Below are 113,108 nucleotides of genomic sequence, written 5' to 3'. Positions count from 1 at the left end.
GGTCCGCGAGGGCGGCGACGAGTTCTTCGGTTGCCGCGAGAAGGTGGTCGCTGGCGATGAGGTCGATCCAGGAGTGACTGCGGACCAGGTCCAGCGCTCGGCGAGCGTCGCCATCGACGAACAGGTCGGCGGCGAGGACGGACGAATCCGCGACGACGCGGGTCGGATCGGGGTGGTCTGCGTCCCCAGTGGATCGATCAGCCATCGGTCTCACCCGACGCCGTCTCGTCGTCGGTCAGTTCCGAAGCAGTCGAACGGAGCTGGTCGAGCGTGATCTCGGCGGACTCCGCGCGGTCGAAGAGGTCGCCCCAGGTAGCAGGCATTGGTGGCCGTTCGGAGTACGGAAAGAAAAGCCGCCCGGAGATTGGAGCCCGAAGCCCCAGACGATGGCGTCGAGGCTGCCACTCAGCAGTCACTCGGAGAGCAGCCAGAACACGACCGCGCCGAGGACGAACGCGATACCGACGTTGACGGCGAGGCCCACGACACCGACGCCGACGACGAGTGCGAGCGCGCGGTGATCTGCGAACGGAATTGGTTCGAACGCCGCCCGGCCGAGTTCGATGGCGACGACGACGAGCAAGACTCCGAGCAGGGCCATCGGAAACGCGGCCAGCAGCGCGCCGGTCGTGACGAGCGCGAGGGCGATGTAGCCCACACCAAGCAACACGTTCGCACCCGCGGTCCGTGCGCCGAAGGCGTACTTGCCGGCGAGGCCGCCGCTGCCGTGACACATCGGCACGCCGCCGGCGGGAATCGCCGCGAGGCAGGTGACGCCCATGCTCTGGGAGAGCCTGTCGGCCGACACGTCGCGGTCGTAGAGATCGCCGCAGAGCAGCGCGGTTGCGATGGCCGCATTGCCAATCGTCATTCCAAGTTGTGCGACCGTGCCCTCGAGTGCCGCGCCGGAAATCGTCGGCGAGCCAGCGGGGAAGAGTGCGAGTTCGGGGAGCCGCGGGGCGGGAACGCCGGCTGCGAGCACTGCGGCGACGCCACCGAGTGCGAGCACGACGAGCACACTCGACTGGCGATAGCCCAGAAGCGCGAGCAGGCAGACGAGCGCGAGCCCGGCGACGGCGACGCCGGGCGCGCCGAGCGAGAGGTCGACCGCGGCCTCGAGTAGTAAGAGTGCGACCGCGAACTGCACGCCGCGAATAACGGGTTCTCCGACGACGCGCTGGAGGTGCCCGACGAGGCCGAACGAGCCCACGATCAGCAGAACGCCGCCGGCGAGCAGTCCGGCTGCCGCGAGTTCGGGATAGGAAAGCGAGCCGACGATCGCCAGCCCAACGAGCGCTTTCATCGGCTCGACGGACAATGGCATCCCATAGTATAGCCCCCAGACGATCTGGAAGACACCGAAGCCGACGAGCACGTGTGCGAGCGAGACGCTCGTCGTCGCAGCGAGCGCGACGAGCAGCGGCAGGACAGTAACCGAATCTCCTAGCGCACCCGTGAGTTCACTGGCCGAGAACCCGAGCTCGGTTTGCTCGTCTCCCCTGAACGAGTACCCCATTCGGTGGTGCTTTGCCAGGCAGTGGTTTCACTGTTTTCAGAAATCGAGTATGGTTGCGTCAGCGGCTGTCTAAAACCAGAATCGGTTACGGGACGGAATACGCGCTGGCACAGCGAGTCGTCCTCACCAGCACTGCCCGCGAGCGGACTCGAGTACCACCGGACCACCAGACAGTGCCCCACGCTTCCCAGTCCGCAGGCAAACGAGCTACCGGCCGCTGTCGACTGCGGATCAGCAGTCTGAAGAGCGGCCGCTGGGTGCGTGTTCGTATGGCTGATCTCGGCAAGATAGATCGCGAGTTCTTCGAGCGCCGGATCGCGCCGAATCTCGGTGCTGACCGGGACGACGTGGTTCTCGGGCCGACCCACGGTGTCGACTTCGGCGTGCTCGATATCGGCGGACGGGCGTTCGTCACCGCGACCGATCCGCTCTCGATCCCGCCCGCGCTCGGGTTCGAACGCGCGGCGCGGTTCGCGCTCGACCTCGTGCTCGCAGACGTGGCCGTCAGTGGCGTCGCGCCGTCACACCTCTCAGTCTGTTTCACGCTCCCCGAGACGATGTCCGACGAGGAGTTCGCGACGGTCTGGGAGACGATCCACGAGGAGTGCGCCGACCTCGGTGTGTCCGTCGTGACGGGGCACACGGCTCGGTACTCTGACCCGTCCCATCCGTGGGTCGGCGCGGCGACCGCGATGGGCGTCGGCGAGCACGACGAAGTGGTCCGCCCAGACGGGGCGTGTGTCGGCGACCGACTCCTGCTGACGACCGGGCTTGCCGTCGAGTCTGTGGGGCTCCTGAGTACGATCTTCGCCGACGAGATCGACCTCCCGGCGGACGTGCTCGCCGACGCACAGGAGCGCCTCGACGAGGTGTATGCTGTTCGGGACGCGCTCACGGCAGCCGTGGCAGGCTCCGGAACCGTCACCGCGATGCACGACGTGACCGAAGGCGGACTCGCTGGCGCGCTGAATGAGATGGCCGCCGGTGCGGGTGCTCGGTTTGCCATCGACTGCGAGGCTGTACCGATGCGCCCCGGCGTCGCCGAGCTCTGTGAGCACCTCGAAATCGACCCGTGGGCGATGACCAGCAGCGGCTCGCTCGTCATCGCGGTCGACCCCGACGGCGCTGCTGCGGTCACGGACGCACTCGAGAACAGGGGCACTGTCGTTGCGGACATTGGTCGGGTGGAGCGCGCCGAGTCCGAGGACGACTCTGGGGCAGGAGCGGTCGTTGTCGATGGTGAGCGGCTCGGCCATCCGAACGAAGATCCGTCGTGGGCGGCGTACGCAGAGCTTGCAACTGAGTAGCAGAGCTTGACGTGGCTGCAGGGTGTCGCGCTGAGTGACCCGACCCAGTCCGAATTACCCCAACCGGCAGCGAACAGTGCACCATCATCGATTTGTATAACCAGCGAATACCAACAGCTATGAGAACACCAGCACCCGACAGCCGCCCCGTTGCGCTCACAATCGCGGGCAGTGACTCCGGTGGCGGGGCCGGCATCCAGGCCGACCTCGCGACGATGACCGCCCACGGCGTCTTCGGCACGTCGGCGATCACCGCCGTCACCGCCCAGCACACCCGCGGCGTCGAGCGCTCGTTCGCCCTCCCCACTGAGGAGGTCGCAGCCCAGATCGACGCCGTCACCGGCGACTTTGCGGTCGGCGCGGCGAAGACCGGGATGCTCGCGACGACCGAACTCGTCGAACTCGTCGCCGAAAAAGCAGCCACGTTCGAGTTCCCGCTCGTTGTCGACCCCGTGATGGTCGCGACCACCGGCGACCGATTGTTAGAACCCGATGCTGAGCGCGCCTACGAGGACCTGCTCTCGGAAGCGACCCTCGCGACGCCGAACACGGACGAGGCCGAGGTACTGACGGATATCGCGGTCACTGACGAGGAGACCGCTCGCGAAGCGGGCGAGGCGATCCGCGAGCACGGCGTCGACGCCGTGCTCGTGAAGGGAGGCCACGTTCCCGGTGAGACAGTCACAGACCTGCTCGTTACCGAGGCAGGAACAACGTCGTTCGAACACCCACGCGTCAACACAGGGGCGACTCACGGGTCGGGCTGTACGCTGGCGGCAGCCATCGCAGCCCGGCTGGCGACCGGCGACGACCTCAAGACCGCGGTCGGCGGCGCGACAGACTTCCTCGCTCGCGCGGTTCGCTACGCCTACGATGTCGGTGAGGGCGACGGTGCGGTAAACCACGCTGTCGACCTGCGAAACCAGGCCGCACGGGAACCGACAGCCGAAGCCGTCCAGTCAGTCGTCGACCGACTCGTTGACGCCGACGTGGCCGCACTCGTTCCAGAGGTCGGGATGAACGTCGTCGGTGCGACGCCCTACGCCGAATCCGTCGACGAGACGGCCGCCGTCGAGGGACGGGTTACACGAACGCTGTCGGGCATCCAGCCGAACCGCGGCGTCCGCTTTGGTGCTTCGAGCCACGTCTCCCGCTTCCTCCTCTCCGCACGCGAATTCAGCCCCGACCTTCGGTTCGCCGTCAACTGCCGATTTGGGCCAGACATCGAGGCAGCGCTTGAGGAACTGGACTGGTCCGTCGTCGAGTACGATCGCTCGGACGAGCCGGCGGATGTGGCTGCACGAGAAGGCGAGACGATAGGGTGGGGCGCACAGCAAGCGTTCGGGGACAGTGACAGTGAGATGTCACAGGAGCCGCCCGCGGCTGTGATCGACCGTGGTGCAGTCGGCAAGGAGGCGATGGTGAAACTCGTCGCGACCGAACCAACGACCCTCACGGAGCGCGTCATGGCACTCGACGTGACACTCGAGCGCTGAAGTTGCAACGATCCCGGGGCCGCTTCAGTGGCTCCCCACGGGAACAGTCGCCGCAAACCGAACGCTCATTCCCCAGCACACCGACAGCACGCCACATGGTCGAGAATCCATTCGATGTCGAGATTCGCGTCGGCGAAATACTCGAGGCCGAGACGTTTCCGGAAGCGAACAAACCCAAAATGACCAAGCTCTGGATCGACCTGGGTGAAGAACACGGTGAGATCCAGTCTGCGGCACAGTACGACCACCACTACGAGCCAGAGGAACTCGAGGGCCGGCGCGTACTGTGCGCGACGAACCTTGGTACCGTCCGTATTGCAGGTTTCAAATCCGAGGCGCTGACGGTCGGCGTTCCCGACGAGGAGGAGTATCCGGTACTGGTCGAACCGGACTGTGACGTGGACGTACCGCTCGGCGGACTGCTGTTCTGACGCATCTTACCGTTGTGGATCTACAAAACTTTCGCTCTCCACGAATTGTCAAGGTTATGACTGTGAAGAACTTCGGTCGCAAAATCATACCCGATCTGACCGCTTAATTCCTGGATAGAGACTGGAGTCTCACCGCCCAATTGCCTCGCTAATGTGTGTCTATTGATGTCATACAGTATGGCAGAAATCGACTCCTCACTCGGCAATAATACTTATCTCACAGACGACTAGTCATGTGGATATGTCATTGAACAGCGGCACAGCGGTATCTCAATCGGACGGCGCTGGGGCACGTCAGGATGTAACTGTCGACCGCGCAGAGATCGACCGCCTAAAGCAGTTCGTCGGGTTCGACCGAGAGGACGAACAGGTACTCGAGTCGATGAATGACCTCTTCGAGGATGTTAGCGCCGGCCTCGCCGCGGCGTACCACGACGCGGTATCGGGGCAGCAAGCTGTCGCTGATGCGATCGATGAGCAACCGATCAGTGACGACCAGTTTGTCCGAGCACAGCGCGCCTATCTCCGTGGCTTCGGTAATGGCGAGTACGATCACGAGTTCTTCGAGCGCCGCGCCAAGTCGGCCAGCATCGATCCGTTCCTCGAGGCCGGACTCGGGACCTACGTCAGTTCGTTTGGACTGTACTACGAGCGCATCCTGTCCGAAATCGCAGACGATGTCGCAGCGACGTACACAGCGGGTGATGCCGAGGACGATAGTGATGTTACAACCGAAACCGTTGAGCAAGCCGTCCAGGAAACCGCATCCCGGTCGCTTTCGTTCCTTCGAGTGGCCGCGATGGACCAGCACCTCGCAGTCGAGACGCGAACCGCGGCGCGAGCGACCCAACTCGAGCAGCACGCTGAGCGACGGGAGGCAATTCGGACGGATCTCGAAGACAGTCTCGACGAACTCGCGACAGTTGCGAATCGGATCAACGACGGGACAGCGGAGATCAGCGATGTCACAGACGAACAGTCGGCCTCGGTAGCGGAAATTGCGGGCGAACTGTCCGATCTCAGCGCGACCGTTGAGGAGATCGCGTCGAACACGGAGGAGGTGAGCGCGACCACCGAACGCGCGGCGGAGGTCACGACCGAAACGACGGAGACGGCCAACGAGGCGATTTCGAAGATGCAACGGGTCAACGACGCGGCGGGAGAAGTTACGTCGGATGTCGAGGAGCTTCGGGAGGGTGTCCAACGGATCGACGAAATCGTGGATGTGATCAACGACATCGCCGACCAGACGAACCTGCTTGCGTTGAACGCCTCGATTGAGGCGGCGACTGCCGGTGAAGCGGGCGACGGCTTCGCGGTCGTCGCGAACGAGGTCAAGTCTTTAGCCGAGGAGTCCCAGGAGGAGGCGGCCACGATTGAACGGATGGTCGACCAGATTCAGGCGGATACTGAGGAGACGGTCGACAGCCTCGAAGAGGCGAACGAGGAGATCGAGGACGGCGTCGAACTCGTCGAGGAAACCGTCGATAACCTCGACGAGATCGAATCAGCGATCGAGGAGTCGGCGTCCGGCATCGACGAGGTTGCGGCCGCGACCGACGATCAAGCTGCGAGTACTGAAGAAGTCGCCAGTATGGCTGATGAAGTGATGCAGAACGCAGACGAGATTGCGGCCGAAACGGAGACGCTGGCCGAGGCGAACGAGGAGGCGAACGGACAGGTGATGGACATCATCGATGCGCTGGATGAGTTGGCAGCAGTCGAAGAAGCCGAGGACATCTAACTACCGATTTCTCGAACTTAAGGCGTTCTCTCTGTCGTACACTGCGTGTGATCGGTAGCCGACCGGACCGATAACGGGTCGATCGACGCCAATGTGTACAGTGGTGCATCACTTCCACTACGGATCCCGCAGGGTTTTTGCGATGGAAAGCCAGGCACCGAGTATGACAGAGGCGACGGGCATCGTCGGGGAGTTCTTCTCGCTCAAGGAGGGCACCGACGCGGAGTTGCTGGCGATGCAGTGTGGCGATTTCTACGAGTTCTTCGGCGAGGACGCAGAAACGGTCAGCGATGAACTCGATCTCAAAGTGTCTCAAAAGTCCTCACACGGCTCGTCGTACCCGATGGCCGGCGTGCCACTGGACGATCTGACGCCGTATCTCAAGGCCTTAGTCGAGCGCGGCTACCGGGTCGCCGTCGCCGACCAGTACGAAACCGACTCTGGCCATGCGCGAGAGATCGTCCGCGTCGTGACGCCGGGGACGCTACTCGAGACGAGCGACGCAGATGCGCAGTATCTGGCGGCGGTGGTCGACGGCGGCTCCAGCTCCGGCTCCGCGGCCAACGGCGCGCACTACGGCCTCGCCTTCGCCGACGTGACCACGGGCCGATTCCTCGTCGCCGAAGCCGCGGACACCGACGAGGCGCTGACGGAACTCTACCGGTTCGATCCCGTCGAAGTGCTCCCGGGACCCGAGAGCCGAACTGACGACGACCTGCTCGGTACCGTTCGAGAGCGCATCGACGCAACGCTGACACTCCACGAGACGGAGGCGTTCGCACCGAAGCGCGCCGACCACGCAGTGCAGGAACAGTTCGGTAGCGAGACCGTCGACCGACTGGCGGTCGGTGAGGAAGCCATCGCCGCCGCGGGCGCGATCCTCTCGTATGTCGAGGAGACCGGCGCGGGCGTGCTCGCCTCGATGACGCGGATCCAGTCCCACCACGGAGACGACCACGTCACCCTCGACGCGACGACCCAGCGCAACCTCGAGCTGACCGAAACGATGCAGGGCGAGCGCGACGGCTCGCTGTTCGCGACGATCGACCACACCGAGACCAGCGCCGGCGGCCGACTCCTCAAGGAGTGGCTCCAGCGCCCCCGACGCGCACTCGACACCCTCGAACAGCGCCAGGAGAGCGTTGCCGCGCTCGCCTCGGCCGCGCTCGCTCGCGACGAGATGCAGGACACCCTTGGTGAAGCCTACGACCTCGCGCGGCTGGCCTCGAAGGCAACCCACGGCAGCGCAGACGCTCGCGACCTCGTCGCAGCTCGTGAGACGCTCGCCGTGCTGCCGGCGCTCGCGAAGACAATTGAATCGACGCCAGACCTGGCTGACTCGCCGCTCGCTGACATCATCGACCGGCCGGACCGCAAGGCTGCACGCGAGCTTCGAGAGGCACTCGAGAACGCCATCGCTTCGGACCCCCCGTCGACGGTTACCCAGGGTGAGCTCTTCCAGTACGGCTACGACGATGAGTTAGACGAGGTTATCGACCGCCACGAGGAGGTCAAGCAGTGGCTCGGCACGCTTGCCGAACGCGAGAAGCGCCAGTACTCTCTCTCACACGTCACCGTCGACCGGAACAAGACCGACGGCTACTATATCCAGGTCGGCAAGTCCGCCGCCGACGGCGTCCCCGACCACTACGAGCAGATCAAGACGCTCAAGAACTCGAAGCGGTTCACGACCGACGAGCTAGCCGAGAAGGAACGCAACGTGCTCCGACTCGAGGAGAAACGAGGGGAACTCGAGTACGAACTCTTCGAAGAGTTACGAGAGGAAGTTGCCGAGCAAGCAGAACTCCTACAGGACGTGGGCCGGGCGCTGGCGACGGTCGACGCGCTGGCGAGTCTGGCGACCCACGCGGCCGAGAATCGGTGGGTCAAGCCCGACCTGCACCACGGTGACGCGCTCGACATCGACCAGGGTCGCCACCCTGTCGTCGAGCAGACGACCGAGTTCGTCCCGAACGATGTCCGACTGGACGGCGAGCAGCGAGGTTTCCTGGTCGTCACCGGTCCCAACATGTCCGGGAAGTCGACCTACATGCGCCAGGTCGCCTGTATCGTTCTGCTGGCCCAGATCGGGAGTTTCGTCCCGGCGAAGGAGGCCGAAATCGGTCTCGTTGACGGCATCTTCACCCGCGTCGGCGCGCTCGACGAACTCGCACAGGGCCGGTCGACGTTCATGGTCGAGATGAGTGAACTCTCGAACATCCTCCATACGGCGACCGATGAGTCGCTGGTCATCCTGGACGAAGTCGGCCGCGGCACGGCGACATACGACGGCATCTCGATTGCCTGGGCGGCCACCGAGTACCTGCACAACGAAGTCGCAGCGAAAACGCTGTTCGCAACGCACTACCACGAACTGACCGGGCTCGCGGAGAACCTGCCGCGCGTCGCTAACGTCCACGTCGCGGCGGACGAGCGCGATGGCGACGTGACCTTCCTCCGAACCGTCCGCGACGGTCCAACGGACCGCTCGTACGGAATTCACGTCGCCGATCTGGCGGGCGTCCCCGGCCCTGTCGTCGACCGCGCACAGGATGTCCTCGAGCGCCTCCGCGAGGAGAAGGCTATCGAGGCGAAAGGCGGACACACGACCGAGCCTGTCCAGACGGTGTTCGACGTGGGAAGCGGCCAGTTCCGCGGGCCGGCGAACGCGGACGGTGGTGAACCGGACGACACGACGGACGAGAGTGCGCTCGACCCCGAGACCGAGGCGGTACTCGAGGACCTTGGTGACCTCGACGTGAACGCGACGCCGCCGGTTGAGCTGATGTCGAAGGTACAGGAGTGGCAAGAGCAGTTGTCCGAGTGAGTGCTCGCCAGCGGTGTGTCACATCCATTGTACAGCTCTTGTGCGTTTGATTTTACATCGGTAAATCTATACGCCGATTCGCCATTGTATAGCACGATGCACGAACCAGATTATGACGTGGCGGGCGAGACCGCTATCGTCACCGGCGCGAGTCAGGGAATCGGCAAGTCGATCGCGGAGACGCTCGCCGCAAGCGGGGCGAACGTCGCGATCTGTTCGCGCTCGATCGACCGTGTCGGCCCGGTCGCGGAGGCGATCAACGACGCCGAAGACGTGCCTGGCGAGGCTCTTGCCGTCGAGTGTAACGTCCGCGAGCGCGACCAGGTCCAGTCGTTCGTCGACGACACCGTCGAGGCGTTCGGCGATATCGACATCCTCGTCAACAACGCCGGCGGCGAGTTCATTGCGAACTTCGAGGACATCTCGGAGAACGGCTGGAAGACCATCGTCGACCTCAACCTCCACAGCACGGTTCACTGCACCCAGCTTGCCGGCGAGGTCATGCGCGAGGGCGACGGCGGCTCGATCATCAACCTCTCGTCGGTCAACGGCCAGCACGCCGCGCCGGGCGAAAGCCACTACAGCGCCTCGAAGGCGGCGATCATCCGACTGACCGAAACGCTCGCGACCGAGTGGGCCGGCGACGGCATCCGCGTCAACTGCGTCGCACCGGGGTTGATCCAGACCCCCGGCGTCACCGAGACGCTTGGCATCCAGAGCGAGGACATGCCACCGCGCGAGAAAGCAGAGCGCCGCATCGGTCACACCGAGGAAATCGCAGACGCCGTCCAGTTCCTCGCCAGCCCGGCCGCCTCGTTCATCACCGGCGAAACGCTGACCATCAAGGGAGTTCCGCGCGCCGGGAACTCGATGTCGCAGGACCTGGGACTCGAGTAGGCTACGACAGTAGACGGCGTCTCGTCCCCTCGCGTACGCTGGCACTGCGTTTGCTGCTCACGTTGACGTTGCACCTGGCGTATCCTCGACGAACTGCTCACGCAGCCGTGCGATTCGCCGATGCGTCGGCGGATGCGTCGAAAACGGCGACAGGGAGTCTGTCGGAACGATACAGAAGGCGTTGAACCCAGCAACCGTCCGGAGGTCTGCATCCGGCGGCGTGGGTTCACCGTGCAGCGTCGCGAGCGCGCTTGCGAGAGCGTACGGATCGCCCGTGATCGCGACGGCACCGCGGTCGGCAGCGTACTCGCGATACCGCGACAGGACGAGTGTTCCCGGCAGGCTGGCGAGATACACCGGCAGCCCGATGAACAGCAGGTAGGTACCGAGCAGAAACGGCAGCCCGATCAGGTACGAGCCGAGCGTGAACGTCCGTCTTGCGGTCGACAGCGCGATTGCCGAGACGACCATCGGGAAGCCGGCGACGGTCATCACCGTCGAGTCGTCGTTCTTGAGGTGTGCGAGTTCGTGCGCGAGGACCGCCTCGAGTTCGTCGTCGTCGAGCGCCCGCAGAAGCCCGGTCGTCACGCAGACGACGGTTCTGTTTCCCGTTCCGGCCGAAAGGGCGTTCGGCTCGTCCGATGGGATCACGGCGACTGGGGGCACCGGGAGGTCGGCCTGGCGAGCCAGCCGCTCGATGGTGTCGTACAGCAGCGGATACTGCTCGCGTTCGATGGCGATCGCGTTCGTCGCCCAGTAGGCGATGTAGTCGGCCTGCGAGACGCTCGCCAGGATGACGATGGCGAAGCACGCACAGACCACGAGCGCCATCGTCGTCGACAGCACCGAGAGTACGATCCAGCCGAGGACGGCGTATCCGGCAAGTGTGAGGACGAGCGCCAGTAGCATCCGCCACTGGAGCCGTCTGTCGGCGGACCAATCCATACGGGACGTTCACCGACACGAGTCAAATACCTAACTGAATGGGTGCCCGATCGAGTCGCATCGCACGCAGAGCGGGCTACTGCGTGCTGGAGTGGACCCAACGACCGTTCTCCTGCGGGCATACGCTTTTACAGATTCCGGAAGACACCCACGTATGACCCTTCGACAGTCACTCACCGGAATTACCTGCCCCATCGTCACGCCGTTCGACGAGAGCGGCGTCGTCGACGAACGCGCACTCGGAGACCTACTCGAGTACCTCCTCGCGGGCGACATCGACGGCCTCTTTCCCTGCGGGACGACCGGCGAGTTCGCCAGCCTGTCGCGGGACGAGCGCCGGCGCGTGACCGAATTCACCGTCGAGCAGGCCGATGGCGAGGTCCCGGTGCTGGCCGGTGCGGCCGCGACGAGCGTGGACGACGTTCTCACCGCCATCGAGGACGCCGCTGCAGTTGGTGCCGACGCTGCCGTCGTCACACCGCCGTATTTCCACACGGCGAACGCGCCGGCCGGCAACCAGCAGTTCTTCGAGACTATCGCGGACGAGTCGTCGCTGCCGCTGTTGCTGTACAACATTCCGGCCTGTACTGGGCAGGGAATTGCACCGGAAACTGTCGCAGCGCTTGCGAGTCGTGACGACGTGCTCGGTCTGAAGGACTCGAGTGGCGACCTCGAATACTTCCTCGAGACGATGCGCCAGGCAGCCGACGCGGATTCGGACTTTCTCATGCTACAGGGGTACGACGCCCTCCTCGTCCCGGCGCTGCGGATGGGTGCCGACGGTGGCGTGAACGCGCTCTCGAACGTCGCACCCGAGGCGTACGCTGACCTGTACGAGACAGCTACCGGAGTTCGGGGCGCAGAACTTCAGACTGCCGTTGCCGACCTGTTCGACGCCTGCGGCGAGTACGGTTTCGCGCCGGCGACGAAGACGGCACTCGAGTACCACGGCGTGATTCCTTCGGCTGTGGTTCGGCCGCCGCTCGTGTCCGTTCCCGACGATGGGCAGGCGGGGATCGAGCGGGACGTCGACGGTCTCGTACAGTCGGAAGATTGATACGCCGAAGTGGGGACGTGTTGACATATGAGTGGCCCCGAAGCTGACTCGACGACGGGTGTCGGTGGGTTGGCCGAGCTGACCGACTCGTCCGACCAGGCCGATCTGGACGTCGGCGTGAGCACGCCTGCCGCCGTTGGACTCTACCTCGCCGTCGTCACGGTGGGTGTCACCGCGCTCGTCTCGGTCGCCACGGGCGCGGCCACTGAGGTTCTACTTACCTCCCTGCCGACCGCGTTCACGGGAGGGGTGCTCGGTGGGATCGTTCTCGCCCGAATTCGCCCGTCCCTCCTGTTCCGCCTCGGGCGCTTTCGGTGGCGGACGCTTGCCCTCTGGCTACCCGCGCCGCTCTTTGCCGGTGGCGCACTCGTTCTCGATTCGACGGGGCTCGTTCCAGAAACGGGGCTCACACTCCTTCTTCTCATTCCGGCGGCTGGCGTTCTGCTGACGGGACGGCTCGCAGCACACGCCGCACACGACCTCGCCGTCGGTGCGACGGTCGATGACGGAGCGCCGATCATCGAGTGGACGTGGTACCAGTCGGGACCCAACCCGCCGCTGATTGCACTCGGGGTTGGTTCGCTGCTGTTCGCTGGCCTCACGTACGCGCTTTCGGGGTCGAACAGGCTCCCGACTCGGCTCGGCGCGCTTGGCGCGGTCAGTCTCCTTCTCGGCTGGGCACCGACCGTCCGACTCCCGTCGTCGAGTGACACGCCGACCACGCTGTTCTCGGTTCCAGACTTCGACTACGCGCGTGCCGAGATTCGTGCCTACGCGGACGGGCTCGTCGTCGAACCTCGGTTTCGACCGTCCTACCGGCGCGTCGTTCCCTGGGACCGGTTCACCGGCGTCCGCCTGACTGAGGACCGACTCGTACTCGAACGGCGCTGGTGGCCGGATATCCGGTGTGATCGCGCTGCAATCGACGACGTGGACGCCGTACTCGAGGCCGTCGAGACGAGCGGCCGGAACCGACCACAGCGAGTCGACCCAGTCACGGCTGATGAACCGCAATTCTGACCTCCCTCGAGCCCCAGTTGGGACCATACGCCGACGTTATCGTCCGGACCGACATCGCAGCCGCGCTCGCGTTTGTGCTCGCACTTACACTCGCACTCGAGTCGGTCCGAACTCGCGCCCACCTGAGACTGTGCCCGAACCATGACCGACACACAACCACCGACCGACGAAACCGAGATTCACCAGTTAGACGAGGACACCGTCGCCCGCATCGCCGCCGGCGAGGTCGTCGAACGGCCCGCAAGCGCCGTCAAGGAACTCGTCGAGAACAGCCTCGACGCCGGGGCTTCGAGTATCGACGTCACCGTCGAGGCTGGCGGCACGGACCTCGTCCGCGTCGCGGACGACGGTCACGGCATGACTGAAGCCGACCTTCGCGCTGCCGTCCGCCAGCACACGACGAGCAAGATCAGCGGCCTCGACGACCTCGAGTCGGGTGTGGCCACCCTCGGCTTCCGCGGCGAAGCCCTGCACACCATCGGCTCCGTCGCGCGCCTGACCATCCAGTCGCGACCACAGGACAGCGACGGCGCGGGCACCGAACTCGTCTACGAGGGCGGCACCGTCGAATCGGTCTCGCCGACCGGCTGTCCCTCAGGAACAACAGTCGAGGTCGCGGATCTCTTCTACAACACGCCCGCCCGCCGGAAATTCCTCAAGACGACTGCGACCGAGTTCGCCCACGTCAATCGCATCGTCACCCGCTACGCGCTCGCGAACCCGGACGTAGCCGTCTCGCTGACTCACGACGGCCGCGAGGTATTCTCGACGACCGGGCAGGACGACCTGCAGGCCGCCGTCCTCGCTGTCTACGGCCGCGAGGTCGCCTCCGCAATGATCCCCGTCGACGCCGACGGCGAGGAACTTCCGCCGGGGCCACTCGAGTCCGTCGCCGGTCTCGTCTCCCATCCCGAGACGAATCGTGCGAGCCGAGAGTATCTGGCGACGTACGTCAACGACCGTGCGGTGACCTCAGACGCGCTCCGAGAGGGGGTCATGGGTGCCTACGGCACGCAGCTCGGCGGCGATCGCTACCCATTCGTCGTGCTCTTTCACGAGGTTCCTGGCGACGCCGTCGACGTGAACGTCCACCCGCGCAAACGGGAGGTGCGTTTCGACGACGATGACGCGGTGCGCCGACAGGTCGATTCGGCGGTCGAAAGTGCCCTCCTCGAGCACGGCCTGCTTCGCTCGCGAGCGCCGCGCGGTCGCTCGGCACCGGACGAGGCACGGGTGACGCCGACGCAGGAGGAGCTGGCGGAGCGAGCGGGTAATGGAGCCGAGACGAGTGCAGCGGAAACGGGCACTTCCGAAGGCGACGCCGACGAGTCGGGGGTACTCGAGAGCGGTGACACAACGAGCGATACGAACGAGGAGACAGCCACGAGCGCTGTCGACGGCGACCGGACGCCGACAGGGCCGAATCGAGCAGGAGATTTGGAGTCGGTGGGGTCAGCGAACTCGGCGGCGACGAGTGAGCCGATAGAGTCGGATGACCCCGAGTTCCAGTCGGCCGCAGAGTTCCACCCAGACGACGATGTAGCCGATTCCGCCTCCGCCGCATCGTCCAGCTCGCCGGCCGGTTCGGGCGATAAGGCTCGGGATACGGATCGGGACCAAAACCCGGAATCGGCGGCCCCCGCCCCGACGAATACATCGGAGACCGCCGGGACGCAGGGGGAAAGCAAGTTCGACCGCACAGCGTCGGAACAAAACCAGGAACATCCGACTCGCGAACACGAACGCAAGTTCGACAACGCGACCGAACAACGGACGCTCGCGGGCGACGCTGCGACGGGCAGCGCAGAGAATCGCCAGTTCGACTCGCTGCCGCCGCTACGGGTGCTCGGCCAACTGAGCCACACCTACCTCGTCTGCGAAACCGACGACGGCCTCGTACTGATCGACCAGCACGCTGCCGACGAGCGAGTCAACTACGAGCGCCTTCGCGCTGCGTTCGATGAAGACTCCTCCGCGCAGGCGCTGGCCTCGCCAGTCGAACTCGAGTTGACCGCTGCCGAAGCGGAGGCGTTTGCGGCCTACCGCGATGCGCTCGCGCAACTTGGCTTCTACGCGGACCGGGTCGATGACCGGACGGTGGCGGTGACGACCGTGCCGGCGGTGTTCGAGAAGACGCTCGAGCCGGACCAGCTTCGGGACGTGCTCGTCTCGTTCGTCGAGGGCGACCGCGAGGCAGGCGCGGAGACGGTCGACGCGCTGGCGGACGAGTTTATCGGCGACCTGGCGTGTTATCCGTCGATCACGGGCAACACGTCGCTGACGGAGGGCTCTGTCGTTGATCTGCTCGCGGCGCTCGACGACTGTGCAAATCCGTACGCCTGTCCGCACGGGCGGCCGGTGATCGTGCAGTTCGACGAGGCCGAAATCGAGGATCGGTTCGAGCGGGATTATCCGGGTCACAGCGGCTAAGGTCACCGTCGCGTCGGTTTCTGACCGCTATTCTGCGCGGTGTGTATCCGGTTCGTCGAGCGAGCGGACTGGGCTCTCAGAACGGCGTTCGTGATAGGAGAGCCAGAGGCCACAGAGGAGCGCGACGACCGCTGCACTGGTCGCAATCGCGAACGCAATCTGGTAGCCGGTTTCTGTGTAGACCTAAACGCCCGCCGACGAGTTCGCCGGCCCAGTAGGTGTCGAGCACCCAGCGCCGTCGAAACGAATCGGCCCACAGTCGCATTCGTTGGGTGTTTCCGCCAACGCATCCACAATATTCGCGAAGCGGAACGGTCTGCGACCCAGTCGCTCGGTGTGGTCTCATTGGCGTCGACAACGAAACGGCACTCCAGCACGTACCGGCTGCCATGACAACGCTCGAACTCGACGGCGAACACGCCGGGGGACAGTTCCTGCGAAACGCACTCGCACTGTCGGTACTCGAGTCCAGACCGATTCGGATCGAGAACGTTCGCGGTGACCGACCGACACCGGGATTGGCTCACCAGCACCTGGCGGTCCTCGAGACGATGGCCGAACTCATCGACGCCGACGTATCGGGTGCCGACCACGGCGCGGAGACCGTCGCGTTCGATCCCGGAACGTTCCGACTCGCGGGCGGAGAGTACGCTGTCGACATCGGCACCGCTGGCAGCGTGACGCTGCTGTTCGACGCCGTCCTCCCGCTGGCGACCGTACTCGAGTCCCCGCTGTCACTGACGGTGACCGGCGGGACGGATGTGGCGTGGTCGCCGCCACTCGATTACACGCGATACGTGAAACTGCCGCTGCTGCGCCGATTCGGACTCACTGCCGCGATCGAGTGTGAGCGGCGCGGATTCTATCCCGATGGTGGCGGACGGGCGACGCTCCATCTTGCGCCGTCCGAAATCGAGCCACTCGACGCTCCCTCGCTGGTCGAGCGGCCGGACGTGGCTGGACTCCGCGTGTACTCGACAGAGGCCGCTGCGCTCGCAGAGCAGGACGTCGCACATCGACAGGCTGCGGGGGCGCTGAATTGGCTCGGGCTCGAGTCGGTGGGAGCTGAGAACCCTGACACCCAATCAGCGCTCGACGAGTGCGAGGTCGTCGAACAGATCGAGACGACCGCGGCGAGCGCCTGCCCAGGCTCGGCGATCGTGCTCCGACTCGAGTCCGAAGACGGCGTTCCCATCGCGGGCTGCAACGCACTCGGCGAGCGCGGCGTGCCAGCCGAGCGCGTCGGCGAGGACGCCGCGGACGCCGCGAACCGATTTCTGGCCGGCGACGCAGCCGTCGACCGCCATCTGGCAGATCAGCTCCTCGTTTTTCTCGCACTCGCCAGCGGCCGGGTTCGCGTTCCCGCCGTCACCGATCACGTCGACTCGAGTTGCGACTTACTCGAGTCGTTCGGTGTGCCGGTCGAGCGCGTCGGTGAGGGAACGGGAGCGACGGCCGTGGTCGCCGTCGAGTCGGGCGACGAAGTCAGTGAAGTCGGCGGTGTCTGAACCGACGGGTCGCGCACGTGACATTGGAACAACTTATACCGGCAGCGTCCGATTGTCGCGATATGACTCGGACAGACGGCACCGGCCGACAGCGGAGGGTTGATCCGTGAGCGAACTCGTCACCTTCGGCGAGTCGATGCTCCGACTCTCCCCACCTGGTCACGAGCGACTCGAGAACGCGACCGAACTCGAGGTCCACGCCGGCGGCGCAGAGAGCAACGTTGCTATCGCTGCCCAGCGATTCGGCACTGAATCGACATGGCTGTCGAAGGTACCCGAGACGCCGCTCGGCCGACGCGTCGTCGGCGAACTCAGACAGCACGGCATCGAGACGGACGTGGTCTGGAGCCACCGCGGCCGACAGGGCACCTACTACCTGGAGCAAGGTGGCTCACCCCGCGGCACGAACGTCATCTACGACCGCGCGGACAGCGCTATCACGACCGCCTCGGCAAGCGAGTTCAACCTCGACCTGATTCAGAACGCGCAGGTGTTCTTCACCAGCGGTATCACGCCCGCGCTCTCCGAATCACTCCGGGATGCTACAGCAAACCTGCTCAAGGCGGCCAGACAGGGCGGGACGACGACCGCCGTCGATTTCAACTACCGACGGAAGCTCTGGAGCCCCGAGGAAGCCGAATCGACGATGACCCGGCTGTTCCCCGGCATCGACATCCTCGTCATCGCCGCCCGCGACGCCCGTGCCGTCCTCGGTTTCGAGGGCGACCCGCGCCAGCTCGCACACAAACTCGGCTCCCAGTACAACTTCACCACCGTCGTCGTCACCCGCGGCGACGAGGGCGCAATCGGCTGGCACGACAGCGTCGTCCACGACCAGGCGGCCTACGAGACCGACACCGCCGACGCCATCGGCACCGGCGACGCCTTCACCGGCGCGTTCATCGCCCGCCGACTCGACGGCGACGACGTCCCAACGGCACTCGAGTACGCGGCCGCGACGGCAGCGCTCAAGCGGACGATTCCGGGCGACGCGGCGCTGGTTACGGAGGAGGAAGTTGAAGAGGTCGTTTCGGAGCGCGGGGAGGATATTTCTCGCTGACGGGTGCAGTTGGGGTTTTGTCCTGTCTTCTGCTCTGCTCTGTTCTGTTCTGTTTTCGTTTTTCTCCGGACCTCCGCTCCCCTGCGTGTGTTTTCCACCGACTGTGAGACACCAAGACACACCAGGCCAGTACTTTTGTCGACTACGGCAGAAATCCGTCTATGAACTGGACTGTTCACCAGGCACCGCCGTCGGCCGCAGAAACCATCCGGGAAATCGCCCACGAAAGCTGGCACGCCGCCTACGATGACTTCCTCGGCGCGTCGCAGGTCGACCGGATGATCGACGACTGGTACGAACTGGACGAACTCGAGTCCTCCATCGCGAACGCAGCCGACCAAGCGGGAGCGTCGTTTCTGGTCGCCGTTCCATCCGAGGGCGGCGGCCCAGCCAGTAGTGAGAACGCTGAAAACGCTACAGCCGCCGTCGGCTTCGCACACGCTGGCGTCGATCCAGATGAGCCGGAAACCGCATACCTCCCACGGCTGTACGCCCGGCCGAGCGTCTGGGGAGAAGGGGTCGGAACGGCGCTGATCGCCCGCATCGAGGCCGATCTGCGCTCACACAGCGAGCGACTTCGACTCACCGTCCTCGCGGACAACGAGGTCGGCGTCTCGTTCTACGAATCGCGCGGCTTCGAGCGAGTTGAAACGCGACCGTCGGATCTGGAGTCCGTGGATGGCGAGGGTGTACTCGAGGAGTATATCTACGAAAAGTCGCTATAACGTGGTGCTGTGTTGATGGCGTGCTGCTGGCGCACGCACTTCAGCCTGTTTGCGGTCTCAGCTTCGCTTACAGCGTCTTTTCGGCTTCGTCGTCGTCGACAATTTCGATCCCACGGTTGTTGACCGCCATCGGATCGAGGCCGACCTCCTGGAGGAACTGCTTGTACTCGCGCTCACACTGTTCTGCGTCCTTCTGCTTGTCGCTCGCGCGGTCACAGAGTTCCACGAGGTTCTCTGGCACGTCGTTTTGGTAGACAATCCAGTGGTTGATCAGGTCCGAGAGGCGGCGGATCGGACTGGTGAAGTGGCCGTAGATCTCGAAGTTCAGCGCGTGGTGGCCGCCGAACGGGTCGTTCATGTACTTCGCGCGGGGCATCACCTTCATCACGGCCCACTGAATCTTATCGAGCTGTCGACCGGGTGCCTCCTCTAGGGTCGCGTTGACGGCCTTCCGTGGGTCGTCCCAGGTGTCGCCAGGGACCGAGACGCCGTCTAAGTCCTGAATCTCGCGCAGTGCCTCAGACCACTCGTCCGGGCTTGGCTGCGGGTGAACGCGGTACATCGCCTCGACCCCGCGGTCCCACATCAGCGTGTGCGTGACGGCCTTGTTGGCCTTGAGCATGCACTCCTCGATAATCGTGTGCGCGCGATCGCGGCTCGGGTTCAGGACGAGCGAGCCGTCTTCCTTGCGCTGTTCGTGCATCCGGTCTGCGACTTCGTGGACGAGTTTGTTCTCCTTGTGTAGTGGCGCGTCGGGGTCGTCGAGTCGATTCTCGGCCTGCGAGTACGTCAGGCGCTCGTCGGACTCGATGACCGACTTGTAAATCTCGATGTTCTCGTAGCCGAGGTGTTCCTTGTCCAGGTGCATCTCGACGGTGTGGGCGAAGCGCTCCTCGTTCGGTACGAGCGAGCAGACCGACTCCGCGAGAATCGGCGGGAGCATGTGGATCGTATAGCCCGGCAGATAGACCGTGTTACTGCGCTCGACGGCCTCGTCCCACATCGCCGTCTCCGGGTTGACGTAGTGAGTCACGTCGGCGATGTGGACCCAGAGGACGTACTCGTCCTCGCGCTCTTCGATCGAGAGCGCGTCGTCGAAGTCCTGGGCGTCAATCGGGTCCGTCGTCCAAGTTGTCAGGTCTCGCAGGTCCTTTCGGTCGTCGATTCCTTCCGAAATCTCCGATTGGACGTTCTCCGTTCGCGCTTTGGCCTCCTCGAGTACCGCCTCGGGGAACTCGTCCCGAATCTCTAACTTCTCAAAGAGGTCGTCGCGTTTGTTCTCGAGATGGCGGGCGAGATCCTCCGAGATCTGGACGGGACCCTGCCCTTCGGCCGTGCCGGCTTCGGCCTGTGCGTCGTCGCTCATGGCGTGGGGTACGGACGAGAGGGTGAAAGTCGTGTCGGGATTAGGTTTGCAGCCGCTACGTGTCGATACTTGCACCTCGGAAAGAACGCATCACCGCCTGATGGCCTATAACTGGTGCTAACAGCAGTTTTGCGTGACAACAAGCGTCATCGGTCGGTCGACGTGACGAGGACTCACTACGACGATCACAGCTCGTACGTCTCGCCGTCGAGTGCCAGCGGCTCCGCAAACGCATCGGTAACCGGGTAAAAGTGTGCGATGTGGACCAGTCGCGCCCGCTCGGCGTCGAGGTCGTCCGCGAGCGCGAGTGCACCCTCGCGTGTCATATGCTTGGTCCCGAAGGTACGCGCCACTCCCTCGTCGTCCTCGTGTCTGCCACCAATCGGATGGGCATCACAGAGTTCCGCGGGAACGATCGCATCCGCCAGCAGTAGATCGGGCTCCGCGAGCACCTCGCGCGAGGCTTGCGGAATCGCGTAGCTCGTATCACCCGACAGGGACAGCTTCGCCCCGGTTTCGGGGTCCTCGATGGCGAGCCCATAACACAGAAGCGGCGGATGATCGACCGGAACGAGCGTCACGTCGAACCCACAGATTCGGGTGGACTCGAGTGGCGTCGTCGGCTGGACACTGACGGCGTTGAGGTAGTCGTAGTCGTTGGCGACGGTTTCGGCGACGCTTTCGCCGGTCTTGGGGTCGGTTTCATCGGCGGCGTAGACGTCGAGCGAGTCGAAGACGCGAAAGACGTTGCCGAGGCCGTCGAGGTGGTCAAAATGGATGTGGGTGATGATGGCGGCGTCGGGGAGCGAGACCGACTCGCGCAGGAACTGGTATCGGAAGTCAGGGCTGAAGTCGATGAGCAGGGACTCATCCGTACGTTCGTTCTCGACGTGGACCGAGAAGCGCGTGCGTTCGATATCGCGCTCGCGAGCAGTTTCGCAGGTATCACACTCACAGCCGACGGTGGGTGTGCCGGTCGTATCGCCGGTTCCGAGGAGCGTTACGCGCACGGAGAGGTCACCGACATTGGAGTGAAACACCTCGCTCCCGACCGTTTCTGCTCACGGCCGCGCAGTCGCCGTCGATCAGACATACGTCTGCCCTTCGGCCAGCGCCTGCTGGATCAGCGGGTGATTCGGTTGCGATTCGAACTGCTTCGCCGGGATGACGTACACCGAGAGGACTGTGCCGTGCTCGATCCCAATCGACTCGCCAAGCGACTCGAGTTGGCGTTCGATTTCGTCGTTGAGGACGTCGTCCGCGACGCCGACCAGGAGTTCTATCGAGGCGTGGATGGGGCGGTTGTTCTGGACGGCATCGCCGAACGCGATGAGACGGTCGATTGCGTCGCCGTACTCAGTCTGTGCCTGGCGGGCAAACGCCGCTGCGGGGTCGGGAGGAGAACTAGAACTGGCACTGGTACTGAGACTGGCATTAGAACCGGAATCAATGTCGATACTGGCAGGATTCGAACCGGAACGCATGCCTCGGTTCGTATTGCGGTTGCTCCGACCGTCAGCGTCGTACTCCGGCTCGCCTGGTCGTAGCCCATCAGTCATTGCTAGATCGTTTATCGCCATCCCATAAAGGGTATGCTGATTATCGACACAGCAAGCAACGTGTGCGTTCACGAGAACGTGACCAATCTCGAAGGCGTGTCAATCGTTGGATCAGTGACTCACCGACTCTCGCAGAAGAATTGGACAAGCAGTTGCAGAATCACGGAATTATAGCGTCTCCCCAAGAACCATCTTATTGGAGATGCTTTTATAAAGCAAGGCATTATAACTCATTATGCAAGAAAACGACACAGCAGCCACCAGCTCAACGGCTACGGAACGCTGACTGTCGGGTGTCGAGTCGTTTGCGAATCCGACGACAGATACAAACTGCGGTGCGTTCTCGCGCAGTCAGTGGTCGTGACTGTGATCGTGGTCGTGATCGTGATCGTGATCGTGTTCGTCTTCGTGCCCACCATCACTCGCCGCACCCTCGATATCGCCACCCGCAACGAGCGCGTCGTGGTCGCCCTCGATCATGTCCATATTCTTCAGGGTATCCCGCTCTTCGAACTCCTCGACGGCGTTGAGCAGGTCCTCTTGCGTGAGAGTGGTTCGGTCCTCCGTGAGCGCCTCGAGTACCGCCTCGCGAAGCACCATCCGAAGGTCGCTGCCGGTCAGCCCTGACGTGGCCTCGGCGATGAGCTGTGGATCGAACTCCTCGATGTCCATCGTGCGGGTGATGACCTGCAGGATGTCCGCGCGCATCCCGTAGTCCGGCTTCGGGAAGTTGATAATCTCGTCAAAGCGCCGCCAGGCTGCGTCGTCTAACTGGTCGGGGTGGTTCGTCGCGCCGATTAGCAGCACGTCGTCGTCGATCAGCGAGATGTTGTCGACGGCTTTGAGCAAGGTGTTGACCGCGCGCTTGAGCGCCGCGTGCTCGTCGCTGCGACGAGTCTTGGCGACGAAGTCGAACTCGTCGATAAACAGAATACACGGCGAGAGACGCTTTGCGACCTCGAACGTCTTGTCGACGTTCTTCGCCGTCTCACCGAGGTACTGCGAGGTGATCATCGAGAGTTTGACCTCGACGAACGGGAGGTCCATATCCCGCGCGAGCGCCTGTGCGGTCGAAGTCTTTCCAGTCCCTGGCGGGCCGACGAACAGTAGTTTCCCAATCTCGCGCAGGCCGATCTCTGCGAGGTAGTCGCGGTGTTCGATCGCCTTCGAAATCTTGTCGATTTCGGCCTCCTGGCCGTCCGTCAACACCAGATCGTCGAGCGTGATGTCGACCTCTTCGGGCGCGCGAACGTCGACGAGGTCAAGCATCTCCTCGTCCTCCTCGGTATCGAAGTACTCCTCGAGAAGACTGTCGATCCAGACGCGGTCAGCCTGGATCGGCCGGTTGCGCTCGCGGGCCTCCTCATGGCTCACGTCGCCGTCGATGGCGTCGTGGCCCGCGAAGTGCTTTGCGAGCGTTGGATTCTCGTGCAGCCGGTCGGCGTCGACACGTTCTGCGAACCAGGATTCGGCCATCTCCTGTTGTGTAAGCGAGAGCGAACCAGAGAACTCGTCGCGCTCGGTGAACATCAGTTCGGAGACGGCGTCCCAGGGCCGGTCAACTCCGGTTGCCTCGCGCGCAGTGCTGTTGGTCGCCGAAAGCGGGCGACTGATACCAGTGTGGCGACGGCGATTCTGTTCCTCCTCGTCTTCCTCCTCGTTGTCGACGCCGCCGGTCCAGAATACCCGGCGGAACGATGGCGGAAGGTCGTTCTCGTCAAGCGTCCTGTCGTCCGAGTACACGCTCGTCGTGAGCAGGAACTCCACGACATCGAGCGCTGCATCACTCATTCGGTCATCGTACTCACCACACGGTCTTAACAGCGTCGTCACGTCCATCGTGTGTGAGAGTCTCTCGGCGTCACCACCACCACCACCACCACCAGCACCGCACCACCATCATCATCACCGAACGGTAGGTTTCCCTTACGACCACGGCTATACTAGGACAGCGTCGAAAACAACAGGGACAGCGGAGACAACGAAGCCAACTGGTGACGGCACATCGGCGACGGCACAACGATTTTCGTCCCCCGGTGCACACCAGTCCGTATGAACGTACTCGTGGGACTCGGTGGGAGCGACGAATCGGTCAAAACACTCCGCCAAACCATCGATCGTACTCAGGACGTTGGCGACGACCTCACTGTTGCCGTTCTCGAAAAACCCGAATCGAAACGCAGCCAGGGCGAGATGTACGAGGAAGCCGACTCCCTGCTCTCCGAGGCCGGTGTCGACGCCGATCTCGTCCGACTCGAGGGCGACCCCGGCAGCGCGCTCGTCGACCACGCCGAACAGGGTGAGTTCGACCAGTTGGTTATCGGCGGCGGAACACTCAGCCCGATGGGGAAGATACAGCTTGGACCGATCACAGAGTTTGTCCTGCTAAACGCGCCGACGACTGTCAAACTGGTGCGATAACGATGGGGCGCGCGCGACTCTACCCCGACGAGCCGTCGGGACCGTTCCCGTCGCCGCCGTCGACTATCGAGGACCGCGAGGGCCGCGATATCGAGATTCGGGCACCCGGTCAACTAACGACCGACCTCGACGCCGTCGTCGAGATGTATGACCAGTTCGACCCTACCGACCGCGCCCAGGGGATTCCACCGACGGGCGAGGACCGGATCCGAAACTGGCTCGAGACGATTGCCGACGAGAGCGTCAACGTGATCGCTCATCACAAGCCAAATGGCGATGTCGACGGCGACACCGAAGTCATCGCCCACGCAATGCTCGTCCCCGATGCCGACGATCCCGCAGCAATCGAGAACAACAGCGACATCGAGTGGGAACTCGCCATCTTCGTCCTGCAGGACTACCAGCAGGCAGGGATCGGCACCCACCTGCTCAAACACCTGCTCGGCCACGCCAGCGACGTCGGTATCGAACGCGTCTGGCTCACCGTCGAGCGCTGGAACAACCCCGCAATCGCACTCTACGAACGCGTCGGCTTCGAAGCCTCCGGCACCGAGAGCTTCGAACAAGAGATGTCGATCCGACTCGAGTAGCCTGCCCTGACAGACCTCTCGTTGTAACCGCACCAGTCAGACAGACAGCACCGGCTGACTCGCATAGGACAGCACGTACTCGGCGACCTTCTCGAGTACCTCCGCCGACGCGGCGTCGGTCACAGGTTCGCGCGGCAAGACGATGAAGTCGGCGTCGACATCGTCTGCGGTGTCGAGAACGACGTTTCCGGGATGGCGCGTCTTGCGGGCCTGTGAGAAGCCGTCGTCGATGGAGGTCGACAGCGCGACGCCTCGTTGCTCGGCGATCCGGCCAACATCTTCGAGGAATCCCTGGGAGTTCTCGGCGACGGCGGCTTCGTCAACGGTGCCGACATCCATCCCGCGGACGACGCCGCGGCCGAGCACGTAAAGGACGTGGACCGACGCGTCGTAGCGGTCGGCAATCGCGACGGCGTACTCGACGGCAGTTGCGGACTCGTCGCTTCCGTCGACGGGGGCGAGAACGGTATCGACGGTCACCGGCTCGCTGTCGTCCATGGACATATGGGGAGGGTGTGCGCGCAGTCGGCAAAAACCCTCGGGCGAGGACCAGTGTGTTAGAAGGGGCTAACGGCAACAGCCACCACTAGCAGGGCAGGTCCCTGACACAAACAACTCCGTTTCGAACCGTGTCCAATTGAGAAACAGTTACAGCAGTTGGGACGCCAGCATAGAGACACACCGACGCACGGTCCACCATTGAGTCACCGATGCAGCCCGCTGCCGGCCCGACTCGAGTACGGACGTGCACGGCGAGTGATCACAATGAGCGACGACATGGGACGCGATACAGCCGACCTCGACGAAAAGGACATTCAAATTCTCAAAGCGGTTGCCGCGAAGGGCGTTACCAGCCCCGACAAGATCCACCAGGAGACAGGCATCCCCAAATCCACGGTCCACTACCGCCTCGACCAACTGCAGGACGCGGGGGTACTCGAGAACGACCGCTACGATATGAACCTCGAGAGACTGGGGCTGTCGATCACCCTCATCTCGGAGGTGTGGGCAGAGTTCGACGAGGGGTACCACCAGACAGTAGGCGAGAAGCTCACCGCAATCGAGGGTGTCAATCAGGTTCACTTCACGATGGGCGAGACCGACTTTGTCGTCATCGCACACGTACCGAACCGGCAGATGGTCGAATCGCTAGTTGCGGACTACGAGGCGATCGACGAGATTCGGCGCACGAGTTCGAAGTTCGTCATCACGACGCTCAAGAACGAACCGCTGCCAATCAACGATTTCGAGTACGAGACGCTCGTCCGCGCGTTGACGGATGCTGAGGTTGCGGTCGAGAGTCACGGCGAAGACGGAGACGACGACTAAGACGGAGACGAAGACTAAGACGGAGACGAAGACGGAAACGACGGCTAACAACCCCCATCGACGGTCAGCCGCCGTGAGGGTTTATAGCGACGGCCACCCAATCATCGGCCATGTTCGACACGGTCGTCGTCGCCACGGACGGCTCCGATAGCGTCAGCCGCGCCATCGATGTCGCGCTCGATCTGGCAGACCGATTCGACGCCGAGGTCCACGCTCTCTCGGTCGTCGACGCCAGCGAGGTCGACGCCTCACCCCAACAGCTCCGCGAGGAACTGCGCACCGCACTCGAGACAACCGCCGACGCCGCAGTTGCCACCGTCGAGGGACGGACGGCTCGCGAGATCACGACTGCGGCGCGGGAGGGGCGTCCTGCCGCCGAAATCTGTGAGTACGCCCGCGAGGTCGATGCCGATCTCGTCGCAACCGGTACCCGCGGCCGCCACGGTGAGAACCGCCTGCTCCTCGGCAGCGTCGCCGAGCGCATCGTCCGTACCTCACCCGCCCCAGTGTTGACTGTGCGTCAACTCGAGTCGATGGCTGAGAGCGGAGACGATGCGGCTGCCGTGGCCTAACAGCGGCTGGTGGTGTGTTGTTGACAGAACCTTTCTGGAGGTGAATTAGGTAGTACGGTCACCGCATGTGCGAATGGAACGTTGGCCGCTCCTTGCGGTTGCTAGATCTTACCGACCCATCACACCTCAGTCACATCCGGCCGAAAATCCAATTGCAACACTATCATTAATTGGTGACAGTCGAACCATAGCACGTGTCTGTCTCGAACCGGTCTCTGTTGACTACAACCGCGACGTACGTCGGTGCCGTGATCCTGATCGGCTTTCCAGTCGCAACGATTCTCGCTGCGATTCTCAGTTCCGTGGCCGAAACGCTCGGTCTGGAGTCGCTGGCTACCGTCCCCGGTTCGATCCCCATCCTCGTAGTCTCACTCGTCTTTGGGTTACAACTGGCTGCCGAAGCCACTGCACTCCAACTAAACGGGATTGACGCGCTTGGACGAGGATTACCACGGATCGCTCTCATGCGGTATCTAGTGTTTGCTGTGGCTGCAACCAGCGTTCTAATCGGTGCTGTCTGGGCTGGGGTCGTACTCGTGCGCACGGGACCATTACCACAGGCTGTATTCGGTGCGCTTGCCGGCCTCGCGGCGCTCGTTGTCCTGTTCCGAGCCTCAAAAGCGTTCCTCGATGGTATGAGTTCTCGTGGGTACGAACAGGATCAGTGAAGTCTAACGCGCCTTCAGTGAAACTGGCTGCTACTCTATTACTTGCTTGCCCTATACTGAACGCAGGTTTCGTAAATTACACTGAAACAAAGAACCGGCTTGTCAATACGCGACTCGGATCTACTAGACGAGAGCCGACTACAGCACAGCATCGACCACAGCCACCCAAGACCGGCGGTTACTTCCCGCCCGCTCACCCAGTTCCGGTATGTTCGACGAACTCATCGACAGCGGCGAGCTCCCGATCGCTCGCAAGTCTGTCCTCCCGGGCACCGGCTTCTTTCTCCCGGACGAGCTCGAGGAGGACTTCGAAGACGAACAGACTCAGGCGGCACTCGAGGGCGCGGATGTCGCAGTCATCGCCGACGCCGACGCAGACGGCCTCGCCTGCGTCGCACTGATTCGCGAGGCGTACGACGACGTGCAGGCCGTGCCGGAGCCGGACGACACCGAGGACACCGAAGACACCGAAGCGAACGACGCCGACGAGGAGAACATCGCGATCGCCACCGGCGACGACCCACTCGAGGAGCCCGAGCCAACACCCCACTCGGTCGCGCTTGTCCCCGCCAGCCCGCACAACGTCGAGGACGCCCTTGCTCGCGTCGCCGAATTCGGCGACGACGGTATCGACCTCTTCGTCTGTGACCTCTGTCCCGACCGCTACGAGTACGTCGACGACGAACTCGATGCCGCACTCGGCACCGCCGACAGCGTCGCCTGGTACGACCACCACCAGTGGGGCGACGACGTCGCTGACTCGGTTCGCGACGCCGGTGTTGAACTCGTCGTCGGCGACTCCGACGAAGAGTGCAGCGCCGATGTTGTCTATCGGTCACTCGAGTACGAGTTCGATTCGATGTACGAGGAGCTCGCAGCGGTCACCCGGGATCACGACCTCTGGCTGCGCGAGGATCCGCGCAGCGACGATTTAGCGGATTACGCCTACTGGACGGATCCGGCGGAGTACGTCGAGGTCGTCCGCGAGTACGGCGTCGATCTGCCGGCGTGGGCCGAGGAGTTCATCGCCGAACGTCGAATCGAGAAGAAGCAGTTGATCGACCAGGCGATCGGTCGCGCGGAGTTCCGCGAGATCGGCGACTATACGGTGGGGATCACCTACGGCAGATGTTCGCAGAACGAGGTGGCAGAGGCGATGCGCGAGGACGGTGCCGACGCCTCGGTGATCGTCAAGCCCGCGGGCTCGGCGTCGATCCGCGGCACGGACGAGTTCGACCGCTGTCACGAGGTCGCGGGGAAGGTAAACGGTGGCGGGCATCCGAAGGCGGCGGGCTGTAAGCCAGATATCTACAACGACATGCTCGACTACGCGAATCACTGGACCTCCCGCGGTGCGGTGACGAAGCAGGTGATTCTCGATGCGTTCCGCGACGTAGTGGAATCCGAGGAGATGGTAGAAGAGACTGAAGACGAGGAGGGCGAAGCTGACGCGAACGGCGACGCCTGAGAAGTTCACTCCACTCTGCCGAAGACTGTGTGAGAACCGCTAAAAGATTACTCCTGGGAGAGCACGTACCGCAACACCAGCTGCAGCACGTGGACGAAGACACCGGCCACGGCGATGTAGACGCCGATCGTCTGCAGGGCTGTCTCTTATACACATCTCNCGAAGCCGACGAGCAGCAACTCGGGCAGGACGAACGAGCCGACGAGGATCACGAGGACGCCGCCGATGAACGAGAAGTTCGCGAATCGTCCCCAGTGCTCGAACGTCGCACTTCGGGCGTAGATGTAGCCGGAGATTAGCGCCGTCATCACCGCGACGACGACCGCTGTCAGGGCCAGAATCTCGACTTGCAAGACCTGCGGTGCCCGCGAGAGAACGCCGGCTCCGAAGATCCCGAACGCGAGTTGCAGGATGAGCATTCCGACGAAGGCAACCCCCATGTCACCGCCCGTGACCCCGCGCTCGGCGATGAGCTCACCGCCCATGATCGCCGCACCGTAGATGATCACGCCGAGAATCGGCGCGGCTCCGAACAGGTAGTTGTTGATCTCCGCGAGCTGTGGAATCTGTGCGAAGACGTACATCAGGACAACGTTGATCCCCATCAGCACGCTTGCACCGCCGATAACGCGTGCCTCGCGACTCGAGAGGCCGAACCCGCGTTCTGTCTCCTGTGGTGTCTCGAAGGAACTCATTGGACGGTGCTACCGCAGCAGGGTTGAAAAGCGTGGTCCTTACTGTCGTGCGATTTCGGCGGTCCGAAGCGGATGAATGGACCAGCCACGACCGGTATTGTCATCTCGAATGGGTTTAACACCCACTGTGCAGTGATCGAACGGTTGTGAGTCACGATGATGAGGTCATCGGTTCACTGTTGAGACGAAACGCGTAGGTATCGAACCACTGGTGCTCCGCGTCGAACGAACCGTCCGCCTCCTCGATAACCGTAAATGCGTAGTCACACCATTGCACCGCTTTCGCAGTTTCTCCGCACTGGTGACAGAGAACAACGATTTGCATCACTGTCGAAACAACCGAATCGACCGAATTACACGCCTGATACGTCTCGATCGCAGCTGTATAGTGCGTGCGTGTCACTTCGATGTCTCCCGTACGTTCGGACACGATTCCGAGATTTCGAAGGCTAGTCGCCTCTCCCCCCGGTCGTTGCATTCAGTTCGAATACGATGACTTTTCTCGTATAAAACAGAACACATCCGGCGGGAGTTTTACCGCACGTCATGTGAACCCAGATCGCTCTTCGAGGAGAGGTACAGCAGCGGAACGCTACGAGCACACCGCATCCGCCGACCAAGGTTCACCTAATCCAGGCGCGCTCGCGTCGAACCCGTCCGCTCGTAACTCGTCAGCGAAGGCGACACACCGGTCGCCGTGGTTCACGAGAACCGTGCTGTCGCGGTACGACTCGAGGAACGAGCGCAAACCCTCGCGGTCCGCATGCGCGGAAAAGTCGTACTGCTCGACCTGCGCGCTGACGGGCATCACTCGGCCGTCGAGTTCGGCGCTACCGGTGTCGAGCAAGTCGCGGCCGGGCGTACCCTCGACCTGATAGCCCGTCATCGCGATCTTGTTGACCGGATGCGAGCGAATCTCTGGGATGTACGTCATCGCCGGCCCACCGTGGAGCATCCCGCTGGTGGTGATAATGACGGTGTTTTGCTCGGCGATCCGCTTTCGCTGACCATCGCGGCCGTCGACGAATCGGGCGTTCCCCTTCGCACGCCGGACCAGTTCGGGGTCGCGCAAGAACTCTCGATTCTCCGACTGTAGGAATCGTTCCGCGACGCGGGTTCCTAGCCCATCGACGTAGCACTCGAGATCGTGCTGTTCGCAGATGCACATAATCTCCTGGGTTCGCCCGATGGCAAACGCCGGGACGACGACGGTGCCACCCTCCCAGAGCGTCGTCTGAACGCTCTCGACGAACTCGGCCTCGATTTCGCTCCGAGGGCGGCGACTCGTATCGGAGTAGGTGCTCTCGCAGACGACGATGTCGGCGTCGGGACGGGCCGTCGTTCCCGAGAGAAGTTTCTGGTCCTCGGTGTGGAAGTCGCCGGTGTAGAGCAAACGGGTCTCACCGTCGTCGATCAGGACGTGGGCGCTGCCGGGAACGTGCCCGGCGTCGTAGAAGGTGACCTCGTAGCCCGCCGCGTCGAACGTCTCGCGGTAGCCGTGAGTTTCGGAAACCTGTGTGAGCCGAGCGAGTTCGGCCTCGGTAAAGGGACAGTCGTAGGTCCCACCATGAAGTTTGAGGGTATCTCTCGCCAGAAGCATTGTGAGATCGTACGTCGGCGGGGTCCAGTGGACCGGCGGACGGGCATGGCCGGCGAGCAGCGACGGAATTGAACCGACGTGGTCAAGGTGGCCGTGGCTGACGATGACGGCTTCGGGATCAACATCGCCGATCGGGAACGCGGGCGGATTCCCCGAGTCCATCCCGAAATCAACCAAGAGCGTCTCGTCGACGACCAGGGCGCTGCGACCGATCTCTCGCGCGCCGCCGACGAACTCGAGTTCCATCGGCTCGGAGTCGGCACTGGCGCGGTTTTCCTCTGTCGGTTCGCCGGTGCTGGGGCTACTTCGGTACGCCGTTGACGTCGTCCGATGGGTCAGGACGGTTTGCGAGGCCGAGCAGGTAGAGATCAAGGAGACAGATGATGAGGACTGCAAGTGGGACCGCAACGTCGGCGTAGTTGACGGCGTCGAACTGTAACGCGGTGATGACGAACGGTTCGCTGAGGTCGAACGCTCCCGAGAGCGTGCGCGCGCTCAGGAACGCGAGTGCGAGCACGTAGAGGCCGAACCAGCTCGCGCCACGTTTCCACTGACCAAGATACCAGTGGCCGAATCCGGCGACGAACGCCGAGAGGAGGTAGGCTGGCCAGCGCGGTCTCGAGAGGGATGTCTCGGGCCCAGAGCCAGACGCTGATTTTGGTCCCGATTGTGATTCCGGGCCTGGTCCGGACCCAGAATCTGGTTCTGGCTCTGATTCAGGCACCGATGCTGGCGTACGCTCGTTCTCGGACTCAGTGTCAGTCATCGTCTGTTGGTTCTGTTCCGGCTGCACCAGACGGTACCGGGGCAGATACCTCATCCGGGACCGGCACACGCGTCGCCTGCTCGAGTGCGGTGCGAATAGAATCCTGCTCAGAGTGGCCGTCTCTCGAGTCATCATCAAGCGCCGAGAGTGCAGCACGCGCAGCTTCGAGTGCGTCGTCACGGCGCTGTTCGTATGAGCGTGTTCGATTGGGCTCGCGGTTGTGTGTCTGGTCACGTTCACCCTCGACGTGGTCGACAGAGAGCGATGGCAGCCGGTAGTGTCGGTACACGTCCGCTGTGACAGCCGCCTCGTGATCCGTAAACGAGAGTGTGAGGCCCTCACCGCTCGGTGACAGCGTCTGATCCTGTTCTCTGGACGCCATCAATCCCGAGGACAGGACAGCGACAGCGTCTGCGACAGGTGAGGGATTAGCAGCGGTCGCGTCGCCAGCTGACTCGGTGCCGACATCGGCGTCATTACCGGTATCACCGGTTCCAGCACCACCATTGGCATCAGTACCAACACCAGTGCCAGTCTCAGCACCAGCAACACCAACACCAACAGCAGCAATTTCGAGTCCAGCCGTCAACGAGCTACTGTAGGCCCGCATCGCAGCTCTCGTTGTATCAGACGCACCGGCAGCGACAGCCCCGAGTTCGGCTGCCGTCTCGGAGAGCGTGACGAGCGGCGTCGGCTGGCTGCTGGTGTCGCCGTCGCTGTCGACACTGGGAACTGAAGCAACGGTCGCAGCCACGGCCCGACTCCTCGGCGATCGAGTGGACCCCGATTCCGACCCCGTCTTTCCCTCCGTGCGATCACGGCCATGGCCACGACCACGGCTACGAGCCCGACTCTGGGAGACAGCAAGGAGCTGGTGTGAGAGCCGCGTTGATGCACTCGTCAGAATGCGGTACAACTCGAGTGCCCGCCGGTCCGGGAGCGGGGCGTCGGCAACAGCGGCGTACGCACCCGCGTGGAGAAAGTCGCTGGCGAGGATGGCTGCGTCGCGTGCTCGAGGGTTGGTGTTGGGATAGCGGTCGGTCACGAGCAGATCGAGACGGAGTCGAACGTAGGCCTCGAAGTAGGAGACGGCGGTTTCGATGGGCGTGAGGATCGATTCGACTGGCCGGGAGTGGGGAGTGGCTGTGTCCTGGGTACTCGTGTCCGACTGAGAGTGAGATGCAGCCGATGGATCGCGGTGTGCGCTGGCAATTGCGCCGGCGGCTCGACAGAGTGAGACTGGGAGTGACTGGGGTTGTGGGAGCACTGCATCGCGTACAATAGTCTGGATTCGCGGGGAACGGCCAGCGAACGAGTCGGCGGCCATCGTCGTCGGTTCGTCAGTGGAGGTGTATTCGCTCATAGCTGGACTGAAACGCTACCGTGTCTGTCGTGATTATGCGGTGTCACCGTCGGAGCTGGCGTTGCTGTCGACGGTGTCAGCGGTGTCGGTACTGGTGGATGTGTTGGTGTCAGTGTCGCGTTCGGTGCTGTCGGTGTCGCGTTCGGTGCTGCCGGTGTCGCGTTCGGTGCTGCCGGTGTCGCGTTCGGTGCTGCCGGTGTCGTTTGCGCTGTCTGCGCTGCCGTCACGTTCAGCGGAGACGTTGGCATCTGCCTCGGACGCTCTGTCCGAGTGCTTGCGCAGCCCACTCACAGTGGAGTTATCCCACTGGACGTTTCGGTCGGGGAATTCGACTTCGTCCGCCAGAATGTCGTCGAAGATGCGATCGACAGCGGCGGATCGAACCTGGCCGACGTAACTGTCGCGGTCGAGTGTGAGCTGTCGAATCCGCGCTCCATCGAGGGTAGCCATCAGCAACGTCGCCATCTCCTCGGTATCGTGGTCGACGAACTGGCCCGCTTCAATACCGTCTTGCAGAATCTCTTCGAAGAGGTTCCGCAGATAATCGTCACTCTTCCGAAGGTTTGCGCGATACGGCTCGTGGTAGGGTGCCTGCGTTCGGAGTTCGAGCATCGCCGTGTGGAATGACTCGCGCTCGTCGTGGTCGTCCGACGAGCCATAGAGGAACCAGTCGACGATCGTGGCAAGCCGTTCGACCGGCGAGAGCGAGACCGTCTCGAGGGCTCGCTCGTCGAACCAGTCGACCAGATAGTCGACGAAATCAGCGACGAGCTCTTCTTTCGAGTCGTAGTGATAGAACAGGAGCGACTTGCTCTTGTCCGTCCGGTCAGCGATAGACTGTGCCGTGAGCTCGCTATATCCATGCTCGCATAGCGCCTCGTAGGTGGCGCGCATGATTTCTTCGCGAACGTCGGAATCGGTCACTGCTGACTCTTTGGTCAGGAACCCATAAAAGTCGTTTCGTTCGGCGTAGCTGTCACGTTCCGTAGGCTCGGACCCTAAATCGGACGTATCCGCCAAACGCGAGTTCGAGTGAGCCGAGCCACCAGTTCCACCGGTCGGCGACTGATCCCTCCGGCGCGTCAGCCAGTTCGTCGACGACGACTGCAGCGGTGAGCGTGACACCGCTGTCTCGCTCGTACTGGCCCGAATCGGCAAGGTCAACCGCCTGCCGGACGACGACGCGGCGTTCGGCGACTCCGCCAACGAACGCCGTAGCCAGCAGTTCGTTGAGTCGATCCGGATCGAGCGCCATACAGACACATCGGGCGCGAGCCCCCTAACGGTATCCCGGCAGGTATGACCATCAGTACGGGGCCAGGAATGACCACCAGTACAGGGTCAGCAATCAGCGGACGGGTCACCAGGACCCCGCCAGAGACCGGCCCGTGTTTCGATGTGTTTTTGAGCGGCGACCGTTTTTTCCCGTGCATGGCAAGTTTCACTGTTGTCGTTGGCGACCCCGAATCCGGGTCGTCCTACCAGCTCGAAGCGGCGGAACAGGACGCAAACCGATTCCTCGGAAAGGAGATCGGCGAGGAAGTCGACGGCAGCGCTGTCGGCCTCGACGGCTACACGCTCGAGATCACGGGCGGCTCCGACGACGCCGGCCGTCCGCTCAACGGCGAGGTCGCAGGCGCAGACCTGACCGAGGTCCTGATGGAAGACCGCCAGACCGGCTACAAGCCAGAGCGTGACGGCGAGCGCCGCCGCATCACCGTCCGTGGCCGCGAGGTCTCCGACGCCGTCGCACAGGTCAACGCGTCGATCACCGACCGCGGTAGCACCGACGTCGACGACCTCCTCGGCGAGGGCGAGGACGAAGACGACGAGTAATCCGATAGCCGAGTTCAGTTCTTTATGGCAGATAGAATCGCGAGCGATCATCCGTCAGTGCAGACGGTTCGTTCCACGTGTTCGGAGACAGCGACGGGCGTACAGCTTGCAATCCCAGCCGACGACCGCGAGGCGTTCACGACCGACGATATCGTCCGAATCGTCCTCGACGGCGACGAGTGCTTCGCACAGATCGAGCGCGCACTCGTCGGTGACGATCTGACAATTCCCGGCGTCTACGAGACCCCTGATCTCGCACGAGATCCAAGCGGCGGGACGGATCGTCTCGAAGCGTGGGTCGACGACCACGCCATTGCGAACGAGGGGTCGGTTCTGATCGACATTGTCGAGCCCGACTTTCTCTACGGGCTGCGCGAACCGGGGTCGACCGCCTACTACGACGCCTACGAGCCACCGAGCGATAGCCTATCGTCGATCGCGAAGGATCTCGAGGAGTAAGCGGCGACGCAGTGGCGACGACTGTTCTCGAGTGCGACTGTTGGCAAAACCGAGTAGAGAAGCAAAAAGTGAGCAACGAACCGCGGTCAATACCGTGCGAGAAACACCGCAAGCAAGAGCCCGAACGCGAGATGTTCGAGCATGGTCTGCTCGAGTGTCGTTCGGACGGCGGATTCGTCCGCCGTCGAGTACTCCTTGGTTCGCACCTTGACGTGCATCGAGAGCAGCCCACTCTCTTCGAGGGCGTGGAGCGCTGGGTAGACCGTCCCTGGGCTCAGGTCCGTCTCAAAGTGTTGTGAAAGGTCTGTCAGAAGTTCGTCACCGTGTGATCCCTCGTGGAGCGCGATCAGCAGGAGCAAAATTTCGTCGAGATTGTGTTTGACGAGTTCGTCACTGAATTCGACCTCGGGGACGGGCAGTTCTGCAAGCGCCTGCGCCAGCAACTCGTCAAGTTCAGAGTCGATACTCCCGGCCGCGTCAGCCGTGTCAGACTCATCAGCCGTTAGTGACTGTCCACCAGATAGTTCTGTTGCGGCCGTTTTTGAGAGCGCTTCGAATAGTATGTCGGTTGTCTGTGACATATCTCGCATTCACGATCACCGCATCCCTGCGTGGTATCCGTCTGATATCGGCCACACAATGCCGAGCGACAGACCACACCACTCACATCGAGTGAACGTCTGGCTCTACCGGTGTATAAACGACAGGGTGTCAACCATCATGATAATAGATAAATCAATATTCGTGAATTAACATAATAACTGTTCATTTCCTATAATCGTATCCTTTCCGCCGATATCGTGATTTTATATTGGAGTCTGCACATATTGTGTGTATTTCCCCGCATTTGTTTTGTATTGTCCTCGAATAGACTATATTGATAAATATTATGGCCGTTTTCGACGACAGTGACGACTATTAGCGGGGTACAATCCTCGGGCGCGACTGACAGCAATTCAACGTGAACCGGTCCACATCGCGCCGATGGGCTGCGACGATACCCCGCGAACAGCGGCCTTTTCCACGTCGAGCGCCAATCGCCGGCCATGAGTACCCCACGTGAAGAGTTTCTGGCCGGCGAACGGCCCGACGACATCGCGCTGTTTCTCGCAGAATCGTACGTTTCAGACGACCGCCTCGAGTCCTTCGGCGAGTCTGTCGAGGACGGGGTCCTGATCATCGTCGACGGCGATCGCGGTCGAAACGCCTTCGAGGCGGCGACCGACAGTCAGGCGATGGAGTTCGCCCAATCCGCAATGGGACTTGAGGGGCTCATCGACAGCGACCTTGCAGGTGGACGATGTCCAGAGCGTCCTGCCGGCGACGCAACTAGCGACGGTGACGCCTGCGGCGAAGGCGATAATCACGATCACAACCATGACCACGACCATGAACACAACATCCAGTACGTCTTCGCCTTCGCCGAGGAGCAGAACGAAGACGTTGGCGGCATCTACGCCGACGGCGACGTCGTTCACGCGTACGCGCAGTGTTCCTGTGGGACCGCCTTCTCCGACCGGTGGAACGTCCAGACGCTGGACTCCTGACCAATCGCAACTGCGCGCAGAAACGTCTTTGAACTGTCTGCCCTGCATCCACTATGCCGATCAATCCCGACGACAGAGAGCAATCACCCGACGCGGACCTTGACCTCTCGGACGCAGAACTCGACGCCCTGCACAATCTCCAGCTCGGTATCGAACACGTTCACCGAGCCTACGGCACACTACTCGAGTTCCACCATCAATTAGGACACGCGATGGACCGCGTGGGCGACGCCGAAGATGAACTGCGCGAAGCTGGCCACGAGGAGTGGGCCAATGGGGTTCGCGACGACCACCTCCCGGCAGGTGCGATCAGCGACCAGTGGACTTACGAACTCGTCGAGGAGTTCTCCACGGGGTTCGTCACCGAAATGGATGCGTTCGAGACGGCAGTACGAGACGACCTGGCAGACGGCGTCGGTCACGTTCGCGAGCGTCGCCAGCAGCGACGGATTCGTGAGCGGGCAGTCGACGACTCCTGACCTGTCCTGGCTTCTATAGTAACAACTGCAACTATTTACACACTGGTCGCACAGCTGTCGTGCGATCAGGTGTGCAGTGACTTGCAGTGGCTACTATAGCTCCCAGCCCCGACCACTGTTCCCTACCCGCACCAGACAACTGCGAAAGTGAGGAAGGATTTTCGACNTGACTTGCAGTGGCTACTATAGCTCCCAGCCCCGACCACTGTTCCCTACCCGCACCAGACAACTGCGAAAGTGAGGAAGGATTTTCGACACCCCGGCCGTATCACCGGACATGACCGAACGGTACGACGTCATCGTCCTCGGCGTCGGCGGCATGGGAAGTGCGGCCGTCTCTCACCTCGCCGACCGCGGCGTCGACGTCCTCGGACTCGAACGGTATGACGTACCCCACGGATACGGCTCCTCCCACGGTATTACTCGTATCTTCCGACTCGCATACTACGAACACCCTGCTTACGTCCCCCTACTCAAGCGTGCCGACGAGTTGTGGACGGCACTTGAGGACGCCCACGACCAGCAGCTACTGCACCGCACCGGGTCGATCGACGCCGGCCCGCAGGACTGTTCGCTCGTCGAGGGTTCGAAGCGCTCCTGTGCGGAACACGACCTCGACTACGAGGTGCTCTCGAGTAGCGAACTTACGGATCGATATCCGGGCTACCAGCTTCCAGAGGACTATGAAGCGGTCTTTCAGCCTGATGGGGGGTTCCTGGTCCCCGAGGAGTGTATTGTCGCACACGTCAACCGGGCACATCAACACGGCGCAACGGTTCGCGCACGTGAACGAGTCGTCGAGTGGCAACCAACGGCTGATGATGGCGTTCGTGTCGAAACCGACTATGGCGTCTACGAGGCCGATCGGCTCGTCATCACCGCGGGTGCGTGGGCAGCGAGGTTCGTCGACGAACTGGAAGGCATTGCGATTCCCGAGCGGCAGGTCCTCGCCTGGCTCCAACCCGAGGCACCCGCTCACTTCGAGCCCGGTGCGTTCCCGGTCTGGAACTTGCAGGTCCCAGAGGGACGGTACTACGGCTTCCCGGTTTACGGCGTCCCGGGGTTCAAATTCGGCCGGTACAACCACCGCGAGGAGACCGTCGATCCAGAGGCGTTCGAACGCGAGCCGACACAGGCCGACGAGCGCCTGTTGCGCGAGTTCGCCGAGCAGTACTTCCCCGACGGTACAGGGCCGACGATGCGCCTCGAGACCTGCCTGTTCACGAACACACCGGACGACCACTTCGTGATCGACACCCTGCCAGCTCACCCGCAAGTCTCCATCGCGGCCGGCTTCTCGGGCCACGGCTTCAAGTTCGCCAGCGTGATCGGCGAGATTATGGCCGATCTGGCACTCGAGGGCGAAACAGAGCACGATATCGAGATGTTCTCGCTGGACCGGTTCTGAGTGACACAGCGGAACTCAAGTTCGGGAAGATTACTTTCGAGACAGACCAGTGCCTGTTCGGTGCCGGTATACGGAACCGAGAATACGTCCTGCATATCGCTCACTGTGTCAGGTGGGGCACCAGCGTGGGTGTCGCTTTCCCCGGTGTGTGAACGGCGAACGTCTTGTTTCCGACGACTGTGTAGACGCCGTTTGGTCCGTCGTACGGCTCGAGAACGATGTCGTCGGTGACTTCGTCCTGGTCGTGGTCTGCGCTCGAACCAAGGCTACTGACAGAGTCGGTTGGCAAGGGTACGGCTCTAGTACCGACGGCAGAAGCGACAAACAGGACGGCGACGAGTACAGTGAGTTCGACGGTTCGGGACCCGCTCATTACTGGAGACGGTGGGTGGTCTGTGCAGTCTGGTTTCGCCTCGCAGACGCTGCTCGTGTGCTATTGCTTAGTTTCGGTGTGTTCGTCAGATTTCACAGACTTGTTTGACATATCAGGTTCGTTCGGAGAGTCAGCAGTGCAAGCCGTCGGTTGTGCCCACAGTTTGACCTCCGAGACGAGTGCGTGGTCCTGCTGATAGCCGTCGATATCGTAATCGACGGTAATGTAGGTGATTTCGCGCTCCTCGACGACGTATGTCGTCGCCGTTGACTCCTCGCGGTAGCTAACGGCGTTCGTTTCAAATCGCCCTTTGCTTCCGCTTCGGCGAACTTGAGGTGATCGCCAACGTCAGGAATCACGATAGACGTTGCGTCGTAGATTGCGTCGATGAGCTCGTCGCTCTCGGATTCGTAAACGTAGAGTACAACCTGATCTGTTTTGGCACCGGTTCTCGAATCTCGTGCAACTTCGCGTGTTACTGGCATTCGTAGTACCTACCGCGTGTCCGAATATGACCGACAGAGGGTCCCAGTTGATACCGCACCAACTTCGCGACCGCCAACAGAAAGGATGTTTCTATCCCGGCCGGTTCGTATTCCGATCACAGAAATTCACATCAGCCATAACGTCATTGTAATGTGGATGTTGACTGTTTCAGTGGTGGTGCTCAACAACAGACTTCGTTTTGTAGCCACCAGTATGTTCGCCATTGACCACGGTCAGTCAGAGAAGTAACCAGTTGACTTGACGATGCAAAGCGGAGGATCTGACAACCCATATTTGTCAGATCATAGTGGGTTGGCTGTTCCTGAGAACACTCAATTGACTCAGTAGCGACAGTCCTGCAAGCTCAAGCGTAGAATCAGTACAGCAGATAATTCCAGAAGGGGAACCACAGATGATCAGGAACCGGCGTACAGTGGGTGCTCAGAGCCATGAATCAGAAACACACACCAAACTGTCTTTCCTGCAGACTCAGAAAGGCATCAGCGTCGGAGGCAGTATCTCTCGGTATCGGTATTGGTATCGGTCGAGTTCCTACAAGGCTGCTGAACGCACCCGTCCCCACCGCCGCAACTGCTCCTGATGCCAGTGCTCCCAGTCCGATTACGAACTTGCATCGTTGCATTGTTGGATTTTCCGTGTGTGTCGTCTGCACGTCACCGCCAGTGGACACCACAACACACACCGACACTGATCCTACCGCCGCAAATCCCATTGCGGGATACAATTGAATTGGGTAAATGGCATCGAGAGACTATTCTGAGAACAGTCTCACGGGTATTAACTGCTGATCCCGCAGTAAACGCAATGTAGACCAGTATTAATCGGTCACATCGCGATGCGACGAGTCGAGTACATCGAACGGGTTCGCAGCCGCTTCGAACGAGACCTGATCGAGAAGTGTCTCCGACCCGCCCTCTTCGAGTACTCTCGTATCCAGAACGATGTCGACACGTGCGGACTCACCCGGACCGAACGACGCGGCTCGTCCCGGTGCAGTGAGATCGCTCTTTCCGCCGTTCGGCCAGGCTTCCGTCGGAACGAACTGGAATACACCTTCGGGGAGCGTTTCGGTTACCTCCTTACCATCCATGAAAAGGCGTGCGTTGACAGCACCACGACCGCCCGGGCCCGAACCGTTCGTCCCCTGATAGCGGATCGTGAACGCCTCCGCAATCCGCGTCACGGCGTTCCGGTTTACGCCCTCGCCCTTCGTGACACTTCCGTCGAGTCGTACCCGAAACTGACCTGTGTCATCTTGCTCGACGAATTCGGTCGTGTTCTCGGTTGCATCCAGCGCGAGATACGCCGCTGAGTCGTCCGCAACTGTCACGGAAACCGAGCGAGTTGCGTCGACACTCGAGAACGCACCTGTTCCGAGTACGGTGCCTGTTCCTGCGGTTACTACCCCCAGTCCGAGTATAAGTGTGCGTCGTTGCATTGTTGGTATTGGTGTTGGCAATGGTGATATGATGTGGTGGGATGGTGGTATCCTGATGTGAAGCGAGTTCAAGTCCGAAACAGTAGACACCAGCCAGTATCTACTGGCTGTCCTCATCGGTTATAGTAATAGACACGAATTCTGATTTCCACGAGACGATGACTCTCTTCAAAGTGAGCCAGAAACACAGGGAGAAACAGAGACGCGCCGAATTTGTGCAACGTGTATGGAGACCTACAGCAGACAGCCAACGAGAGATAGTGCTGCCAGTCATCCACAAGTTGGGAGCTGGTTTGTAGTCGGCACTCCTGTTAGCGGAGTTAACTCCAGTTCAAGCGCAACCAAATCGTGATAGACGGGTGGATATGGCATGCAAATCGTATTTTACTATGTCACTAGGCCCCACACGACTCCGCAAAATCGAACGCGAGAGGTCAAAATGGTCGAGTCCTCCCATACAACTATCTCAATAATAACATATTAACGTCAGAATCCCTGAACAATAGGTAGTTTTATTTATAGATATGTTGACTCTCCAACTGATGCGGGGGTCTGGAATTGAGCACGCAAAGGACGTACATGTCTCACAATCGAGTCAAGATGGGCTCACCGAGGACGAACTCTTCGAGTTGCTGTCGAACCGGCGACGGCGACACATTCTCCATACGCTCATTACCGAAACCGAACAGGTCGATATCGGGACACTCTCACAGGAAATCGCCGCCGAGGAAGACGAGCTCGCGTTCGACGAAGTGTCGAGCAGCGATCGAAAACGTGTCTACACTGCACTCCAGCAATCGCACCTCCCGAAAATGGACAACGCGGGTGTACTCGAGTTCAACCGTGATCGTGGCACCGTCGAAGCCACACCCGCGCTCGAGGATATCGAGATCTATATAGACGTCGTTCGCGGGCGTGAGATTCCCTGGAGCGACTATTATCTCGGGTTGACAGGCATCATCGCCGTCGTACTCGGCGGAGCAACCCTGGGTATCGGACCGTTTACGTTCCTTCCAATGTCCGCATGGGTCGCGTTCGTGATCGTGGCACTTGGCGTCTCGGCGCTTTCGCACCGATACTATGCACGACAGAACCGACTGGGCATTGGATCGTCACCACCAGGGTCGAGTGCCGAACTCAAGTATGACGAGTCCGACTCGAAGTAGCGCCACAAAAAGAGCAGGGCAATCGGTTCGACGGAACGAGACACAGAAAGCGGCCTATGGGAAACCGACGCCAAACGTCATCCCGTCGCCGCCGAACAGCCGCAGATATCTAGCCTTTTCGTGTCCAGTCGGCATTCGTCCGAGCTATCGGTGCCGACCGGATGACGGTATCGGTCTGGACAGATGCCGAGCCGAAACCCACAATCAACAGCCCACTCAGAGATTGACTTCAAACGGTGCGAACTCGTCCGCGCGGCTCGCGAACGCACCAAGCAGCGTCGCAATCTCCTCGAGATCGTCCGTATCGATCACTTCGACGGGCGTGTGCATGTAGCGGTTCGGCACGCTGACCACCTGCGAGGGAATCGCCCCTGCCGCAGTGAAGAAACTGTCCGCGTCCGTCCCGGTTCCGCGTCCGAGCGCCTCGACTTGTAACTCGAGTTCCCGCTCGTCTGCAATCGATCGCAGCGCGTCAAAAATGGCTGGATGGTTCGTGCTACCGCGACCGAGAGCCGGGCCGCCGCCGAGTTCCATCTGGCTCGTCTTCTTGGTCGGGGCGGAAGGGTAGTCGATGGCGTGGCCGACGTCCACGACAACGACGGCGTCGGGGTCAAGGTCGAAACCAACCATCTGAGCACCCTTTCGGCCGACTTCCTCCTGAACCGTGGAGACAGCGTAGACGGTCGCCTCGGTTCCAGTTTCGACGGCCTGCCGGAAGCCTTCGGCTGCCGCCCACGTCCCGACGCGGTTGTCGAGGCCGCGACCAGCAAGGCGCGTCTCCGAGAGCCACGACACCGTCGAGGAGAACGTGATCGGATCACCGATTTCGAGGCGTTCGCGCGCTGCGTCCTCGCTTTCGGCACCGATATCGATCCAGAGATCGTCGATGTCTGCCGCTGATTCATCCTCGCGAAGGTGAATCGCGTTCTGCCCAATTACACCCTTAACGGGTTCGTCAGCGGCGTGAATCGTGACGTGTTGACCCTGCGAAACCGTCGGATCAGTCCCACCGACACGACCTGGTCTGACGAAGCCGTTGTCGTCGATCGATTTGACGAGAAAGCCAATCTCGTCGACGTGGCCGGTAAGCGCGATTTCAGGTGCATTGTCGGTGTCGGTCCCCTCGTGTACTGCAACTGCGTTCCCGTAGGCGTCCGTTCGAACCTCGTCTGCAAATTGGCTGACATAGTCGATCCAGACGCGCTGGCCGCGAGTCTCGTAACCCGATGGGGAGGGCGTCTCGAGTAGGTCCGTGAGAAAGGTTCGCGAATCGTCGTGCATAGTGCCCGGTTCGGACTGTTGTACTTTACGTCCGGTGGTTTCTGTGTCAGCACGACTAGCTAGCCTCGCCACTGTGAGATGAGTGCAGAGACTGTGGAGCCAAGGGTTCTCGGTCGTCCGCAAAAATGGAGACTAGTTGTCGAGCGGTCGAGCCGGGGACTGATTCGTGACCAGTGGCGAGCAGTCAGCGATCAGTCGTCAGCCGGCGTCGCACCGCTTGCGCCCTCTGCCTGCTCGCGCGTCCAGGCGAGCTTCCCACCGGCGGCGAGGATGTCGCGCTCGCGCTCGGAGGCGTCGAGAGTTGCGGTGAACTCGTCGTCACCAACGCGGACGGTGAACTCTTCCTGACCGCTCGTGACGGCGTCGTAGACATCGTCGACGATCTCGATCTCGTCGCCCTGGTCGATCGACTCGTAGGTGTCCTCGTCGATCGTCAGCGGGACGATACCGAAGTTGAAGAGGTTCGCGCGGTGGATCCGGGCAAAGCTCTGTGCGAGGACGGCCTCGATGCCGAGGTACATCGGACAGAGGGCTGCGTGTTCACGCGAGGAGCCCTGTCCGTAGTTCTCGCCAGCGACGAGGAAGCCGCCGTCGGCGTCGAGTGCGCGCTCGGCAAAGGTGTCGTCGACGCGCGAGAGGGTAAACTCCGAGAGCTTGGGGACGTTCGACCGGTACATCAGGATGTCCTGCGTTGCAGGGATGATGTGGTCGGTCGTGATGTTGTCCTCCATCTTGAGGAGTGCTTCACCCTCGACATCGCTGCTAAGCTGGTCGCGGATCGGCACGTCGCCGATGTTTGGACCCTTGATAAGTTCGTCGTCGACTGCTTCGTCGGGTGCGATGAGGTCCGTCTTGGAGCCGTCGTACTCTTCGGGGAGTTCGACGCCAGGGGCCTCGAGATCCTCTTTTTCTTCCTCGAGGTCGCGTGGGTCGATGATCTCGCCCTTGATCGCCGCAGCGGCGGCGACCTCTGGCGAACAGAGGTAGACGTTGTCGTCTTCGATACCCGAGCGGCCCTCGAAGTTGCGGTTGAACGTCCGCAGCGAGACGGAGTCGCTCGCTGGCACGTGGCCGATGCCGATACAGGCACCACAGGTAGCCTCGGAGAAGTTGACGCCGGCGGCCATCATCTCCGCGACCCAGCCCTCGCGGGCGAGCATCTCGGAGGCCTGCTTGGAACCGGGTGCGACGATCGTCTCGGTCTCCATCGAGGTTTCGCGGCCCTCGAGCATCTTGGCGACAGGGAGAATGTCCTCGTAGCCGCCGTTCGTACAGGAGCCGACGATGACCTGTTCGACGTCCTCGCCAGCGACTTCGCTGACCGGGACGACGTTGTCAGGCATGGACGGCTGGGCGATGAGCGGTTCGAGGTCTGAGAGGTCAACGACGATCTCGTCGTCGTACTCGGCGTCCTCGTCCGGCTGAATCTCGACGTACTCGTCACCACGACCGACGCGCTCGAGGTAGTCCTCGGTCTGGTGGTCGGTGGGGAATATCGAGGTCGTGGCACCGAGTTCGGTCCCCATGTTCGTGATCGTCATCCGCTCGGGTGCGGTGAGCGTCTCGACACCGGGGCCGGTGTATTCGAGAATCTTGCCGACGCCACCCTTCACGGAGAGACGGCGGAGCATCTCGAGGATAACGTCCTTCGCCGTTGCCCACTCGGGGAGTTCACCCTCGAGGCGGACGTTGACGATTTCCGGCATCTCGATGTAGTACGGTGCGCCACCCATCGCGACGGTGACGTCGATCCCGCCGGCACCGATGGCGAGTTCGCCGAGGCCGCCGGGGGTCGGGGTGTGGCTGTCCGAACCGAGCAGCGTCTTGCCGGGCGCTGCGAAGTTTTCGCGGTGAACGTTGTGACAGATACCGTTGCCGGGGCGAGAGAAGTGTGCGCCATATGTACCGGCTGCAGAACGGAGGAAACGGTGGTCGTCAGTGTTCTTAAAGTCGAACTGGTATGTCTGGTGGTCGCAGTACTGGGCAGCGATTTCGGTCTGGACTTCGTCCAGTCCCATCGCTTCGAACTGGAGCCAGACCATCGTCCCAGTGGTGTCCTGGGTAAGTACCTGGTCGATCTCGATCCCGATCTCCTCGCCGGTCTCGAGTTCGCCCTCGACGAGGTGGTCGTCAAGAATCTTTTCGGTGAGAGTCTGTCCCATAGCACCCGAATCTCGGGTGGCCGGCATGATAAATCCAGCGTGTTTCTATCCAGATAGACCATGTTGATTACGCCCACATACGTTATTTTCACGCAATTTTTGCAATTAGAGTGACGTTCGTCAAGGCGATCGGATACGAGCGTGAGAATCCGTTAGTCGCCCGTGACGATTACAGCCTCCGATCTCGATACTCGAGACATAGTAAGTATACGTCACATCCACGCAGTACACACAGGCGAGCCACATGAAACCAAACCGCAACCGAAAACATCAACCCAAAATCACCAACGTAGAACGTCCCAATTCACTCGAACCGAAAGGATACGCTTTTCTCCATACCACCATCTCTCCGGCATACGACCATGTTTCGCTCCGGAGCCTTCGTCGCAGACCACGTCACACCAACCGCAGACAACCAGGTCCAGCCAAACGGCGTCGACCTCACCCTTGACCTCGTCTTCGAGCAACTCGAGCCCGGTCGCATCGGCCGCGACGGAAAACAAATCGGTGACCGCGTGGCACGGCCACTCGAGGAACTCGAGCAGCGAGATCCAGATACCTACTACCTCCCGAAGGGTGCGTACGTCGCGCGGTACAACGAACGAATCGCGATCCCGGAGGGCCACATCGGCTTCGTCTACCCGCGGTCGTCGCTGATGCGCAACTCCTGTATGCTCAACACGGCGGTCTGGGACGCTGGCTACGAGGGGCGCGGCGAGGGGCTCTTACAGGTTCACCACGATGTCGAGATTGAACGCGACGCTCGCATCGCACAGCTGGTGTTCGCTGAGGCGAACCACGAAGCTGTCTACGACGGCAGCTACCAAGGAGAGAACCTCGAGTAAGGCGGTTCGCTCTCTGTCCGACGTCATGGACGAACAACGCTGGTGAACGATTGCACCAACACTGAAACCAACGCCCTGGTATTGAGCAGGCGCGACGGGAGTGAGCGAACGCAACACGTTCGCGATCTACGTCGCGTCCGTGAGATAAGCGAAGCGAACCGAACGGGCGCGACGGGATTTGAACCCGCGACATCTTGGTCCGGAACCAAGAACTCTGTCCACTGAGCTACGCGCCCTTCCCTGTTTGTAGGGCGACGACCAGCAAAGTAGTTCACGTTACGGCCAATTGCGAGCCACAGATCACGGGCCGCAAGCCACAGACAATCGATACAGCACCCGCTCACAAGATACCGGACACCAGACGCACATCCTCAATTAAATTGTAGGCTCAGTGTTGACCATGCCACCCGCACCGTCGGTGACAGCACTGTCCTCGCCGAGCGAAATCTCGACAGTCTCAGTTGCCGTGTCGTCCGTCGCTTCGACCGTCACCCGCCGACCGTGGTAGGTAAACTCGAGTCGGTCGAGTCCAGGACTCGACTCACAGAGCGAATCGAGTACGTCAGGGTCGATAACGTTGTAGAGCGGCTCGAGTTCAATCGGATCCGCGCCGTCAACGCGGGCGATGAGGTCGACGACGGCCATGCTCGGTCGTTGTTCAGTGACTGCAACAGAGACTGACTGCGCGCTGTGCGAGTTCATAACTGATGATGTGGGTACCAGTGGTAAAGAAAATGACCCAATATTTCAGTCGTAGTAGTCACGAGAGAATAAGTGTCGGGTGTCGCGTCCCGTTCTGGAATGGAACTCCCGAGACTACGATTATGAGTGGATAGCGGCGACGGTGGCATAATTCTTCCGGTGTTCTGCGATGGTGCCACAGCTGGTTCGAACAGGTGCACGGACGCAATTTCGGGATTTGCTGTCAGTGTAGCGCTTCGAGAGCGAATTTTTGAACGGCGATTGTACAGGAGTTAGAAACCACTCAGGACGGAGTATAGACAAATGCCAAAGAAAACAGAGACTCCGAATCAGTCGCGGCGCTGAACCTCGTGACGACCAAAGCCGTACCGCAGTCGGTTCGCAAGACGGCGTGAGAACCGGCCGTCGTCAGCCCGCGAGCCGAACCGCTCGGAAAGGGCAGTGTAGATCAGCGGCAACGGTACCTCCTGCTCGAGTGCCTCTTGGACTGTCCAGGTACCCGTGGAGCCCCCCTCTACCTGGTCGGCAACGTCTCCAAGATCGCTTCCCTCTTCGCGGAAGGCCTCCTCACAGAGTTCAAGGAGCCACGAACGAATCACCGCGCCGTTGTTCCAGACCGAGGCGACGTCTTTGAGGTCGAGATCGTACCGCCCCTCGTGGAGCAGCTCGAACCCCTCGCCGTAGGTCTGCATGAGCGCGTACTCAACGCCGTTGTGGACCATCTTCACGTAGTGGCCGGAGCCCGCAGGACCCATTCGCTCGTGACCATCGGGACCGGTCGCAACAGCGTCGAAGACGGGCGTGAGTTCGTCGTAGGCCCAGGCCGGTCCACCAATCATGAGCGAGAAACCGAATTCTGCGCCGGCAGGACCACCGGAGGTACCACAGTCGAGATACGCCGCAGAGCAGGCCTCCGCACGGCGAACGGAATCCTCGAAGTAGGAGTTGCCACCATCCACAACCACATCGTCGTCCGTGAGATGGGGGTCGAGCTCGTCGAGCGTCGCGTCAACCGCCTCGCCGGCAGGGACCATCAGCCAGATGCGTTTCTCGTCACCGAGTCGGTCCGCGAGGTCCGCGACGGAGTCCGCCGGTTCGGCACCGGCGTCAGCAGCCGTTGCGACCGCCTCCGGGTTGAGGTCGAAGGCAACGACATCGTGACCTGCATCGAGGACACGGTCGACGACGATCTGTCCCATACGTCCGAGTCCGATAACTCCCAGTTGCATAGCGGTCGGTCCGCGGCGGAGCGAGGTAGTGGTTGTGATTTCCCAGCCAGACGACTCGTGTCGTGGTGGATACGCTGTCGGCGATTGTCGGTTGTCTCTGAAAGAGCAAGAAGCGAGCAGCGCAGTCAGAGACTGTCAGCGCCAGTGCCGTCGTCCATCGGGTTCGTGCTGGCAGGGAGAATCGAGTGCGAGTAGAGTTCGAATACGAACGTCCGTACTCGAGTACCCGTGTGATTGTGCGACTGGCCTACTGGAGTGGTTCTTCGAGGCGAGCCCAGCCAATCGCATCGAGGACGACGATGCGGTTGTCGTACTGGACGTAGACGCCGTTGTACTCGCCGTCGGTGCCCTGGTAGTAAGGGAGTGATTCGCGGATGGCGTCGACGATGGACCAGGCACCGTCGCGCTCCAGGGTGACGTGCTCCCACTCCTCGCAAGCGTCGTGGCGGACTGCGCGTGCAATTGCTCGTCGGGCACCGGGGATATCGTCGAGTCGGCGCGAGGAGATATCGACGACGGTCGCACCGGCAGGTACCGACGAGGGGTGGATGATACGCGCACCGAGGTTCGCCTTGGATCGGGCAGCGGACTCCTCAGAACGGGTCGAACTGAGTACGTAACCGGCAACGGCGGCTGTTCCGACCGCGAGAACAGAGAGTGCCATACCTTTCCCCCTGAACATCATGAGAGTACCTTACAGTAACTGACTAAGTATCTTTCGCAAGAATGTTGCTTGCCGCCCGAGTAGTGGTACAAAAAAGGATGCTTGCACGTCCCGGGAAACAGATGAGAGAGGGTATCGAAGGAAACAGCCTACAGCGGCAGCGACATCGAAAGGTTTGTCGTGATTGCGCCAGCGACGACGAGCAGTGCGATGGCGACGACAGCAGCGAGTCGGTACAGGCCAAGCGCGTTTGCCGCGGGTTCGCGAAGCTTCTTTCCGTTGAGACCGCTTTCGAGTCGCTTCGAGCCGATCTCGACGAGCGCAGCGAGGAGCAACCAGAGGCCGACCATCGCGAGGACGAGCTGACCATCGATCGAACCGAACAGTTTCTCAGACGTGTATCGGGTAGCTGCCAGGTGACTGCCCGTGAGTAACAGGACGAGCGCGCTCACGCGCGAGATCGTCGTTAGTTTACTCGAGATGACTTCGAGTGGTGCCGTCGAGTTGAACTCGCCGTCGCGGGCGAGGGGCAACACGACGAACGCCACGTAGAAGACGCTTCCCGCCCAGATCGCGGCGAAGATGAGATGCAGCGTCTGCGTAACGAACGTCTCGACCATGTCACAGTCTTGGAGACTGATGGTATCAGCGTTCCGACTCCGAAGCGATAATGTGAACAAGTGTCATGGAGACGTCGCTAATAGCGTGGTGAAGCTGCAGGGCGATTCGCCGTTGGTGTCGACCTACTCGAGCCACTCCCACTCAGCGGTCCAGTGGATCAGCCGGCGGCGAAGGAGCGCGTAGATGAGTGAGACGGTGAGGCCGCCGAGAATTACCGCGGTCACCCACCCGTTGAAGACGAGTAGCGCTGGAACGGCGAGGACGGTGGCCAGCATTGCGTCTTCGGGTGCACCGTCGTAGCGGATCCACCGTCGGGGACGAATCCAGCGCCCCCGGACGTGGTCGTAGACGGCTCGTTCCGTGCGGTTTTGCCAGGGGTCCATCTCGGGGCCACCGCCGAGTGCGTCGCTGGCGGCGTGGAACCAGGCTGCGGCGACGAACGCGGCGAGACTGGCGGTTACAGCAACTGGGTGAGAGCGCCACAATTGCAATCGCACCGAGGACAGCAGCCACGCCGGCAACCGGAAAATGAAACGTCCGCCGGTGGGTAAACGGTAGGTCGAGATCCGGAGCGATTCCGCCAGCGATCGCGCCGACTGCGAGCGGTCCAGACAGTTCCGGGGAAAGATACGCGACTGGAGAGACGAGTGCGAGGCCAGCGAAGACGTGGGTCGTCGCCATCATCGGAGGGGATCACCGGCCATACTCGACGTTCGGTGTAGAGATCCAAAAGCACTCGTTCGCCGGCAGTTCGGCCTGCAGGGTCGTTCGTGTGAACGCGAAGCTGGAGGGAGAACAGAGTATCGCCGGAGTGTCGCCGTCACACGGGATTACAAAGCGCCCACACGTCCGCGGTCGGCTCGAGTCGGTGGGGTTCTGCACCCCGACTCGTCAGAATCCCCGTGTGGTACAACATTGCCTTGAGTTGGAACACCGTCGGCGCGTGGTAGACCCCACCGTCTGTCAGTGCCTCGGGCTGAAGAGTCCCATTCTCGGTCAACACCCGCCGCCGCACGGCCTCGTCGCCGCGAATGAACAACTCGATGGCGAACGTCGGATGCAATTCGTGACCGTGTGTCACGAGATCGACGAGCGTGGGTTCCGTGTTCCAGTCGTCGTGCATCGTCTGCAACTCGCCAACGAGCAGTTCTGTTGCGGGGTACTGGAAGACGACACGGCGAGCCAGCCGCCCCCACGCTGGCGCGAGATCGACGAACCGTTTTCGCGAGCGGTACCACTCCTGAAACTCCGCGAGTGCCGCCTCGACTGACCCACAGTGGGCCTTCGCGAATCGAACGACTTCCTCACCGAGCGACGTGAGCGCGACGCGCTCGCGGTCCTCGATCAGCCCAAGGAACGCCGCTCCGCGTCTGGCGTCGTCGACGGCACTGACCACGTCGTACTTGGCGAGAAGCGTCGCCGTGTCGCCATCAGCGTAGTGCGCCAGCGGATAGCCGAGGTAGTTCTTCGGGTGGTTCAGGCCGAACGACCTGTCTGCGACGCCCTGCGCGCTCGCCTGGAATCGCAGCGCCGAGGCTTCTGTCGTCGTTCGGTTGCCCACTAGTCGGGGCCGCTCAAGTACCGCCACGTCGCCGCCGGCCTCGACACCGAGGACGCCGACATTCAGTTCCCGAGCGAGCGTCCGGTCAGTGCTCGTAATCGCCCTCGCTGGTGCCGCGATGTACGCCGCGTTCGCTTCGTGGAGGCGGTCGTAGGCCTGCATGATGGCGCATTCGGTGTCGACGCCGTTGCTCGTACCCGTGCTCGTGTAGCCCTTGGCCTCGACAGCAACCAACGGCGGCTCCTCGCCAAGACGGTCGACCGCGAGCAGATCGGACTCGAGTACCTGTACGCCGACGAGGTCGGGAAACCCACCACCGATTTCGACGTGGTTGAACGGGGCCAGACAGTCACGGACGGCAGGATCGATGGGGTGGCCGGGGAGCCATTCCTCCTGGGAGAACTGCGTGTCGGCGACAACGTAGGACCGGTCAGAAGCGGGGAAGAGTCGCCGCTTGGTGTGGGCGAGGACCTGCGGTTCCGAGAGCGGTCTGGCCGCACTGCTCATGACCCTGCATTGGTGACGGGGTGCAATAATGTTCTGGCGACGGCCAAGTGATGGTGGCAATGATTAGCCACGTACAGTGCAGGAGACCGGAACTATCAGCGACGATCAGACACAGTACAGGTTAGTGACTGGCCGACAAGTATTACGCATGGAGACACCGACACTCGTCTACGACGACGATTGCGGTTTTTGTACCTGGTGGGCGACCTATCTCACCTCCCGGTCATCGATCCGACTCGTCGGGTTCAGTGAGCTCGATCACACGCCCGAGCTACGAGCGGCGTTACCGGATCAGTACGAGGACTGTTCCCACCTGGTCACCGAGGACGGCGTTCACTCCTGCGGCGAGTCGATCGAACAGACGTTTCTACACGCGGAGATCGGCGGCCCGGCTCACGATGTCGTCCGGTTCGTCCACCACTTCGAAGAGTACCAACAGGTGCGAGACCACGGGTACGAGTGGGTTGCGAACAACCGGGGTCTACTCGGGAACTACCTCTCGAAGACGCCGCCAGCTCGGGCGGACGGACAAGCCGGTGAGTGACGAGCAAGGAATAAGGAGTGGTGAGTAGCGTATAACAGCTGCTGGGGTAGTGCCAGCTCGTGTGCTCTGCCCCAGCGAAGAATATTCGACGCCGTGGTGTCTGCGCTCACCCATGACCGATACACTCTATCTCGAGGACTCTGGACAGACACAGTTCGCGGCGACTGTCGACCGCATCGCCGGCGATCGCGTCGTACTCGACCAAACGGCGTTCCTACCCCCAAGGCGGCGGTCAACCAGCCGACACCGGCCGCCTCAGACTCGAGGACGGTACTGAATCGTGGTCCGTCACCGGCGTTCAAAAGAAGGATACCATCTACCACCACCTCGAACTCGAGAACGGCGCGGAACCGCCCGCCGCGGGAACGACAGTCGTCGGCGAACTCGACGCTGACCGCCGCCGTGCACACAACCGCTACCACACCGCCCAACATCTGCTCTCGGCGGTACTGCTCGAGGAGTTCGACGCCCAGACGACGGGCAACCAGCTTTACGCCGACCGCGCGCGGCTCGATTGCGCGTACGAGCGATTCGAGGACGCCGACCTCGAGCGACTCGAACGACGGCTAAACGACCTCGTCGACGACGAACTTCCGGTCAGGTGGGACACCCTCGACCGCGAAAATGCTGAAGCGCGACTCGATCTAGACCGAACGCGACTCCACCTCCTGCCGGAGTCGGTCACCGAGGTCCGAATCGTCCAGATCGGAACCGACGACGCCGTCATCGACCGCACTGCCTGTGCCGGAACACACGTCGAGAACACGGCCGAAATCGGCTGTATCGAGGTAACAGGGCGTGAAACCCGCGGTCCCGACAAGGAACGAGTCCGGTTCCAACTCGGTTCCGATCCGAGAGAGTAACAATTTCTTGGCAGTCGGCCACGAACAGCGCGCATGGAACATGTCTCGATCACCGACATCGAGCCAACACCGTACGACGACCTCCACGCCGATCGGCGCGAACTCGCGACCCCACTCGGCACCGACCATCTTGCGATCACACACTACGTACTCGAGTCCGGCGAGCGATTCAGCGGATCGGTTCACGCGCATATGGATCAGGAGGAGGTGTTCGTCGTCCTCGAAGGGGAGGTGACGTTCGAGGTTGCACGAGTGGGTGGAGAGCAGGACGAGCCGAGCGAGCAGAATGAGCAGGAGGGAGTGGAACTCACCGTTTCCGAACGGGAAGCAATTCGCTTCGCACCCGGCGAGTTCCAGTCCGGGCGAAACGACGGCGACGAGCGGGTCGTCGCGCTCGCACTCGGGGCACCGCGGGACAGCGACGACGTTCGAATTACGCGGATTCCGGTGCTCAACGACAGGGATGTCTCGTGTCCGGACTGCGACCACGACCACCTGCGAATCGGGCGCGAGGGCGAGGCCGAACTGGTCTGTCCGGAGTGTGGTGCAGGAGTCGAGATTGAGGATCAAGATTGAAGACTGAGTTTCCCCTGAATCCGGCTGCTATGCGCGTCCGGTAGCTGACCAGGCGCGCTCGGTAGCCGACCAGCAACGGCTTATGGCCGCCATCTACGGTCGCGACGTATCGCCTCACGCTACGGCCGCAGTGTCCACCCCGCGAGCACGACGACCAGCCCGCCCGCCGCGAGCAGCCCGAATCCGGGGACGAACGAGCCGGTCGCATCCCGAAGCGCACCGATTACGACCGGCCCGAAGAAGCCGCCGATCTCGCCGACCGCGAAGATGAAGCCGACCGCGGTTCCGGCCAGTCTGGCACCGATGCCCTCGAGTTCGGGCGGAATCGCGCGGACCAGCGGCGAGACGCCGCCGGTGCCGACGCCGGCAACGACGATACCGAGAATCGCCAGCGCACCGGTGGTGCCTGCGATGAGGAGTCCGACGCCGACGAAGGCGGTCGTTCCGCACGTCATCAGCGCCTGTCGCCGCGCGTCGAATCGGTCCGTCAGTTCTGGAACCGCGAGGACACCGCCGACGTAGGCGACGACGAACAGGCTCGTCGCCTGGCCCGCGCGGCCGGCCGACGACGAAGACGAGTGCGGAGCCGGCAGAGGCACCGACGAGGTAGAGTGAGGATGGCCGGTTTTACCGGGCGGGAAGAGAACGCCGACGAGTTTCGGGAGACCGAACGTGATCGCAGTCGCGCCGACACCGAGCAGAAGCGTCCAGGCGAGCAGCGAGGGAAAGCCAGTGGCGACGCTGCGGCCGATCTGGGCGACACCGTAGCAGAGGACGCCGGCCGCGAGGCTGCGACCGGGGCCGATGCGGTCCCGAAAACAGCGCGAGCGGGACGATTCTCGAGTCGCTGTGTCCGTCAGTATCGCCGAGTACTACGCCGAGAGCAGCGACCGCCACGAATTCGCCGCGATGAGTCCCGCAGTCCCCACGACGCCGATCGTCGTGAATAGCGGGTTCAACACACCCATAACTGCGAGCGGGAGCACGAGCGCGTTGTAGCCGAACGCAAGCACCAGGTTCTGGTACACCCGACGACGGGCAGCCCGGGCGAGCGCGAACGCCCGCTCGACGCCCGCGAGGTCGTCGTCGACGATGGCGAGGTCGGCCGCGTCGGCGGCCAGTGCCGTCCCGCTGCCGAGCGAAATACCCAGGTCGCACGCAGCGAGCGCCGGTGCGTCGTTCGTTCCGTCACCGACCATTGCGACGCGGTTCTCCTCGCAGAGCCGACGAATCGCGGCAGTCTTGCCATCGGGCGGGACACCTGCGAAGACGTGGCTCACGTCCGGGTGGTCCGCGAACGACGACGCCGCGTTCCCCTCGTCACCGGTGAGAACAACGACCTCGATGCCGTTCGCCGCAAGCGCCGTGATCGTCTCCTCCCACTCTGCTCGTGCCTCGTCGCCGATGACAATAATACCCTCCGCACAACCGTTCCGACCGACGAGCACCGGCAACCGTCCCGCTGATCGGGCCGACGCTGCGCGATGCTCGAGTGAGTCGGGACAGTCCCACCCGCGGGCTGCGAACAGGTCCGGGTGGCCGACGAGCACGCGATGCCCGTCGACGAGTCCCGAGACGCCGCGCTCGTGTGCAGTGAACTCATCGATGCGATCGACGGCGGAATTGTCCGTAGCCGTCTCGGAATCGGTGTTCGCACCGCCGTCGGCGTTGTCGGCGTCGTCGGCATTCGGTGACGCGGTGCCGCCGTCAGATCGAACCGATCCCGACCCCGCAAAGGCATCCGCAATCGCCTCCGCCACCGGGTGTGCACTACGGTACTCGAGTACCCCCGCTGCCTGCAACAAATCAGCCGGCGCGTCGGCCTCGAGGACGCGCATCTCGCCGGTGGTGAGGGTGCCGGTTTTGTCGAAGACGACGACATCGATGCTTCGGAGGCGTTCGAAGACGGTTTCGTCGAAGACGATGATGCCGTGGGCCATCGCCTCGCGGATGCTCGCGGCGACGGAGCAGGGGGTGGCAAAGCCGAGCGCCCACGGGCTGGCAACGATGATCGTCAGGAGCGTCGCCAGTGTGACTGTCGTGTAGTCGCCGCCCTGTACGATAGTTGCGACGGCGACCAGCCCGGCGGCTGCGAGGACGAACGGGAACGCAAGTGCTGCGAGGTCGTCTGCGCGGCGCTGGAGGCCGTGGGCCGCACTCTGGAGGTTCCAGACGACCTGTGTGAGTCTGTCGATGCTGCTCGTTGGTTGTTCGCCGACGGCGACGACGGCGGCGTTGTCCAGCACGACGGAGCCGCCAACGACCTCTTCGTCGGCCGTTTTCGTGACGGGCAGGGATTCGCCGGTGATGACTGCCTCGTCGACTCGACAGGTGCCAGACGTGAGCGTTCCGTCGACGGGGATGCGCTCGCCTGCCCGGACGAGGACGCGGTCGTCAGGTGAGAGATCGTCGACGGGGATCGAACGGGTGTCCGTCGCGTCGTCATCGGTAGGCGGCGCGCTCGTTTCATCGTTCAGGGGACGCTGTTCGGGATCGTACAGTCGCGCCGTCGATACCTGCGAAATCGTGAGGTCCGTGAGCCGGTCCATCGCCCGGCGCTTGCCCATTGCCTCGGCGAAGAACGCGGCCATGACGAGCGCGGCGACGAGCACAGTGAGGTCGTAGTAGATGTCGTTCCGGCCAGCGAAGATGGCGATGGTCCCGTAACAGAACGCAGCGCCGACGGTGAGGGCCGCGAGCAGATGTGTGCTCGCCCGGCGGCATCGGAGGCTGATGTAGGCCCCGCGAAGCAACGGCATCCCGGCAAGGTAGAGCACGGCACCGGTGACGGTGAAAAACAGCGGCAAGATCACCGTCCCGTCGAACCGCTGGAACGCCTCCTCGTAGAGTGCGAGGGAACTCCAGTCGACGACGCCGGCGAGATACGTCGGATACAGCAGTGCGACGTAGGGCACGAGTAGGAACGAACCGAAGACGATGCCGACGATGTACCGAATCTCGATCATGTCCTCCGCGCGGCGCTTTCGGATACCGGTCATCTCGCGCGAGCGCTGGGTGCCGCCGGTCGACTCGACGACGGCACTGGTACTGGTACTGGTACTGGTACTGGTACTGGTACTGGTACTGGTGGCGGCCTCTACGTCTGGCTCAGACTGCGACCCTGTCGGTGCCGTTTCTTTGGTCCTCCCCATTGCCTCCTCGCGACGGTACGCCGTGTAGCCGGTTCGCGTCAGGACCGACTCGAGTTCGGCTGCAGAAATCCGGTCGGGATCGTGATCGACGCGGACGGTTTCGGTGACGTAACTCGCTGTGGCCTCGCAGACGCCGGGCGTGGATTCGGCGACGTACTCGAGGTAGGATTCACAGAGTGCGGCGTGCATGCCGTCGATACGGAAGAAGCTGCGAGCGTAGGGGTTGGGTGCGGTATCTGTCTGCGTTTGTGGGGGTGTGTCCGCATCGGCCTTTGTATGTGTCTCTGTGTCCGTGTTTGTCGTCGTCTCTGTCTCTAACTCCGCACCCGACTCCGAAGCATCGACCGGCGATCCGAGCGCGGCCGCGACATCTCGGCAGCCGCGAGAGCAAAACGACTCCTCGTTCTGGGAGAGACGACTGGTGTCGCTAGTGTTCGCGGACTCGAAGACGGGATCCTTGCCGTCACCAAGCGCGGCTCCACACAGCGAGCAGTGATCGTCTCCCGAGCGCGATCGCCAGTCAGGAGTCACAGGCGAGTGTGATCCGCCGAGTCAAATAACGGTACGCACGCGCCCGACGCGTGATAGGTCGGATGCTGATAGCAGTTCGACGCTTCATATTGTATCCGGACCGACGTTACAGGTGCTTTCCTCGAATTACCGTAGCGACTGCGCCGCGTTCAACAGATCTCGAACGAATGGACGTGGGTCCTTCCAACTGAGATAATCGAACCGCGGTTCCACAACAATGGACCGGGTAATATCTTGCAACGCCGCCGAAAACCGTGGCTTCTCCACCAGCGGCACGTCCGCCGTCAGGATCGAATGGAGGTGCAACAGCTCCCCTCGGAGGAGATGGCCACCGATCCCGACCTCGTAGCTGTGGTCGATCCGCTCGTCCTCACCCGTCGCGAGCAACCAGTAGTAGTACGGAAAATCCGCCCCCGTCTGTACCGTAAACGGCAACGACGACCAGAACCGCGGATTGATCTCCATCAGCTTGAACTCGCCCGTCTCCTCGTCGCGCAGAAACTCCACCATCGCCAGCCCGTGCCACTCGAGTGCATCGAGTAGATTCCGGCCGGCCGTCTCGAGTGCGGGAATCCGAACCGACTCGCGGTAGGAACTTGGGCCGCCGGCGTAGCTGTACCCTCGGCGCTGGCGGTGCTGGAAGGTCACAACCGGCTCACCGCGGTCGTACAGCGCGAAGAAGCCGTATTCGTCGCTCGTCGGGACGTACTCCTGGACGATCGGGGTGTGTCCCATCTCGGTGCGGAGAGACTCGAGTACCGAGGCCGTGATGTCGGCGGTGTTCTCATCGCGATCGGCATCATCGCCTGCCAATGGCGAGGGGGACGCTGCGCTGGTCCCGCCGTCGGTATCGAGGTGATCGTGTGAGTAGTCGGTGTTGGCAGCGGATGGACGCGCGGAACTGGTGGTCGCCGTCGCGGTCAGTGTATTGGCACGAACGTTGTCAGCCTCGCCGTCGCAAACAGGGTCGGCCGTCGGAGAATCAGTGGCGCTGTCGTCGCCAGCTAATGGTGACCCGGTCGCACTGTTCTCGGGAGTGGTTCTCCCGCTCGCCGGTGCGATGTCGATCTGCTTGGATCCGTCAAGATTGAACTCGAGGTAGCGAGTCGACGGCGGTGCGAGACAGGTTTCGGGACCGTATCGGTCAACGTACTCGGCTGTAAGAATCGAATACCGCGGTTTGACGATCCACTGTCGATTCGGATCAGGAACGGCCGTACACAGCGTCGTCTCGGGGATCGACACGCCCGCCTCCGCCGCAGTGTCGAAGAGTTCGATACGATCCTGTACCCGTGCGAGCGTCTGCAGGTCGGGCCAGGGCGTTCCGATGTGGTCGGCAAACTCGTCACGATAGGCTGCAAGGATGTAGACGTCCGGCTCGCGCACGGGAACGATCGTTTGCACGTCGGGGCGTTTCGCGAGCGACAGCAACGCGTCCTTGTACGCGAGCAGGTTCTCGTGTGGTGATGGGACGATGACCGCCTCGTCACAGTAGCGCGATCGGAACGACGGCGTCTGCTCGTCGCTCGAGACGACGATTGTCCGAATTCCCTGTCTCGCGAACGAGCGGAGACACGCGAGCGAACTCGGCGCGGTGATCCCCGGCACGACGACAGACTTGCGCCCACCCCAGACGTTCGGTTCCATAGCGACCGGTCCACAGCGGGGTGAAATGTTATGTTGTGTCTAAATCGAGCCGCGAGAAACACCAGTCGGCTGCCGAACAGGTTTCGATCCCGCTCGCTGTGTTCGCATCAGCACGAGCATCGTCACCCACGAGATCTCGAACCAGCAACGTCCGACACGCCGGCTGTAAGACCGTCGAGAGCGGAAACCGAGTATCCGGATAGAACCGATACCGAAGCGGCTTCGGCAGTGTCTGCCCGAACGCCGTCACGAACGCCCGCTCTCGCGCATCGCCGAGCGCTCGCACGAGGAGGGACTCGAGTGCATCGGTGGCAGCGTCGAGGTCCCGCGGAAGCGTTTCGACAAGTCGGACGGAGTCGCCGGCAGCGGTGCTTGCCGGAGCGGTGACGAGGGCGGCGACAGGGTGTCCGTCTCGACGGGCGACGTAGGTGGGGTACGATCGGTTCGGTCTGTCGAACCGCCAGCGGTAGAAGCGTTCGCTGCGGTCGGTGTGGAAGCCGGCTGGAATCGAGCGGCGAGAGATCGATGCGAGGACGGCAGCGGGTGGCCGGTCGTATTGTTCGACGGTGAGGCCGCTGTCGGCTGTTAGGAGGAGTCGGTCGCCTACCCGGTGAACCATCGGCACTGCGGTCGTGAGCGACTGGGCGACGCGGTCCGTTGCACGGACGCTACGACTGGACGTTGTGGCGGTGGTGTCCGTGGAGGGATCGGTAGGTGGTGGTGTCGCTTCGGAGGGTGTGGCAGATGGAGTGGGAGATGCGGACGAGGACGTGGACGTGGATGCAGATGCAGAGGGGACTGCAGATGGAGGTGACGACGGTGGTTGTGACGACTGGAACAGCGACGGTACTCGTAACGACGAGGCCGCCGAGGTTGCCAGTTTGCTTACCGAAGACTGCACCGTCTCGGTTGCCGTGGTGGGGTCCGCAGCTACCGTGGATGCAGTCGTCTCGGCGGAGCCGGTTGAGCCGGCAGAATTTTCGGGATCGGGTGCGCCGGCTGAACCGGCTGTCTTGGGTGCACTGGTTGAACGAGCTGTATTTGCGCGCTCTGATCCACCCGTCACCGCTCGCAACACGGTCCCGGGATCCTGCGGTCGGTAATACATCGGCACTGTCCCCACGTCCTGCCAGCCGTAGTTTATATTCCCTTGCTTCGAGTGTTCGTTTGGAAAGTTGAAACAGAACGCCGGATCTCGCGCCTGGCCAACGTAGCGCTCGAGTGCCAGTTCGTTCATCCGGTCGAACAGCCCCTGGCGCTGGTGGTCGGGGTGAACCATCGTGTCGCAGGGCTGGAACGCCGGGAAGACGGTCTCTCCGTTGCGAATCGGTTGCGCGAAGAACGACCGAGCGCCGACGAGTTCGCCGTCCCGCTCGGCAACGATGATCGGCACGTGATCAACGTAGGGGTTCCGTTCGAATTTCCAGCGGAACCACTCTGTGTCTCGCTCCTGGCCGAATACCCGCTCGTAGAGGGAGAGGAAGGCGCTCCGATCGCTCGGTCGAAATGGCCGGACCGTGTACGACGCTTGCGGACGCGGTCGAGTCGAACGGAACTGGATCATGGGGAGTGTCGATGCCGACGGTGAGAGTATCGTCCCGTCTCGCCCCCGCTGTCGCGCCGGCACGACAACAGGTCCTTCAGTCGCTGTGAAAAAAGCAGTTGAGCCTGAATACGCAGCGCATACCACCCCGCTAACCAGTTCGTTCCCGGCGCAGGGTTGTGATTTTGTCCGCGAGCATCTGCGTGCTAGCCTGTCAGGAATACGCTCGTGTTGGATCTGCGTACTGTTTCACGACCGGTCGTCTCAACCCTGTTTGATGATCGTTCCGTCGGTACCCACTGCAATACAGCGACCGGCACCGATCGAAACCGCCAGTAGGCCACCACTATCGGCGGAGTCGAGCGCATCGGACGCGTTATCGAGTGCGGACCAGGCGAACGCGGATGTGAACGGTGCTGAGAATATTCGACAGAAAGTATCTCCGAGTCACGCTACAGATGGCGTTGACGAGACGCAAAGCGTCTCGTCCGCACATCAGAACGCGAAGCGTTCTGAGGACGGCGATAGGAGTAACGGCTGGTTGGCACAGCCATCGACGTTCCTGTTTGACAAGGAAACTGGTGCGTTCGCACCTCAAGAACGGGTCACGTCGTAAACCACAATATCCCAACGCGGGAATCCTCGCCCTTCAGGGCGGGGAGGATGTCAACAGCGACCCAGACCGCGCCACCGTCGTCGGTTGCGTCGACGCCGAAGAGGTCAGCACCGGAAGCGCCAGGCCCATCGTCGAGGACGGTCTCCCACTCGTCGCCGGACGCGAGGACGACACCGCCGTCACCTACCGCGTAGCTGCGGCCGGAGTCGGTGACAATGACATCGTGTAACGTCGCATCGACTGGTGACGATTGGAGTCGCCATCGGTCAGGTGAGGGCCGTTCCTCGGGGTCGTCGTCACTCTGTGATTCGGGCTCAGACTCGGGCTCAGGCTCGACCTCAGACTCAGGCACAGTTTCGAACGCAGAAACAGCTTCAGATCTGGCGTCAGACTCGGTGCCAGACCCAGAGACAGACGTAGGTGCAGATTCAGTCTCGGGTTCAGGATCGGAGACGGATTCGGGTTCAGACTCGAGTGCACGCCGTTGATCAGACTCGTCTGTCCGCTGATCGGCGCGATCGGCGGCGTCTGAAACGGTGTGGTCAGCCTCCGACGCAGCGTCATCGGAGTCCGTCTCGGACTGAGAGGAACTCGAGTGCGCCGAGAAGGCGTCCAGCTCTCCGGCCTGTCTGCGCCAGCGGATGTAGAGGATGACTGGCGGGAGAAGGTACGAGGCGAAGGCGAGGGCGGCGAACCAGCGGTGAACGAACGTCAGTGTCCCGAAGGCAGTGAGACCGACCGTTGCGACGGTGTGGATCCACGTCTTCGTATAGTTTCGAAAGAAGGTTCCGAAGCCGCCGACGGTGGCGCTTGCGTCGGCGCTGCGTTCGTTCGCAGACATAGCACGTGCGAGAGGATTCTCGTGCGAGCGGGAAAACGCCGCTGCAGGCACAGCAGCCGTGCCCGCGTTGCCACTGGGGTCAGGCCAGACCAGCGTCAGGTCTGGGTGAGGTTCGGATTCGGGTTCAGGTTGGGTGCAGGGTCACGTCAACGTCGATGGTGAGAACAAAATCACACACTCAGTGTGGTCGAACAACCAGTCACGATCACAGGTATCCCAGATCCGCCAGCCGTTCTTTCGTTCCTTCTCGCATCGCGACCTCACCCGTCGAATCGGGCTCTGACTCTGCCAGCGGATCGAACCGCTCCTCGAGTTGCTCTTGGAGCGCACTGACGGTATCGGGTTCTGCCTGGACGAGATTCGACTGTTCGCTCGGGTCGGTCAGGATGTGGTGGAGGCGTTCGAAGCCGTCGTCGCCGCGGACGTACTTGTATTCGTGTGTCCGAATCGCACGGAGGCGGCGGTCGAACGTACGGACGCGGTCCGGAATGTCGCCAAAGCGGGCTTCGAGGCGGTCGATCGACGGCTGCGGGGCGACGTACTCGGCGAAGACAGCGTCTCTTGGTTCGTCGTCCGACGCAGGATGGAGCGAACGCCCGTTCGCCTGCTCGCGCAGTTCGGGGTCAGAGATACCGACGGCGTCGAGGAGTGTCAGCGGCAGATCGAGCAGCTGGACGAGGTCGTCGCGGTGGATGCCAGTCACGTCGCCAGTTGTGGTTCCGGTTCCAGTTCCAGTTCCAGTTCCAGTTCCGATTCCGGTGCTGGTTTCGGACGCACGCTCAGCGTCAGTAAACGGCCCTCCGTGACAGACCAGCGGGACGTTGATCAACGTATCGTACAGGTTGTACTGGTGGCCGAAGAAGTCGTGTTCCCCGATGTGCTCGCCGTGATCGCCACAGACCACAAAGAGCGTGTCCTCCCATTCACCGTGGGACTCGAGTGCCTCCCGGAGGCGACCAATCTGGGCGTCGGCATAGGCAAGTTCCGCGCGGTAGAGGCTGCGGAGCAGTTCAAACTCGCGCTCAGTGATCTCGTAGTCCGCACAGTCGTAGGCGCGGGGATCCTGTCTGATCGCGGTCGCCTCCTCGTAGGACGCGTCCTCGGGGAGGAAGCGTTCGGCGTACTCCCGCGGCGGGTCGTACTCGACGTGGGCTTCGATAAAGTTACAGAAGAGAAAGAACGGCTGGTCGCCGTCGCGGTCGCCGAGCCAGCCGTCGACCCAGTCTGCAGAGCGGGCGGCACCGTCGTCACCCGATGGCTGCAGAACTTCGCTGTAGAGGATGTTTGCCGCGTTGACGACGGGGTTGCCGTCGAACAGTCGGTTGCGGGTCGCCTGGAGTTTTTCGCGGAGATCCTCGCCGCGGACGACGGCCCCCATGTCGGCGTCGGATTGGATATACTGCCAGCCCTTCCGAAGGTCGTCGAAGCCCCGGTCGAAGCCGAACTCCTCGGTGATCCAGGTGTTGTTCGAGATGCCAACGGTCTCGTAACCGGCGTCGGCGAACGCCTCGGGAAGCGTTCGGAGCTCCGGATCGAGGAACGTGTGGCCGCCGTGCGTGCCGTGTTCGGAGGCGTAGAGGCCGGTGAACATCGAGCCGTGGGAGGGAAGTGTCCACGGTGCCGTCGCGAACGCGTTCTCGAAAACAGTGCCAGTTTCGGCGAGCCGACACAACGCCGGTGTGGGCCGCGTCGGATCGCGGATCTCGTCTGGGTCGTCTGTGGTCGGGTCGGTTGAACTTGCGGTTTCGGTCGGCCACTCACCGAGACTTCTCGCACGTGCCGTATCGAGTACGATCAGAACCACGTTCCGGGCCGTCGAATGTGACTCCGATTCACGTCCATTAGACTCAGTCGTTGATTCCTCCGCCATGGTTGACAATGCTCCGCCACACGTGGGGAAGGTTACCAGCCCGGAACGTGCAGGTGATTCACGATATCGTGATGCCACATACGACGTATCGAACCTGTCGACATTCGACTGGAAGGAACATTCACGGCCTGTATCACGTCCGAACGCTTACTCAGCCGCTCGATGTATCCCACCTGCATGATCAGCGACCGTCCGAACATCGTTCTCGTCCATTGCCACGACCTCGGGACGTATCTGGGCTGTTACGGAGCCGATGTCGCTACCCCCCATATTGATAGCCTCGCCACCGACGGCATCCGATTCAACCGGCACTTCGTCACCGCCCCCCAGTGCTCACCGAGTCGGGCGAGTCTGTTCACTGGCCGTTATCCCCACCAGAACGGTATGCTCGGCCTCGCTCACGCCGACTGGGAGCTCCGTCCGGACGAGCGCGTCCTGCCGGACCTGCTCGGCGACGCTGGCTACGAGACCCACCTCTTCGGGCTCCAGCATATCACCGAGTACCCCGATCAGCTCGGCTATGACCACATTCACACCGAACAGCCGCTAACCGTCGAGGCGTCGCCGGCCGTCCACGAAACCGCCCGTGCGAAGGCCGTCGCGGACGAGTTCGCGTCCGTACTCGAGACCGACGGGACCAATGAAACTGACGAGTCCCGCGAGCCGTTCTTCGCCTCGATCGGCTTCTTCGAACTCCATCGCGTCGAGGAAAACGGCGGCTTCGGCTTCGAGGCCGACCGGTATGACGCACCGGACCCCGAGGACGTGGCCCCACTCGAGTTCCTGCCGGATGAGCCAGGGATCCGCTCGGATATTGCCGAAATCAACGGGATGCTGGATGCATTAGACGAGGCGACGGGAACAGTTCTTGCGGCGCTCGATCGGGTTGGCGTCGCGGACGAGACGCTGGTCATCTTTACGACCGAGCACGGGCTGGCGATGCCGCGTGCGAAGGGCTGTTGCTTCGATCCGGGGATCGAAGCGGCCCTGCTCATGCGCTATCCATCGCAAATTGACGGCGGCCGGACGGTTGACGATCTCATCAGCAACGTCGACGTGTTCGCGACGCTTCTCGAGATTGCCGACGCGCCGGTGCCGGAGACACAGCTTGCTGGGAAACAGTTTACACGGCTGTTGTTCGGTGGCGAGGGAAGTGGGACCGATAGGAGCGAAAGCGACGGCAACAGCGATCATGAACCAGACGAGTACGAGCCCCGTGACCGCATATTCGCCGGCATGACCTGGCACGATCGCTACAACCCGATGCGAGCGATCCGAACGGAGCGCTGGAAATATATACGCAACTTCTGGCACCTGCCCAACGTCTACATGACGACAGATATCTACTGCAGCGCCGCCGGTCGCGAGGTCCGTGAGGAGTACTACGGCGATCAGCGTGCCTACGAGGAGCTGTACGACCTCGAGGCAGACCCGCTCGAGCAGGAGAACCTCGTACTGGAGGACACACCCGACACAGTGGAAACTCCCGACCAGCACGGAGATCGAGCCGTCGCCGATATCTGCGACCGACTCCGGAACGACCTCGTCGACTGGATGATCGAGACGAACGATCCGTTACTCGACGGTCCGGTCGTCCCCAGCGACTGGGAGTTGATTCATCCAGAGATGGGCGACGATCGGTCTAGTAACAACTGAAACTATGTACACACCAATCGCACAGCCTCCGTACGATTGGGTGTGCACTGACTTGCAGTGGCTACTATAGTTTGGCTCCGCAGCGCAGACGATAATCTGTCTCACTCGATGTTCGGCTCCGCATCCTGACGTTCGGACTCGAGTCGCTGGCAGCCGGTGACCAGCGAGTCAGGAATGTCGGCCGCTGCTTCGTGGAGCGTCGTGAAGATAACCGCGAGCTCGTCGAATCGTTCCCCCCGGACCGCATGAAGCGGGTCGGGTTCCCACTCGACGAACCCGAGGTCGGCGAGCAACGGCAGGTGATTGTGCACCAGTTGCTGTTGGAGCGTCGTCGGATCGACTGGGACATTCGGATTCATTGCCGCTGCCGGCAACGCAACGGACTGGTCGGGCTCCCGATCCAGCAGCGAGACAATAACCTGACGCCTCGGTTCCGCTGAGAGCGCCGTGAAAACCTGGTCCCATCGCTGGTCAACACGCTTCCCGTTGCCGAACCGTACCACCGTCATGACACAGTATGGTAACTACACCGATATAAATAGTGTGCTATTGGTAACCAATATCGAATGGCTGGGGAACGCAATATATTACGAAACGAAATACTCTCGGGGAGAAACAGTCACTAACAAGACTAGTTCGAACGCTGTGCGTTACTGCAGGAGGGACTCGAGTCCCGCCCTGAGAACAGATCGAAACCGTGCCGTGTCGATGGCGGTCGCAACGTGACCGTTCGGCGGGCGCTCGGTAACACCGCGTGCGTCACAGACGAGCGTGCCGCGTGCGATGTCGCTATCGGTTCCGACGCGCATGGCACAGGGTTTGGTCTCGAGAACCCCATTATCGAGCAGCCAGGCGACGACGAGCGCGTCGTGGATCGCAGCCGACTCGATGTCGTAGCGCGCCAGTTGCTCCTCGTCGTAGTAGGTAAGCCACTGACGGATGGTCCACTCGAGTTGGCCGTCCCGCGAGAGCGCTGGGAGGCGGTCCGGCGGGAAGGTTGCGCCTCTGGTGACGTCCAGGCCGACAATGGTCGGCGAGAGGTCTCGCACGACGCGGTGGGCTGCGTGGGGATCGGAGTGGAAGTTCGCCTCAGCGAGCGGGGTGACGTTTCCCTGCCCGAAGGCGGCCCCACCCATGATGACAAGGTCGTCGAGCAAATCCGGCAGGTCGGGTTCCAGTGCGAGCGCAAGGGCGACGTTCGTCAGCGGTGCGATAGCGACGAGCGTGAGGTCGCCGGCATGTTCGCGGGCCTGCTCGACGATAAACTGGGCGGCAGGGACGCCGACGGGCTCGGTCGCGGGGGTCGGCTCTGGCAGGTCTCCGAGAATGCCGCCGGGACCGTGGATGTGCTCGGCCGTCTCGAGGTCGACCGTCAGCGGACAGGTCGCGCCCTTCGCGACCGGAACGTCCGTCCGGTCGACGAGTTCGAGAATTGACCGGGCGTTCGCGGTCGTGTCGTCGACGGTGGTGTTTCCGTGCGCGGTCGAGAGCCCGACGACCTCGAGGTCGTCGCTGGCGAGAGCTAGCGTAATCGCGACGGCGTCGTCACAGCCGGGGTCCGTATCGAACAACACTGGACGGCTCATACCGAAACTGGCGCTTGCGGGCGTATAAAACGCGGGTCGGCGTCGTCCAGGACCGACTCACGGGGTCAACTCCTGTCGCCGGTCAGGAGGTCGACCGCCTCGGGGATACGGTCGAGCATCCCTCTCGCGAGCATGTACCGGGCGTAGCCGTTGGCGAGGCTCCAACGTTGGTCCTCGTCCATCTCTCCTGCATCGATAGCCAGATCCAGATCACCAACGGACACCAGCGTTCGTGCCTCCGAACAGAACAGCCGCGTTAGCGGTTCGGGATCGGTCACAAGCAGGTCCTCGAGTCGACTCACTGCGTCTCGCTTCGCCTCGTCGATCACGACGGCGTCGAGTTCGTCTGTCCCGTCGGTCTCGAACCGTTCCCACTCGTCACGCGCCGCCGTCAGTCGAAGCCACACGTCTGCGAGCGCGACGGTCCCGTACACCTCGTATCCGTCGTCGAGGTACCGCGTGGCACGCTGGAGGTCCGACTCACCACTGGCCGAGCGCGAGTACAACGCGCTGCGGACGTCGCGTCGTTCGCCCTCGAACTCGTCGGCGTCGAATCGGTCGCCCCACTCCTCGCGGGTGGCACGCAGGTCGTCGATCCGGCCCTCGAGTTCGTCCCGGCTCTCGGCGAGTGAGTCGCGGATCGACTCGCTACCGGAATCACGCTCGCGGAGCGCCTCGCGGTAGGCCTTCGCGTCACGGACGCGCAATCGGCTTCGCTGGACGCCGCTGTACACCGTTGCGATCTGTTCAGCGCGATCCGAACGGTCACTGTCGGCGATCTCGGCGTCTCTCCGTCGCGAAAGACCGGACTCTGCCTGGTGCAGGCTGTGCTCGATCGACTTGCCATAGGCGAGGAACGTTTCGGGCGCTGCGGTCTCGTACTCGAACTGGCTCGCCAGTTCCGTCACCGCCTCGAGTCCGTCGTCGACGCCCTCGGTTGGGTCGTCGTCGAACCCGTCCAGAACGGCACGGGCGTAGGCATCACCCTGTGCTGCCTGGTGGAGGTGCAAACCCGTGGATTCGACAGTGCTGACCACGGGCGGTTTCGTCGGCGCTTCTGTGGCGAACTCGTCGGCTGATTCGATGTTGCCTCTGGTGACCGGCGTCTGCCCGAACGGTTCGTCCAGTCGGTCCCAGACAGCGAGGGCAGCGTCGGCATGTTCGGCGATCCGGTCGGCCGTCTCGCGGACGTGTGCATCGGTCGTCTCGACGGCCGGCGGAACCTCGGGAATATCCCGCCGTCGGGTGCGAGCATAGACGATTCGGTCCGGAAGCACGTGGTACAGCGTGGTGCAACCAGCCAGAGCGGCCGTTCCAGCGACGGCTGTTCCGCCGAGGAAGGCCCGTCTGGAACGCCGGGAGGGAAAGGGCGGGCGGCGCATGCCGAAATTATATCCACAATGATTGAAATAAATTCGGTTCGCCGCTCGCTCGCGTATTCGACGACGCTAACACACTCGAGTTGCTTTCTCGAGTCACCACCGATGCGCGCGTTCCGACTCGCCTACGACGGCACCGGCTACTACGGTTTTCAGCGCCAGCCCGACGTGTCGACCGTCGAGGACGCGATGTTCGACGCGCTGCGTGCGCTCGACGTTCTCGCCCCCGACGCGGACAAACCCGCCGGCTACGCCGCCGCCGGCCGCACCGACGCTGGCGTCTCCGCGCTCGCACAGACCGTCGCCTTCGAGGCCCCCGACTGGCTCACTCCGCGGGCGTTCAACGGCCAACTGCCGGCCGACATCCGCGCCTGGGCGGCCGCCGACGCGCCCGACGAGTTTCACGCGACCCACCACGCGCGTAAGCGCGAATACACCTACTATCTGTACGCACCACCCGCCAACGACGACGCACTGCCCGCCAGCGACACCGATGAAGGTCACGCTGCTACTCCCGTCACGGCTCACGCCGTCGACGACGACCGTTTCCAGGCGGCCTGCGACGCCCTCTCTGGGTCCCACGACTTCCACAACCTCACACCCGACGACCACAACACCCAGCGCTCGCCGGGACTCGAGTCCACCCGCGATGGGCACTTCCTCATTCTGACCGTCACCGCGGGCGGCTTCTGTCGCGAACTCGTCCGCCGACTCGTCTCGCTCGCCCGGAATGTCGGCACCGGCGAGGCCGACCTGCAAACGATCGAACGGGCACTCGAGTCCGACCCGCTGCCTGGACACGAGGGAATCGCGCCCGCGCCGCCAGAGCCGCTGGTGCTGACCGACGTCGAGTACGAGGCACTCGAGTTCGCCGTCGACGAGGAGGCAGCCGAGAGCGCGCGGGCGGTGTTCGAGCAACGGCGGCGAGAGCGAGTGACGGAGGCGCGTGTGGCAGGGCGAGTTGCGGACGGAGTGCGAGAGCGGTAGGGCTGCGACCGGGGCAGGCCGGGACGATTATATCACCGACGAATCGGTCAGCACCCGTGACGGTCACGATGGCGAGACGTTTTTATGGACGGGCTCTCACCTCGGCGTATGGAACTGTCCCCCGAGGAGTACGGTGCGTACTGGCGGGCGTCGATCCGCGTCGCAATGGGGATCGTAATCGTTTTCCTCGGCACGCAAGCCGTCGTTTCGCCGCTGCTCACCCACCCGAACCTGCCCGCCGTCGGACTCGGGATCTTTCTGTTCGTTGCGATCGTCTTCATCGGGAGTTTTCTCGCGATGCTCGGAATCGCACGGGTCGTTCGAACCGCGATGGACGCCGAGCTTCGAGGCTGACCGCCAGCGAGTTGGCCGCTACTCCCACCCAACCGGCCAGATCCCTGCCGCTCGCATTCCGGGTTCGTAATCCTGTTCGACCAGTCGCTCACGCAGGTTGTCTACCGCAATCGACGCCACGTCAGTTCGCGTTAGTTCCCACACCAGCAGCGCCGCCAGGATTGCGTGCTCGCGGAGATTCCGCGGATCAACCTTGTCCCGCGTATCGGCCGACGTGTGCCCCCAGCCGCGTCCCCGATCGCTTCCCTTCGGCGGCTCGCTATGGAGTTGGACCGAGGGAACGCCCGCCTGCAGGAACGGCCAATGGTCGCTGAACGGGTGCGGATCCGGCTCGTGGACGACCGGCTGGCCGGCCCCACCTGCGACCGACGCGGCCAGTTCCTCGAGTTCGTCCGACGCGTGCGAAAAGACTTGCAGATCGCGGAATCGGCCCGCGCCGTCGACGTTGACCACCGCACGGATCGAGTCCGGGTCGATCTCGTCGGCAAGCGCTTCGGCACCAAGCAGGCCGATCTCCTCGCAGCCGACACCTGCGATTCTGACCTGGGACTCGAGTACCTCCTCGATTTCGGCGAGGATGTTGGCCGCGCCGGCGACGGTGGCGATGCCACAGCCGTTGTCGAGTGCGCCCTCGCCGATGTCGTGGGCGTCGTAGTGAGCGAGGACGAGGACCATATCATCAGTGTCGGGACCGATAGTCGCGTGAACGTTCTGGCTAGTGCCGTCGCTGGTCCGAGCGTCGACGTGAAGGTGGGCACGAACGTCTTCCGCACGGCTCGCGTACTCGCTTAGCCAGTCACCGCTCTCGGCGCTGACGCCGACGGCCGGAATTTCTTCCTCCTCGTTGAACCGGAGCGAGCCCGTCGGCGGCAGCTGGCCGGATACGTGATTGACGAAGACGAACGCCGCCGCGCCGGCGTCGACCGCGTGGCCGTACTTCTCCATGCGGTGGACGAACCGCTGGTCGGCGGGCGTCGTCGTGCTCGCAACGGCGATCGCGCCCTCGAGGTCGACCGCGTCGATCTCCGCGGGTGTGCCGTAGCCCACGTCGACCAGCTGTCCCTCGACATCGCCGGCAGGCGAGTACGGCAGCGCGATCGTCTCGAACTGCCGCGAGAGTGAATCTGTTTCGACAGTGAGTTCGGAGGTTCCGCGCTCCCAGTACTGCATGTCGAACTCGTCGATACGGGGGTCGTCGAGACCCGCGTCGGTAAACGACTCGCTGACCAGTTCGGCCGCGCGGCGCTCGCCGGGTGAGCCACCCATGCGATTGGGCAGTTCGGTTAGCGCAGTCAAGAGCTCCCAGGCGCTGTCGTCCGTCCAGGCGCGACCGATCGCACGGGTGACGGTGTCGCCAGTCAGTTCACAGTCAGCATCGGTCATACCCACATATTCGCTCGACGCGACAAAAACGCCAGTCACGTCGTTCGATATCCTTTACCACCTTCGTTCCGAAACCGGGAGTATGAGTTCCGTTCCCGAACGGTCAGACATCGACGAGGAGTATACCTGGGATCTGGAGAGCATCTACGCAACCGACGACGAGTGGCAGGACGCCTACGAAGACGTCGCCGAACGCGTCGAAGAGCTACAAGCGTATGAGGGGCAGGTCACCGACGACGCCGAGACGCTACACTCGGTACTCGAGTTGCGCGACTCGGTCATGCGTGACGTGTCGACGGTCGCGGCCTACGCACGGATGCGCCGCGACGAGGACACGACGGATCAGGAGTACCAGGCACTGACCGCTCGCGCACAGTCGCTCGCGGCCGACGCGCAGTCCGCGTCGTCGTTCATCGACCCCGAACTGCAGGAGCTGACCCGCGAAGAGTTCGACGACCTGGTCGAGACGGAGCCGGCACTCGAGCTGTACGACCACTACGTCGACGACGTGCTCCGGATGAAACCGCACACGCGCTCCGCTGAGGTCGAGGAGCTACTCGCGGAGCTTGGCGAGGTCACCGGAGCGACCGGCGAGGTGTACAACATGCTCTCGAACGCGGATATGTCGTTCCCAACTGTGGAGGACCCCGAGGGCGACGCCGTCGAAATCACCCAGAGCAACTTCACGAACCTGCTCAAGCGACCCGACCGGGAGTTCCGCCAGCAAGTCTACGAGGAGTACTTCAACGAGTGGGGGTCGATGCGAAACACAGTCGCGGCGGCGTACAAAAACAGCGTCAAGGCGGACGTAAAGACCGCGCGGGCGCGCAACTACGACACTGCCCGCGAGGCGGCCCTCGACGGCCCGAACGTTCCCGTCGAGGTCTACGACACGCTCGTCGAGAGCGTCCACGACAACCTCGACAAACTCCACCACCACGCCGAACTCAAGCGCCAGGCGCTCGACGTCGACGAACTGCAGATGTGGGACCTCTACATGCCGCTGACCGGCGACGAGGGTCCCGATGTCGAGTACGATCAGGCCGCCGAGTACGTCGTCGATGCGCTCGAACCGCTCGGCGAGGAGTACCAGTCCCGCGTCGCCGAGGGACTCGACTCGCGCTGGGTCGACGTCTACGAAAACGAGGGCAAACAGTCCGGGGCGTACTCCAGCGGCACCTACGACACCCAGCCGTTCATCCTGATGAACTATCAGGACGACATCTCCTCGATGTACACGCTGGCCCACGAACTCGGCCACTCGATGCACTCGCAGTTAACGAAAGACGAACAGCCGTTCGTTTACTCGGGCTACGAGATTTTCGTCGCCGAAGTCGCCAGTACGGTCAATGAGGCGCTGCTGACGGCACACCTGCTCGAGACCGTCGACGATCCGGAGTTCAAGAAACACGTCCTGAACGAATTCTTAGAGCGCGTGCGCTCGACGCTCTACCGCCAGACTCTCTTCGCGGAGTTCGAACACGAGGCCCACCGACTCGAGGAGGAAGGCGAACCCTTGACGGCCGACCGACTCGACGAACTCTACGGCGGGCTCAAGGAGACCTACTACGAACCCGCCGCGGTCGACGACCGCATCGCCCGCGAGTGGATGCGCATCCCGCACTTCTACCGCGCGTTCTACGTCTACCAGTACGCGACCGGCATCTCGGCCGCACTCGCCATCGTCGACGACGTGCTGCCCGACGGCGCGAGCGGCGAACCGGATCGTGGGGCTGCAGACGCCTACCTCGAGTTCCTCCAGCAAGGCTCCAGAGAGTACCCGCTCGAACTCCTGCGCATCGCCGGGGTCGACATGGGCAGTTCCGAGCCGATCGACCGGGCGCTTTCGACCTACGGCGAGCGACTGGACGAACTCGAGGAACTGCTCTCCTGAGCGGTTGACCGGCAGTTGCAGGCTAATCCTGTACTCCTGTTTCGAAATCCCTCCGCGACCCAAAAGCACATTTATCGTCGGGGACTTATCCGAGCACGTCAAGATGTCTCGAAGCCCGTCTCTCCCCGAACGACCTCACCGCAATATCGATCCTGATCTCCCCGACGACGAGCGGGTTGAGGCCCTTCGCGGGCACTATGCGGAACTCGTTGACGTCAACGAACAGCTCGAGAACCAGCTCGATCAGACGACCGAGCGCCGTGAGGACCTTCGCGAGCGCGTCGATCGTGTCGAGCGCGAGAACGAGACGCTCAAGAGTTCCTCGCTGTACATCGCGAGCGTCGAGGACGTCGTCGGCGACGGCGAAGTCGTCGTCAAACAACACGGCAACAATCAGGAGGTGCTCACCGAGGTTTCCCCGCGTATCGCAGAACGCGTCGAGGCCGGCGACCGCGTCGCCGTCAACGACTCCTTTGCGATCCAAACGATTCTGGAGACGGAAACCGACGCACGCGCACAGGCGATGGAGATCACCGAGCGACCAGAGGTCGGCTACGAGGACATCGGTGGCATCGACGAGCAGGTCCGTGAGGTCCGCGAGGCCGTCGAACAGCCACTCGTTGAACCCGAACGCTTCGAAGAGGTCGGTATCGACCCACCAAGTGGCGTCTTGCTCCACGGCCCACCAGGTACCGGGAAAACGATGCTCGCGAAGGCCGTCGCCAACCAGACCGACGCCACCTTCATCAAGATGGCTGGCTCCGAACTCGTGCGCAAGTTCATCGGCGAAGGCTCGCGGCTCGTCCGCGACCTCTTCGAACTTGCACGAGAGCGCGAACCAGCAATCATCTTTATCGACGAGATTGACGCCGTCGCGACGACGCGTACCGAGTCCAAAACCTCCGGTGACGCCGAGGTCCAGCGCACCATGATGCAACTGCTCTCCGAAATGGACGGCTTCGAGGCCCGCGGAGAGATCCGCATCATCGCCGCCACCAACCGCTTCGACATGCTCGACCGCGCGATCCTCCGTCCCGGTCGGTTCGACCGCCTCATCGAAGTGCCCGAACCGAACCGCGACGGTCGCGAGCAGATCCTCGAGATCCACACCCGCGGCATGAACATCGCCGACGGCGTCGACTTCGCAGACCTCGCCGACGAAACTGACGGCTACTCCGGTGCCGAAATCGAGAGTCTGGCTACCGAAGCCGGCATGTTCGCCATCCGCAACGAGCGCGACGAGGTCCACCACGAGGACTTCGTCGACGCCTTCGACAAGATTGAGGCCGACGACTCGAGTGACGTCATTTCCTCTGCGGGTTACTTCTACCAGTAAGCGTTCTGTCCCGTCTTTACTTGGATCGCAAGTCCTTACGCTGTTCGTCCCCGAGCACGACTACAGCAATGAGTACGATCCGAATCGTTCAGGGCTCCGCATCAGCCCCGACCAAAATGGCGTCCTACGATGCCGCCCTCGCCGATGCCGGCGTCGAAAACTACAATCTCGTCGCCGTCTCCTCTGTGATTCCGGCCGCTGTTGACGTCGAAGTCGCTGGTACAGCACCCGACCTCGGCCCCGCCGGCGAACGGCTGACCGTCGTCGAAGCACGAGCGACAACCGCCGGTCCTGACCAAGTGAGCGCCGCTCTCGCCTGGTCACGATCCGCCGACCGCGGCCCCGGTCTCTTCTACGAAGTCGCGGACGAAACCGACCCAGACGACGTCGAACACCGCGTTCTCGAAGGACTCGCCGCGGGGCAGGAACTGCGCGACTGGGAATTCGAGGACTCGAGTGTCGCCGTCGAACACAGCCAGGCTGAGGCGGGCGTCTACACCACGTCACTCGTGCTCGCCGTCTACGGCGAGAGCGAGCCGATTTGCTGAGACGAGCGCGGCCACAATCGGCGTTCTCACCGACTGTGCGAAGGCGAACCCTTTTCACCTGCCGGCCCGTTGCTACCCAATACGCTTCTCATGAACGGAAATACGCCGTACGCAGGGCTACCAGGGGAGACTGCTGCTGGCCAGCGTGCCGCAGCCGACATCCCCGACCTCTCGAGTTCCCAGAAGCGGCTGTTGCACCGCGACGTTTCGCGGATCGCCGCCCGGACCCGTGAGTTTCTCCCCAACGAGTACGCGGTCGACGCCGACGTTTCGACGGGCGCAACCGGTCCGCAGGTGACCGTCGCCGTTCGTCCGCCGGTCGGCCACGCCGTCAGCGCCGGCTTTACGCCTGATCTCGAGGACGTCACCGAGGAGATCATTACCTCTGACGAGCGCGACGAGGTCGCCCGTGGTCTCGCTGCGAGTGCCGCGCTACAGGTGAAACAGGCGGTTAGCGATGCGATGACGCCGACTGCGAAGTAGTCGTCTCGGTACTGCTGCGGCTTTTTGCTGACCGGTGTCGCTACACCACGCGACACAAAAGCAATCGCTGTTCCCCTCAGTAGAGCAACTGCTCGAGTTGGTGCTGTCGCCTCCCCAGATCGATCGCCGACTCGACCGACGGATCACGCTGCAGTCGATCCAGCACCAACAGGGGATCAGCCCCGGCCCGCTCGACATCCCGCAGGAGTGTTTCGATCGCCGACCGATTCATCGCGAGTGACTCGGCAAGTCCGATCGCAAGCGCCAGCGGAACGGCCTGTTCGAGAGTCGTCGGAAACGCGTCGCTGACGCGCGAGAAATCAGGGTCGGTGGGCACAGGCTCATCCGTTTCTGAGTCAGTTGCTTCAGCGTCGTCGCCGAACTCGAGTAGCAAACAGTGTGTACAGAAGGCAGCGGTTCGAAGACCGTCTGAATCGTTGGCGCTCGCGGTGGCGATGTCGGAGAGAAAACCACGGTAGTCAGTCGGCACCGCGAACGTAACCGTTCGTGAACAACACTCCGAACAGGACATTGACGACTCCGTTAGTCGTTCCCCGGCACACCGCCAGTCGCCGGGGGCTCCATATCCGCTTCGTCGATTTCGATCTCGTCTTCGTCTGCCTCTTCATCGCGAGCCTCCTTCTCTTCCTGTTCTTTCTTCTCCTTGATCTTCTTCAGCCGGAAGGTTTCCTCACGTTCCTGCTCCTCGAGCTTCTGCTCGATGTACTCCTGACTGTTGTAGAGGTCCGGCAGGAGCTTGAACTCGAGTGCGTTGACGCGGCGCTTGGTTGTCTCGATTTCGCGGAGCATCTTCTTCATCGCCGTCTCGACCTCTGCGGCGAGGATGATGCTCTCGAGGAGATCCTCGTAGGCCTCTGCGGCCTCGTCGATGCGCGCAGAGGTGCCCATAATACCGTAGCCGCGCTCACTGAGGTCTTTCGAGACGCGCGAGGATTCGATCTGCGGGACGACGACGCCCATGATGTTCTTCGATTCGGTGGTGATCTCGGGGTGTTCTTGCAGCGCAGCGGCAGCACCGCGGACGGCAACGTCACCCTCCATGGCGCGTGCCATGTTGATCTTGCGCTGGGCCTGATCGTAGTCGTCGGCCAGATCCCCGCGGACGTCCTGGGCCTTGTCCAGGATGTCCATGAACTCCATGATCAGCCCGTCCCGTTTCTTCTCGAGTGTCCCGTGCCCGCGTTCGGAGAGTTCGATCCGATCCTCGATCTCCATCAGGTTCTTGCGGGTGGGCTTGACGTCCTTGGCCATGTTGTGGGGAGATTGCGCCCCCAGTCGGATAACTGTTTACAGTTGTGTTCGCTCGGTCTGACAGTGGTGTTCGTGAAAGCGAGCCGCTATCGGCCTGGTTATCCCAGAAAGAGGTCGGTCAGATCGTTGGTCTTGCCGCCCTTGTAGAGTTCGGCGTAGCCGCAGTTAGTACAGGAGACGACCCGAAACCGCCGATTCTGTATGTCGAAGAATTTCGAGAAGCCGGTGCCAGTTGTCGAGATGTCGTCGACCTCCGTTTCTGTGTGGCCGCACTTGAGACAGCCTTTCTGCTCGCTGTCGGACCCGTGGCTGCCGTCGGTATTCCCAGTGCTGTCAACCACAGATTCAGTCTCGTACTCATCATCGAACATACACCGAACTGCGGCGACCGGTAGCAAATATTTTGTGCTCTACACGACGATCTAGAATCAAACCCATGGCCGCTGGATTTGCGTTCGTACTCATGCTGTTCATCACACTCGCGTTCACGGTCGGACTCTACCTTCTGATCGCGGGTGAAACGTCGAATCCGACAGTGATGGACCGCGAACAGGCAGAGGCCGAAGCCAAACGACGAGGTGGATTGCAACAGGGACAAAATCACAACCATAACCACCACGACCATGGTGAGCGAACTGCTCACGAGCCCGATGCCCGTTCCGACCACGAGAGAGCGACCGGCTCGCGTTCCGACAACGGGGTGCCAGGTTCCGACGACGGTGAGACGACCGACGGCAACACATCCGGATGGGAGTTCGACCACGAAACGTAAGCAGTGAAACAGTCCCTACCCAGTTCCGGTGAGACACTCTCTACTCGGATCCGGTGAGACACTCTCTACTCGGATCCGGTGAGACAGCCGCTATCCGATCCTGAGTGCGGGGAAAGGAAGAAAGATCTGCCTGAACGCTGCGACGCTTAGGCTTCGACTTCGGCTGTTTCTGCTTCGTCTTCGCGGTAGTGCTCTTCGATGAGGTCCTCGTCGATCCGGTTGAGTGCTTCCTTCGGGAGGTCCGAAAGCAGGTCCCAGCCGAGTTCGAGCGTCTCCTCGATGGAGCGGTTGTTGTCATAGCCCTGCTGGACGAACTCCGTCTCGAAGCGGTCGGCGAAGTCGAGGAACTTGTTGTCCCGATCGCTGAGCGCTTCGCGGCCGACAATGTTCACGAGGTCGCGCAGGTCCTCACCCTCTGCATAGGCGGCGTACATCTGGTCGGAGACATCGCCGTGGTCCTCGCGGGTCAGGCCCTCACCGATCCCGTCGTCCATCAGTCGTGAGAGCGATGGCAGGACGTTGACCGGCGGTTCGACACCCTGGCTGTTCAGGTTCCGGTCCATCACGATCTGACCTTCCGTAATGTAGCCAGTCAGGTCCGGAATCGGGTGCGTGTCGTCGTCGCCCGGCATCGTCAGGATCGGAATCTGGGTCACAGATCCGTCCTTGCCCTCGATACGACCGGCACGCTCGTAGAGCTGTGCCAGGTCGGTGTACATGTATCCGGGGTAGCCACGGCGACCCGGAACCTCCTCACGTGCAGCACCGATCTCGCGCAGTGCCTCACAGTAGTTCGTGATGTCGGTGAGGATAACGAGAACGTGGTAGTCCTTCTCGAATGCGAGATACTCGGCCGTCGTCAGGGCGAGACGCGGGGTAACTGTCCGCTCGACTGCGGGGTCGTCCGCGAGGTTCATGAAGACGACGGAGCGCTCGAGTGCGCCGGTGCGCTCGAAGTCGTCCATGAACTCGTTTGCCTCTTCCTGGGTAATCCCCATGGCACCGAAGATAACTGCGAACTCGGAGCCCTCCTCGTCGTCGCCAGCTTCCTCCTCTTCAGGCACCGTTGCCTGTCGAGCAATCTGGAGTGCGAGTTCGTTGTGGGGCAGCCCGGAACCGGAGAAGATCGGCAGCTTCTGGCCACGGACCAGGGTGTTCATCCCGTCGATACCGGAGACACCGGTCTGGATGAACTCCTCTGGGTACTCCCGCGAGAAGGGGTTGATCGCTTCCCCGACGATGTCTTCACGGGACTCGGGAACGATTTCCGGCCCGCCGTCGATCGGTTCTCCGGAACCGTCGAGGACGCGACCGAGCAGATCCTCCGTGACAGGCATCTTCATCGTTTCACCCAGGAATCGAACGGAGGCGTTGCGGTCGATACCGCCCGTTCCTTCGAACACCTGGATCGAGACGAGTCCGTCGCTCGATTCTAGTACCTGGCCGCGCAGCGTTCGTCCGTCGTCGGTTTCGATCTCGACGATTTCGTCGTAGCCGACGGGTTCGTCAACTTCGGCGAACACCAGCGGGCCGCTGATTTCAGTGATTGTCTGGTACTCTTTCATGATTAGTACAGGCTCCGAATCTGTTCTTCGAGCTCCGATTCGAGTTCGTCGATGAACTCGTTCCACTCATCGGACGTGTTCATCCGGTTCAGGCGCGGGCTCGCATCGACATCCGTGATCTCTTCGACCGGGACGCCCGCCTCGAGTGCATCGAATGCCTCGTCGTTGAACGTCTTGATCGCGAGCAGCATTCGGTAGGTCTTTTTCGGATCACAGTAGGTGTCGACGTCGTGGAACGCGTTCTGCTGTAGCCACGCCTCACGCAGATAGCGTGCGACTTCCAGCGTCAGCTGCTGGTCTTCAGGCAGTGCGTCCTTACCGACGAGCTGGACGATCTCCTGGAGTTCGTCCTCTTCGTCTAACACGTCGACGGCCCACTGACGGACCTCCGGCCAGTCATCCGCAACGTTGTCGCGGAACCACGGGTCGAGCTGCTGGCGATACAGCGAGTACGACTCGTTCCAGTTAATCGATGGGAAGTGCCGACGCTCTGCGAGGTCGGCGTCTAGCGCCCAGAACGTCTTGACGATACGCAGGGTGTTCTGGGTGACAGGCTCGGAGAAGTCGCCGCCAGGTGGCGAGACAGCGCCGATCGCCGTCACCGATCCCTCGGTGTCGTTGATGTTCTGGAACTTGCCAGCGCGCTCGTAGAACTCCGAGAGCGATGCGGCCAGATATGCGGGATACCCCTCTTCGCCGGGCATCTCCTCGAGTCGGCTCGAAATCTCACGCATGGCCTCTGCCCACCGGGAAGTGGAGTCAGCCATCAGCGCGACGTCGTAGCCCATGTCGCGGAAGTACTCCGCGATCGTAATCCCGGTGTAAATACAGGATTCACGGGCTGCGACAGGCATGTTGGACGTATTCGCAATAAGACACGTCCGGGACATGAGCGGCTTACCGGTCTTCGGGTCTTCCAGTTCGGGGAAGTCCTCGATGACCTCGGTCATCTCGTTGCCGCGCTCACCGCAGCCGACGTAGACGACGATGTCTGCGTCGGCCCACTTGGCGAGTTGGTGCTGAGTGACCGTCTTACCCGATCCGAACGGACCGGGAATCGCCGCAGTCCCACCCTTAGCGATTGGGAAGAGGCCGTCGAGAATCCGCTGTCCGCTGACCAGCGGGACCGTCGGCGTTTCCTTCGTGTCAGCAGGACGGGCCTGTCGAACGGGCCACTCCTGGTGCATCGTGATCTCCTCGCCGGAGGAGAGTTCCGCGACGACTTCGTCGACCGTGAACGCGCCGTTCTCGATCGATTCAATCTCACCACCCTCGTAATCCGGCGGAACCATCACCTTGTGGGTGATGCTCTCCGTTTCGGGGACTTCGCCGACGATATCGCCGGCTTCGACGGTGTCACCGACATCGACGGTCGGCGTGAACTCCCACTCCGTCTCGAAGTCGATCCCGGGGGCGTCGACGCCACGGTCCAAAAAGGCCGTTCCCATCTTCTCCTCGAGGACGTCGAGTGGACGCTGCACGCCGTCGTAGATGGCGTCCAGTACACCCGGTCCGAGGTCGACGCTCAGGGGTTCGCCCGTGTTCTCGACGGGTTCGCCTGGGCCGACGCCGGAGGTTTCTTCGTAGACCTGAATTGTGGTCAGGTTCCCTTCGATTTCGATGACCTCTCCCATCAGCCCTTCGTCGCCGACGTAGACGACGTCGTTCATCCGGGCGTCGAGGTCCGTGGCGGTCACAACAGGACCACTCACGCTTTCGATTACACCGTCTTGATCGACGGATTCGATGTCTTCTGCCTGGCTCATAGTGTTACTCGCTGTCGCTGTCTTCGTCCTCTTCCATCAGGTCGATACCGATCGCGCGTTTGATCTGGTCGCGCAGTCCGCCGCCACCGGTGCCGCTGCCGATCGTCACGACGACCGGTTCGACGCTGGTCTCGACGTTCTGGCGAACGTTTCGCGAGAGGTGATCGAGGTCGTCGTCGTGCATCACGACGATACCGACAGCCTCGTCGTCTAACGCCGTCGTAACGGCATCGTCTAGTTCCGACTCCTTCTCGTCGTCCGGGACGTTCTCGAATCGGCGAACGCCCGCGAGTCGGAACCCAGTGGTGAACTCCGGACTACCGACGACTGCAATTTCCTGGCTCATAGGATCACCAACTCCTCTTCAATCTCGCTCTCCGACAGGCCGACTTCTCGACCCCGTGCGATCGCGCGAATGTTCTCAACCTCGCGCTCCTTGGCGAGAATGTACGACAGCACGGCCGACACGGAGGCCGGATAGATACTCGAGAGCGTATCAGCGTACTGGAGCAACGCAGCGTCTAGTGCGTGCTCGAACTGGATAAGGCTGTCAGCCTCACGCAGTCGACCCAGTGCGCCCGAAAGTCGGTCGCCATAGCGCTTGTTCTCGGCGATGTGATCGACGAGCGCGTCGTAATCGCCGACGAGCCGGTTCAGATCCGACGCATCGAACAGCACACCGCCCTCGATGTAGTAGGCTGCCGGATCCAGATCTGCGCCGCTGCGTGCGAGTCGCAGTGCGTTCCGAGCGTTTCGGAAGTCGATCTCGGCCTGCAGGAACTCGATGTAGCGCGCTTCCGGCCCCTCCTGGGGCTGGGTTCTCCCTGGCGGCCGACTCACGTCTTCGAGTAGGTGCTCGTAGAACTCACGATCCAGCGCGTTCTCGAGTGGCACGAGCGCGCCGGTCTCTTCGTACTCCTCGTGGGCGGCCGAGAGCGATTCGTAGAAAATCGTTCCCGACACAACTTCGATCGCGTCCTCGATCGTGTCGACTTCGAGCAGTCGATCGATCGTCCGGTTGTCGAGTTCACCGGCGCGGATGAGGTCGGTCTGGACCTCCTCGGGGTCGGTCTCGGTGTAGATCCCGCGGATGACCGTCTTCAGGTTCATGACGTCGAACTTCCGCAGGTAGCGAGAGACAAGATCGTACAGTCGTCCCTCGGACCAGTCAAGGAGATCGTCGAAGTGCTTTGCGAGGTTGCGGTTCAGGGCGTACTCGATCAGGTCGACACCCGAAAAACGCGTTCCGAGCGCGTTGATCTCGCGTTCGTACTCCGTTTCCTCCATGAACCGCGCGATTTCACTCGGCCCCATCCGGATCAGCTTCCGATAGTCTTCGTCCGCGAACAGCGAGGCTCGGCGCGACCGAACGCGAGCGTTCACGTATTCCGGATTCGAGGCACCTAGACTCATTGCTCGAAGAGTTGGTTGCTGATCTCCCGGAGGTTGTCTTCCCACACGTCCTCGAGTAGCGAGTCGAACGTGTTGTTGACGCGAACACGGGACTGTTCGCTCTCGACGATGACACCGCCGAGACAGTCGTACTCGCCACCGAACGCGTAGCCCTCGTAGTCGTCGAGAATCGACTCAATCAGCTCCTGGTCGTCTGCGCGACCATAGACGCTGACATCGTCACCCTCGTCGAACTCCGTGCTCGCAGCGTCGAGGAGTGCACGGGTGAGCTCTTCACGCGTGTCGCCCTCGAGTGCGGTGAGTTCGGCCTCGACTTCCTCGCGGACGTCACCGAGGACGTCGCGGCGGGCCTCCAGGCGCTTTTGTTTCGCCTCCAGCTTGGCGCTGGAGAGTCGCTGTTCGCGCAACTGCTCGATCTCACGGTCGGCCTCCTGTTCGGCCGACTCGCGGATCTCCTCGGCGTCAGCCTCGGCTGCCGATTCGATCTCCTCGGCGCGAGCCTCACCCTCGTCGCGGATGTCCTCCGCACGCGCGTGGGCCTCATCTCGAATGTCTTCTACGACTGTGTCCAAACTCATTGTAAGAGAAGGGGGACGGAGTTATCCGACGATGAAGACGACGACCAGTGCCAGAATCACGAGCGTCTCAGGAAGGACGGTCATGATCAGGCCCGGAACGAACATGTCGTCGTCCTCGGCGATCGCGCCGACTGCAGCAGCGCCGATACCGCGCTCTGCGTAGCCAGCTGCGAGTGCTGCCAGACCGACTGCGATTGCTGCTGCGGCCTCGGCGTAGCCGACCGAGAGATTCTCTGCTGCTTCTGGGCTCATTGCCTCTCCGTTCTGCAGTACGATGTCAAGTGCTTCGATCATTTTTGTTTAGTCCTCACTGCGGGTTCGATCGTGTCCGAACGGTTCGTAGTTCTTTCCACCGCCATCATAAAACTTCCCAAAGAACTCGACGTACTCGAGCCTGATACCCTGCAATCCGGCACTTGTGATACCAAGTAACAAGACCAGAATGTGGCCAAGGATCAGGACGACTACACCGAATGCGAAGGCGGCGATTGCGACCGCGCCATCACCCATGTGGAAGAGTCCAGGGAACATCTCGACGGATCCCTCGGGAATCTCGTTCCACGGTGCGGCGAACGGGCGGCCTCCCTCAGTCGTCTCGTAGGCACCGAAGGTCAGCAGATTGACGACGAACGCCATCCCACCCTTTGCGAGCAGGACTGCCGTCATCCGGGCGTACGAGACGACGTGTGCGAACGGCATCGCGAACTCTGCGAGTTCGACCGGGTCACCGATGGCCAGCAGGACGATTCCTGCGATAACCATCAGGAACGGGAAGGTGACTTCGAAACCGCCGAGGTACGCAATATCGGCCGGGACGGTGAATACCGTCATCATATCGAAGCCACTGAAGCCGAAGTCGAACGGCTGGCCGTCGAATGCCGTGAAGATGAACTCCGGCTTGACGCCGGCTGCCTGGGGCGTGAACACCCAGACCCAGATGCCGTTGAGCATCAGGAGCCACGAGCCACTGTGGGTGATCGCACCCCAGAGACCGTGCCCGTGCTGGATGTTCTCGATGAAGTCGAGAATCCAGGCGATGTTCAGGTGCATCACACCGAGTGCGACAGCGACGATCAGCCACGCGTAGACGAAGTCAGCCGTCGCTGGTGAGAGTCCCTTATCGCCCATCGGCGCGCCGCCCTCGCCGAAGATCATGTACCCGAGTTCGTGTAGACCGAAGAACTCGCCGAACAGGATCCCGAAGAGGATCGTGAACGCACCAGCCCAGATCGCAACGCCACCGAGACTCGAGATTCCTGGGCTATCGAATCCCTTGTACATGTAGAACCCGATCAGGACGTACAGCAGTCCGTACCCGACGTCGCTGATCATGAATCCGAAGAACAGCGGGAACGTCAGGAACAGGAAGATCGTCGGATCGAGTTCGTTATATTTCGGCCGATTGACTGCCTGCACCAGCATTTCGAACGGCTTCGCCGCCGACGGATTATCCTGAATCGTCGGCGGTTCGTCGCCCATCGTCACCGCAGAGCCGCCGTCCGTGACGGCCTTTTGCTGTTGCTGGTTGTCGTCTTCGTTCGCGTCGGCCGACGGCTCGTCGTCTTCTTTCGCATCCTGCGTCCCCTGGTGGATGTCATCCGTATGGGTCCGACCGTGGCGGTCGTAACTCGCGCGCTCGAGTTCTTCGATCTCGAGGCTATCGCCGACCGCATCACGCAGGGCTGCTTTGAGCCGCTCGAGTTCGTCGGACGGGACCCAGCCTTCGGCAATGAAGGCACGGTCACTCGTCGCGAACTGCAGCGGCGCTTCCGCGCGCTGCACCTCGATGGTCAGCTCCGACTCAAGTTGGAGCAGGAACGAGCCCTCCTCGCGCTCGATTCGCTCGAGTTCGTCGTCGATCTCGTCGATCCGGGACTCGAGTTCGTACTTGCGATCCTCGAGTTCGGAGACGTACGCCGACGGACTCTGTTCGGTGTCCGGCACGTCGTATCGCGTGAACTCGATGCCGACAAGCGCGTCGTCGATGATATTGTCGGCGTCAGCGTCGCCAGCGCCTTCGACCGGATCGATCTCACCGGTCGGTGCAGCGACAATTGCGACGACGTCACCGCTGGTGAACGTCTCGTAGGCGCGGATGTCCTCGGCTGCGTTGAGTGCAACCTGGACCTCCGCCTCCGAGCCCTCACCAACGAGGACGTCGACCGTATCGTACCCCGACAACAGGTCGAGGTCGATACCGAGTTCCGCGAAGGGAGTGACACGGTCGATCCGTTCGTCGACCTGTCGTCGCTCTTCACGAACCTCGGTCTGCTGGTCGTCGAGTTCGTTGATCCGCGTGCGAACCTCTTCCAGTCGCTGTTCCCAGTTCTCCTCAAGTTGACCCTGACTCGATGCGTCCTCCTCGGACAGGCCAAGGGTGCTCTCGAGTGCCCGGACGGTGACGAGCTTCTCGGAGGCGTCGTCGGCACCCTCGATCGGGTTGCCGTTATCGAACCCCTCCCAGGAGCCGTCGTAGTCCGAGAGATGCACCAGATTCAGCTCGTGGATCGTCCCGATGACCGTGGGCATAACGCCCTTGGAGCCGGTCACCGAGACCTTGCTCATCCGTTCAGGTCTGAGCATGGACGTCCTCCTGGAACAGGGAGACGACGTGGTCCGTCACCTCGTCGACTCGGTTTTGGGCACGCTCGGCCAGCGCCTCGCGCTCCTGTTCACCCTCCTCGAGGACGCGTTCGCACTCCTGGTCGATCTCGTCACGCGCCTCCTCCAGGCGACGTTCTGTGAGATCTCGCGCCTCTTGTTCCGCTTCCGTGCGAATCTCCTCGGCACGTTCCCGGGCCTCGGCTATTCGCTCGTCGCGGTCGTTTTCTGCCAATGCGACGATCTCGTCGGCCTCTTCTTCCGCCGACTTAATTCGTTCGAGAACCTGTGGCCTCGGCATACTCTAAGCAAGGGAACGTTTGCGACAGCGCGTATATGGTAGTTGCGAAAGTACCTCGGTTCGAGTCGTCTCGAACCACCGCCTCGATGGCGCTCACGCCGGCGTGCTCCGACGCGGAACAGCAGACATATCCCGGTCCACCGAAAACTCCTTCGACAATGGGAATTCTCGAGAACAAAGCCCGTGCACGGCTGTTCTACAAGTACCTCTCGAAGGTCTACGATCAGGTGAACCCCTTCATCTGGAACGAGGACATGCGTGCGGACGCACTGTCACTACTTGATCTCGAGGAGGACATGACCGTACTCGACGTCGGCTGCGGTACCGGCTTTGCAACTGAGGGACTCCTCGAGCACGTCGAAGAAGTGTACGCACTCGACCAGAGTGAACACCAACTCGAGCAGGCCTACGCGAAGTTCGGCAAGCACGCTCCTCCGGTGCATTTCCACCGCGGTGACGCTGAACGACTTCCCTTCGCTACCGACACGTTCGATGTCGTCTGGTCCTCCGGCTCGATCGAGTACTGGCCGAACCCCATCCTCGCACTCCGCGAGTTCCGCCGCGTTCTGAAACCCGGCGGACAGGTGCTCGTCGTCGGTCCCAACTATCCGGACAACGTCATCGCCCAGCACCTCGCCGACTCGATCATGCTGTTCTACGACGAGTACGAGGCCGACGAGATGTTCAAACGCGCCGGCTTCGAGGACGTCAAACACGCGTTCATGGGGCCGTCTTACGATCCTGACGTTGCGATTACGACGATCGGCCGCGCACCGGAATAAGCCCTACAAGCCGCTCCAGTAGTACCACGGGTCAACCCACAAGACAACACTCACACCGCGATTGTCTCACGTTCTCCTATCTGCTGTCCCTCGACGGTGAGCGTTACCCGCACTACGTCACCGCTCTCGAGTAGCGGCTCATTCGTTTCCGCAATCGTGACACTCGCACGTTCACCAGACTGCCAAATGGTATCACTTCGTAGGTTGAACGGGCCGGACGGGCTTCCACGGAATCCGTCCGCACCGACGAACGGCACTGGTGGCTGGTACTCGAGTTCAGTCTCGTTGATCGCAACAGATACCGAAAGATCCGTGACGTCGATGTCGTCGCCGGCAGTGTGCTCGAGAGTGAGTGTTCCCTCGTCGCCGTCAGCGTGAACGTCGAACGAAACGGCCGGAACCGGCGTCGTGATCGCGACGCCGGAAACCGCAATGACGAGTATCGAAGCGAGGCAAACTGTTACGACAAGAAGGACGATACAACCGATGATCGGACTGAGTCCCCGACACTGTCGAGTAGACGTTTGATTACGGACTCGGTGATTGACGAGCCGATTGGGAGCAACTCTCGACACACTGCAGGGTGGCTGCGTCTTCTAATATAAACCAACGGATGGGCGTAACCCATTAAGTAGGAATAGGTGTTGCAGAGGACCAGTTCGGTACAGAGAGAAGGATAAGTGTGTCGTGCTCATTCGAAAGCTAACTGTCCACACATACGCGAGACGGGATCACACGAGAGACTCTTGGAGTGAATTAGTAGTGAGGCTGCTAAAGTGTTACCCATTCGATATTTGTATACTAACCCCTTCCCCTGACTCGTAGTTAACGGTAAGGTTGTACTCGCTGGTAGGTGGGAGGTAGGTAATCGTTCCGTCGTCATCGGTTTCTCCGAGTACGACACCATCAACCTCGACCATCGCTTGCGCTGGATCCCCTGTGTCTTTGTCGCTGGCGGTCAGTTCAACCGGACCAATAGCGGGTGTTTTGTTGAGCGTGAGCTCGAATTCTGAAAACGACCGGGTTTCTGTCTCTACTGTTGGAAGCGAACCGATCGGTACTTCCTGTGCCTCTCGATAGACTTCTCCGGTCCCTCCGTCAAGGAGGATATCGATGTCCCTGTTGTTATGTACTGCATCGATCAGGTAGAGGTTTTCACTGCTTCGGTCGTGGTAGTCTGTATTACTATGTTCTTCGACCCAGGGGTAGAGTTCCATCGCGCGGTCGTTTGCTTCAAACCCCTCGAACTGATTCGGAGCCCCCTCATCACGGTTATCGAATCGTACTGTTTCGGTGACGTACGTCTCCCCATCCAATATGGACAGTCGGTATCCGTCCTGAGAGGTTTGAATGCGGAATTCATACTGTTCTGTCGCGTCTTCCATGCTGCTCGCCGCATCGAGGTTCGTTCGGATCGTCGTCGTCTGGAAATCGAGAATTGTCCGATCAGCGCGCAACTGACGGGAAGAGAGGACATCCTCGGAGACGAGGTCGTCACTCGTTTCGAGTTCGGTGAGTGCGTTCTGCAATGCGGTTGCTTCGTAGTAGTTATGTAGTAACACCTGTGTCAACTCCCCGTCGCTGATGTCGCCCGCTGCGTGATCAGTGACTGCGTCTTGTTCCCGGTCGTTGAGTGACTCGATTCGATCTCTAAGTTGATCGTACGCGTTCTCAATCATCACCGCCTGTTCCGTCTCGTTCGCGCTGCCGAATTCGCGTTCGGCGAGAACGTACTGTTCGTGGTCGACCTGCAGTTGTGTCGTGCTACTTGTAAATGCAGACCCAAGGCTGGCCCCCGTCTCGGCGTGAGAACCGCGGATTTCACCAGTGAGTGGCAACTGATTCGTTGTGTTCTCGATTTCGATCGGGGTCGCCTGTTCGACAGTCGCATGCTGCAAATTGTGTTGGTCATACGTACCGCCGGCTACTCCACGTTCGGGAGAGGCCGCGACAACCGTAATCGCGGGCAGCGAACAAACGAGAAGCAACGCGAGGAGGGCAGGGGTCGCGCTGTTCATTGTGCTGCCGTACGAACTCCTGATACAAAAACTGGTCGCACTTACGAACTCACTGATCCGCAACACTACACAGATCATTTACTGTTCAATTCAGATATCGTTTGGGAATGCAAAGTCCGAGGCGACATTATTACGACAATATTGAATGCTACTAGTACAGATAGAATGAGGTATTTGACCGCTATGAACCGCGTGAAATACGAATATAGCGCTCGAACGAGCACAGACGTTCAGTTGACTCAATTTACAGTGACAATCGTGCGAAGCGAGATTGTTTATACTTATTTTACAGCTACTGCCACCACAGTAAGGCAGTATTATCTGCTGTGGAAACGCTTTGCGAGTGCTGATAACGATTTATTTGTCGATGGAAAGGGTTTTTTCCCCCGGGAAACCACCAGTTGATAGGTATGCGGTTGTCCACCGCCGTTACACTCACCCTCGTTGCCCTCCTCGTTACTGCCGCTTCCGGTGCGGTGGTCGCGACGCCGACTGCAGCTGCCGGCGATCCTGCTCCAGGAGCCACTACTGGCTCTCAGGCGGAACTCAAACAGCCAGCAGCAACGCAGACAGCTCCATCGGCCAGTATCGATCCATCACACGGCGAACCCGCTGAAATTGAACAGATCATACGGATCAACGTCAGCGATAATGGTGATGCTCATTGGAGTCTCGAGTATCGATTTATCCTCGAAGATGAGAAACAAACCGACGCGTTCACGGATTTCGCTACCGATGTCGTTGCCAACGAACGGCACGTTGATACACCAATACAGGCCGTTCGAAACCAGGTGTCAACAGCTGATGCCGAGACCGACCGCGAGATGTCGATCTTCGGTGCAGGCTGGGACGGCTACGATGTCCGGTCGTACGACGACGACATCGAAACGGAAGACGATCCCGTGGGTGACCACGACGGGACTGAAATCGGTGTCATTACCTACACGTTCACCTGGACGAACTTCGCCGACACAGACGGAGATCGAATCTACCTCGGCGACGCGCTCCAGATGAGCGACAGTGATCGTCCCGCTATCGCCGAACTCTCAGACGGACACCGACTCGTCATCGAATCACCACCCAACTACGGTCTACAGACACCAACCCAACTCACCTGGAACGGATACCACGAATTCAGTGATGACGAGTTCGAAATCGTCTTCCTGCGTGGCGCTCAGTCAGGCGGACTCCTTTCGTGGGTTACACTCCCCATCGGTCTCGCTGCCATCACACTCATCGGTGTGGTTGCATTTGGCGTTCTTGTTGCCTATCGCTACAGCCGAAACGAACCGATCCAAGTACTGTCAAATACACGGCTCAAAGATGATACAGACACAGACGAACGGGCCAGAGCGACCACACCGCCACGTGAGGGCAACGTCCCCCCATCAGAGACGGACTCTACGACGGCCGCCGGTGCTAATGCAGACGGCACGCAACTCGAGTACGCCGAGCCTGCGGACGAGGATATCGACCCAGAATTGTTGAGCGATGAAGAGCGGGTACAGCGGATGCTCGCGGGCAACGGTGGCCGAATGAAGCAGGCGGCGATCGTCTCGGAGACGGGCTGGTCGAACGCGAAGGTGTCGCAGTTGCTGTCGCAGATGGACGAGGATGGGCAGATTGAGAAGTTGCGGATCGGCCGTGAGAATCTGATTACATTGCCGGAAGTCGATCCGACGGAGATCGACTGAGCGGTTCGATTTGTACGCGATACGTTCGGTACGCGGTATCGAGAACACATGACCGAGTCGTAGCTGGACGCGACAATCGATGACCGGCGGACGATGGCTCCGAAATGAGCGCAAGCAGTAAGCAACCGGCTGTATGAAGGCGGCAAAAAGCGGGCCCGATAGGTATTTCATGCGCGACTCACAGTCGTTTGTATGGAAACCTTCAGCATCGTTGCAGCTGGTCTTTTCGTATCCGGCTGTGCGTACTCGCTGCTTCGCGTATACTGGGACGACGATGCAGTCAACTGGCTTGGATAGCGGAAAGAAACGGGACCGGTCGTGGTTACGCTACCGGCGTTCGCTCGCGGGACAACGATCTACGCCAGCGGCGTTCGTTCGACAACCTGCCCGTCGTAGCTCGGGTACTGCTCGACGATTTCGCCGTCATCGAGATCACCTTCCTCGATCATCTCCTCTAGAAGCCACCAGGCGACTTCGACGTGCTCGGACTTGACGGTGTAGAACTCTTCCGGGACGCCGAGTTCGGCGAAGCGTTCCGGCTCGGTGTAGGTCTTCCCGTAGACCAGCGTGCCGTCGTCAGTCACGTCGTCAAACTCGCGGCGGACGTTGCGAGCCATGCGTTTCAGTCGCCGGCGATGCTGGGCAGCGTCCTTGAAGACGGAGGTGCAGAAGTAGACGCGCTCGTGGTCGCCCATCACGTCGAGAATATCGTCACGAGAACCGTCGACGGCGCTCATGTGGCCCTCCTTGAGCTCGTACCCCTCCTGCTGCATCCGACGGTAGTTGCCCTGGGACATTTCGAACTCGTTGACGTTACAGAAGTCCGCTGCGCCCTCGTCTAAGAACTCGAGGAACTCCTCCTCAGCGCGGATACCGGGAATCTCGAACGCAGGGGTGAGTCCTTCTTCGCGGGCGATGTAGAGGATGTCCTCCCACTCGGTGCCGTGGAGGTCACCCCAGAGTTCGTACGGCGGGTGGAACCGAATTTCGTCGAGGCCGGCCTCCGAGAGTTTGCGCATGTTCTCGCGGCCACCCGTGATACCCGTATAGAGATGGGTGTGGTGGTCCTCTCCGAACTCGTCTTTCAGGAGTTCCAGGTAGTGGCAGGTCCGCTCGAGTGCCTCCTGTGGTTCGCCGCCCGTGATCGAGGTGCCGAGGGCGTCCATCCGGTAGGCCTGCTCGAGGACGTCCTCGTCGGACTCGACGCGGCGTTCGTTCGCGTAGACGTCGGTGACGTTCTTGCGGTTCTCGCCAAGTGGGCAGTAAAAGCAGTCGCGCTGGTCGCAGTAGCCGTAGACGAACAGCACCATCTTGCCACCCTTCGCGCACTGCTCACAGCCCTTCGAGATCATTCAGTACACCGGGTTATCGGCGCGCGTTCAAAAACTGCACGGATCCATACCGCTGTTATCCCCGATTTGGGAAGTGTTCGTGGATCACACGGACCTCAGGAAGCATGAAACGGACGTAGCTGGCTCCCGGTTCCAAACTCCCGATTGCAGTATGTGCTGGCCATCGGCGTGGCAGACGCAAGCGGCCGCGAGCGCGAGCACGGACAGCCCAGAAAAGGCATATACCGCCCCGACAAACATTCGGCCGATGCTGTTGGTCCTCTGTGTCGACCTCGACGACGACCTCGGTCGCAAGACCGGGTTCTCGACGCCGGTTATCGGCCGTGATCCTGTCGAAGAGGCAGGTGTCGCGCTCGCGACCGCAGACCCGGAAGACTCGGACGTCAACGTCATCTTCCAGGGACTGCACATCTACGACGACTTAGATGCACGCGATGAGAGCGTCGAAGTCGCCGTCGTCACCGGCAACGACGAAGGCGACGTCAACGCCAACCGCGAAGTTGGCGACGAAGTCGACACCGTCCTCGCGAGCCTCTCCACCTCGGAGGACGTGACCACCCTCGTCGTCACCGACGGCGCACAGGACGAATCCGTCATCCCAATCATCCGCTCGCGCGTGCCGATCGACGGCGTCCGGCGCGTCGTCGTCAGGCAGGCCCAGAACCTAGAATCGATGTACTACACCATCAAGCAGGTGCTCGACGACCCCGAAACACGGGGAACGATCCTGATCCCGCTCGGCATTCTGCTGCTCATCTACCCGCTCGCGCTGATCGGCAGCGCACTCGAGATGCCCGGCTTCGTGCTCGGGACCACGTCGGCGCTGCTCGGCTTCTATCTCATCTCCCGCGGGCTCGGGCTCGGCGAGCGACTCGACGCAGCCGTCGAGCGCGCTCGGCGGTCCCTGTACGCCGGACGGACGACCCTGCTCGCGTACGTCGTCGCGGCAGCACTGTTCGTTCTCGGTGGCGTGAGCGGGATAAACACCCTCGAATCGATCCAGGAGGACGCTGCGGGCGAGGTCGGCATCCCGGTCATGCTCGCCGCACTCGTCTACGGCTCCGTCCAGTGGATCGCCGCCGCGGGTGTGACAACCAGCCTCGGCCAGATTACCGACGAGTACATCGCAGGGACACTCGAGTGGCGCTATCTCAACGCGCCGTTCTACGTGTTGTCGATTGCGATCGTCCTCTATGCGGTGAGTGCGTTCTTCCTCGACGAGGCGGGGATTGCGTTTCTCGCGGCGGCGCTGACGGCGGGGACGCTGCTGGGGATCGTAAGTACGTTGGCGTTTGCGATCGTCGAGTCGCGGTTGTCGGGATCGGCGGGAGATGCGGAAACGGAGCAAGAAGAGCGGGCGAAGGCGGACGGGGCACACTGATCGGAGACCAGAGACCAGAGATCTGAGATCGTTTGGGAACGGTGACGGTACCGCTTCGCTACCGCTCGCGTTCGACAACAAACTCCGCAAGCTCTCGGAGATATAGCTCTGCCTCCGGATCAGCGACCTCAACCCGGTCAAGCGCCTCGAGCGCGCGGTCGGCTTCCGCTCGCGCACGCGAGTTAGCTTCATCGGGCGTGAGGTCGGTCACCTGCACGACTGAGGGGCGGTCCATCTCGGCGTCGTGTCCAGTAGGCTTGCCGAGTTCCTCGACATCGGAGATTTCGTCCAGCACGTCGTCTCTGATCTGGAAGGCGACGCCGACGCGTTCTGCGTACTCGCCGAGCGCTTCAACCGTGAACGGGTCCGAGTCGGCTGCGATCGCACCAAGTTCGGCCGCGGCGCGAAAGAGTGCGCCGGTTTTGCGGCGTGCGAGGGTCATGTACTCGTCCTCGTTCGACGGCATAGCGGAGAGTTCGGTCGCCTCGCCGACGCCGAGTTCGACCATAGACTCGGTGACAACGCGCATCGCGTCAGGGTCGGACGCGAAGAGATCGAAGGCTTCCCCGAGGAGGCCGTCGCTGGTGATGATCGCTGGCCCGTAGCCGAACTCGGCCCAGGCGCTTTCGGTGCCACGGCGTAGCTCCGAGCGGTCGATGATGTCGTCGATGACGAGCGAGGCGTTGTGGACGAGTTCGATGCCGACACCGAACTCGACGGCATCCTCGGCGGTTCCGCCCACAGTCTCGCAGGCGAGGATCGTGACCATGGGTCGGACGCGCTTGCCTCCGGAGAGCGTGACGTGGCGAACCTCCTCGCTGAGCGTCTCCGGGTCAACACTGTCGACGACCTCGTGGAGTCGCTCCTCGATTAGCGCCCGCCGGCGCTCCAGCAGTTCCATTGCCAGCGTTTGGGCAGGTGGTAAAAAGTACGTGACGGTTCGGAAGGCGACGCGTCGGAAGGCGGCACATGAATCCGTGCCGTCCTACAGGAGCACGATGGAACGATGGGAGATGAATATCACAGCCCAGTCACGGATTCGGCGACCCAGTGCCACCGTACCCGACTGTATCAAACGGCTGGAGGACGATGAGCTGACAGTCTAGTTACCGCCGTCGCCGACCTCCTCGTAGGTGAATGGATCGTCGACCGGTTCGTCGCCACTCCCGTCACCATCGTCTGCGGCGTCAGTGATACCGTCAGTTTCGCTATCGCTTTCGCTCGTATCATCGTCGCCAGCAGCCGTCTCGTCGTCCGCGTTGGCTGTGGAAACCACGCTCTCGTCGAACTCGAGTGCGGCTCCATCGTTATCGTTATCGTCATCGTCATCGTCATCGTCATCGCCACCGACGGTGTCATCGTCGTATTCGTCGCCGAGCACGTCGCCGCTCTCGAGTGTATCGAGATCAGCGACCGCTGCATCGCCATCGGCATCGGTGTCGAAGCGGTCGAGCATCTCGTTGAGCTGGGCGGCCTGGTTGGTGAGCGAGCCAGCACTCTTGGTGACTTCGGAGAGTGCAGAGGTCTGTTCCTCTGCGGCGGCGGCGACGCGCTGGGATTCGGTCGCCGTCGAGTCGGAGATGTCGGTCGCGGTCGAGACCATCGCGACGACCTCCTGGGTCGAGGCGGCCTGCTGTTCGGTGGTCGCCGAAATCTCCTGGACGCCGTCGTTGGTCTCCTGTGCGTAGTCGGCGATTTCGTCGAGTGCCTCCGCGGCGTTTTCGACGGCGTTGACGTGCGAGGAAATCTTGTCCGCGGTCTTCTGTACCTCCGTCGCGGTTCGCTCGGTACGGTCGTTGATCCGTTCCAAGCGCGTCTCGATGTCTTCGGCCGTCTCTTTCGTGTCGGCGGCGAGTTCCTTGACCTCGGCGGCGACGACCGCGAAGCCGTCACCCTGGGAGTCGCCGTCGCCGCTGCGGGAGGCCTCGATGTTCGCGTTCAGGGCGAGCATGTTGGTCTCGCGGGCGACCTCAGTGATAAACTCGATCAGTTCGTCGATCTGTTCCATCTCCGCGGTGAGCTCCTCGATCGCTTCGACGGTCTCGGTCGATTCCGCCTCGATTTCGTGCATTCCCTCGATTGCGTCACGTGCGGCTTCGCGACCGTACCGGCCGGTCTCTGCCGTCTGCTCCGCGATATCTGCGACCTGGTTCGAGGAGGCAGCGATCTGCTCGGTCGTCGCCGAGAGACCACTCATCTCGTCGGAGACCGCCTGCAGATTCTCGTTCTGTCGGTCTGCACCGTCGGAAATCTCCTGAATGGAGTTACTGACCTGCCCGGAGGCAGAACGCACTTCCTCGGCGCTGGCCGTGACTTCCTCGCTGGCAACGGCCACCTCGTTCGCGAAGGACTTGACGTGAGCCGTCGTCGCCTCGAGTTCTTCGACCATTTCGTTGAACGCGTGGGCGATGTCGGTCATCGCCTCGTTCTCGCTCTCGGGGTCGAGCCGCCGGGTGAGATCACCCTCGGCACAGACCTCCATCACGTCGCGGTACTCGTCGGCCTTCGACTCGAGGTGGCGGTTCATCGCCTCGGTTTCCTCACGGGCCGATTCGGCGTCTGCGCGGGCGGACTCGGCTTCCATGATCTGGTTTCGCAGCGAGGTCCGCATGCTGTCGAGACCATCGTAGAGACGGCCGATCTCGTCGATGCGAGCGGTCTGTAAGTCGACGTCAAGATCGCCGTTCTCCATTGACTCCGTCCGGTCGCGCAGTTCTGCAAGCGGCACAACTGTCTGGCGGCCGAGCACGATGCCGACGAGTCCGAGCGCAACCAGGCTCACAAGTATCATCGCGATGATGTTCGTTCCAACGTCGCTCGCGACGCCGTAGGCCTGCTCGGTCGGCACGGTCGTCACCGCGACCCACTGGGTGTCCCCGACCGGCACGTAGGCTTGGACCACGTCATCGTCTTCGACCTGCCCCAGCCGACCGCCGAGCGCCGCCTCGATGGCGTCCTCGTCGGTCGTCACGGAGAGTTCGCTCTGCCCAGTCTGGAAGATTGGGTTTCCACGCTGGTCGACGATCGCCGTCGATCCTGCCGCGCCGTCCTGTTGGAGCTGGTCCACATGGTACTCGAGTGTCCCGATGACGACGACGACGCGGTCGTCCTGTTCGGGGACCGGGCTCGCAAAGGCCATCACCTGATCATCGAGCACGGCGGACTCGTAGGCCTGCTCAGAGTGCCAGACATCCTCGCCAAAGGAGAGTTCGCTGGCGAAGTCCGTCTCGGCCCACGGGTCGTCGACGGCCGTGAGTTCGCTCCCGCGAATCTCAGCGTCCGTGCTCGTGAGGACCGCGTCCTCGCTCGTATCGACGTAGTGTATCGCTCGGACATCGACGCCCATTCGGGCCTGTTCTTCGATGATTGCGCCCTGGACTGCCTGCACGTCGTCGTCCTGGATACCCGGTGACGCGGACGCCGTTCGCGTCTGGACGTGCATCGATTCGACCCAGTTGCCGATACCATCGGCCTGGAGTTCGGCGGTCGACTCGAGTTGTTCGTTCGAGTCAGCCCGCACGGTGTCGTCGATTTCGGCGTAACTGACGGCACCGACAGCGCCGATGACGAGCACGACGGCGAGGATGGAGATGACGAACTTGAGCAGGTATCGGCGTCGGATAAACGACGGGACGAGTTTGGCGAGCAGCGACATTAGACGCTCACCCGGTCGAGTTCAGTGATACCACCATCTGCTGATTCATCGAACTCCCAGTAGGAAAAGCTCGAACCGCGGACGTCCCCGTGTTGGTCAAACGTGACCGAACTCGAAGCGCCCTCGTAGGCGACGTTTTCACCCTGGGCGGCGAGTTCGAGTCCTTCGTCGAGGTTCTCGGGTGTGATGGTCGTTCCCGGGCTGTAGGTGACAGCCTGCATGGCGTTTCTGATCGCCGTGCCCTCGTTCTGGCCGGCGTAGGCGTTCGCGAGCAACAGCGCCGCCGTCGCGTCGTAGGCGTGAGCAGTAAAGAGTCCCGGGCTCTCACCGTAGGCGCTCTCGTACTGCTCGCTGAACGTCTCGTAGCCTGGTCCGCTGGCGATTGGCGCAGTGCCGCGAATGCCATCGAGCGAAGAGTCAGTCGACTCATGAAGCGCGCCAGCTTGCATTCCTTCGGTGACGAGCACTTCGACGTCGTCACGTGCGCCGGTTGCAGCCAGATCATCGAACAGTTGTTCCCCGGTATCGGGGTAGCCGACGACAATCAGAAGCTCCGGATTGTCTGCCATCGCCGTCTCGATGACATTGTCGTAGGAGTCTGCACCTTCGGTGACCGGCACTTCGGCCGTCACGGTCGCGCCGTGATCGGTTTCGAACGCCTGCGAGAACGCCTGCGTGAGCTGCCAGCCGTAGTCGTTGTCGACGTACAGAACCGCTGCGCGCTCCGTTCCGAGGTCCGTAACGGCCTGCTCGGCGAGGACGAGCGCCTGCAGCGAGTCAGAGAGTGCCGTCCGGAAGACGAGGCCGGCATCGTTCACTGACGTGATCGTTGGCGACGTTGCACCTGGAGAACAGTTGACCACTCGATAGGGGATCAACATCTGCTGAGTCGCCTGCAACGTCACGTCGGATGCCAGCGGCCCGTTGACCATCGGGTACCCGTCATCAACAAGCGCAGCGGCACTCTGGACGCCTGCCGATGGAGCGGTTTCCGTATCGACAACCGTGTAGTCGATGTCGAGGCTGACCTCGTCTTCGAACTGTTCGATCGGTAACAGCGCGGCATCGCGCGTCGTCTCCCCAAAACTTTCGAGTTCCCCGCTCAGCGGAGACATGATACCGAGTCTGAGCGTTCGATCTGTCCCGCCGACTGAGTCGGCGGCCCCTACCTCTGATTCGAATCCGGGAACGTCAGAAAGGCACCCGGCCAGGCCGCCAAGTGACGCGGCACCAGCCCCCACCAGAAGTTCCCGTCGCTTCGGTCGAAACGTCATATCCGTGGTATCAAATTACTGGTTTATAATTCTGCTGTACAGTCACTGGAGCGTTCATACAGATACCTGACATGGTGGCGAACGCAAAAGCTATCCTTGGTCGTCCTATGGTCGGGGTTTCACCGGGGAAATACAGTGTGACCGGTGAGTGATACAAGACACACTCGCGTCGAGTAGTTTGGCTTCGCGGGAACGATATGAAAAATCGTTGACGATCAGCAGTGGCGCGATTACTGGAACTGATCGGTCAGCGCTGGCACGACGTCGAAGAGATCGTCGTGGATCGCATAGTCCGCGATGTCCATGATCGGCGCGTTGGGGTCCGTGTTGATCGCGACAATCGTGTCGGAGCCCTTCATGCCAGCGACGTGCTGGACGGCACCGGAGATACCGATCGCGATGTAGACATCGGGTGTGACGACCTTCCCGGACTGGCCGACCTGCCGGTTCTTTGGCAGCCAGCCGTTGTCCACGATCGGTCGCGAGGAAGAGACCGTTGCGTCGAGTGCGTCCGCAAGATCGTGGATGAGCTCGAGGTTATCCTCTTCTTCGATCCCGCGGCCGACGGAGACGAGGACGTCCGCTTCGCTGATGTCGACGTCACCGCCACCGACTTCTTCGAAGCCGTTGACCGTAGAGCCGACTGCATCCTCGTCGATTTCGGCGTCGAACGCCTCGATAACGGCGTCGCCGGTACCGTCTGCGGTTGGCCACTCTGCCCCACGGATCGTGACGACGGCGTCGCCCTCGAGTTCGTTCGTGGTCTCGACTTTGCCGCCGTACATCTCGCGGGTGGCGGTCAGCGTTTCGCCGTTTACCGAGAGGCCGATCGTGTCGGTGACGACCGGAAGGCCGAGTTCGTTGGCGACGGCGGGCGCGTAGTCCAGGCCGTTGACGCTGTTCGGCGTGAGGATGTACTGCGGTGCGAGCTCGTCGTAGAGCTGCGTGATCGTCTGGGTGTAAACGTCGTGGTTGAACTCCTCGCCGTGGGAGACGGTGTGGATCGCGTCGACACCTTCGCGGTTGAGTTTCTCTGCGAAATCGTCGACGGGGCCGCTGATGACGGCGAGGTGGAGGTCGCCGCCGGTGTCGTCTGCAAGCTGGCGGCCGGCAGTGATGATTTCGTAGCTCACGTCGCGCAGGTCGCCACGGCGGTGGTCCGTGACTGCGAGGACGTCACTCATGGTGCCACCCCCTTGTCGCGGAGCAGTTCACCCAGCTCTGCGGCCGTCTCGTCGGCACTGCCTTCCCAGACGGTCACGTCGCTCTCGCTTTCTGGTTCGTACATGTCGGTGAGTTCCAGGTCGGAATCGACAGCGCTCTCGTCGACACCGAGGTCGGCGAGACTCTTGACGTCGAGTTCCTTGCGCTGGGCCTGGCGAATGCCACGCAGGCTCGCGTAGCGTGGTTCGTTGATACCGGTCTGGATCGTGAGTGCGGCTGGCAGCTCGATGTCCGTGAGCTCCTCGACACCGCCCTCGAGTTCACGTCGAACCGAGGCGACGTCGCCGTCGAACTCGTGCTCGAGATGGTTGACAACGGCACCCCACTGGTAGCCGATCTCTTCGGCGAGGGAAACGCCCGTCGCGCCGAAGCTGTCGTCACCGGCCTGCACGCCGGTCAGGACGAGGTCTGGGTCCTCTTCCTCGACGACGGCACTGAGAATTTCCGTCTTTGCGTTGACGTCGAGCAGGTCAACGCCCTCGAGGGAGTCGTCCCAGACGCGGACCGCGCGGTCTGCGCCCTTCGCAAGCGCCTGACGGATGGTCTGTTCACAGTCTTCGGGGCCGATCGTAACCGTGACGACTTCGTCGGCGACGCCAGCTTCCTGGAGCTGAACGGCCTCTTCGACGGCGTAATCGTCCCACTCGTTGAGATCTGCACCGAGGTACTGGTCTGCGATTTCAGTACCTTCGATTTCGAACTCGTCTTCGACGGTCGCAACTTCTTTGACCGTAACGAGGATTTTCATCGTTCTTCACTCGTACGTCACACCCGTAAACGTTTTCGAAACGCACAGTATTGGACTCCCCGTTCAACTGATAGTTCGGGTGATGTCGGTTTCGTACTGAAACTGTGTGGCGGGACGCGAGTGAAGCAGTCGGGCGAAGACGAGCGCGAACACCAGGTGAGAATACACACAGTAACTGGTCAACAAGAGTGGCGAAGAACGGCCGCTCACCCGGCTTCGCGCGTGCAAGACGGAAACGGTTTAACGGCACCGCCGGTAGTACACCGCATGGCAGACTGTCCACTGGCCGACGACTGTCCGAGCTATTCAGCGCGAATCTCGGGGATGGGGTGTCAACACTACGGCGACCGCGGCGGCAAGGAGTGGTGCCAACACTACAACCAGCCGATCGATGACCTGAAGACACAGCCGGTCAAGTCCGGCGAGGAGGTCGTCATCGATGTCGTCGACATGCACGAAAGCGGTGCGGGTGTCGGGCGAACCGAAGACGGCTTCATCGTGATGGTCGACGGTGTGCTCCCCGAAGCACGTGCGCGCGTCGAAATCACTCGCGTCCACAGTAATCACGCGCGTGCGAAGGAGCTTGAACTGCTCCCAATGGACGAAGGAGAGGGTGAAGACGAAGACGACACGTCGGACGCCGAGACCGAGACTGATGCCGATGCCGACGCCGACGATGGCAACAGCGACGATGGAGACGCTGACGCCGAAACCGACGGCGAAACCAGCAACGGACGGTCGTCGAGACGCGAACGCCTCGGAAGTCGCGAGAACTTCTGGGGGAACTGATCGACACGGTCACTCGAGACACCATCGTCTCGAGGGATCGGCGTCGGAACCTGGACAGTCGTGCGGCCGTCGATTTTCGCGTTCTGCTACGGTTTGTGTAGACGAGAGAGACAGGTCTGTCCCGTGACAGTAAGAACGGGGGTGGCCTCACGGAGTTGCTATAGTAACAACTGCAACTAGTTACACACTGATCGCACAGCTGCCGTGCGATCAGGTGTGCAGTGACTTGCAGTGGCTACTATAGTCGCAGGAGCGACCGGGAGAGCTTTCATCTTGCACCCAGCTAGATATGTGGTATGAATAGGCGCGTGCAGGGAACGACGGACCGCACGACGGAGCGACGACGGTGGAACGCGCCCGCAGCGTCGTCGGTGATGAGACCACATGGACGCACCCCAGTGGCGACGGGCGGTCCTCGAAACCGGCGAGATTCGAGCAATTACGGTGTCGGGCCTGGCGACCGAGGGAGTGGACACCAGCTCGACGGAGGGCGATCACCATGTCCATGATCGACGACGCAGAGGAACTCCTCGCCGAGATCGGCTTCGAAGCTGACACCAGCGTACTCACGAACCGGCAGGCGCAGGTACTTGCCCTGCGCGAGCGCGGTTTTTCCCAGGCCGATATCGCCACCGCACTCGGCACGTCCCGAGCGAATGTCTCCTCGGTCGAGGCTAGTGCCCGGGAGAACGTCGAGAAAGCACGTGAGACGGTCGCCTTCGCCGAGGCGCTGCGCGCTCCGGTCCGTGTTCACGTCCCCACTGGCACCGACCTCTACGACGTACCGAACCTCGTCTACGATGCTTGTGACGACGCCGGCGTCAAGGTCGACCACACCGCCCCAGACCTGATGAAGGTCGTCAGCGACGCCGCCGGCACTGCCGTCACCGGCCGCGAGGTGTCCTCGCCGCTCGTCGTCGGCGTCACCTCAGAGGGTGTGGTTCGCGTCCGCCACCAGGACCGCGAGTAGCGCGTCCGCACGCACGTCACTCAACCATGCCTCAGTGACCACTCGATCACCATTTGCTTCCCACCGAGCCTTCCGTAGTCACCACCCGATCACACACTTAGCCTCGTCGACCAGCCAGCGCAGTATCTCCCTCCCGAGCAATTTGGTTACTGGCGTCGTCTGTGTCCCTATGGACCTCAATCTCGACGGCAACGCAGCGCTGGTAACCGCCTCCTCGAGTGGCCTCGGACTCGCAAGCGCCCAGGCACTCGCCTCGGCAGGTGCACACGTCACCATCTGCGGGCGCGACCCCGACCGACTCGCAGCCGCCCGCGATGACCTCGCCGACGCAGGGCCGGGCAAGGTGCTCGCACTCGAGTGCGACCTCACGGACCCAAACGATATCTCCCGGCTGGTTCGGCAAACCGTCGACGAGTTCGGCGGTCTCGACCACCTCGTGACCTCTGCGGGCGGTCCACCGAGTACGACCTTTCTGGGGACGGACGAGCAGGACTGGTACCAGGCATACGATCTGCTGGTGATGAGCGTCGTCTGGACGGTTGAGGAGGCACACGCACAGCTACTCGAGTCCGATGCGGGCTCGATTACCTGTCTCACCTCGACCACGGTGCGGGAGGTAACCGACGGGCTGGTGCTGTCGAACTCAGTTCGGCGGGCCGTCGTCGGCCTCGTGAAGACGATTTCGCGTGAATTCGCACCTGAAATACGCGCCAACGCGGTCATGCCAGGAACCATCGAGACGCCACGGATCGAAGACCTCGTCGAGGCGGGTGTTGAGCGCGGGACGTACGCAGACTACGACGAGGGTATCGCCGAGCTCGCGGCCGAAATCCCACTGGAACGACTGGGTGAGCCTGCCGAGTTCGGCGACGTGGTGGCGTTCCTCGCGAGCCCGCGGGCGAGTTTCGTGAACGGCGCGTCCGTGCCGATCGACGGCGGTCTGTTGCGGAGTTGATGCGAGAGGAGCCGAACCGTAACGCTCTCGGTGGCCCTCCGGCGACTGGCTCGTGTGTACCGCCCGGTCCAGGTCGCCGGCTTCCTTGCCCTCCTCGCGACGCCCGCCGTGTTGCTCGCCAGCGTCTACGCCGTGCCGCCGGCCCTCCCAACCGGGACGGTCAGTCTCCACCTCGGCATCGTTCTCGTCGGCACGGTCGCAGCCGTCGTCGAACGAAATCGTGCCCTCGGGACTGGCTCTCTGGACGTCGACGGATTCGACCGAACCGACGCCACGAACGCACTCGCCGTCACTGGCGGCGCAGTCGTCACCTACGGCGCGAGCGTGGTTGCCGATCTCGGCCCGGTGCTCGCCTCCGCACTCGTCGGCCTCCTCGCCGGACTCGCCCTCCCGCGCGTCGGCGCGCCCATCTACTGTGGCTCCTTCGTCGGGATGGCCTCTCCAGCAGTGTTCCCGGGTCTCGAGTACGTCGCCGTTGCCGGTGTGATTTCGGGGCTCGCGTTCGTCGCCACAACCGCCTCCTTCGGCGGCGTCGGCGGCAAACTCGGCACCATCGCGCTCTTTGGATGTGTGGCGGCCGTCGCGCTGACTGGACTCGAGTACGGCTCGCCGAGCGCGCCCGCCTGGGACCACCTCCAGTTCGTCGTGCCCGTCGCCGTCGCCGGTGCAGTTGCAACGGTCGTGCTGAGTGTGCAACTCGAGTTGGGTCCGGTCGTGTGCTCGGGGCTCGTCGGCGTCGCTGCCGGCGTCGGCTTTCCGCTCGTGTTGCCGGGCGAACTCGGTGCAACGCTCGCCGCAGTCGCGTTCTGTGCCTCTTTCGTTGGCATGTCAAGCGCCGAGCGGTTGACAGTGGGCCACGTCGGAGCGGCCGGCGCGCTTTGTGGGTTCGTGTACCTCGCCGTGACGCCGGCACTGACAGGTGCTGGTGGAAAACTCGGGACGATCGCGTTCATTTCCTGCGTCGCGCTGGTCGGGGTGGCTGAATTGCGCGATGTGGTGAGGATGCAACTTCGATGACCGCAAAAACAGCTCAGTCCGCCGAGATCTGGCACGTCCCGTCGTAGGAGACGTCCTCGACCGACTCGATTGCTGGCTCGTCGCCACAGACCGGACACGCTGGGTTCGGGCGCACGTCCACCGTCTCGAACGTCATGTCCATCGCATCGTAGAGCAGCAGGCGACCCTCGAGTAGCTCACCCTTGCCGAGCAGGTACTTGACGGCTTCGGTGGCCTGAATGCAGCCGACGGTGCCGGGGAGAACGCCGAGCACACCAGTCGTCGCGCAGTCGGGGACGGTGCCGGGTTCGGGCGCTTCTGGGAAGATACATCGGTAACACGGCCGCTCAGCGTCGCCGCCCCGCTCGTTCGTGAACGTCGTTATTTGGCCCTCGAAGCGGTAGATCGCGCCGTGACAGAGCGGCGTCTCCGTGAGCACGCAGTGGTCGTTGAGCAGATAGCGTGTGGCGAAGTTATCGCTCGCGTCGAGGACGAGGTCGTAGTCGGAAACGAGGTCGGCCACGTTGTCAGCAGTCAGACGCACCTCGTGGGCGTCGACGTCGATGTCGGGGTTGAGCGCCGACACGTAGTCCGCCGCGCTCTCGACCTTCGGTCGGCCGACATCCTCGTCGCGGTGGACGATCTGGCGCTGCAGGTTCGAGCGCTCGACCACGTCGTCGTCGACGATGCCGAGGCGGCCGACGCCGGCCGCGGCGAGGTACTGAATCGCCGGCGCACCCAGTCCGCCCGCGCCGACCACGAGGATGCTGCCCTCGAGTAACCGTTGCTGTCCCTCGGGACCGATTTCGTCCATGATCACGTGTCTCGAGTAGCGATCGAGTTGTGTCGCATCGAGGCGCAGGTCGCTCATGGGCGCTGTTTGGGGCGAGAGCGAGAAAAAGCCGCGGGTCGCACAGGAGCCATATTGTCAAGTAGTGTCTGAGTCGAATGATTAGAGAACAAGCGTAGGTTATCGAGCGTGTAACGTTCATATTCAGGAACAGTATTGTAGAGAAACGGCAGTCTCTTCACCGACCCAATCACTTAAGACCGTGCATGTCTTTCACACACCCATGGCATCCGCACCCAATGGTGCCGGCGACGACGTTTTCGATCAATTCCTCACTGACCGCGGTCACGCCGTCGAACGACTCGACTGGGAGGAGGAGTATAACAAGAAACAGTGTCCCGAATGTAGTGGTCTCCACGACCTCTCTGCGAGTACCTGTACCGTCTGTGGGTGGGAGCCAACACGGTAGACGACGATACCCGGCTACCGATTCCGTTTTTTAACAGCGCTAACCCGGTCCGATAGCGGCGTCACTGTTGTGCGGTTTCACTGCACTCGCGATCCCTTCGTTCCACTCCCCTGCTGGCCACCACTACCAGCACCAGTGTCCCCGAAGATACCCGCCCGAAACCCTGATGACGCAACACACTCGTGAACAACCATTCCGGTGGGGTTCAAGTAATTTCCACCGTCCAATGACGATAGAATTATAGTGTGGTCCGTTCCAACACGTCAGTTGAGAAGCATCATGCCGGAATGCCAGAACTGTGGGAACTTCGTAACCGATGCATACGCTCGTGTCTTCACGCCACGAGGAGTAGACGATCCGCGCGTCTGTCCGGAGTGTGAGGACAAGATTCGTGACGGTGCCGACGTTCGAACCGCTCGTTCATCGCGAAACACGTGAGTCTCCCCAGTTCACCACGAAACGCCTGAAGCGTCCCTCACATCGACCCACCGCTCTCGAGCGACCAAACCGCCGACAGAGCCGTCAGACAGTCCCTCTCGCGCTCGCGGAGAACCCACGTGACTTATGGGTGTCGCGGCCCTGAACAGGGATAATGGCTACCACGGAGACGAAGGTGACCCGGCTGTTCGGTGGACCGGGGAGCGGGAAGACCACCGCGCTTCTCGACCACGTCGAAGAGATTCTCGAGCAGGACGGCGTTACGTTCCGGGACATCCTCGTCGTTTCGTACACGCGAGCGGCAGCACAGGAGATTCGCGAACGGCTGGCAGAGCGACTCGACGAAAGCCCGCGCGCACTGCAGGGTAACGTCTGTACCATGCACGCGAAGGCGTACGATCTTCTCGATCTCTCTCGAAGCGACGTCATCGGTGAATCCGACAAGGAGGAGTTCTGTGAGGAGTACGGACTCGAGTTCGAAGACGAATACAGCGGGGCCGGCCGCCGAACCGCCCGCTCGACGACGATCGGAAACAAAATCATCGCAACGAGTCAGTGGCTCCAGCGAACCCGTCGAGACGTCACGGACTGGTACGATGTCCCGTTCCAGTGGGACGACGAGGAGGTTCGCCTCCCGCCGGAGATCGACGACCGCGCCCAGGAGGGCAACAAGTACACGCCGACCTGGCCCTCTGACGACGACCGGATCGACGTCCCAGAGGCCATCCGCGGCTGGCGCTCGTACAAGGGTGAACAGGGCAAGATCGGCTTCGCGGACATGCTCGAGCGAGTCAAGCAGCGTTCGCTGCTCCCGAGCGTCGACTACCTGGTGATCGACGAGTTTCAGGACATCACGACGCTGCAGTACGACGTCTACGAGGAGTGGAAACCCCACATGGAGCAGGTGCTGATCGCCGGCGACGACGACCAGGTCGTCTACTCCTGGCAGGGCGCAGATCCTGCCCTGCTGCTCGACGAGGAGGTCGACGAAGACATCATCCTGCCGAACTCCTACCGACTGCCCTCGAACGTCCTCAACGCGGTCAATCAAGAGATCCGCCACATCGAGCACCGAAAGGACAAGGACCTGAAACCGCGCAAGGAAGGCGGCGCAGTTGAGGCCCGGCGTAACGCCTCGATGCTCGACGTCGTCCGCATGGTTCGGCGCACGCTCGCCTCGGGCGACGGCACCATCATGATTCTCTTCCGTGCGCGCTACCAGATGTTCCAGTTCATCGACGAGTTCATCACGGAAGGAGTGCCGTTCACGTCGCTGACGGACCAGCGGATGTGGACCGACCGCCTCACCCAGTACGTCCGCGCCGTCGAAGCCATCGACCGCGGCGACGACGTGACCGGCCTGCAGGCTCGCCGCCTCGCAGACATGCTCCAGGAGTCGGCGTTCGGCACCAACGAGCGCGATGACCTGTTCGATACGATCGACGAGCGCCAGGAGGAATCGGGCATCGAGGACCTGCAGGAACTGATGGTCCCCGCGTCGATCATCGAGGACCACGTCCCGTTCATGCCCGGTCCCGAATCCGCGGCCGACATGGTGCGGAAGGTGACGAACTTCCAGAAGAAGAGCGTCCGCGCGTACTTCGCCATCGGCGAGTACACCGGCGTCGACACCGACCGTGTCCGCGTCGGAACCATCCACTCCGCAAAGGGTCGTGAGGCAGACCACGTCATCGTCGGCACCGACCTGACCGAGAAGGTCGTCGAGCAGATGGTCGCGACGGTCGACGATCCGACGAACGTCCCTGGCGTCGAGGAGTTTACCAAGACCACCTCGCCCGTTCCCGTCCTGACGGACAACGAGCGACGTGTTTTCTACGTCGGCATGTCTCGCGCCCGCGAACGTCTCGTGATGCTCGAGAACCTGGTCGACGGTGCGCCAACGCTACCGATCGATGTCCTGCTCCACAACGAGCTCACCGAGACGCCACTCGAGGACCTTATCGAGGATGCCCAGCAGTCCGCGGAGGGCGGCGAGGAACTCGAGGCCGAAGCGCCCTGAGCCTGCGAGGCGACCGTGACAGACGCCGACAGCGATTTCACACGATGTAACACAGGAGCGGCTGGCAGCGACGGCGATGGTGATAGAGATGAAGAACCAGAACCAGCGACTGCCACGCCGACCAGCACAGCGCTCATCGACGAGACGCTCACACAGCGAGACGCCGCCGCGTTCGTTCACGTTGGACAGGCACACGAACCGACGATTCAGTACTGTCTCGACCGCTGGACACAGGCTGTTGTGAACGACGAAGTTGTCACCGATCCGCCGACGGACGCCGACCTCGTCGCGCTCTCGTTCAACGGTGAGGGCTGGGAGATGTGGGCCAGGCCGCGAAAGCCAGGTCGAGGAGAATCAGACACACATCCCGCCTTCCAGTTGGCATCGACGCTCGCCGACCGCCACGGCTCCGCGACGGTGTTGACACCCCCAACCATCCCGCACGATGCAGCACTGTATCTCGAGAACGCCGGGCTCACACTGATCTCGACGGACGTACTTGAGCGTGCCCGTACGAGGAAGACGCCAGGTGAGCGAGCGCGGATCGAGACCGCACAGGCTGCCGCCCGCGCAGGTATTCGTCGGGTGGCTACCGTCCTCGCGGACGCGAGAGTCATCGACGGTAAACTCGTTACCGACGGTGACGTGGAAGAAACAGAGCCGATCACACCCGAGCGCCTCCGAATTGAGGTTGACGAGGCCATCGTTTCGGCCGGCGCGTATCCCGCCGGCAACACCGCAATCAATCCCGAGAGCGATCCCGAACGGGTTCCGTCGACGGCCGGCACCGCCGACACGGCGCTTCGCCCTGGTGTTCCAATCGTCATCCGAACCGCACCGCGCGAACCGGGCGGCTACTACGGTGGTCTCGTCCGGACACTCGTCGTCGACGGCGACGGCGGCCGCGAGCGCCGAGCCCACGTCGGCGCGACCCAGTCGTTTCGCTCGGCCAGCGCCATGTTGACCGCCGACACAGAAACCGTGGGTGCCGTCGAAGCCGACCTCGAGGCAGAGGTCCGCGCGTTCGGCTTCGAAGACGCCGACGCCGTCGAAACGAGCGTCGGGGGCGTCGGACTGGCTGCACTCGAGTCCCCCTGCGAGTTGACCGACGAGATCGAACCGGGAAGCGTGGTGCAACTCGAGTCAGCCGTGCGCGTCGAGGAGGGTGTGTGGCTCCGAGTTTCGGATGTGCTGGCGCGCGGTCACGGTCAGGATCGGGATGAGGGCAGACCGGAGTGGCTGGCACCGCTGTCGCGGTCGCTGGATCCGGAGACGGTGCGCGAGTCGTAGGCTGTCCGCGTCGCGTACTGACTTCGCTGGGTTACTAGCTGCGTTTCGGTGGGCTACTGCTCCTCGTCGCCTTGATCCGCTCCAGTTGCTGCGGTCGTGTCATCGCTGGCCGCCGATTCTCGATCGTCACTGTTCTGTCCCCCATCAGAGCCACGAAATCGACTGCACACCGAGACAGCGGTGTCGACCACGAGCTCACCGGCTCTGAGCGCAGCAACGACCAGATCGGCCATCACTCCCCCTCCTCGTTGGTCGTAACGCTGGTCGAATCGGTGGGTGTGTCCTCGTCGGACGGCTCTGACTCTGGCTCTCCGATGACGGTGCCCGCCGCGCGTTTAGCCACGAGTCCGGGCACATCCGAGGGCATCGTCAGCCACCGTTCGACGACAACGAGCCCGATTGCAAGCCCGATGAGAACACCACCCGTACCTGCATCGCCACGAACGACGACGAACTCGAGTCCGGCGAGCGCAGCGGGAAGTGCAAGGATGAGGACGCCGGCGAGTTTGATCGTATCGATGATCCCAGCCATATAGGGAGTGATACACCCGAACGGACCAAAAGGGCGGCGGCGAACATCCATCGTCTCGCCATCACAGAAGCGGGACGCATACCAGAATCAGAATGTCTTTATCCGTCGGCTGGTATCGTCGAGTATGTTCACGGGAATCGTCGAGGAGACCGGCGAAATCGTCGGTCGGGAGCGAACCAAGGACGGTCTTCGCCTTCGTATTGCAGCCGACGTAGTCGCCACCGGCCTAACACACGGACAGAGTATCAGTGTCAGCGGCGTCTGTCTCACCGTCGAACGCTACGACGATGGTTCGTGGTTCGAGGTCTTCCTCGCGACCGAGACTGTCGAACGAACCTATTTGGGCGACCTTGAGGAAGGTGACACGGTCAACCTCGAGCGCGCGATGTCGGCTGACGGCCGCTTCGACGGCCACATCGTGCAAGGCCACGTCGACGCAGTCGCAACGGTTTCGAATATTGAATCCGTCGAAGAGGGCGAGGCGCAACGCGCCTCGGAACAACCGACCGACGATGAGCCGGGAGGTGACTGGTTTTTCGAGTTCGAACTTCCGGCGGGGTACGGCCGCTACGTCGTAGAGAAAGGCTCGATCACGCTCGACGGGATCAGCCTGACCGTCGCCGATCTTGAGACGACCGAAGATGGGCGAGACCGAGTCACCGTCGCCATCATCCCGACGACCTACGAGCTGACGACGCTCTCGGACAAAACGGTTGGCGATCCGATCCATCTTGAAGTCGATGTACTCTCGAAGTACGTGGAGCGACTACTCGAGTCCCGGTTCGACTGAACGATGGTCCAAAGTGTGAGTCGGCGGTCCAAAGAGAGACTGTAGGCCGACGACGAGCAGTGCGACGACGAACGCGACGAGCGAGGTGATGAGTGCGACCATCACGAAATCCTACTTGTTCCCGTCTCATAGAGGCTGCGCCGGGTCAGGTCGGGTTGGCGCTGGGACCGGGTTCGAACGCCGGTTGTGCTGTCGGGCAAGTGAGTGTGTGGTTCGTATGAGAACGCGGTCACCGCTGAGGCGGGTCGAACTCCGTCAGTTCAGGTGCTGGTGGAGTCGACGTATCGTCACGAACCGCGCGGTACGTGCGTCGGTAGCGGACGATTTTCCGGTAGAGATAGTACCCAATCAGGAGATTGTACCCGACGACGTAGCTGATGAATGCCAGTCCGGGACCGAGTGGCGTGAGGACAGTAATGAGTTCAGGTGCAAAGCCGACGGTTAGATTGTACGTCGCGTGAACGAACGCGGCGATCAACAGTCCCTTGATCACGAGTGGACCGGCGTACTCCCGGTTGAATTTCGCGAGACCGAGGTAGTACCCCGCGATGGCAGAGTAGATGACGTGTCCGGGTCCGACAAGCGCGCGGACAGTCGCGATGCCGGTCGCTGCTGAGATCGTGCCGACCTCCGCCTGCGCCTCTGCGACCGTGCTGGCGATGTAGATCGCGTTCTCGATCGCTGCAAAGCCAAGGCCCGCCACAGCCCCGTACACCGCGCCGACGATCACCGCGTCGAACGTCTCACTTCGATAGGCGAAGACGCGAACAGCGAGCAGTTTCACGGTTTCCTCAACCGGACCGACGATCAGGTAGAAAAAGAGTGCCGTCCCGATGATCGGGATCGCCTCGAGTCGCGGCCCGACGACAGAGTTGACGACTGCGGCGAACGTCGCGAATAGAACAGCGAGGACGAACGTCGCGACGATCAGGCTGAGCGGTTCACTTTCCGTGATATCCGAGTACCAGATGAACGCGGCGAGCAAACCAGCGGGAACGACCGAGAGCCCGAAGAAAACAGCAAGCGAGGGCGACTCGAGTACCAGAATCGCCGGCTGGATGAGCAAGAACAGCGTGATGACGACTGCGACGGCGAGTACGATTGTCTGCAACCCGTAGTTAATCGCGTTGTAGACGGAATATGCGAGATGATCGACAGCAGATCGCGGCTCCCACGTCGAGATGTCGTAGAGATCTCGCGACTCCTCGTCCGCTCGTTCGACCGGGTCACGACGACGCTGCATGTGAACGCGTACAACAGTCGCGGTGGTAAGCGTTGGGCGTTGGACGTTCTTCCAATCCTAGTATGATACTTATTATCATATTCGTATAAGGGCGGCGCTTATGCTGATCCGGCCGCGAAAACAGACACCCATGTACAGCCCACGTCGCGGGTTCCACTACACCGCACCGCCTAACCCTGATGGGGAACGAACACCGATGACCGACGACGCGACCGACGGTGAAGAGCAATCTCAGGACGCAATCGCGCCCTCGAAACCGGCTGATCGTCTCGCCGCCGACGACTGAGAGCCGCTTCGAGTTCTGTCTGCACCCCTCTTTCTGTCATTTTCACGCCAGCGACCAGCCGTAGCACAGTTATGTTTCTCCTCAGCCACAGACGAGAACACACGTCCAGCAGTGCTCTCCAACCACAACCACAGGCGGACTCGGAATCCACAAAGGCCCCCCGTGCAAACGCATACTCATGCACTTTGACCAGCGAACGCAGCAGGCGCTTCGTGCCGTCGGCCTCGAAACCGACGACCTGCAGACGGCCTCCGACGCCGTCGCTGAAGCCGTTGCCGACGACGCGGCCACACTCGAGTCCTTCTTCAACGAGCACGAGACCGTCTACTCGGATATGGACATGGCCCACTCCGCGTCCGACTATCCCGAACATAGCGTCGACTACGCCGACATCACGACCCACGCGGCTGAGATGCGTGGCTGGCTGCGCTTCGACACGTGGGGCGTCTACGTCGAGGGTGGCCGAATCCTCGACGCCGAGAACGACGACGTCGAACTCACGCTCGGCCCGACGATCAACGACCGCGTTCGGTTCGCCGCCGATCGCGAGACGCTGCGGTGATCGCCGTGCGCGCTGACGCCCACCTCGTACTCGAGTTCGGATGCGAGTACGACTGCGATCGACCAGTAGCGGAGGGGCAACTGTGACGAACACCGACGCCAGTTCTAACGCCGACGAGGAGACGACGGTCCGCATCCGCGGTATCTACACGACGGCCATAACGCGGCTTCTCGAGACGAGCGCAGAGGCCGATTTCAGCGTCGTCCAGGCCTCCGAGCCGATCCGCGAGCGCTTCGACCGACAGTTCGAGACCACTCCGGCCGACGCGACAGTCGAGACGACCCGTGACCGGCAGGGTGTCTCCGTGTCGGGCACAGCCAACGCAGTCGAACTGGTGTCTGCAGAACTCGCCGACCTCGCGATCGATACGTTCCGCTGGGACTCCACAGTTCCTCGCGGTGCCGTCTTCGATGCTGAGGTGATCGACGCTGCAGGCAGGAGCGGTGCCGTCGTCGACCTCGGTAAGGGCCGCGGCTACCTGAAGTACGACGACGTCGACGGCTACGTCAACGAGGGCAATCGCTACCGCGTGCAGGTCACCGAGCCTACCCCGCCGTGGGACGACAACCAACCGCGAGTCGAGCCGACGCTCGCCGTTCGCAGCGGCCTCTGTACGCTCTCACAGGACCGCACTGGCGTCTCGGCCGC

108 protein-coding genes, 1 tRNA gene and 6 pseudogenes (1 of these 115 running past the window's edge) are annotated in these 113,108 nt (G+C 62.0%); 53 read left to right on the top strand and 62 right to left on the bottom strand.

Annotation, left to right across the window (positions count from 1 at the left end):
• The 3 genes from C482_RS07010 to C482_RS07005 form a co-directional block, all read right to left on the bottom strand.
• Window positions 1-205, bottom strand: partial view of a DUF7384 family protein gene (locus tag C482_RS07010; RefSeq protein WP_006166826.1) — the start only. Its footprint begins 290 nt before the window's first position; only the first 205 of its 495 coding nucleotides appear in the window; its start codon is at window positions 203-205; its stop codon lies beyond the left edge, outside the window.
• The gene (locus tag C482_RS22640) at window positions 198-323 is read right to left on the bottom strand and encodes a hypothetical protein (RefSeq protein WP_006166825.1); all 126 of its coding nucleotides are present in this window, start codon (window positions 321-323) and stop codon (window positions 198-200) included. The genes C482_RS07010 and C482_RS22640 overlap by 8 nt, the downstream gene beginning before the upstream one ends.
• An 89-nt stretch (window positions 324-412) precedes the next feature.
• A complete protein-coding gene (locus C482_RS07005) occupies window positions 413-1,516 on the bottom strand; it encodes a putative sulfate/molybdate transporter (protein ID WP_006166824.1) in 1,104 nt (367 codons plus the stop codon).
• 269 nt (window positions 1,517-1,785) lie between these two features.
• Here C482_RS07005 and C482_RS07000 point away from each other — a divergent pair, with 269 nt between their 5' ends.
• The 6 genes from C482_RS07000 to C482_RS06975 all read left to right on the top strand — a co-directional run bounded on the left by C482_RS07000 (window position 1,786) and on the right by C482_RS06975 (window position 10,218).
• The gene (locus tag C482_RS07000) at window positions 1,786-2,823 is read left to right on the top strand and encodes an AIR synthase family protein (protein WP_006166823.1); all 1,038 of its coding nucleotides are present in this window, start codon (window positions 1,786-1,788) and stop codon (window positions 2,821-2,823) included.
• A gap of 119 nt (window positions 2,824-2,942) precedes the next feature.
• The gene (gene thiD, locus C482_RS06995; RefSeq protein WP_006166822.1) at window positions 2,943-4,319 is read left to right on the top strand and encodes a bifunctional hydroxymethylpyrimidine kinase/phosphomethylpyrimidine kinase; all 1,377 of its coding nucleotides are present in this window, start codon (window positions 2,943-2,945) and stop codon (window positions 4,317-4,319) included.
• A gap of 95 nt (window positions 4,320-4,414) precedes the next feature.
• Entirely contained in the window at window positions 4,415-4,750 is a 336-nt protein-coding gene (locus tag C482_RS06990) for a tRNA-binding protein (RefSeq protein WP_006166821.1), read from the top strand.
• Between the two features lie 241 nt (window positions 4,751-4,991).
• Window positions 4,992-6,494 carry a globin-coupled sensor protein gene (locus tag C482_RS06985; protein WP_006166820.1) on the top strand — a complete coding sequence of 501 codons (1,503 nt, stop codon included), beginning with the start codon at window positions 4,992-4,994 and terminating at the stop codon, window positions 6,492-6,494.
• A 163-nt stretch (window positions 6,495-6,657) separates the two neighbouring features.
• The gene (gene mutS / locus C482_RS06980) at window positions 6,658-9,321 is read left to right on the top strand and encodes a DNA mismatch repair protein MutS (protein WP_006166819.1); all 2,664 of its coding nucleotides are present in this window, start codon (window positions 6,658-6,660) and stop codon (window positions 9,319-9,321) included.
• Between the two features lie 96 nt (window positions 9,322-9,417).
• Window positions 9,418-10,218, top strand: a complete 801-nt coding sequence (locus tag C482_RS06975; protein WP_006166818.1) for an SDR family NAD(P)-dependent oxidoreductase — start codon at window positions 9,418-9,420, stop codon at window positions 10,216-10,218.
• Between the two features lie 57 nt (window positions 10,219-10,275).
• Here C482_RS06975 and C482_RS06970 read toward each other — a convergent pair whose 3' ends face one another.
• Window positions 10,276-11,163, bottom strand: coding sequence for a M48 family metalloprotease (locus tag C482_RS06970; RefSeq protein ID WP_049896541.1), 888 nt, complete (start codon window positions 11,161-11,163; stop codon window positions 10,276-10,278).
• Window positions 11,164-11,317: 154 nt separating this feature from the next.
• On the opposite strand from C482_RS06970, the gene C482_RS06965 reads away from it, so the two are divergent.
• The 6 genes from C482_RS06965 to C482_RS06940 all read left to right on the top strand — a co-directional run bounded on the left by C482_RS06965 (window position 11,318) and on the right by C482_RS06940 (window position 18,963).
• Window positions 11,318-12,220: a dihydrodipicolinate synthase family protein gene (locus C482_RS06965; RefSeq protein WP_006166816.1), complete on the top strand. Its 903-nt coding sequence runs from the start codon at window positions 11,318-11,320 to the stop codon at window positions 12,218-12,220.
• Window positions 12,221-12,247: 27 nt separating this feature from the next.
• Entirely contained in the window at window positions 12,248-13,240 is a 993-nt protein-coding gene (locus tag C482_RS06960) for a hypothetical protein (RefSeq protein WP_006166815.1), read from the top strand.
• Between the two features lie 141 nt (window positions 13,241-13,381).
• Window positions 13,382-15,670, top strand: a complete 2,289-nt coding sequence (mutL, locus tag C482_RS06955; RefSeq protein WP_006166814.1) for a DNA mismatch repair endonuclease MutL — start codon at window positions 13,382-13,384, stop codon at window positions 15,668-15,670.
• 389 nt (window positions 15,671-16,059) lie between these two features.
• A complete protein-coding gene (gene rtcA, locus C482_RS06950; protein ID WP_049896548.1) occupies window positions 16,060-17,178 on the top strand; it encodes an RNA 3'-terminal phosphate cyclase in 1,119 nt (372 codons plus the stop codon).
• Window positions 17,179-17,284: 106 nt separating this feature from the next.
• Window positions 17,285-18,238, top strand: a complete 954-nt coding sequence (kdgK1, locus tag C482_RS06945) for a bifunctional 2-dehydro-3-deoxygluconokinase/2-dehydro-3-deoxygalactonokinase (protein ID WP_006166812.1) — start codon at window positions 17,285-17,287, stop codon at window positions 18,236-18,238.
• Window positions 18,239-18,399: 161 nt separating this feature from the next.
• Window positions 18,400-18,963 (top strand): GNAT family N-acetyltransferase, encoded by a 564-nt coding sequence (locus C482_RS06940; protein ID WP_006166811.1) that lies wholly within the window; start codon window positions 18,400-18,402, stop codon window positions 18,961-18,963.
• Window positions 18,964-19,030: 67 nt separating this feature from the next.
• On the opposite strand, the gene C482_RS06935 is transcribed toward C482_RS06940, so the two are convergent.
• From C482_RS06935 to C482_RS06920, 4 genes are all read right to left on the bottom strand, one after another.
• Entirely contained in the window at window positions 19,031-20,329 is a 1,299-nt protein-coding gene (locus C482_RS06935) for an RNB domain-containing ribonuclease (protein WP_006166810.1), read from the bottom strand.
• 185 nt (window positions 20,330-20,514) lie between these two features.
• Entirely contained in the window at window positions 20,515-21,339 is an 825-nt protein-coding gene (locus C482_RS06930) for an MBL fold metallo-hydrolase (RefSeq protein WP_049896547.1), read from the bottom strand.
• Between the two features lie 75 nt (window positions 21,340-21,414).
• Window positions 21,415-21,888, bottom strand: coding sequence for a hypothetical protein (locus tag C482_RS06925; protein WP_006166808.1), 474 nt, complete (start codon window positions 21,886-21,888; stop codon window positions 21,415-21,417).
• A gap of 351 nt (window positions 21,889-22,239) precedes the next feature.
• Window positions 22,240-23,679 carry an ATP-binding protein gene (locus C482_RS06920; RefSeq protein ID WP_049896546.1) on the bottom strand — a complete coding sequence of 480 codons (1,440 nt, stop codon included), beginning with the start codon at window positions 23,677-23,679 and terminating at the stop codon, window positions 22,240-22,242.
• A gap of 261 nt (window positions 23,680-23,940) precedes the next feature.
• Between C482_RS06920 and C482_RS06915 the strand changes: the two genes are divergently transcribed.
• Window positions 23,941-24,309 (top strand): universal stress protein, encoded by a 369-nt coding sequence (locus C482_RS06915; RefSeq protein WP_006166806.1) that lies wholly within the window; start codon window positions 23,941-23,943, stop codon window positions 24,307-24,309.
• Between the two features lie 2 nt (window positions 24,310-24,311).
• Window positions 24,312-24,899 carry a GNAT family N-acetyltransferase gene (locus tag C482_RS06910; protein WP_006166805.1) on the top strand — a complete coding sequence of 196 codons (588 nt, stop codon included), beginning with the start codon at window positions 24,312-24,314 and terminating at the stop codon, window positions 24,897-24,899.
• 36 nt (window positions 24,900-24,935) lie between these two features.
• On the opposite strand, the gene C482_RS06905 is transcribed toward C482_RS06910, so the two are convergent.
• Window positions 24,936-25,397: a universal stress protein gene (locus tag C482_RS06905; protein WP_006166804.1), complete on the bottom strand. Its 462-nt coding sequence runs from the start codon at window positions 25,395-25,397 to the stop codon at window positions 24,936-24,938.
• A 267-nt stretch (window positions 25,398-25,664) separates the two neighbouring features.
• On the opposite strand from C482_RS06905, the gene C482_RS06900 reads away from it, so the two are divergent.
• The 4 genes from C482_RS06900 to C482_RS06885 all read left to right on the top strand — a co-directional run bounded on the left by C482_RS06900 (window position 25,665) and on the right by C482_RS06885 (window position 28,936).
• Window positions 25,665-26,228 (top strand): Lrp/AsnC family transcriptional regulator, encoded by a 564-nt coding sequence (locus tag C482_RS06900; RefSeq protein WP_006166803.1) that lies wholly within the window; start codon window positions 25,665-25,667, stop codon window positions 26,226-26,228.
• A 110-nt stretch (window positions 26,229-26,338) separates the two neighbouring features.
• A complete protein-coding gene (locus tag C482_RS06895; RefSeq protein ID WP_006166802.1) occupies window positions 26,339-26,800 on the top strand; it encodes a universal stress protein in 462 nt (153 codons plus the stop codon).
• A 218-nt stretch (window positions 26,801-27,018) separates the two neighbouring features.
• On the top strand, window positions 27,019-27,468 hold the full coding sequence (locus tag C482_RS06890; RefSeq protein WP_241431893.1) for a hypothetical protein: 450 nt from the start codon (window positions 27,019-27,021) through the stop codon (window positions 27,466-27,468).
• Window positions 27,469-27,676: 208 nt separating this feature from the next.
• The gene (locus C482_RS06885) at window positions 27,677-28,936 is read left to right on the top strand and encodes a DHH family phosphoesterase (RefSeq protein ID WP_006166800.1); all 1,260 of its coding nucleotides are present in this window, start codon (window positions 27,677-27,679) and stop codon (window positions 28,934-28,936) included.
• Window positions 28,937-28,983: 47 nt separating this feature from the next.
• On the opposite strand, the pseudogene C482_RS06880 reads toward C482_RS06885, so the two are convergent.
• From C482_RS06880 to C482_RS06850, 7 genes and pseudogenes are all read right to left on the bottom strand, one after another.
• Window positions 28,984-29,631: pseudogene (locus C482_RS06880) on the bottom strand (hypothetical protein).
• A gap of 151 nt (window positions 29,632-29,782) precedes the next feature.
• The gene (locus tag C482_RS22635; RefSeq protein WP_275039624.1) at window positions 29,783-29,908 is read right to left on the bottom strand and encodes a hypothetical protein; all 126 of its coding nucleotides are present in this window, start codon (window positions 29,906-29,908) and stop codon (window positions 29,783-29,785) included.
• A 315-nt stretch (window positions 29,909-30,223) separates the two neighbouring features.
• A complete protein-coding gene (locus C482_RS06870; protein ID WP_006166797.1) occupies window positions 30,224-31,477 on the bottom strand; it encodes an MBL fold metallo-hydrolase in 1,254 nt (417 codons plus the stop codon).
• Window positions 31,478-31,532: 55 nt separating this feature from the next.
• A pseudogene (locus tag C482_RS06865) lies at window positions 31,533-31,856 on the bottom strand (hypothetical protein); the annotation flags it as partial.
• Window positions 31,857-31,989: 133 nt separating this feature from the next.
• Window positions 31,990-33,360 carry a hypothetical protein gene (locus C482_RS06860; protein ID WP_006166795.1) on the bottom strand — a complete coding sequence of 457 codons (1,371 nt, stop codon included), beginning with the start codon at window positions 33,358-33,360 and terminating at the stop codon, window positions 31,990-31,992.
• A 33-nt stretch (window positions 33,361-33,393) separates the two neighbouring features.
• Window positions 33,394-34,284, bottom strand: coding sequence for a TetR/AcrR family transcriptional regulator (locus tag C482_RS06855; protein ID WP_006166794.1), 891 nt, complete (start codon window positions 34,282-34,284; stop codon window positions 33,394-33,396).
• Window positions 34,285-34,336: 52 nt separating this feature from the next.
• Window positions 34,337-34,615, bottom strand: coding sequence for a hypothetical protein (locus tag C482_RS06850; RefSeq protein WP_006166793.1), 279 nt, complete (start codon window positions 34,613-34,615; stop codon window positions 34,337-34,339).
• Between the two features lie 176 nt (window positions 34,616-34,791).
• On the opposite strand from C482_RS06850, the gene C482_RS06845 reads away from it, so the two are divergent.
• Together C482_RS06845 and C482_RS06840 are read left to right on the top strand one after the other, a co-directional pair.
• Entirely contained in the window at window positions 34,792-35,196 is a 405-nt protein-coding gene (locus C482_RS06845; RefSeq protein ID WP_006166792.1) for a 30S ribosomal protein S6e, read from the top strand.
• A gap of 24 nt (window positions 35,197-35,220) precedes the next feature.
• The gene (locus C482_RS06840) at window positions 35,221-35,655 is read left to right on the top strand and encodes a DUF7112 family protein (protein ID WP_006166791.1); all 435 of its coding nucleotides are present in this window, start codon (window positions 35,221-35,223) and stop codon (window positions 35,653-35,655) included.
• Between the two features lie 86 nt (window positions 35,656-35,741).
• On the opposite strand, the gene C482_RS06835 is transcribed toward C482_RS06840, so the two are convergent.
• On the bottom strand, window positions 35,742-36,245 hold the full coding sequence (locus tag C482_RS06835) for a PadR family transcriptional regulator (RefSeq protein ID WP_006166790.1): 504 nt from the start codon (window positions 36,243-36,245) through the stop codon (window positions 35,742-35,744).
• 456 nt (window positions 36,246-36,701) lie between these two features.
• Between C482_RS06835 and C482_RS06830 the strand changes: the two genes are divergently transcribed.
• The 3 genes from C482_RS06830 to solA all read left to right on the top strand — a co-directional run bounded on the left by C482_RS06830 (window position 36,702) and on the right by solA (window position 39,089).
• A complete protein-coding gene (locus tag C482_RS06830) occupies window positions 36,702-37,202 on the top strand; it encodes a DUF5807 family protein (protein WP_006166789.1) in 501 nt (166 codons plus the stop codon).
• 53 nt (window positions 37,203-37,255) lie between these two features.
• Window positions 37,256-37,681, top strand: coding sequence for a hypothetical protein (locus C482_RS06825; protein ID WP_006166788.1), 426 nt, complete (start codon window positions 37,256-37,258; stop codon window positions 37,679-37,681).
• 277 nt (window positions 37,682-37,958) lie between these two features.
• The gene (gene solA / locus C482_RS06820) at window positions 37,959-39,089 is read left to right on the top strand and encodes an N-methyl-L-tryptophan oxidase (RefSeq protein ID WP_006166787.1); all 1,131 of its coding nucleotides are present in this window, start codon (window positions 37,959-37,961) and stop codon (window positions 39,087-39,089) included.
• A gap of 100 nt (window positions 39,090-39,189) precedes the next feature.
• On the opposite strand, the gene C482_RS06815 is transcribed toward solA, so the two are convergent.
• Window positions 39,190-39,462 (bottom strand): hypothetical protein, encoded by a 273-nt coding sequence (locus tag C482_RS06815; RefSeq protein ID WP_006166786.1) that lies wholly within the window; start codon window positions 39,460-39,462, stop codon window positions 39,190-39,192.
• A gap of 1,324 nt (window positions 39,463-40,786) precedes the next feature.
• Window positions 40,787-41,407, bottom strand: a complete 621-nt coding sequence (locus C482_RS06810; RefSeq protein WP_006166785.1) for a hypothetical protein — start codon at window positions 41,405-41,407, stop codon at window positions 40,787-40,789.
• Window positions 41,408-41,949: 542 nt separating this feature from the next.
• On the opposite strand from C482_RS06810, the gene C482_RS06805 reads away from it, so the two are divergent.
• Entirely contained in the window at window positions 41,950-42,573 is a 624-nt protein-coding gene (locus C482_RS06805) for a DUF7344 domain-containing protein (protein WP_006166784.1), read from the top strand.
• A gap of 216 nt (window positions 42,574-42,789) precedes the next feature.
• Here the strand turns inward: C482_RS06805 and C482_RS06800 are convergent, their stop codons facing one another.
• A complete protein-coding gene (locus tag C482_RS06800) occupies window positions 42,790-43,854 on the bottom strand; it encodes a M20/M25/M40 family metallo-hydrolase (RefSeq protein WP_006166783.1) in 1,065 nt (354 codons plus the stop codon).
• Between the two features lie 191 nt (window positions 43,855-44,045).
• A complete protein-coding gene (locus tag C482_RS06795) occupies window positions 44,046-46,016 on the bottom strand; it encodes an aconitate hydratase (RefSeq protein ID WP_006166782.1) in 1,971 nt (656 codons plus the stop codon).
• Between the two features lie 362 nt (window positions 46,017-46,378).
• On the opposite strand from C482_RS06795, the gene C482_RS06790 reads away from it, so the two are divergent.
• Window positions 46,379-46,861, top strand: a complete 483-nt coding sequence (locus tag C482_RS06790; RefSeq protein ID WP_006166781.1) for a deoxyuridine 5'-triphosphate nucleotidohydrolase — start codon at window positions 46,379-46,381, stop codon at window positions 46,859-46,861.
• Window positions 46,862-47,024: 163 nt separating this feature from the next.
• Here the strand turns inward: C482_RS06790 and C482_RS06785 are convergent.
• From C482_RS06785 to C482_RS06755, 7 genes and pseudogenes are all read right to left on the bottom strand, one after another.
• Window positions 47,025-47,097, bottom strand: a tRNA-Arg gene (locus C482_RS06785).
• Between the two features lie 139 nt (window positions 47,098-47,236).
• Complete coding sequence (locus C482_RS06780; protein WP_275039623.1) at window positions 47,237-47,563, bottom strand: HalOD1 output domain-containing protein; 327 nt, start codon at window positions 47,561-47,563, stop codon at window positions 47,237-47,239.
• A 329-nt stretch (window positions 47,564-47,892) separates the two neighbouring features.
• A complete protein-coding gene (gnd, locus tag C482_RS06775; protein ID WP_006166779.1) occupies window positions 47,893-48,792 on the bottom strand; it encodes a phosphogluconate dehydrogenase (NAD(+)-dependent, decarboxylating) in 900 nt (299 codons plus the stop codon).
• A 247-nt stretch (window positions 48,793-49,039) separates the two neighbouring features.
• Complete coding sequence (locus tag C482_RS06770) at window positions 49,040-49,456, bottom strand: hypothetical protein (protein WP_006166778.1); 417 nt, start codon at window positions 49,454-49,456, stop codon at window positions 49,040-49,042.
• Window positions 49,457-49,605: 149 nt separating this feature from the next.
• A complete protein-coding gene (locus C482_RS06765) occupies window positions 49,606-50,076 on the bottom strand; it encodes a hypothetical protein (RefSeq protein ID WP_006166777.1) in 471 nt (156 codons plus the stop codon).
• A gap of 123 nt (window positions 50,077-50,199) precedes the next feature.
• Window positions 50,200-50,758, bottom strand: a pseudogene (locus C482_RS06760) (metal-dependent hydrolase).
• Between the two features lie 139 nt (window positions 50,759-50,897).
• Entirely contained in the window at window positions 50,898-52,145 is a 1,248-nt protein-coding gene (locus C482_RS06755) for a hypothetical protein (protein WP_006166775.1), read from the bottom strand.
• A 148-nt stretch (window positions 52,146-52,293) separates the two neighbouring features.
• Here C482_RS06755 and C482_RS06750 point away from each other — a divergent pair, with 148 nt between their 5' ends.
• The 3 genes and pseudogenes from C482_RS06750 (at window position 52,294) to C482_RS06740 (ending at window position 54,128) form a co-directional block, all read left to right on the top strand.
• A complete protein-coding gene (locus C482_RS06750) occupies window positions 52,294-52,689 on the top strand; it encodes a DCC1-like thiol-disulfide oxidoreductase family protein (RefSeq protein ID WP_006166774.1) in 396 nt (131 codons plus the stop codon).
• Window positions 52,690-52,801: 112 nt separating this feature from the next.
• Window positions 52,802-53,552 (top strand): annotated as a pseudogene (locus C482_RS22715) (alanyl-tRNA editing protein).
• Window positions 53,553-53,585: 33 nt separating this feature from the next.
• Window positions 53,586-54,128: a cupin domain-containing protein gene (locus tag C482_RS06740; protein WP_006166771.1), complete on the top strand. Its 543-nt coding sequence runs from the start codon at window positions 53,586-53,588 to the stop codon at window positions 54,126-54,128.
• A gap of 119 nt (window positions 54,129-54,247) precedes the next feature.
• On the opposite strand, the gene C482_RS06735 is transcribed toward C482_RS06740, so the two are convergent.
• Window positions 54,248-54,727: an MFS transporter gene (locus C482_RS06735; protein ID WP_006166770.1), complete on the bottom strand. Its 480-nt coding sequence runs from the start codon at window positions 54,725-54,727 to the stop codon at window positions 54,248-54,250.
• An 18-nt stretch (window positions 54,728-54,745) separates the two neighbouring features.
• Here C482_RS06735 and C482_RS22840 point away from each other — a divergent pair, with 18 nt between their 5' ends.
• A complete protein-coding gene (locus C482_RS22840) occupies window positions 54,746-55,078 on the top strand; it encodes a hypothetical protein (RefSeq protein WP_006166769.1) in 333 nt (110 codons plus the stop codon).
• Here the strand turns inward: C482_RS22840 and C482_RS06725 are convergent.
• The 3 genes from C482_RS06725 to C482_RS22290 form a co-directional block, all read right to left on the bottom strand.
• Window positions 55,001-57,811 (bottom strand): heavy metal translocating P-type ATPase, encoded by a 2,811-nt coding sequence (locus C482_RS06725; RefSeq protein ID WP_006166768.1) that lies wholly within the window; start codon window positions 57,809-57,811, stop codon window positions 55,001-55,003. The two genes, C482_RS22840 and C482_RS06725, sit on opposite strands and share 78 nt — an antisense overlap.
• 126 nt (window positions 57,812-57,937) lie before the next feature.
• A complete protein-coding gene (locus tag C482_RS06720; RefSeq protein WP_006166767.1) occupies window positions 57,938-59,458 on the bottom strand; it encodes a carboxylate--amine ligase in 1,521 nt (506 codons plus the stop codon).
• Window positions 59,459-59,486: 28 nt separating this feature from the next.
• Complete coding sequence (locus C482_RS22290; RefSeq protein WP_241431892.1) at window positions 59,487-61,085, bottom strand: GNAT family N-acetyltransferase; 1,599 nt, start codon at window positions 61,083-61,085, stop codon at window positions 59,487-59,489.
• A gap of 310 nt (window positions 61,086-61,395) precedes the next feature.
• On the opposite strand from C482_RS22290, the pseudogene C482_RS06710 reads away from it, so the two are divergent.
• A pseudogene (locus tag C482_RS06710) lies at window positions 61,396-61,617 on the top strand (RNA-guided endonuclease TnpB family protein); the annotation flags it as partial.
• Here the strand turns inward: C482_RS06710 and C482_RS06705 are convergent.
• Window positions 61,607-62,458, bottom strand: a complete 852-nt coding sequence (locus tag C482_RS06705) for a hypothetical protein (protein WP_006166764.1) — start codon at window positions 62,456-62,458, stop codon at window positions 61,607-61,609. The pseudogene C482_RS06710 and the gene C482_RS06705 overlap by 11 nt on opposite strands.
• A 205-nt stretch (window positions 62,459-62,663) precedes the next feature.
• Window positions 62,664-64,328 (bottom strand): sulfatase, encoded by a 1,665-nt coding sequence (locus tag C482_RS06700; RefSeq protein WP_049896538.1) that lies wholly within the window; start codon window positions 64,326-64,328, stop codon window positions 62,664-62,666.
• A 177-nt stretch (window positions 64,329-64,505) separates the two neighbouring features.
• Between C482_RS06700 and C482_RS06695 the strand changes: the two genes are divergently transcribed.
• Complete coding sequence (locus C482_RS06695; protein WP_006166762.1) at window positions 64,506-65,984, top strand: sulfatase family protein; 1,479 nt, start codon at window positions 64,506-64,508, stop codon at window positions 65,982-65,984.
• 101 nt (window positions 65,985-66,085) lie between these two features.
• Here the strand turns inward: C482_RS06695 and C482_RS06690 are convergent, their stop codons facing one another.
• The 3 genes from C482_RS06690 to C482_RS06680 form a co-directional block, all read right to left on the bottom strand.
• Complete coding sequence (locus C482_RS06690) at window positions 66,086-66,493, bottom strand: hypothetical protein (protein WP_006166761.1); 408 nt, start codon at window positions 66,491-66,493, stop codon at window positions 66,086-66,088.
• 141 nt (window positions 66,494-66,634) lie between these two features.
• Window positions 66,635-67,570, bottom strand: coding sequence for a nucleoside hydrolase (locus tag C482_RS06685; RefSeq protein WP_006166760.1), 936 nt, complete (start codon window positions 67,568-67,570; stop codon window positions 66,635-66,637).
• A gap of 65 nt (window positions 67,571-67,635) precedes the next feature.
• Window positions 67,636-68,847 carry a hypothetical protein gene (locus C482_RS06680; protein ID WP_006166759.1) on the bottom strand — a complete coding sequence of 404 codons (1,212 nt, stop codon included), beginning with the start codon at window positions 68,845-68,847 and terminating at the stop codon, window positions 67,636-67,638.
• Window positions 68,848-69,054: 207 nt separating this feature from the next.
• Here C482_RS06680 and truA point away from each other — a divergent pair, with 207 nt between their 5' ends.
• Together truA and C482_RS06670 are read left to right on the top strand one after the other, a co-directional pair.
• Window positions 69,055-69,936 (top strand): tRNA pseudouridine(38-40) synthase TruA, encoded by an 882-nt coding sequence (gene truA, locus C482_RS06675; RefSeq protein WP_006166758.1) that lies wholly within the window; start codon window positions 69,055-69,057, stop codon window positions 69,934-69,936.
• A 108-nt stretch (window positions 69,937-70,044) separates the two neighbouring features.
• Window positions 70,045-70,290, top strand: coding sequence for a hypothetical protein (locus C482_RS06670; protein ID WP_006166757.1), 246 nt, complete (start codon window positions 70,045-70,047; stop codon window positions 70,288-70,290).
• A gap of 18 nt (window positions 70,291-70,308) precedes the next feature.
• Here C482_RS06670 and C482_RS06665 read toward each other — a convergent pair whose 3' ends face one another.
• On the bottom strand, window positions 70,309-71,673 hold the full coding sequence (locus C482_RS06665; RefSeq protein ID WP_006166756.1) for a M28 family peptidase: 1,365 nt from the start codon (window positions 71,671-71,673) through the stop codon (window positions 70,309-70,311).
• An 82-nt stretch (window positions 71,674-71,755) separates the two neighbouring features.
• Between C482_RS06665 and pepF the strand changes: the two genes are divergently transcribed.
• The 4 genes from pepF (at window position 71,756) to C482_RS06645 (ending at window position 75,934) form a co-directional block, all read left to right on the top strand.
• Window positions 71,756-73,567: an oligoendopeptidase F gene (pepF, locus tag C482_RS06660; RefSeq protein ID WP_006166755.1), complete on the top strand. Its 1,812-nt coding sequence runs from the start codon at window positions 71,756-71,758 to the stop codon at window positions 73,565-73,567.
• Window positions 73,568-73,670: 103 nt separating this feature from the next.
• On the top strand, window positions 73,671-74,903 hold the full coding sequence (gene pan2, locus C482_RS06655; protein WP_006166754.1) for a proteasome-activating nucleotidase Pan2: 1,233 nt from the start codon (window positions 73,671-73,673) through the stop codon (window positions 74,901-74,903).
• 68 nt (window positions 74,904-74,971) lie between these two features.
• Window positions 74,972-75,451, top strand: a complete 480-nt coding sequence (locus C482_RS06650) for a pyruvoyl-dependent arginine decarboxylase (RefSeq protein WP_006166753.1) — start codon at window positions 74,972-74,974, stop codon at window positions 75,449-75,451.
• Window positions 75,452-75,541: 90 nt separating this feature from the next.
• Window positions 75,542-75,934 (top strand): DUF5811 family protein, encoded by a 393-nt coding sequence (locus tag C482_RS06645; RefSeq protein ID WP_006166752.1) that lies wholly within the window; start codon window positions 75,542-75,544, stop codon window positions 75,932-75,934.
• Window positions 75,935-76,010: 76 nt separating this feature from the next.
• Here the strand turns inward: C482_RS06645 and C482_RS06640 are convergent, their stop codons facing one another.
• The 3 genes from C482_RS06640 to C482_RS06630 form a co-directional block, all read right to left on the bottom strand.
• A complete protein-coding gene (locus C482_RS06640; RefSeq protein WP_006166751.1) occupies window positions 76,011-76,466 on the bottom strand; it encodes a DUF6276 family protein in 456 nt (151 codons plus the stop codon).
• Between the two features lie 11 nt (window positions 76,467-76,477).
• Window positions 76,478-77,206: a V-type ATP synthase subunit D gene (locus C482_RS06635; protein ID WP_049896535.1), complete on the bottom strand. Its 729-nt coding sequence runs from the start codon at window positions 77,204-77,206 to the stop codon at window positions 76,478-76,480.
• Window positions 77,207-77,304: 98 nt separating this feature from the next.
• Entirely contained in the window at window positions 77,305-77,577 is a 273-nt protein-coding gene (locus C482_RS06630; RefSeq protein ID WP_006166749.1) for a zinc ribbon domain-containing protein, read from the bottom strand.
• A 65-nt stretch (window positions 77,578-77,642) separates the two neighbouring features.
• On the opposite strand from C482_RS06630, the gene C482_RS06625 reads away from it, so the two are divergent.
• Window positions 77,643-77,978 (top strand): hypothetical protein, encoded by a 336-nt coding sequence (locus tag C482_RS06625; protein ID WP_006166748.1) that lies wholly within the window; start codon window positions 77,643-77,645, stop codon window positions 77,976-77,978.
• 146 nt (window positions 77,979-78,124) lie between these two features.
• On the opposite strand, the gene C482_RS06620 is transcribed toward C482_RS06625, so the two are convergent.
• From C482_RS06620 to ahaH, 8 genes are read right to left on the bottom strand one after another with little or no spacing between them, the layout of a single operon-like run.
• Window positions 78,125-79,543, bottom strand: coding sequence for an ATP synthase subunit B (locus C482_RS06620; RefSeq protein WP_006166747.1), 1,419 nt, complete (start codon window positions 79,541-79,543; stop codon window positions 78,125-78,127).
• 2 nt (window positions 79,544-79,545) lie between these two features.
• Complete coding sequence (locus C482_RS06615; RefSeq protein WP_006166746.1) at window positions 79,546-81,309, bottom strand: ATP synthase subunit A; 1,764 nt, start codon at window positions 81,307-81,309, stop codon at window positions 79,546-79,548.
• Between the two features lie 4 nt (window positions 81,310-81,313).
• On the bottom strand, window positions 81,314-81,655 hold the full coding sequence (locus C482_RS06610; protein ID WP_006166745.1) for a V-type ATP synthase subunit F: 342 nt from the start codon (window positions 81,653-81,655) through the stop codon (window positions 81,314-81,316).
• Window positions 81,652-82,722 (bottom strand): V-type ATP synthase subunit C, encoded by a 1,071-nt coding sequence (locus tag C482_RS06605; protein WP_006166744.1) that lies wholly within the window; start codon window positions 82,720-82,722, stop codon window positions 81,652-81,654. The genes C482_RS06610 and C482_RS06605 overlap by 4 nt, the downstream gene beginning before the upstream one ends.
• Window positions 82,719-83,300, bottom strand: a complete 582-nt coding sequence (locus C482_RS06600; protein ID WP_006166743.1) for a V-type ATP synthase subunit E — start codon at window positions 83,298-83,300, stop codon at window positions 82,719-82,721. The genes C482_RS06605 and C482_RS06600 overlap by 4 nt, the downstream gene beginning before the upstream one ends.
• 21 nt (window positions 83,301-83,321) lie before the next feature.
• Window positions 83,322-83,594: a hypothetical protein gene (locus C482_RS06595; protein ID WP_004268043.1), complete on the bottom strand. Its 273-nt coding sequence runs from the start codon at window positions 83,592-83,594 to the stop codon at window positions 83,322-83,324.
• Between the two features lie 6 nt (window positions 83,595-83,600).
• Window positions 83,601-85,865, bottom strand: coding sequence for a V-type ATP synthase subunit I (locus tag C482_RS06590; RefSeq protein ID WP_006166742.1), 2,265 nt, complete (start codon window positions 85,863-85,865; stop codon window positions 83,601-83,603).
• Between the two features lie 4 nt (window positions 85,866-85,869).
• Window positions 85,870-86,202 carry an ATP synthase archaeal subunit H gene (ahaH, locus tag C482_RS06585; RefSeq protein WP_006166741.1) on the bottom strand — a complete coding sequence of 111 codons (333 nt, stop codon included), beginning with the start codon at window positions 86,200-86,202 and terminating at the stop codon, window positions 85,870-85,872.
• 158 nt (window positions 86,203-86,360) lie between these two features.
• Here ahaH and C482_RS06580 point away from each other — a divergent pair, with 158 nt between their 5' ends.
• Window positions 86,361-86,984 carry a methyltransferase domain-containing protein gene (locus C482_RS06580; protein WP_006166740.1) on the top strand — a complete coding sequence of 208 codons (624 nt, stop codon included), beginning with the start codon at window positions 86,361-86,363 and terminating at the stop codon, window positions 86,982-86,984.
• A gap of 50 nt (window positions 86,985-87,034) precedes the next feature.
• On the opposite strand, the gene C482_RS06575 is transcribed toward C482_RS06580, so the two are convergent.
• Both C482_RS06575 and C482_RS06570 read right to left on the bottom strand, forming a co-directional pair.
• The gene (locus C482_RS06575; protein ID WP_006166739.1) at window positions 87,035-87,559 is read right to left on the bottom strand and encodes a type IV pilin N-terminal domain-containing protein; all 525 of its coding nucleotides are present in this window, start codon (window positions 87,557-87,559) and stop codon (window positions 87,035-87,037) included.
• 204 nt (window positions 87,560-87,763) lie between these two features.
• Complete coding sequence (locus tag C482_RS06570; protein WP_006166738.1) at window positions 87,764-89,002, bottom strand: DUF7096 domain-containing protein; 1,239 nt, start codon at window positions 89,000-89,002, stop codon at window positions 87,764-87,766.
• Between the two features lie 410 nt (window positions 89,003-89,412).
• Here C482_RS06570 and C482_RS06565 point away from each other — a divergent pair, with 410 nt between their 5' ends.
• The gene (locus C482_RS06565; protein ID WP_006166737.1) at window positions 89,413-90,696 is read left to right on the top strand and encodes a helix-turn-helix transcriptional regulator; all 1,284 of its coding nucleotides are present in this window, start codon (window positions 89,413-89,415) and stop codon (window positions 90,694-90,696) included.
• A gap of 356 nt (window positions 90,697-91,052) precedes the next feature.
• On the opposite strand, the gene C482_RS06560 is transcribed toward C482_RS06565, so the two are convergent.
• Window positions 91,053-92,048: a radical SAM protein gene (locus C482_RS06560; RefSeq protein WP_006166735.1), complete on the bottom strand. Its 996-nt coding sequence runs from the start codon at window positions 92,046-92,048 to the stop codon at window positions 91,053-91,055.
• 247 nt (window positions 92,049-92,295) lie between these two features.
• Between C482_RS06560 and C482_RS06555 the strand changes: the two genes are divergently transcribed.
• On the top strand, window positions 92,296-93,429 hold the full coding sequence (locus C482_RS06555) for a DUF373 family protein (protein ID WP_006166734.1): 1,134 nt from the start codon (window positions 92,296-92,298) through the stop codon (window positions 93,427-93,429).
• A 58-nt stretch (window positions 93,430-93,487) separates the two neighbouring features.
• Here the strand turns inward: C482_RS06555 and C482_RS06550 are convergent, their stop codons facing one another.
• From C482_RS06550 to C482_RS06530, 5 genes are all read right to left on the bottom strand, one after another.
• Window positions 93,488-94,330 (bottom strand): polyprenyl synthetase family protein, encoded by an 843-nt coding sequence (locus C482_RS06550; protein ID WP_006166733.1) that lies wholly within the window; start codon window positions 94,328-94,330, stop codon window positions 93,488-93,490.
• A gap of 201 nt (window positions 94,331-94,531) precedes the next feature.
• On the bottom strand, window positions 94,532-97,084 hold the full coding sequence (locus tag C482_RS06545; protein ID WP_006166732.1) for a methyl-accepting chemotaxis protein: 2,553 nt from the start codon (window positions 97,082-97,084) through the stop codon (window positions 94,532-94,534).
• A complete protein-coding gene (locus C482_RS06540) occupies window positions 97,084-98,358 on the bottom strand; it encodes an ABC transporter substrate-binding protein (RefSeq protein ID WP_006166731.1) in 1,275 nt (424 codons plus the stop codon). The genes C482_RS06545 and C482_RS06540 overlap by 1 nt, the downstream gene beginning before the upstream one ends.
• Window positions 98,359-98,588: 230 nt before the next feature.
• Window positions 98,589-99,542 carry an electron transfer flavoprotein subunit alpha/FixB family protein gene (locus C482_RS06535; protein ID WP_006166730.1) on the bottom strand — a complete coding sequence of 318 codons (954 nt, stop codon included), beginning with the start codon at window positions 99,540-99,542 and terminating at the stop codon, window positions 98,589-98,591.
• Window positions 99,539-100,330 carry an electron transfer flavoprotein subunit beta/FixA family protein gene (locus tag C482_RS06530; RefSeq protein WP_006166729.1) on the bottom strand — a complete coding sequence of 264 codons (792 nt, stop codon included), beginning with the start codon at window positions 100,328-100,330 and terminating at the stop codon, window positions 99,539-99,541. The genes C482_RS06535 and C482_RS06530 overlap by 4 nt, the downstream gene beginning before the upstream one ends.
• A gap of 267 nt (window positions 100,331-100,597) precedes the next feature.
• Here C482_RS06530 and C482_RS06525 point away from each other — a divergent pair, with 267 nt between their 5' ends.
• The 4 genes from C482_RS06525 to C482_RS06510 all read left to right on the top strand — a co-directional run bounded on the left by C482_RS06525 (window position 100,598) and on the right by C482_RS06510 (window position 104,061).
• A complete protein-coding gene (locus C482_RS06525; RefSeq protein WP_006166728.1) occupies window positions 100,598-101,119 on the top strand; it encodes a TRAM domain-containing protein in 522 nt (173 codons plus the stop codon).
• A 499-nt stretch (window positions 101,120-101,618) separates the two neighbouring features.
• Window positions 101,619-102,089, top strand: coding sequence for a Tfx family DNA-binding protein (locus C482_RS06520; RefSeq protein ID WP_083858589.1), 471 nt, complete (start codon window positions 101,619-101,621; stop codon window positions 102,087-102,089).
• A gap of 169 nt (window positions 102,090-102,258) precedes the next feature.
• Complete coding sequence (locus C482_RS06515; protein ID WP_006166726.1) at window positions 102,259-103,044, top strand: SDR family oxidoreductase; 786 nt, start codon at window positions 102,259-102,261, stop codon at window positions 103,042-103,044.
• 54 nt (window positions 103,045-103,098) lie between these two features.
• Window positions 103,099-104,061, top strand: coding sequence for a hypothetical protein (locus C482_RS06510; protein ID WP_006166725.1), 963 nt, complete (start codon window positions 103,099-103,101; stop codon window positions 104,059-104,061).
• A gap of 13 nt (window positions 104,062-104,074) precedes the next feature.
• Here C482_RS06510 and ubaA read toward each other — a convergent pair whose 3' ends face one another.
• Window positions 104,075-104,911: an SAMP-activating enzyme E1 gene (ubaA, locus tag C482_RS06505; protein ID WP_006166724.1), complete on the bottom strand. Its 837-nt coding sequence runs from the start codon at window positions 104,909-104,911 to the stop codon at window positions 104,075-104,077.
• Window positions 104,912-105,113: 202 nt separating this feature from the next.
• Between ubaA and C482_RS06500 the strand changes: the two genes are divergently transcribed.
• From C482_RS06500 to C482_RS06490, 4 genes are all read left to right on the top strand, one after another.
• Window positions 105,114-105,299 carry an HVO_0416 family zinc finger protein gene (locus C482_RS06500; RefSeq protein WP_006166723.1) on the top strand — a complete coding sequence of 62 codons (186 nt, stop codon included), beginning with the start codon at window positions 105,114-105,116 and terminating at the stop codon, window positions 105,297-105,299.
• Between the two features lie 279 nt (window positions 105,300-105,578).
• Window positions 105,579-105,737 carry a DUF7563 family protein gene (locus tag C482_RS22960; protein ID WP_169331418.1) on the top strand — a complete coding sequence of 53 codons (159 nt, stop codon included), beginning with the start codon at window positions 105,579-105,581 and terminating at the stop codon, window positions 105,735-105,737.
• Window positions 105,738-105,891: 154 nt separating this feature from the next.
• A complete protein-coding gene (locus C482_RS06495) occupies window positions 105,892-107,757 on the top strand; it encodes a UvrD-helicase domain-containing protein (RefSeq protein WP_006166722.1) in 1,866 nt (621 codons plus the stop codon).
• A gap of 15 nt (window positions 107,758-107,772) precedes the next feature.
• The gene (locus C482_RS06490; RefSeq protein WP_006166721.1) at window positions 107,773-109,047 is read left to right on the top strand and encodes a M24 family metallopeptidase; all 1,275 of its coding nucleotides are present in this window, start codon (window positions 107,773-107,775) and stop codon (window positions 109,045-109,047) included.
• Window positions 109,048-109,100: 53 nt separating this feature from the next.
• Here the strand turns inward: C482_RS06490 and C482_RS06485 are convergent, their stop codons facing one another.
• Together C482_RS06485 and C482_RS06480 are read right to left on the bottom strand one after the other, a co-directional pair.
• Entirely contained in the window at window positions 109,101-109,280 is a 180-nt protein-coding gene (locus C482_RS06485) for a hypothetical protein (RefSeq protein ID WP_006166720.1), read from the bottom strand.
• Window positions 109,280-109,579 (bottom strand): DUF7533 family protein, encoded by a 300-nt coding sequence (locus C482_RS06480; RefSeq protein WP_006166719.1) that lies wholly within the window; start codon window positions 109,577-109,579, stop codon window positions 109,280-109,282. Before C482_RS06480 ends, C482_RS06485 begins: the two co-directional genes overlap by 1 nt.
• A 124-nt stretch (window positions 109,580-109,703) precedes the next feature.
• Here C482_RS06480 and C482_RS06475 point away from each other — a divergent pair, with 124 nt between their 5' ends.
• Complete coding sequence (locus C482_RS06475; RefSeq protein WP_006166718.1) at window positions 109,704-110,369, top strand: riboflavin synthase; 666 nt, start codon at window positions 109,704-109,706, stop codon at window positions 110,367-110,369.
• On the opposite strand, the gene C482_RS22630 is transcribed toward C482_RS06475, so the two are convergent.
• Together C482_RS22630 and C482_RS06470 are read right to left on the bottom strand one after the other, a co-directional pair.
• Complete coding sequence (locus C482_RS22630; RefSeq protein ID WP_275039622.1) at window positions 110,346-110,471, bottom strand: hypothetical protein; 126 nt, start codon at window positions 110,469-110,471, stop codon at window positions 110,346-110,348. The genes C482_RS06475 and C482_RS22630 overlap by 24 nt on opposite strands.
• A 127-nt stretch (window positions 110,472-110,598) precedes the next feature.
• Complete coding sequence (locus tag C482_RS06470) at window positions 110,599-111,612, bottom strand: PrsW family intramembrane metalloprotease (RefSeq protein WP_006166717.1); 1,014 nt, start codon at window positions 111,610-111,612, stop codon at window positions 110,599-110,601.
• Window positions 111,613-111,742: 130 nt separating this feature from the next.
• Between C482_RS06470 and C482_RS21765 the strand changes: the two genes are divergently transcribed.
• The 3 genes and pseudogenes from C482_RS21765 to C482_RS06455 all read left to right on the top strand — a co-directional run.
• Complete coding sequence (locus C482_RS21765; protein ID WP_169317621.1) at window positions 111,743-111,898, top strand: hypothetical protein; 156 nt, start codon at window positions 111,743-111,745, stop codon at window positions 111,896-111,898.
• A 178-nt stretch (window positions 111,899-112,076) separates the two neighbouring features.
• On the top strand, window positions 112,077-112,460 hold the full coding sequence (locus tag C482_RS06460; protein WP_006166716.1) for a DUF7532 family protein: 384 nt from the start codon (window positions 112,077-112,079) through the stop codon (window positions 112,458-112,460).
• An 82-nt stretch (window positions 112,461-112,542) separates the two neighbouring features.
• Window positions 112,543-113,108 (top strand): annotated as a pseudogene (locus C482_RS06455) (RNA-binding protein); the annotation flags it as partial.

It is taken from the genome of Natrialba chahannaoensis JCM 10990, assembly GCF_000337135.1.
GTDB classification, from domain to species: Archaea; Halobacteriota; Halobacteria; order Halobacteriales; family Natrialbaceae; genus Natrialba; species Natrialba chahannaoensis.
The sequence above is the reverse complement of the archived record's forward strand: the minus strand, read 5'-3'. Positions and strand labels throughout refer to the sequence as shown.

What these genes read in the sequence shown, in the direction of transcription:
- C482_RS22640 (WP_006166825.1), bottom strand. Translation starts at nt 323, where the DNA reads ATGCCTGCTACCTGGGGCGACCTCTTCGACCGCGCGGAGTCCGCCGAG.
- C482_RS07005 (WP_006166824.1), bottom strand. Translation starts at nt 1,516, where the DNA reads ATGGGGTACTCGTTCAGGGGAGACGAGCAAACCGAGCTCGGGTTCTCG.
- C482_RS07000 (WP_006166823.1), top strand. Translation starts at nt 1,786, where the DNA reads ATGGCTGATCTCGGCAAGATAGATCGCGAGTTCTTCGAGCGCCGGATC.
- thiD (WP_006166822.1), top strand. Translation starts at nt 2,943, where the DNA reads ATGAGAACACCAGCACCCGACAGCCGCCCCGTTGCGCTCACAATCGCG.
- C482_RS06990 (WP_006166821.1), top strand. Translation starts at nt 4,415, where the DNA reads ATGGTCGAGAATCCATTCGATGTCGAGATTCGCGTCGGCGAAATACTC.
- C482_RS06985 (WP_006166820.1), top strand. Translation starts at nt 4,992, where the DNA reads ATGTCATTGAACAGCGGCACAGCGGTATCTCAATCGGACGGCGCTGGG.
- mutS (WP_006166819.1), top strand. Translation starts at nt 6,658, where the DNA reads ATGACAGAGGCGACGGGCATCGTCGGGGAGTTCTTCTCGCTCAAGGAG.
- C482_RS06975 (WP_006166818.1), top strand. Translation starts at nt 9,418, where the DNA reads ATGCACGAACCAGATTATGACGTGGCGGGCGAGACCGCTATCGTCACC.
- C482_RS06970 (WP_049896541.1), bottom strand. Translation starts at nt 11,163, where the DNA reads ATGGATTGGTCCGCCGACAGACGGCTCCAGTGGCGGATGCTACTGGCG.
- C482_RS06965 (WP_006166816.1), top strand. Translation starts at nt 11,318, where the DNA reads ATGACCCTTCGACAGTCACTCACCGGAATTACCTGCCCCATCGTCACG.
- C482_RS06960 (WP_006166815.1), top strand. Translation starts at nt 12,248, where the DNA reads ATGAGTGGCCCCGAAGCTGACTCGACGACGGGTGTCGGTGGGTTGGCC.
- mutL (WP_006166814.1), top strand. Translation starts at nt 13,382, where the DNA reads ATGACCGACACACAACCACCGACCGACGAAACCGAGATTCACCAGTTA.
- rtcA (WP_049896548.1), top strand. Translation starts at nt 16,060, where the DNA reads ATGACAACGCTCGAACTCGACGGCGAACACGCCGGGGGACAGTTCCTG.
- C482_RS06940 (WP_006166811.1), top strand. Translation starts at nt 18,400, where the DNA reads ATGAACTGGACTGTTCACCAGGCACCGCCGTCGGCCGCAGAAACCATC.
- C482_RS06935 (WP_006166810.1), bottom strand. Translation starts at nt 20,329, where the DNA reads ATGAGCGACGACGCACAGGCCGAAGCCGGCACGGCCGAAGGGCAGGGT.
- C482_RS06925 (WP_006166808.1), bottom strand. Translation starts at nt 21,888, where the DNA reads ATGACTGATGGGCTACGACCAGGCGAGCCGGAGTACGACGCTGACGGT.
- C482_RS06920 (WP_049896546.1), bottom strand. Translation starts at nt 23,679, where the DNA reads ATGAGTGATGCAGCGCTCGATGTCGTGGAGTTCCTGCTCACGACGAGC.
- C482_RS06915 (WP_006166806.1), top strand. Translation starts at nt 23,941, where the DNA reads ATGAACGTACTCGTGGGACTCGGTGGGAGCGACGAATCGGTCAAAACA.
- C482_RS06910 (WP_006166805.1), top strand. Translation starts at nt 24,312, where the DNA reads ATGGGGCGCGCGCGACTCTACCCCGACGAGCCGTCGGGACCGTTCCCG.
- C482_RS06905 (WP_006166804.1), bottom strand. Translation starts at nt 25,397, where the DNA reads ATGGACGACAGCGAGCCGGTGACCGTCGATACCGTTCTCGCCCCCGTC.
- C482_RS06900 (WP_006166803.1), top strand. Translation starts at nt 25,665, where the DNA reads ATGAGCGACGACATGGGACGCGATACAGCCGACCTCGACGAAAAGGAC.
- C482_RS06895 (WP_006166802.1), top strand. Translation starts at nt 26,339, where the DNA reads ATGTTCGACACGGTCGTCGTCGCCACGGACGGCTCCGATAGCGTCAGC.
- C482_RS06885 (WP_006166800.1), top strand. Translation starts at nt 27,677, where the DNA reads ATGTTCGACGAACTCATCGACAGCGGCGAGCTCCCGATCGCTCGCAAG.
- C482_RS06870 (WP_006166797.1), bottom strand. Translation starts at nt 31,477, where the DNA reads ATGGAACTCGAGTTCGTCGGCGGCGCGCGAGAGATCGGTCGCAGCGCC.
- C482_RS06860 (WP_006166795.1), bottom strand. Translation starts at nt 33,360, where the DNA reads ATGAGCGAATACACCTCCACTGACGAACCGACGACGATGGCCGCCGAC.
- C482_RS06850 (WP_006166793.1), bottom strand. Translation starts at nt 34,615, where the DNA reads ATGGCGCTCGATCCGGATCGACTCAACGAACTGCTGGCTACGGCGTTC.
- C482_RS06845 (WP_006166792.1), top strand. Translation starts at nt 34,792, where the DNA reads ATGGCAAGTTTCACTGTTGTCGTTGGCGACCCCGAATCCGGGTCGTCC.
- C482_RS06840 (WP_006166791.1), top strand. Translation starts at nt 35,221, where the DNA reads ATGGCAGATAGAATCGCGAGCGATCATCCGTCAGTGCAGACGGTTCGT.
- C482_RS06835 (WP_006166790.1), bottom strand. Translation starts at nt 36,245, where the DNA reads ATGCGAGATATGTCACAGACAACCGACATACTATTCGAAGCGCTCTCA.
- C482_RS06830 (WP_006166789.1), top strand. Translation starts at nt 36,702, where the DNA reads ATGAGTACCCCACGTGAAGAGTTTCTGGCCGGCGAACGGCCCGACGAC.
- C482_RS06825 (WP_006166788.1), top strand. Translation starts at nt 37,256, where the DNA reads ATGCCGATCAATCCCGACGACAGAGAGCAATCACCCGACGCGGACCTT.
- solA (WP_006166787.1), top strand. Translation starts at nt 37,959, where the DNA reads ATGACCGAACGGTACGACGTCATCGTCCTCGGCGTCGGCGGCATGGGA.
- C482_RS06815 (WP_006166786.1), bottom strand. Translation starts at nt 39,462, where the DNA reads ATGAGCGGGTCCCGAACCGTCGAACTCACTGTACTCGTCGCCGTCCTG.
- C482_RS06810 (WP_006166785.1), bottom strand. Translation starts at nt 41,407, where the DNA reads ATGCAACGACGCACACTTATACTCGGACTGGGGGTAGTAACCGCAGGA.
- C482_RS06805 (WP_006166784.1), top strand. Translation starts at nt 41,950, where the DNA reads ATGCGGGGGTCTGGAATTGAGCACGCAAAGGACGTACATGTCTCACAA.
- C482_RS06800 (WP_006166783.1), bottom strand. Translation starts at nt 43,854, where the DNA reads ATGCACGACGATTCGCGAACCTTTCTCACGGACCTACTCGAGACGCCC.
- C482_RS06795 (WP_006166782.1), bottom strand. Translation starts at nt 46,016, where the DNA reads ATGGGACAGACTCTCACCGAAAAGATTCTTGACGACCACCTCGTCGAG.
- C482_RS06790 (WP_006166781.1), top strand. Translation starts at nt 46,379, where the DNA reads ATGTTTCGCTCCGGAGCCTTCGTCGCAGACCACGTCACACCAACCGCA.
- C482_RS06780 (WP_275039623.1), bottom strand. Translation starts at nt 47,563, where the DNA reads ATGAACTCGCACAGCGCGCAGTCAGTCTCTGTTGCAGTCACTGAACAA.
- gnd (WP_006166779.1), bottom strand. Translation starts at nt 48,792, where the DNA reads ATGCAACTGGGAGTTATCGGACTCGGACGTATGGGACAGATCGTCGTC.
- C482_RS06770 (WP_006166778.1), bottom strand. Translation starts at nt 49,456, where the DNA reads ATGGCACTCTCTGTTCTCGCGGTCGGAACAGCCGCCGTTGCCGGTTAC.
- C482_RS06765 (WP_006166777.1), bottom strand. Translation starts at nt 50,076, where the DNA reads ATGGTCGAGACGTTCGTTACGCAGACGCTGCATCTCATCTTCGCCGCG.
- C482_RS06755 (WP_006166775.1), bottom strand. Translation starts at nt 52,145, where the DNA reads ATGAGCAGTGCGGCCAGACCGCTCTCGGAACCGCAGGTCCTCGCCCAC.
- C482_RS06750 (WP_006166774.1), top strand. Translation starts at nt 52,294, where the DNA reads ATGGAGACACCGACACTCGTCTACGACGACGATTGCGGTTTTTGTACC.
- C482_RS06740 (WP_006166771.1), top strand. Translation starts at nt 53,586, where the DNA reads ATGGAACATGTCTCGATCACCGACATCGAGCCAACACCGTACGACGAC.
- C482_RS22840 (WP_006166769.1), top strand. Translation starts at nt 54,746, where the DNA reads ATGGCCGGTTTTACCGGGCGGGAAGAGAACGCCGACGAGTTTCGGGAG.
- C482_RS06720 (WP_006166767.1), bottom strand. Translation starts at nt 59,458, where the DNA reads ATGGAACCGAACGTCTGGGGTGGGCGCAAGTCTGTCGTCGTGCCGGGG.
- C482_RS06705 (WP_006166764.1), bottom strand. Translation starts at nt 62,458, where the DNA reads ATGTCTGCGAACGAACGCAGCGCCGACGCAAGCGCCACCGTCGGCGGC.
- C482_RS06700 (WP_049896538.1), bottom strand. Translation starts at nt 64,328, where the DNA reads ATGGCGGAGGAATCAACGACTGAGTCTAATGGACGTGAATCGGAGTCA.
- C482_RS06695 (WP_006166762.1), top strand. Translation starts at nt 64,506, where the DNA reads ATGATCAGCGACCGTCCGAACATCGTTCTCGTCCATTGCCACGACCTC.
- C482_RS06690 (WP_006166761.1), bottom strand. Translation starts at nt 66,493, where the DNA reads ATGACGGTGGTACGGTTCGGCAACGGGAAGCGTGTTGACCAGCGATGG.
- C482_RS06685 (WP_006166760.1), bottom strand. Translation starts at nt 67,570, where the DNA reads ATGAGCCGTCCAGTGTTGTTCGATACGGACCCCGGCTGTGACGACGCC.
- truA (WP_006166758.1), top strand. Translation starts at nt 69,055, where the DNA reads ATGCGCGCGTTCCGACTCGCCTACGACGGCACCGGCTACTACGGTTTT.
- C482_RS06670 (WP_006166757.1), top strand. Translation starts at nt 70,045, where the DNA reads ATGGAACTGTCCCCCGAGGAGTACGGTGCGTACTGGCGGGCGTCGATC.
- C482_RS06665 (WP_006166756.1), bottom strand. Translation starts at nt 71,673, where the DNA reads ATGACCGATGCTGACTGTGAACTGACTGGCGACACCGTCACCCGTGCG.
- pepF (WP_006166755.1), top strand. Translation starts at nt 71,756, where the DNA reads ATGAGTTCCGTTCCCGAACGGTCAGACATCGACGAGGAGTATACCTGG.
- pan2 (WP_006166754.1), top strand. Translation starts at nt 73,671, where the DNA reads ATGTCTCGAAGCCCGTCTCTCCCCGAACGACCTCACCGCAATATCGAT.
- C482_RS06650 (WP_006166753.1), top strand. Translation starts at nt 74,972, where the DNA reads ATGAGTACGATCCGAATCGTTCAGGGCTCCGCATCAGCCCCGACCAAA.
- C482_RS06645 (WP_006166752.1), top strand. Translation starts at nt 75,542, where the DNA reads ATGAACGGAAATACGCCGTACGCAGGGCTACCAGGGGAGACTGCTGCT.
- C482_RS06640 (WP_006166751.1), bottom strand. Translation starts at nt 76,466, where the DNA reads ATGTCCTGTTCGGAGTGTTGTTCACGAACGGTTACGTTCGCGGTGCCG.
- C482_RS06635 (WP_049896535.1), bottom strand. Translation starts at nt 77,206, where the DNA reads ATGGCCAAGGACGTCAAGCCCACCCGCAAGAACCTGATGGAGATCGAG.
- C482_RS06630 (WP_006166749.1), bottom strand. Translation starts at nt 77,577, where the DNA reads ATGTTCGATGATGAGTACGAGACTGAATCTGTGGTTGACAGCACTGGG.
- C482_RS06625 (WP_006166748.1), top strand. Translation starts at nt 77,643, where the DNA reads ATGGCCGCTGGATTTGCGTTCGTACTCATGCTGTTCATCACACTCGCG.
- C482_RS06620 (WP_006166747.1), bottom strand. Translation starts at nt 79,543, where the DNA reads ATGAAAGAGTACCAGACAATCACTGAAATCAGCGGCCCGCTGGTGTTC.
- C482_RS06615 (WP_006166746.1), bottom strand. Translation starts at nt 81,309, where the DNA reads ATGAGCCAGGCAGAAGACATCGAATCCGTCGATCAAGACGGTGTAATC.
- C482_RS06610 (WP_006166745.1), bottom strand. Translation starts at nt 81,655, where the DNA reads ATGAGCCAGGAAATTGCAGTCGTCGGTAGTCCGGAGTTCACCACTGGG.
- C482_RS06605 (WP_006166744.1), bottom strand. Translation starts at nt 82,722, where the DNA reads ATGAGTCTAGGTGCCTCGAATCCGGAATACGTGAACGCTCGCGTTCGG.
- C482_RS06600 (WP_006166743.1), bottom strand. Translation starts at nt 83,300, where the DNA reads ATGAGTTTGGACACAGTCGTAGAAGACATTCGAGATGAGGCCCACGCG.
- C482_RS06595 (WP_004268043.1), bottom strand. Translation starts at nt 83,594, where the DNA reads ATGATCGAAGCACTTGACATCGTACTGCAGAACGGAGAGGCAATGAGC.
- C482_RS06590 (WP_006166742.1), bottom strand. Translation starts at nt 85,865, where the DNA reads ATGAGCAAGGTCTCGGTGACCGGCTCCAAGGGCGTTATGCCCACGGTC.
- ahaH (WP_006166741.1), bottom strand. Translation starts at nt 86,202, where the DNA reads ATGCCGAGGCCACAGGTTCTCGAACGAATTAAGTCGGCGGAAGAAGAG.
- C482_RS06580 (WP_006166740.1), top strand. Translation starts at nt 86,361, where the DNA reads ATGGGAATTCTCGAGAACAAAGCCCGTGCACGGCTGTTCTACAAGTAC.
- C482_RS06570 (WP_006166738.1), bottom strand. Translation starts at nt 89,002, where the DNA reads ATGAACAGCGCGACCCCTGCCCTCCTCGCGTTGCTTCTCGTTTGTTCG.
- C482_RS06565 (WP_006166737.1), top strand. Translation starts at nt 89,413, where the DNA reads ATGCGGTTGTCCACCGCCGTTACACTCACCCTCGTTGCCCTCCTCGTT.
- C482_RS06560 (WP_006166735.1), bottom strand. Translation starts at nt 92,048, where the DNA reads ATGATCTCGAAGGGCTGTGAGCAGTGCGCGAAGGGTGGCAAGATGGTG.
- C482_RS06555 (WP_006166734.1), top strand. Translation starts at nt 92,296, where the DNA reads ATGCTGTTGGTCCTCTGTGTCGACCTCGACGACGACCTCGGTCGCAAG.
- C482_RS06550 (WP_006166733.1), bottom strand. Translation starts at nt 94,330, where the DNA reads ATGGAACTGCTGGAGCGCCGGCGGGCGCTAATCGAGGAGCGACTCCAC.
- C482_RS06545 (WP_006166732.1), bottom strand. Translation starts at nt 97,084, where the DNA reads ATGTCGCTGCTCGCCAAACTCGTCCCGTCGTTTATCCGACGCCGATAC.
- C482_RS06540 (WP_006166731.1), bottom strand. Translation starts at nt 98,358, where the DNA reads ATGACGTTTCGACCGAAGCGACGGGAACTTCTGGTGGGGGCTGGTGCC.
- C482_RS06535 (WP_006166730.1), bottom strand. Translation starts at nt 99,542, where the DNA reads ATGAGTGACGTCCTCGCAGTCACGGACCACCGCCGTGGCGACCTGCGC.
- C482_RS06530 (WP_006166729.1), bottom strand. Translation starts at nt 100,330, where the DNA reads ATGAAAATCCTCGTTACGGTCAAAGAAGTTGCGACCGTCGAAGACGAG.
- C482_RS06525 (WP_006166728.1), top strand. Translation starts at nt 100,598, where the DNA reads ATGGCAGACTGTCCACTGGCCGACGACTGTCCGAGCTATTCAGCGCGA.
- C482_RS06520 (WP_083858589.1), top strand. Translation starts at nt 101,619, where the DNA reads ATGTCCATGATCGACGACGCAGAGGAACTCCTCGCCGAGATCGGCTTC.
- C482_RS06515 (WP_006166726.1), top strand. Translation starts at nt 102,259, where the DNA reads ATGGACCTCAATCTCGACGGCAACGCAGCGCTGGTAACCGCCTCCTCG.
- ubaA (WP_006166724.1), bottom strand. Translation starts at nt 104,911, where the DNA reads ATGAGCGACCTGCGCCTCGATGCGACACAACTCGATCGCTACTCGAGA.
- C482_RS06500 (WP_006166723.1), top strand. Translation starts at nt 105,114, where the DNA reads ATGGCATCCGCACCCAATGGTGCCGGCGACGACGTTTTCGATCAATTC.
- C482_RS22960 (WP_169331418.1), top strand. Translation starts at nt 105,579, where the DNA reads ATGCCGGAATGCCAGAACTGTGGGAACTTCGTAACCGATGCATACGCT.
- C482_RS06495 (WP_006166722.1), top strand. Translation starts at nt 105,892, where the DNA reads ATGGCTACCACGGAGACGAAGGTGACCCGGCTGTTCGGTGGACCGGGG.
- C482_RS06485 (WP_006166720.1), bottom strand. Translation starts at nt 109,280, where the DNA reads ATGGCCGATCTGGTCGTTGCTGCGCTCAGAGCCGGTGAGCTCGTGGTC.
- C482_RS06480 (WP_006166719.1), bottom strand. Translation starts at nt 109,579, where the DNA reads ATGGCTGGGATCATCGATACGATCAAACTCGCCGGCGTCCTCATCCTT.
- C482_RS06475 (WP_006166718.1), top strand. Translation starts at nt 109,704, where the DNA reads ATGTTCACGGGAATCGTCGAGGAGACCGGCGAAATCGTCGGTCGGGAG.
- C482_RS22630 (WP_275039622.1), bottom strand. Translation starts at nt 110,471, where the DNA reads ATGGTCGCACTCATCACCTCGCTCGTCGCGTTCGTCGTCGCACTGCTC.
- C482_RS06470 (WP_006166717.1), bottom strand. Translation starts at nt 111,612, where the DNA reads ATGCAGCGTCGTCGTGACCCGGTCGAACGAGCGGACGAGGAGTCGCGA.
- C482_RS21765 (WP_169317621.1), top strand. Translation starts at nt 111,743, where the DNA reads ATGTACAGCCCACGTCGCGGGTTCCACTACACCGCACCGCCTAACCCT.
- C482_RS06460 (WP_006166716.1), top strand. Translation starts at nt 112,077, where the DNA reads ATGCACTTTGACCAGCGAACGCAGCAGGCGCTTCGTGCCGTCGGCCTC.